The following is a 115343-nucleotide window of genomic DNA, read 5'->3' as shown; positions in this document are numbered from 1 at the left end:
GACGTATGTGATACTTTCTGGCGGAATTGATCTATCTGTTGGGTCAGTCATTGCTCTCACTAGTATGGTAACAGCAAGTTTACTTTTGTCTGGACTTTCTCCCTTCATTGTCATTCCATTAGCATTAATGGTAGGTCCTTTACTAGGGTTTCTTATGGGATGTTGTATTCACTTTTTTAATTTACAACCTTTTATAGTCACGCTAGCGGGAATGTTTCTGGCTCGTGGGTTAGCCTTTTTAATTAGTGTTGAAACTATCGCCATTAATAATGATTTTTTTCAATTTATGGCAAGTACAAGAATCCCTATTGGTGATTATTTTATTTCCATTAGTGTTGTCATTGCATTAATTGTCGTTTGTGTAGCAATATTTGTTGCTCACTATACAAAATTTGGCCGAAATGTTTATGCTATTGGGGGAAGTGAACAATCTGCGTTGTTAATGGGACTTCCTGTAGGAAGAACAAAAATTCTAGTTTACACAGTAAGTGGCTTTTGTGCTTCTCTAGCAGGATTAGTTTTTACTTTTTATATGTTATCTGGCTATGGATTACATGCAAATGGTTTAGAACTGAACGCGATTGCTGCAGTAGTTATCGGAGGCACATTGTTAACTGGTGGAGTTGGTTATATGGCTGGAAGCGTTGTTGGTGTTCTTATGTTAGGGACAATCCAGTCGCTTATTGCTTATGAAGGATCTTTAAGTGCATGGTGGACAAGAATTGCGATTGGACTATTATTATTGTTGTTTATTGTGCTCCATAGGCTGATTGTTTTAAGAGAGGAAAAAAAGAAGGATACTATAACTCTTAAAAATGAAGATAGTAATGATCGGGTATCATAAATGAACATTTCCTAATAATTAGATTTGTCCCCTCTAATTATTAGGAGAACCTTTAATAAACAAGCTTTTCTGGCTATTTTTATAAAATGCTGTTTATAGGGGGGCGCATCGCTGAAAGCAAAATGGCAATTTGATAAAAATACTGAGCCGTTGACTTGCAAAGATCTTTGCTGTTAATAAAACCATATTACGCCTTATTTATTCTGATTATTCAGTTAATTCAAGGAGGGATTTTCAAATCTAATGAAGCGATATTGAAGGGAGGGATCAAACATACTACATGAACTAAACTGAACATGAAGGAGGGGAAAGAATGAAACGTAAAAGTAGGACAAAGTATATGTCGATGTTTTTGACTATTTTGATGGTATTGTCCCTACTCCCAGTGCAAGCGATACAGGCAGTAGAATTTGAGGGAACAGAAGAGGGTTTGGTTGCTCACTATGACATGACAGCATCGGAAAGTAAATTAATCGATGTGACGAACAATGGATTTGATGCAGATTATGTAGGATTTGAAGAGGGGGATTTCGTAGAAGAAAATAGTGAAGCGATTCTAAACTTCACTGGAGATCCATCCAAATATGTGGAATTACCACAAGGACTTATCGAAGATGAAACCTTCACGATTGAGACAACATTTAGTACAAGCACAGAGGCGAATCATTGGCTATATAACCTAGGGACTCAAAGAGCTGATTGGCCGAATGTAACTAATTATGTTTTTTTTAATCCGAAACAGCAGGGGGGAAATGTTCGATTTGGATTAAAAGATGCGGAAAATGAGGTTCTTTTTCAAGAGGCGACCCTCGCTGATGGAGAATATCATACATTTACAGCGAGTTTTGCAGAAGGCATTGTCTCCTATTATATAAATGGAGAATTCACAGGCGAAACGACGCATACGTACTCAATTATAGACATACTTGATGAGGGCGTGGATGCAGATTCAGATTATATTGGATTTATTGGCAGATCGCTATATAATCCTGACCCAGCATTTACAGGAAATTTAGCTGATTTCAAGGTATATAACTACGCACTAACGGAAGAAGATATAAATGAAGTGAACGTAACGGGTGTTTCCCTTGATCAAGAAACAATTACATTGACAGAAGGAGAAACGGTACAACTAGGAGTAACAGTTACTCCAGAAGATGCAACGAATAAAGGTGTTGAATGGACAAGTAGTGATGAGAATATAGTAGCGGTAGACGACAGTGGAAATATCACTGCACAAAATACTGGTAGTGCACAAATCATTGTGACGACAATAGATGGTGGTTATAGCGCGACTAGTGTAGTAAGTGTCGAAAAACCGAGCCCACCGCTTTCAGCTGAAAATATTTTACATTATGATATGAAAACGACTGAAGAAAATAGTGGACAACCCATAATCAAAGACGTTTCTGGAAGTGAGGTTTCGTTTGACGGGGCGTTTAAAAATCCGGAAAATGGGCAACTCGTCCAAAATGATGATGTCGGTTACGTCGGTTTCGACGGTGGAAGTTCAAATTCCAATAGTGGATATATTGAAATTCCGAAGGGAACGGACGGTGAAGATCTGCTAAACGGCATAGAAGATGTGACAGTTTCTACCCTTGTAAACTGGGATAATGATGGTCAGAACCGTTGGATTTTTGGGTTAGGAAGGGTAGATAGCGATATCGAGTACGGCAATGGTTATTTTTTTGTTACGCCAAGACATGGTATTAGCAACAGTAACGTTGCTGCAACAGGTATATCAGATAGTGGTTGGAGAGGTGAAACTCTTATAAGAAGTACTGAAAGTTTACAAGAAAGAGATTGGGAAGTTGTTACTGTAGTCTTTTCAGGATCTTCAGATTCATTGACATTATATGTTAACGGCGAAGAAGTCGCTTCAGGTTCTGCTGGAGGACAAGCACTAGAAAATATCATAGATCTATCATCTGATTTTTCAGGTTTTATTGGAAAATCGATTTTTGGAAACGATCCTTATTTCAAAGGAATGATAGGAGATTTCCGTGTTTATGATGGAGCACTAACGGACGAAGAAGTTGAGTTTTTGTACGATGAAACGGCAGAAAAAGTTGACCTAATTGGTGAGTTAGTTATAAACGACGCCAAAGACTCTCTAAATATCTCAGACTATTTAGCAGCAGGAGATGAAAATATAGATGAAATTACGAGAAATTTGGCACTACCAACAATAGGAAAACATGGCGTAAAGATAGCATGGACCTCAAGCGATTCAGATGTAATTCAAGATGATGGAACAGTAATTCGACCAGGTGTTAATGATTCAGACGCAACAGTAGATCTTACTGCGACTCTTTCATATGCAGGATTTACTTCAGAAAAAATGTTTAGTGTTGTCGTATTAAAAGAGTTTGGGGATCAACAACGAGCAGATTTAGATGCAGCAAATATAGTTATTTACAACCAAGACCAGGTTAAAGGAAATCTGAGATTACCTATTACTGGAGAACATGGTTCGACAATTACGTGGGAATCATCAAATCCAGAAATTATTAAAGGTTCAGAAGAAGCAGGTGATGATGATCTGAAACTTGGTTGGGTAACACGTCCGGATGCGGATACTGCAGTTAAATTAACTGCAACGGTATCAAAAGGTGCTGAACAAACAGAAAAAATATTTGACGTTCAAGTTTTAGAAGCACCTGGCGAAATAGACTATGATGCTTACTTCTTTTCTTATTTTACTGGAGAGTATGAAGGTGGAGAAGAAATTTCATTTGCAACAGCCGAAGACCCTCTAAATTGGAGAGCACTGAATAATGGGCAATCAGTTATTCAATCAACGATGGGTGAAGAGGGATTGAGAGATCCATTTATTATGAGATCTCCTGAAGGTGATAAGTTTTATATGATTGCAACAGATTTAAAAATGGGTGAGAGTACGAATTTTGACCAAGCGCAAATTACAGGAAGTCATTCTCTTATGATTTGGGAATCAGATGATCTTGTGAATTGGAGCGACCAAAGAATGGTAGAAGTTGCTCCAGAAAATGGTGGTAATACGTGGGCACCTGAAGCTTGGTATCACGAACCAACGGGTGAATATGTAGTCTTTTGGGCTTCTTCGATGAAAAACGAAGATACTTACGGAGATTATCCAAACGGTAGACCATCAGGACAGTACAATGTTATGTATTATGCGACAACAAGAGATTTCCATACATTCTCTGAACCGAAAGTAATGATTGATGAAGGTTTTCCTACAATTGACGTATCGTTTATTGAAAATGAAGGAACACTTTATCGATTCACTAAATCGGAAGTAGGGTTCAAAGTTTATTACGAAAAAGCAGATGACTTTTATTACGATGCCGATGGTATTGTCGATAATGGATTTCAATTTGAACCTGTTCCAGGGACAAGAGATGGAAATCGCGGATTAATAGGTCATGGCGGTAATAATGAGGGTCAGACGATATTTAAAGACATTCATTCAGATGAAGACAAGTGGTATTTGTTCTTAGATTCATGGCCATACCATGTTCGTTGGACAGATGATTTAGAAGATGGGCAACAATTAGTTAATAATCTTATAGAAGATTCCGGGTATGCGCTTCCTCCAGGACCTCGTCATGGAACTGTCATGCCGATTACACGTGCTGAGTATGATGCGCTACAAGAAGAATATGCTTTACCAGCACCAGAAGCTTCCGGTGAGCCAGTTGTTCATTATTCATTTAACCCTGAAGATGTTGAGGGAACGACGGTAAAAGATATTTCCGGTAATGGATTTGATGCTCAATTAATTGGTGGAGCAGAAATTACAACTGAGGATACAGTAGGAGAGTCGGTTGGAGCGGTTGAACTTGACGGTGAAACAGGTTATGTGGAACTTCCAGAGAATCTAATAAGTGATTTAGATTTGGAAAGCATGACAATGTCTACATGGGTCAAAGTAAAAGGAAACCAAGCAAATCAACGTATTTTTGACTTTTCTTCAGAAACAGGTAGAAACGTAAATCGAAACACGATGTATTTAAGTACTCAAGGAGATTCCGGGAATTTGGAGTTTGCTATTGTTACTCCGTTTACTGAGAAATTTTCTAATCAAAATACGCTTTTGGGTAGTAACTACAAATATGCTTTAAGAGATTCAAGAATATCAACAAATCAATGGCAACATATAGCAATAACAATCGAAGGATTCGATGCCGTAATGTATCTTAATGGTGAAGAGGTATCGAGAAGCTCGACATACAATGTTGAACCTAGAATGTTATTGGAGACAACAATGAATTATTTAGGGAAATCTAGAAGAGACTCCCATAATTTATTTGATGGGATCTTCGATGAATTCCAAGTATATAATCGAGCACTTTCAAGTGGTGAAATCAAAACATTGGCTGATGAAGAATTTATAAATCCGATTGAAGAACCTGGCGATGGAGACAAAATTCTTCATTACGAGATGAACAATATCGATGGTACAACTGTGCCAGATACGACAGGTAATTATGATGCTGATTGGATCAATCCAGAAAATTCTGAGTGGATTAGAGGGGAAAATACCGGGGCGATTAGCTTTGATGGGGGCACCACTTCTTCTTACATTGAAATGCCAGAAGGTGTTCTTGATGGGCTTGAAAGTGTAACCGTTTCCTCGTTGGTAAACTGGAAAGGGAATAATCAAGCTGAGTGGATTTTCGCATTAGGTCAAGATAGTGATAAATATTTCTACGTGACACCTAGTCGGAATTCCGGTAACAATTCTGCGCGCCTTGGTTTAGGAATTACAAGCTGGCAAAATGAAGCAGCGGCTAATGGCACTACAGGTACATTAGATTCCGATAATTGGAAGGTTGTTACGGCTGTGATGGATGGTGAAGAGGAAACATTAACGCTTTATATTGACGGCGTGGAAGTTGGAACTGGTTCTACAAACGGTTACACGTTAGAAGAAATCAACAATGCCAATGGTAGAAGTGGATTTATTGGTAGATCGTTCTATGCAAGTGATCCATACTTTGGTGGGATGATTGCTGATTTCCAAGTGTATAACGATGCATTATCTGCATCCGAAGTAAGTGATTTACAAGAAGGTATGGATGAAAAGATTGCTGAGATGAATGGGTTCATCCTCGAGTATGTTGCAAATCAACTTGATTACGAGTTTTTTATGAATAATAATGAGAACAAAGATGAACTAACAAGTCATTTATTATTCCATACGTCGGGTGATTATGATACTTCGTTAACATGGGAATCAAGCAATCAAGATATCATTTCAAACGACGGCACCGTAACGAGACCTTCTTATGAGGAAGGTAGTCAGGAAGTTGTCATTACAGTGACAATATCTGACGGTACAAATTCGGTTGAGAAAGAATTTACAGTAACGGTGTTTAGATTACCAACAGATTCTGAGGCTATGATCAATGATGCAAAGGATTTGAAAGTTTATAACATTAATGATGTTCGTGGAAACTTGACCTTACCTACTACTGGAGAGAACGGTTCAACGATCACATGGGATACTGCTGATTCGTCTGTGATCACGACAACAGGAGAGGTTTATCGTCCAGCGTATGGTAGTGGGGATGTGACAGTTAGGTTAAACGCTACAATCACACTGAATGACGAATTGATTACAAAGTCATTTTTAGCAACCGTAAAAGAAATGCCAGAAAAAGTCGATTATGAAGGATACCTCTTTAGCTATATGAGAGGGGAAGGTCGTTCTGATGGCGAGCAAATTTTCTTCTCCTTAAGTGAAGGAAATGATCCGCTAAACTATCAAGCATTAAATAATAATAATCCAGCGATTATCTCAGAATTAGGGGAAGAAGGGTTGAGAGATCCATTTATCATTCGTTCACCAGAGGGTGATAAGTTCTATATGATCGCTACTGATTTAAGAATTTATGGAAATCATGACTGGCATAGAGCTCAGACTAGAGGAAGTAGGTCGATTATGGTTTGGGAATCTACCGATCTAATTAATTGGTCTGAACAACGAATGGCAGAAGTTGCACCATCAGAAGCTGGGAATACATGGGCACCGGAAATATATTACGACGATACAACGGGCGAATATATTGTCTTCTGGGCTTCTAAACTTTATGAAAATGAAGCTCAAAGAAACTCAGGTGCAACGTACAATCGAATGATGTATACAAAAACGAGGGATTTCCATACGTTTACCGAGCCTGAAATTTATATAGACTATGGGTACTCTGTTATTGATACGACGATGTTAGAACATGATGGCAAAATCTATCGATTCCATAAAGATGAAAGAAATAATTCCACTGAAGCACCAGATGGAAAATATATTTTCCAAGACGTAGGGGATTCGATTTTAGATGAGAATTTTGAACTCATCAAAAGAAGTGTTGGACGTGATTATGTTGGCCATACAGAAGGACCAATCATTTTCAAATCGAACACAGAAGAAAAATGGTACCTATTTGTGGATGAATTTGCACAAAGAGGCTATGTGCCGTTAGAATCCACGGACTTAGATTCTGGAGAGTGGACGGAGCCGAGTAGCTATAGCTTCCCATCAGGAATCCGACATGGATCTGTGTTACCAGTAACAAAAGCAGAACATGAGCGTTTAATGGAAAATGTGCCTAGTGTGGAGGAACCTAGTACAGAAATCACTGTTACAGGAGTCACGCTAAATGAAGAAACAGTTACGCTGTCAGCTGGAGAAGAAGTCGAATTGGTGGCGACAGTGACACCTGAAGATGCAGAGAATAAACATGTAACTTGGTCAAGCAGTGATGAAGACGTTGCTGTAGTAGATGAAAATGGAAAGGTAACAGCACTTCGAGAAGGATCAGTTTACATTACTGTTACGACAGTAAATGGTGGTTATATGGCAGTAAGCAGTGTCACAGTTGAAGGAGAAGTAATTCCAGAAGTAAACACGGAAGAACTTGAGAGCCTACTAGACACAGCAAAAGCTTACACAAATGAAGGAGAATATACAGAAGAATCGTTTGCTAGCTTACAGTCAGGAATTGCAGAGGCTGAAGAAACACTTGCAAATGAAGAAGTGACGCAAGAAGATATCGATGCAGCTGTAACAGCCTTGCAAGCAGCAATCGATCAGTTAGAAGCAGCAACAGACCCAGATCCAGTCTTGAAAGATGGATATACAGGTGAAGAAGTTGTGACTCTGAAACAAAACTTATCGCAATTAGGATTTGGGAATTTCCCAGCTTCTCCATCAGAGCGATTTGGTCCTGTGACAGAATCGGTTGTCCGTTCCTTCCAGCATTACTTTGGACTTGAAGCAACGGGTATGGCAGGAGAAGAAACATTATCGCTTATCGATGAGATTTTAAATTCGATTTATACCGATGGAAATACAGCACCTGAAATCAGAGACTTGAAGCTAGATTTGACGCTTCTTGGATTTGGAAATTTCCCGATGGATCCATCGGAAAACTATGGACCGGTAACGATGGGGGTTGTGAGTGACTTCCAAGCAGCTAATCAACTAGTTGTCAGCGGCATTGCCGATCCTGTGACGCTTGCGTTACTAGCGGAACAAGTGGATGCCTTGACGCTTGATGTTCCTTATAAAGACGGGGACACTGGCCAAGAGATCGTCACACTGAAAGAGAACTTAACACTATTAGGATTTGGCAATTTCCCAACATTACCATCGGAGCATTTTGGTCCTGTGACGGAGTCTGTGGTCGTTGCGTTCCAAAATTACTTTGGATTAGATGTATCAGGTGAAGCCGATCAAACGACACTCGACTTGATAGACGAGATTTTGAACGGCATCTATACAGATGGAAACTCAGCATCTGAAATCAGAGACTTAAAGCTAGATTTGACGCTTCTTGGATACGGTAATTTCCCGACGGATCCATCGGAAAACTATGGACCGGTAACGATGGGCGTTGTGAGAGCGTATCAAGAAGCGAATGATCTTGTCGTTAGCGGCATCGCAGATCCAGTGACCTTAGCGCTGCTCGCGGAACAAGTAGACGAAATCAAGCTTGACGTTCCATATAAAGACGGAGATGTCGGCTATGAGATTTTCCTTCTTAAATTAAACTTAACACAATTAGGATTTGGGAATTTCCCATCGTCTCCTTCTGACGTGTATGGTCCCGTGACAGAAGCGGTCGTCAGTTCGTTCCAAGTTTACTTCGATCTTGAAGTGACGAGAGAAGCGAATCAGGAAACACTAGATCTGATGGATGAGATCTTAAACTCCGTCTACACAGACGGAAAGTCTGCACCAGAAGTGAAAGACATGAAGCTAAAATTGACTTCCTTGGGCTATGGCAACTTCCCTTCGGATCCGTCTGAAAACTACGGACCGGTGACGATGGGCGTCGTCAGAGATTTCCAACAAGCAAATGACTTAATAGTGAGTGGGATTGCAGATTACGTGACCTTAGCGAAACTAGATTCATTGTCTGAATGAACGAGTAAGAAAAAGAAGACGAAATGGGCAACTAGCTTTCAAGTAACTTGAAAGCTAGTAAAACCAATAGTAACGATCCTTAGAGAAAACAAAATACGATATTCATATCAGGACACATGAATTAGCATCTACGAATTTATAAACAGTATAAAAGCGTAGGTGCTACTTTCGTTTATTAAGATTTATAGAAATAAGAGAGTCAGGAAAAAGTACAAAATATTTTAATGTGATAAATTAGGTTTCTTATAAAAAAAGCAAGTTCTAGTGTTTATTGTGATGGAACATAGCTATCTAGATTAATCAACGATACACATTTATTAATTTAAAGGAAGGAAGATCGAAAACAAAAATTAATAATTAAAATTAAATTCATGGAGGGGAAAGAATGAAACGTAAAAGTAGGACGAAGTATATGTCGATGTTTTTGACTATTTTGATGGTATTGTCCCTACTCCCAGTGCAAGCGATACAGGCAGTAGAATTTGAGGGAACAGAAGAGGGTTTGGTTGCTCACTATGACATGACAGCATCGGAAAGTAAATTAATCGATGTGACGAACAATGGATTCGATGCAGATTATGTAGGATTTGAAGAGGGGGATTTCGTAGAAGAAAATAGTGAAGCGATTCTAAACTTCACTGGAGATCCATCCAAATATGTGGAATTACCACAAGGACTTATCGAAGATGAAACCTTCACGATTGAGACAACATTTAGTACAAGCACAGAGGCGAATCATTGGCTATATAACCTAGGGACTCAAAGAGCTGATTGGCCGAATGTAACAAATTATGTTTTTTTTAATCCGAAACAGCAGGGGGGAAATGTTCGATTTGGATTAAAAGATGCGGAAAATGAGGTTCTTTTTCAAGAGGCGACTCTCGCTGATGGAGAATATCATACATTTACAGCGAGTTTTGCAGAAGGCATTGTCTCCTATTATATAAATGGAGAATTCACAGGCGAAACGACGCATACGTACTCAATTATAGACATACTTGATGAGGGCGTGGATGCAGATTCAGATTATATTGGATTTATTGGCAGATCGCTATATAATCCTGACCCAGCATTTACAGGAAATTTAGCTGACTTCAAGGTATATAACTACGCCCTAACGGAAGAAGATATAAATGAAGTGAACGTAACGGGTGTTTCCCTTGATCAAGAAACAATTACATTGACAGAAGGAGAAACGGTACAACTAGGAGTAACAGTTACTCCAGAAGATGCAACGAATAAAGGTGTTGAATGGACAAGTAGTGATGAGAATATAGTAGCGGTAGACGACAGTGGAAATATCACTGCACAAAACGCAGGTAGTGCAAAAATTACGGTAACCACAATAGATGGTGGTTTTACTGCTACTAGTGAAATAACTGTTGAGGAAGCTAGTCAACCGATTAATGAGGAAATAATTCTTCATTACGAGATGAACAATATTGATGGTACTACAGTATTAGATTCGACGGGTAACTTTGATGGGGATTGGATAAATCCAGAAAATGCTCAGTGGATTAATGGTGAGAATGTAGGCGCTATTAACTTCGAAGGGGGTAGCACTTCTTCTTACATTGAAATGCCAGAAGGTGTATTAGATGATTTAGAAAGTGTAAGTGTTTCATCAATAGTTAATTGGAAAGGAAATCAATCTGCAGAATGGTTATATGCATTAGGTCAAGATAGCGATAAATATACCTTTTTCACTCCGCGTAATGGAGCAGGATATGCACGTCTTGGGTTAGGGATTACAAGCTGGCAAAATGAAGCCAATGCAACGTCAGCTTCAGGTGCATTAACAGTAGGTGATTGGAAGCTTGTGACAACGGTTATGGACGGAGAAGACGAAACGTTAACACTCTATATAGACGGTGTGGAAATAGCAACGGGTTCTACAAATGGTTATACATTAGAGGAAATTAATAATGGTAATGGTGGAAGTGGATATATAGGCAGATCTTTTTATCAGGCAGATCCATACTTCGGAGGATTAGTTGCTGACTTCCAAGTATACAATGGTGCGTTATCTGCCACAGAAATAGCAGCCTTAAAAGAGGTGAGTGAGTCAAAAATAGCAAAATTAGATGGACTAACACTAAATTCTGTTGTAAGTAAATTAGATTATATCGATTTTATAAATCAAAATGAAAGCAAAGACGAAATTACAACCGATTTATCTTTACCGAGTACTGGTTCCTACAGTACAACGATTACTTGGGAATCACTAAATCAAGAAATTATTACAAATGAGGGGAAAGTACACAGACCTTCTTATGAAGTAGGAAGTCAACAAGTTGTTCTGATTGCAACCGTATCAGATGGAAATACATCAGTAACGAAAGAGTTCGTAGTTACTGTATTGAGAGAATTATCGGATTCAGAAGTTATTAACTATGATAAGGAAGAATTAATGGTTCAAAATATCGATAATGTTCTAGGTAATTTAACTTTACCAACAACAGGAAAGTATGGATCAACAATCTCATGGGAATCTGAGAATTCTTCTATTATTACATCGACGGGGGAAGTAATTCGACCTTCGTATGGTGATGGTAATACATCTGTAAAACTGACAGCAACGCTTAGCAAGAATGATGAAACTATAATAAAAGAATTCACGGCTGAAGTAAAAGAATTACCTTTAGAAGAAGATTTTGAAGGGTATTTGTTCACGTATATGCCAGGTGAAGGATTTCCGAACGGGGAGCAGATTTATTTTGGCTTAAGTGAAGGGAATAATCCTTTAAATTGGAATGCATTAAACAATGGGGAAGCAGTTATATCATCAGTATTAGGTGAAGAAGGTGTGAGGGATGCACATATTATTCGTTCCCCTGAAGGTGATAAATTTTATATGATCGCTACAGATTTACGTATTCGCAATAACACAAGTTGGGGTCAATCTGTACGTAATGGCAGCAGATCTATTATGGTTTGGGAATCTACTGACTTAATAGATTGGTCTGAACAAAGAATGGTCGAAGTAGCACCTCCTGAAGCTGGGAATACATGGGCTCCAGAAAGTTTTTATGATGAAACAACAGGCGAATATATTGTGTTTTGGGCTTCAAGTTTATATGAGAACGAAGAACAAAGAGCCAATGGAAATAGTTATCACAGAATGATGTATGCAAAAACAAGAGATTTCCATACATTTACAGATCCAGAAGTATATATGGACTTTGGTTATTCTATTATTGATACAACTATGATTGAACATGATGGACGTATCCACAGAATTACGAAAGGTGGTTATTCAACAGACACAAGACCTGTTAATGACTTTGTTTTCCAAGAGGTTGGTGATTCTGTTCTAGATCCTGATTTCGAATTCATTAAGGAAGGAATCGGAATAGGAGACATAGACCGCGGAGAAGGTCCAGCAATATTTAAATCGAATACAGAAGAGAAATGGTATTTATTAATTGATGAGTATGGTGGCAGAGGATATATTCTATTTGAAACTACAGACTTAATTTCTGGTAATTGGAAATTATCTGAAGATGTTCATTTACCAAATCGTGCTAGACATGGTACAGTTTTACCAATTACTCAAGAAGAGCACCAAAGGTTACAGAAGAATACTCCTGGAGTAAAAGAACCAACAGAACCAACAGATCCAGTAGAGCCAAGTGAAGAGCCAATTCTTAAATACAACTTTGAAGAATCAAGTACAGATGGTTCGATTCAAGATGGCTCAGGAAATAATTACACAGGTACATTACACGGTAATGCTACTTACGTGACAAATGAAGAAAAAGATTCACAAGTGTTATATTTAGATGGAACAAATAATACATTTGCAGCCTTTCCAACAGGTTTCTTTGATGGGAAAGATAATGTAACTATTTCCATGGATATTAAGGCAGAAACAGTATCAGGAAACTTCTTTACCTTTGCTGTAGGAAGCAATAATCAAAAGTACATGTTCTTAAGAACACGAGATACTGCAATTCGAAATGCCATTACGGTTAATGGATGGCAAAATGAAGAGGATGTTAGTGCTAATACTGTTTCTATTCAGAACGATTGGATAAATGTCAATCTTGTTATCACACCAACTAGTATGGCGATGTACAAGGACGGCTTACTTGTTGATGAAAATAACAATGTTACAACGTCTATATCTGACCTTGGTACAGATTTATTAGCGTACTTAGGACGATCTTTTTACACTGAAGACCCATTCTTTAGAGGTTCTTTCGATAACGTAGAAGTATTTAATCGTGCACTTTCGAAGGAAGAAATTCAAGAAAAGCAACTTTCATCAACTGGAATTGCTAATTTTGAAATTGCTGATCAAAGAGGTCAAACTGAAATAGACAGCAATGCAAGTACAATTAAGGTTGCTTTTAAAGGAAAAGATGTTGATGTTACAAATTTAAAACCATCAATCTCTGTTTTATCTAATTCAACAGTAACTCCAACTTCAGGAGAAGCTCAAGATTTCACCAATCCAGTTATCTATACGGTTACTGATGAGGATGGTAATACCCAGGAATGGACTGTAAGTGTAGAGGTCTATCCATCCGCTACATTACCAGGTCTCTATGCAGACCCACAGGTCCATATTTCTGGCGATACTTTTTATATGTATCCAACAACAGACGGTTTCGAAGGTTGGTCTGGAACACAATTCAAAGCATTTTCATCTAAGGATTTATTAAATTGGGAAGATCATGGTGTAATTATTGATCTTGCTACTGATGATGTAGAGTGGGCAACAGGTAACGCATGGGCTCCAGGATTTGCAGAACGTGATGGATTTTATTATCACTATTTCTCTGCAAACCAACAAATAGGAGTATCAAAATCTTCATCACCTACGGGTGGATTTGAAGATGCGCTGAACGAGCCTCTAATTCCAAGGGGAGAATATGCCGGACAGGCGATTGATCCTTATGTTTTTACTGATGAAGATGGGGAGTCATATTTTTACTGGGGAAATGGTGCTCTTTGGGGAGCTAAATTAAATGAAGATATGATTTCACTTGCGGAAGAACCTGTAAACATGACTCCGGCAAACTTCAGAGAAGGGGTTGTTGTTTTCAAGCGAGAAGGAACCTATTATCTCATGTGGTCAGAAAATGATACGAGAGATGAGGATTATCAAGTTGCATATGCAACTGGTCCATCTCCAATGGGACCATGGACGAAAAAAGAAGTAATTTTAAGTAAAGATACAGACAAGGGAATTTTGGGAACTGGGCATCATTCCATTTTACAGATGCCAAATTCAGACGATTTTTACATTGTTTATCACCGTTTTGCTATTCCAGACGGAAATGGAACTAACCGTGAAACAATGATTGATAAGATGGAATTTAATGAAGACGGAACAATTAAAACTGTAGTGCCAACTTTAGAGGGCATTACTGAACCGGTATATATAATTCCAGATGATTCTAGTGAAACCTCAACTGAAGAACTTGAGAGCTTACTAGACACAGCGAAAGCTTACACAAATGAAGGAGATTATACAGAAGAATCGTTTGCCACATTAGAGTCAGGAATTACAGCAGCAGAAGAAACACTTGCAAATGAAGAAGCAACGCAAGAGGACATTGATGCAGCTGTGACAGCCTTGCAAGCAGCGATCGATCAGTTAGAAGCAGCAACAGACCCAGATCCAATCTTGAAAGATGGATATTCAGGCGAAGAAGTTGTGACGTTGAAACAAAACTTATCGAAATTAGGATTTGGAAATTTCCCAACTTCTCCATCGGAGCGATTTGGTCCTGTGACAGCATCGGTAGTCCTTTCCTTCCAACATTATTTTGGGTTAGAAATGACCGGTATGGCTGGGGAAGAAACATTATCGCTTATCGATGAGATTTTAAATTCGATTTATACCGATGGAAATACAGCACCTGAAATCAGAGACTTGAAGCTAGATTTGACGCTTCTTGGATTTGGAAATTTCCCGATGGATCCATCGGAAAACTATGGACCGGTAACGATGGGGGTTGTGAGTGACTTCCAAGCAGCTAATCAACTAGTTGTCAGCGGCATTGCCGATCCTGTGACGCTTGCGTTACTAGCGGAACAAGTGGATGCCTTGACGCTTGATGTTCCATATAAAGACGGGGACACTGGCCAAGAGATCGTCACACTGAAAGAGAACTTAACACAATTAGGATTTGGGAATTTCCCTACGTCACCATCGGAACGATTTGGTCCTGTGACGGAATCTGTCGTCATAGCGTTCCAAAGTTATTTTGGATTAGATGCATCTGGTGAAGCCGATCAAACGACACTCGATTTGATAGACGAGATTTTGAACGGCATCTATACAGATGGCAAATCAGCAGCTGAAATCAGAGACTTGAAGCTAGATTTGACGCTTCTTGGATACGGTAATTTCCCGACGGATCCATCGGAAAACTATGGACCGGTAACGATGGGCGTTGTGAGAGCGTATCAAGAAGCGAATGATCTTGTCGTTAGCGGCATCGCAGATCCAGTGACCTTAGCGCTGCTCGCGGAACAAGTAGACGAAGTCAAGCTTGACGTTCCATATAAAGACGGAGATATCGGATATGAGATTTTCCTTCTTAAATTAAAATTAACAGAATTAGGATTTGGGAATTTCCCAGCATCCCCTTCTGACGTGTATGGTCCAGTGACAGAAGCGGTCGTCACTTCATTCCAAGTTTACTTCGACCTCCACGTGACGGGAGAAGCGAATCAGGAAACACTAGACCTGATGGATGAGATCTTAAACTCCGTCTACACAGACGGAAATTCTGCACCAGAAGTGAAAGATATGAAGCTAAAATTGACTTCTTTGGGCTATGGCAACTTCCCTACGAATCCGTCTGAAAACTATGGACCGGTGACGATGGGGGTCGTCAGAGATTTCCAACAAGCAAATGACTTAATGGTGAGTGGGATTGCAGATCCCGTGACATTAGAGAAACTTGATTCATTGTCTGAATGAATGAGTAAGAAAAGGTAGACGAAATGTGGACTAGCTTTCAAGCGTCTAAGCTTGAAAGCTAGTAAAACTAAAATGAATCTTATTTCTTAGGTAAGAATGAAGCATATGAATATTGTTTAATACCCCAAGTTTCGGTAGGTTCTGCATAGTGATCATTTCTTTTAGCTGTGCATAACATTTTATGAAGATGCCTGATCCCTTAAAGCACGGGACAGGCCTTTTTTTCGTTACAAGAAATTGATACAAAAATTATAGGTTAAATCTAAAGTATAATATGTAATTTTAGAGTTTGTTTTTAATTTTGTCTATTATTATAATCAATGAAATGGTTTGATTTATAATAGATATTAGAAAAAGTATTGGCTTCAATTAATTACTCTGTTAAATTATAATAAATACATTAGAAATAGTTTAAAGCTTTTAAAAAAAGTGTCAATGAAAATGAGATCGCTTACTTTTCGAGTTTAGATAGTCATTTAACAACGTTGTTACTATACTAGGGAGGATGTAAAATGAATAGAATCGCAGTTTGTGGAATAAGCAATCGAGGAATGGGTATGTTTGTCGAGCCCTGTGTAAAAAAATATAACCGTGAAAACAAGATTGTCGGACTATTAGATATTGACGATAAAAGAGTGGCTATATGCAAAGAAAGAATTCCTCAATTGGAAGATGTAGCTTCTTATACACCTGATCAATTTGACCAGATGATTGATGAAACGGAAGCGAATACGATTATTGTTACAGGACGTGATGATACGCATTTATTCTATATATTAAAAGGATTGAAGCGAAATTTAACGGTGATTACAGAAAAACCGATGGTAACGACTGCCGCGGATGCTGCTGAAGTAGTTGAAGCAGAAAAAAATAGTAAGGGCAAAGTAATTGTAGCATTTAATTATCGCTATAACGCAGTCCATCGTAAAATTAAAGAGATGATTTTAGAAGGCAAGATTGGTAGAGTAACGTCAGTAGATTTGAATTGGTACATTGATACATACCATGGTGCAAGTTATTTTAAAAGGTGGAATCGTTTGAGAGAGCTTTCAGGCGGACTTTCTATTCATAAATCAACGCACCACTTTGATTTAGTGAACTGGTGGATTAATCAAAACCCTGCGCAAGTTTTTGCGTTCGGTGATTTGAATTATTTTGGCCCCAATGGTGAACGCAATCCGAGTAAAAAAAATGGTAGACATTGTGTTACCTGTGACGAGCAGTTAGATTGTGACTATTATTCAAGATGGTTTAGTCGAACAAATGGGACGGCTGTTGCGAAAGATGATCATCTAAAAGGGAATAGTTTTGAAGGTGCATATGCGGACTATACTGATTATCGGCCAGATCAATGCATTTTTGACGAGGATATTACAATTGAAGATACGTACACAGTTACTGTGAAATATGATGAGGGGGCCTTATTGAGTTACTCAGTCAATTTCTCCTTGCCTTATGAAGGTTATCGGTTAGCGATTAATGGAACGAAGGGAAGAATTGAAACAACAGAATTTCATGAGCCTAGTAGAATCTCATTCCCTATACCTGAGCAAACTGTCGATTTCTTTCCAATATTCGGGGGCAAAGAATCTATTCATGTTGTCCAATCAGAAGGAACTCATGGGGGAGGCGATCCATTAATACAAGAAGATTTATTCCTTGGAGAAAATCCAAACAGAGGTTTTGACATCATGGCAGGTGCAGAAGCTGGTGCATGGTCGATTGCGATGGGAGAAGCGGTGTGGAGATCTGTGAAAGATAATAGACCATACACGATCAAAGAGCTCGTTCCACAAATGTATTAACAATAATATAGATTAGTTTTTCCTAAATGTGGACAAGACAAAATTCTGTTTGACGAAACTGAAATAACAAAATTGCTAGACTATAAGCAGAAAGCATCGTTGATGAAAATTTTCATTAAGTAAATATAATGAAGTTATAAGTATCCAAGTCACGTAAATTTGCAAAGGGTGATGCGATTGTCGGTCGAAGAATTAACCAATAATCAAATAAAAATATCAATAAAAATGTGGTTTTCAAAAAACAACATCATTATTTAACAGAAAATTTGTTGTTTTTTTATATATATTTAACTTTTATTATCTATAAATAAGAACAAATCCAAACTATAATAAGTATGTAAGCACTTACAAAAATCTGAAGGGGGAAATACTATTATGAAGATTACCAGTACAAAGAGTTTGTTTTTAATGTTTTTACTTATCGGAATGATTGTTGTCATGGCAGCTTGTGGCGGAAATGATGACACAAATGCTGAAGCGAATAACGATCCAGCAGACAACGAGAATGAGGAAGTAAATAATACCGACGATAACAACAACGAAGACGATGCAGAAAATAATGCTAATGCAGCAAGTGACGGAGAAGAAGTAGAGATTCGAGTTGCATGGTGGGGTGGTCAAGAACGTCACGACATGACAATTGAAGCGATTGAGTTATTTGAAGCTGAATATCCGCATATTTCCGTTGAACCTGAATATACGAGTTGGGACGGTTATTGGGAAAGATTAAGTACACAAGCAGCGGGTAATAACTTACCTGATGTCATCAACATGGATAACTCAAGATTAATGGAATATAGTAGTCGAGATCTCCTTGTAGATCTTCAGCCACTTATTGATAGTGGAGCTATTAACATGGACGATGTTGACGATGTTTATCAAGAATTAAATGTAGCCGATGACGGTTTTGTAAGAGCGATTTCTCTAGGTGCAAATGCCCTTGGAATAATTACAAATGATGATGTTTTAGCAGAACACGGCATTGATTTACAGCCTGGATATACGTATGAAGAAATGATTGATGCAATGCTAGAAATTCAAGATAATACGGATGAAGATTTCTTTGGTTTTGACTTTGCAAATGCTGAGTTTGAAATGTTCTTTGTTTATGCACGTCAGCACGGAGAAGCTGTGTTTAATGAAGCAGGTGACGGTTTAGGTTTTGAAGAAGGTACACTCGTAAGTTTCTTTGAAATGGTACAGTCAATGGTTAATGACAATGCGGCAGCAACGCATGATATTATGATGGATTATATTGATGGCGGTAATTCCATGATTGGTGAAGGAAGCGCAGCAATGGGAATGACTGCAAGTAACCAAATCATTGGAGCTCAACAATCTACGGATATGCAATTAGGATTAACTGTAATGCCAGCTCTTGAGGGTGGAATAGATGGAAATTGGATTCGTCCAAGTATGTCTTTCTCTATCTCGTCTCACTCAGAACAACAAGAAGCAGCAGCTACATTTATTGATTTCTTCACGAACAGTTTAGAAGCTAATGAAATTCTACAAGCTGATCGTGGTGTACCAGTTTCGTCGGAAGTCCGAAATCATTTATCAGGAATGGTTGATGGTGCTGTAGCTGAGACGTTTGATTACTTAGAGTTAGTATCAGACTACACAAGTCCAGCAGATCCGCTTTCACCTCCAGGCGAAGCAGAAGTACGTGGTTCATTCCAACGAATGATTGAAACATTGAAATATGACCAAGCAACACCAGAAGAAGCTACCCAGCAATTTATTCAAGAAGCTCAAGCTGTTTTAGAATAGATTGAAATGAATTAGCAGGTCATTGATGCAATGACCTGCTAATAAATAGGAGGAAGGTTAGTATGGCAAAAACAGAGGTTGAGGTGAACAATTCCGTACCTACACCAGAAGATTTGCAAAGACAAAAATCAAGAAGAAAAAAAGTACTTAAAGAAAGTTTGACAGGATATGCAATTATCTCACCATGGCTTGTAGGTTTTTTCTTTCTAGTGCTAGGACCAATTCTTGCTTCTTTATATTTTTCGTTTACAGATTATGATCTTCTTTCAAGCCCTAACTGGGTTGGTTTCGATAACTACGTTAATATTTTCACAAGTGATCCGAGATTCATTAAATCACTTACAGTAACTTTGATTTTTGTTTTTGTTTCAACACCTTTAAAATTAATATTCGCATTAGCGTTAGCTATGCTATTTAACACAGGTAGAAAAGGAACTGGTTTCTTCACGACAATATATTACATTCCTTCTATTATTGGTGGAAGTGTCGCGATAGCAGTTGTATGGAAACAATTATTTGGAAGAAATGGTGCAATAAATGATATTTTAGATTCAATCGGGCTTTCAGGATTAAACTGGATTGGAAATCCTGATACAGCAATTTGGGTACTCATTTTATTAATCATATGGCAATTCGGCTCTCCAATGATTATATTTCTTGCTGGACTTCGTCAAATTCCAAATGAATTGTATGAGGCAGCAAGTGTAGATGGAGCTAATGCTTTCCAAACGTTTAAAAGCATTACGATGCCAATGTTAACACCTGTTATATTTTTCAATTTGATTATGCAAACAATCGGGGGATTCATGGTCTTTACTCAGGCGTATTTGATTACGCAAGGTGGCCCTATGGATTCAACGTTATTCTATGCAGTATATTTATATGAAATGGCCTTTGAGTATTTACGAATGGGTTATGCGTCTGCAATGGCGTGGATTTTATTAATCATCATTGCTTTCATCACGCTAATCATATTTATGACTTCAAGTCGATGGGTCTTCTATGAATCAGAAGGGGGGCGTTAAAAATGAAAAAGAAGAATTCGACCCTCTCGAATATTATTTACTACTTTTTTGTTATAGCTTTTGGTGCCGTTATGGTTTATCCGATATTATGGATGGTTATGAGTTCATTAAAGCCCGAGACAGAGATTTTTAACAATGCAGCTTCACTAATCCCAGGTGAATGGTTGTGGTCAAACTATGCTAGAGGTTGGGAAGGTTTCGGTGGTACAGGATTTGATGTTTACTTCCGAAATTCAATGATTGTTACTAGTTTTGTAGTGATTGGAACAGTCTGCTCTGCGAGTATTGTGGCATATGGGTTTGCACGAATCAACTTTAAATTTAAAGGGATTCTATTTGCCTGCTTAATGGCTACGGTTATGCTTCCTGTTCAGATTACACTTATCCCACAATATATCTTGTTCCATAATATAGGATGGGTAAACACGTTTTTCCCACTAATTACACCGGCGTTTTTAGGAGGGCAACCATTTTTTATCTTCCTTCTTATCCAGTTCATTAGGGGAATACCAAGAGAATTAGACGAGGCAGCAACAATAGATGGTTGTAATAAATTTGGGATCTTTTTACGCATTATTTTGCCTTTATTGAAGCCAGCATTAGTTACAGTTATCATATTTGCGTTTATGTGGACGTGGGATGATTTCCTAGCTCCGTTGATCTATTTAAATAATGCAAGTTTGCACACTGTGACGATAGGGTTGCGTAATTTCATGGATGCAGATGGAGGAACAAACTGGGGTCCTTTGTTAGCAATGTCTTCACTTTCATTGTTTCCGCAATTTGTCCTGTTTGCATTCTTTCAAAAGTATCTAGTACAGGGGATTGCGACTACAGGTATTAAATAAGGTTTACTGAATAGCTTAATCTTTACTGGCAGACTTGCATACAAGTTTAAGTGGCTAGTAAGGTTGAAATTTGATATAGAATTTAAACACGTTTTAAACCTAAGGGAAACCTTAGGTTTTTTACTTTGCATAGAAGATGAAAGTTAAATTAAGATCTCTATTAAACGATAGTATAGATGTGAAAGAAGCCTGCGGGACTTTTTTGGGATAGAGGGCAGCCTCAGTATCTATTTTAAAAAATTAACAGATTATTCATATTTCAAGAATGGAATGATGGGAATCTTCTATAAAATATAGTTAGAGATAAGAAAGGAAGTGACCAATGTTACTTAAAAAGCGAACGGAATCGGATGAATTACTCATTATGCGTTATTTAAATAAGCGAATGCAGTTTAATGAAAAGGAAAAGTTCCACTATTTAAATAGTGAAAAAGGATATGAAGGTGATGTGAAATTTGATCAGTATACCGAAAATCTTAATGAAGAGAGATTTATTCTAAATGACTTACTACTGGAAGTAAACAATTCCTATTTTCAAATTGATACATTAATTATTTCACAGGGAATTATTCAACTTATTGATATAAAAAATTATGAAGGTGATTGTTACCTAGAATCAGACAAGCTTTATTCGGTAAAGACAGGCCGGGAATATAAGAATCCGATTAACCAGTTAAATAGAAGAGAAACTCTCCTCTCACAATTGCTCGAAAACCTCAAATATACTTATCTCGTTGAATCCTCTGTTGTTTATATAAATCCTGAATTCACCTTATATCAAGCTCCAATGGACCAGCCAATTATATTTCGATCCCAAGTAAATCGTTTTATAAATGAATTAAATAAATCACCTTCTCAACTAAACAGTAGGGACAAAGATGTTGCTAGAAAATTAATTTCATTACACCATCCTAAAAATCCTTTTCATGTGCATCCTAGCTATAATTATGAACAACTTCAAAAAGGAGTTTATTGTAACAATTGTAATTCTCATTTTATGTCAATAAAAAATCATGACTTTGTATGTGAGAGTTGTGGTGAACACGAAAAAATACAAATGTCAATTTTGCGTCATGTTAAGGAATTTCGGTTGCTATTTCCAGAACGAAAAATAACAACGAATGCCATTTATGAATGGTGCAATGCGAATCTAAATAAAAAGACAGTTTGCAAGGTTTTAAAGAAAAACTTTACTGCAGAAGGAAAGACAAAAGAAACTTATTATAAATAAATATTTCTTTATACATACAGATGATGTATGATCTTCTATGCATTCAGACCGTTTCCCTAAAGCCGCTCAGAATCGGAGCGTTTTGCCAAAGGCGAAGAGAGAACGTTCCGAATGCGGCTCAGATTTGGAGCGTTTTGCCAAAGCTGAAGAGAGAACGTTCCGAATACGGCTCAGATTCGGAGCGTTTTGCCAAAGCTTAAGAGAGAACGATCCGAATGCGGCTCAGAATCGGAGCGTTTTGCGAAAGGCGAAGAGAGAGCGTTCCGAATGAGGCTCAGAATCGGAGCGTTTTGTGAAAGGAGAAGAGAGAACGTTCTGAATGAGGCTCAGAATCGGAGTGTTTTGCGAAAGGCGAAGAGAGAACGATCCGAATGAGGCTCAGAATCGGAGCGTTTTGCCAAAGCCGAAGAGAGAACGATCCGAATGCGGCTCAGATTTGGAGCGTTTTGCCAAAGGAGAAGAGAGAACGATCCGAATACGGCTCAGATTCGGAGCGTTTTGCGAAAGGCGAAGAGAGAACGATCCGAATGCGGCTCAGAATCGGAGCGTTTTGCCAAAGGAGAAGAGAGAACGATCCGAATGAGGCTCAGATTCGGAGTGTTTTGCCAAAGCTGAAGAGAGAACGTTCCGAATGTCGCTCAGAATCGGAGCGTTTTGCCAAAGCCGAAGAAAGAACGATCCGAATGAGGCTGAGATTCGGAGCGTTTTGCCAAAGCTGAAGAGAGAACGATCCGAATGCGGCTCAGAATCGGAGCGTTTTGCCAAAGCTGAAGAGAGAACGATCCGAATCCGGCTGAGAATCGGAGCGTTTTGCCAAAGGAGAAGAGAGAACGATCCGAATGCGGCTGAGAATCGGAGCGTTTTGCCAAAGGCGAAGAAAGAACGATCCGAATCCGGCTGAGAATCGGAGCGTTTTGCCAAAGGAGAAGAGAGAACGTTCCGAATACCGCTCAGAATCGAAGCGTTTTGCCAAAGCCGAAGAAAGAACGATCCGAATGCGGCTCAGAATCGGAGCGTTTTGCCAAAGGAGAAGAGAGAACGTTCCGAACCCCACTCTGATTCGGAACGTTTTCCTAATTCCAATCAACTACCTATCAAAATCCCTAATCATTTTCGATAAAATATATGCTAAATAATGGAATTTAATTAAGACTCAAACAAAAAAATTGTTGTTTTTCAAAAGTCATTTAACATTTTCCACTAGAAGTGAGAGTGAAAATTAGTTAAAATAGAATGTAAGCACTTACAAAGTGTGTGAGAAAGGAGAACACTTAGATGCGTAAATTTTCAACCGGTTTTTATGAAGTGTTCGAGAGATTAATGAATCTAGCAATTTGGAATACGATTTGGGTTATTCATACGATCTTAGGTTTAGGTATATTAGGCTGGGCACCAGCTACCGTTGCTTTATTTACTGTTTTAAGAAAAGAAAAGCGTGAAGAAAGTGAGTTTCCGAAACTTAGAACATTCTTTCAAATATACAAATCAGAATTTATTAGATCAAATATCATAGGCTTCTTTTTAGTATTTGGTGGTATGTCTCTTCTATTTACTTTTAATACGTTATTAACGATGGATTTGTGGATTAGAGTTATATTTGGGACTTTATTATTTGTGGTATTGGTTCTTTACGTCATTGTAAGTTTATACATTTTTCCAGTTTATACGCATTATCAAACAACATTGAGACAACATGTTAAGTACTCATTAGTAATTGGCCTTGCTTATTTACCTTATTCATTATTATTAGCAATTGTGGTCGTTGGCATAAGTTATATTTATCAACTTTTTCCTGGGCTTATTTTATTCTATTTAATTAGTTTTCCAGCTACTATTATGTTGACAATTGCTTTAAAAGTTTTTGATAGTATTGAAGTGAATGACTATGGTGTGGTACAAGGTACTTTTAATGAATAAGAATAGGACTTTTAAAAATTTCTTATATATTGTACTCCTTTCTGATAAAATAATAAGTACAAATATTAAGTAGTTTCTGTTTTAATTATGTTTTAAAAGGATTGTCCGTGGAAATGAGGGTGAAATGAATATTTTCAAAAAATATCGAATCAATAGCATTTTTTTCGGTAGTTTTTTTATATTTACTATATTAATCTTAATCATCATTATTTTTGTTAGCTATCGTTTTTCAGCTAATCAAATTGTTGAGAAGACGACTGACCATCAAAAGGATAATCTCTATAGACTAAGTGAAGAGTTAGAGGATAATCTGCAAACCTTTCAAGATTATTCAGTAATACTGTCTCGTCAACAAATGTTTCGGCAGATCATTAGCGGGAGGCAATCACTGACTGGTCAACCAAGTGGTACTACGTCGTTAACAAATGATTTTTCAAATGTGATATATAGTGTTCCAGCGATCCACTCTGTAGAAATTTATATGAATTCTCCGCCAGTTGATAATATTCAATATCCGGTAAGATATTTTGATTTAGGAGAAGTTTATGATAGTGATTGGTATGATTATTTAGAAGATATCTCATATTCATGGTTGGGTAATAGAGAAGTGGAGACGATGGCTGATGACCAAGCGGTAATAAGTCTAGGTCGAAAAATTAATTCATCTCGAGGACAATTGCAGGCAATGATTATCATAAATTTAGATCCAATAACGGTAGAGAGTTGGCTGAGGAAATATCACGATGATTCTCATATTGTGTTACTAGATAATGACGGGGCTGTCGTCGCGTCTACTGGAAATAATGAAATTGGAGACGAACAATATCAAAACTTAATTGATCTATCCAATTCTGAAGAGACGGTTTTTGATGACCCTTCTCAAGATCAATTGCAAATGGAAAATGATCTGATTGTCACTACCACGATCCCATATGTGAATTGGACTGTTATGGAGGTTACTCCTTACAGTGAAATTATCGAAGGCAGTAAAGAAATGGCTAAAATATTAAGTGTGATTGCTGTTATTGCGACAATGATTGTATTAGTTGGAACATTCTTTTTGACGAAGAAATTCACAGATCCAATTATAGAGTTAACGAAAGTGATGAAGTCTTATCAATTAGATCAGTCTAGGGTGACGTTACCTAAAGGATATAAAAACGAGTTTGGACAATTATTCAATGGCTTTGAGGAATTGACAAATCGAGTGGAGGAGTTATATTCCTCTTTAAAAGAGCAACATCAACGGCAAAGAGAAGCAGAAATAAAAGCGCTACAAGCAAATATAAACCCTCATTTTCTTTATAATACGTTAGATCAATTAAATTGGATTGCAATAGAAAAAGGGAATATTGATATTAGCCGGATGATTGAATTACTAGGGAAAATGCTGCGAATTGGATTATCAAAAGGTGAAAGTATTATCACGGTAGATGATGAATTAAAGTATTTAGAGTATTACATGAGGCTTCAGAAGATACAGTTAGAGGATCGCTTTTCATATACGATCGATGCGCCAAAGGGATTACTTGATCATTACATTCCGAAGTTAACCTTTCAACCCTTTGTAGAAAATGCAATTATTCATGGCTTCAGAGATAGAAGAATAGGGATTGTGGAAATTACATTTACAGAACAGGATGATCTATTAAAAATAGAAATTAAAGACAACGGAATTGGTTTTCAAATTGATGATAAAATTAATGTGAACAACCATCTTGGTGGATATGGTATAAAAAATGTGACGGAACGTTTAAACATTTACTACGGTGAAAAATCAGAAGTGAATATTGACAGCAGTGAAAAAGGAACAGTGGTGACGATTTTAATACCAAAGATTAACGACAAAAAACATCTATCGGCTTAACATTTCACTTGTATAGGAGGTGGTCACGTGTGGAAAGTAATGATTATCGACGATGATGATAAAGTGTTACGTGGAATGAAAAAAATCATTCCTTGGAAAGATTTATCGTGTCAATGGGTCGGTGAAGCGAGAAATGGTCAAGAAGGATACGAGTTAATTAAACAAGAGAGACCAGACCTGATTATCACTGATATATATATGCCTGTTTTAAATGGATTAGAAATGATCGAAAAAGTTAGAAATGAAGGAATCAATTCTAGAGTGATCATATTAAGTGGATACAATGAGTTTGAATATGCTCGTCGGGCGATGCGACTAAATATTGATGATTATTTGTCCAAACCAGCCTCACCAGATACGATTAAAGAAGTATTAGAGAAGAGTGTTGAAAAGTTAGAGAAAGATAGTATTGAGGAAATTGAAATATATGATTTACGAGAAAAAGTAACCTTGTATGAACCGTTAGTAGAGAAAGAATGGATTAAATCGATTGTGACTGGGACAAATTCTAATTTAACTAATTTACCGTTAAATGTTGATAAAATTACTGATAAATGGTCTAAGCAAAAGCACGTGGTGATGACAATAACTTATGATCAAACACTTGAAAAATCTTCTTTTTATCGATCGGATTGGTATATGTTTCGATTCACAACAAAAAATGTCATTAAAGATTCAGTACAAGAACTATTTGATGATATTCATTATATTGAGCTTCATAGCCATCAAACAGCGATCTGTCTTCATCTCAATAATGAGGTGAAAGATGAGGTTGAAGATTTGCTTCATGAATTAAAAGAACGACTTGTGACGAAATTTAAGAAATACTTTCACATACAATTGTTAATTAGCACTGGAGGAGTCAAAGATAGTTGGTCAGAATTAGCTGATTCGATGAAAGAAGCTTTTGCGAAACTGTCTAACCAGAGTAATCAAGATTATCAACAGACTGCAATAATAGAACAAAATCCTGAATTCACCTTAATAAACAAAAACCAGAAGACATTATGGTCTGACTCAATGAAAGCCAATCAAGAAATGTCAGAGGCGATAAGGTATGCGGATGAAAAAGGTGCATCAGCAATTATTAACAAGATTTATGAACAGAATAAAGAATCCCCTTTCACGCAAAACGAGGGTGTTCGAATTGGAATTGAAATATGGACGATTATGACATATTCTCTTTATGATATTGGAATTAAGATTGATGAGATGTTTTCAGACGATTTTGATTTTCATAAGGAGTTGTCTGATAGTACAAGTTGGTTAGATTTTAAAGACTATATGTGTCGTATCGTAAACCACATTTGTGAGAATCAACAGTGGGACGAGAACTTGAAACATCGGCAGCTAGTAGAACAAATGTTGGATTATATTCAGAAGAATATTAGTGAAAATATTACGCTTCAAGATATCGCTGATGAGTTATTTATCTCACGGAATTATTTAGGACAAATATTTAAAAAAATTGTTGGGGAATCATTTAAAAATTATTTAACTAGAGTAAGAATGGAAAAAGCTAAAAAAATGATTCAAGAAGGTCATTATTTAATATATGAAATTTCAGAGAAAGTTGGATTTATTAACCCAGCTTATTTTACAACAACATTTAAAAAATATTGTGGGTACACTCCAACTGAGTTAATTAATCGTAAAATGGCTTCTAGCAACTTGTAATTAGTGTCTACTGAACTATTAATCGTATAGAACAGAAAATGCCACCAAATCTTCGAAAATTTGGTGGCATTTTCGTGTTCAAGAAAAAAGTGAAGCCGGAAGTGATCATTTTGTTAACGGTAAAAGGAGAAAGAGTGTAAAGTAGGACAAATAACTTCTAGTAACTGAATGAATGCAAAAAATGATGATTGTCGGAAAAATGATAACGCTTTATATTTAGGGAGCAAATATAAAGCAAGTAAAAGAACTAAAAATGGAGGTAAAACATTATGAGTAAAGAAAAACAGACGGCTCGTCAGATGGAGAACCTTGATCGTGGACTAATAGCGATGAAAGTAGAAGAAGGTGTTTATTTAAGTTGGCGGTTACTAGCAACTGACGATGATCAAATCGAATTTCAGCTTTACCGAAATGACGAAAAAATAACAACCGAATCTATTAAAACGAGTACAAATTTTTTAGACGAGCAGGGTACAACGGATTCAGTATATCAAGTAAAGTGTATTGTTCAAGGAGATGAAGTGTCCAAATCAAACAAAATAGAAGTGTGGGATACAAATTATTTACCGGTTCCTTTGAGAAAACCAGAGGGAGGCAAAACTCCGGATGGTATTGAATACACTTACAGTGCAAACGATGCAAGTATTGGTGATGTTGATGGTGATGGAGAATATGAAATTATTTTGAAATGGGACCCTTCTAACTCTCATGATAACGCTCATGAAGGTTATACAGGAAATGTCTATATTGATACATATAAACTTGATGGGACATTTTTATCAAGGATAGATCTTGGAAGAAATATTCGCGCTGGTGCTCACTATACACAATTCATCGTTTATGATTTAGATGGAGATGGAAAATCAGAAATCGCTTGTAAAACAGCTGATGGAACAATTGATGGTGTAGGAAAAGTGATCGGAGATAAAGAAGCAGATTATCGGAATGAGAAAGGCTTCATTCTTGAAGGACCAGAGTTCCTCACTATATTTGAAGGAGAAACAGGGGCTGAACTTGTCACGACTGATTATGACCCTCCGCGTGGAGATGGTGCTGACTGGGGAGATGAAGAGGGAAATAGAGTCGATCGCTTTCTAGCCGCAGTAGCCTACTTAGATGGACAACGGCCTAGTCTAGTTATGTGTCGAGGATACTATACTCGAGCAGTACTAGCAGCTTATAATTGGCGTGATGATGAATTAACTCACTTGTGGACATTTGACAGTAAAAATCCAGGGTATGAGGTCTATGAGGGGCAAGGAAACCACAGTTTGGCTGTCGCAGATGTTGATAGAGATGGAATGGATGAAATCGTCTATGGTTCATGTGTGATTGATCATGATGGTAAAGGACTATACTCGACAAAACTCGGTCATGGCGATGCTATGCATGTGGGCAATTTAAATCCTCAACGCGAAGGATTAGAAGTCTTTCAAGTACATGAAAACCCATCAGACAATGGAATAGAAGTACATGATGCAGAAACAGGAGAAATATTGTGGGGGATCCCATCAGAGAATGATATCGGCCGAGGCCTCGCAGCAAATATTGATCCGAGGTATAAAGGAGTAGAAGTTTGGGGGTCCGATCACTGGCGAGATGGGGGATTTGGCTTATATAACGTGAATGGGAAAAAGATTTCTGATATAACACCTCCTTCGTTTAATTTTGCTATTTGGTGGGATGGCGATTTATTGAGAGAATTATTGGATCATGATTTAGAAGTTGACAGCGGTGTAGGTGTTGGCAGAATAGATAAATGGGATTACAAAAATGAACGCCTAAACAATTTACTTATTGCCTCAGGAACAAGATCAAATAACTTTACAAAAGGTAATCCTTGCTTGCAAGCAGACATTTTTGGTGATTGGCGAGAAGAAGTAATATGGAGGTCAGATGATAGTACCGAGCTAAGGATATACTCGACGACAGACGTAACTGACCATAGGATATATACGCTTATGCACGATCCTATCTATCGATTAGCTGTTGCTTGGCAAAATGTCGCATACAATCAACCGCCGCATCCTGGATTTTATATTGGACCAGATATGGAAAAACCACCAACTCCAAAGATATACTTTCCGGAAAACGTCAAAGAATTGTAACAAATGAAAGAAAGATGCTTACATGAGTAAAAATCTCATTTCAATTTGGATAATTCTATGATATGATCGAACCATAATGAACCTTTTCGAACATAAAAGGAAAAGAGGAGTGGGATTGAATGGGAGAGCAATTTGAATTAGAAGGAAAAGTCGCTGTTGTTACTGGTGCGTTACAAGGTCTTGGTCAAGGAATGGCTTTAGGTTTGGCTGAAGCAGGAGCAGATATTATTGGCATTAGCCATATTGAACAATCTGAAACAAAACAGAAAGTTGAGTCACTAGGACGTAAATTTTTCGATATGCCTGTAGACCTTTCGAAGCAAGAAAATCTGAGTGCTGTCGTTGAAGAAGCGATTAGTAAAATGGGTAGAGTAGATATTCTTATTAATAATGCAGGAATGATTCGAAGAGAATTTGCAGAAAACTTCACCGATAAAGATTGGGATGATGTTGTAAATCTTAATTTAAATACTGTTTTCCGATTATCAAGAGATTTTGGTAAGCATATGATTGAGAATGGCTCTGGGAAAATTATTAATGTTGCTTCGATGTTATCGTTTCAAGGTGGAATAAAAGTACCGGCTTATGCTGCGACAAAACATGGTGTTGCTGGGTTAACAAAATCATTCGCAAATGAATGGGCAAGCAAAGGTGTGAATGTTAATGCGATTGCGCCAGGTTATATGGCAACAGAAAATACGGCTCCACTTCGAGCAGATAAAGAAAGAAGTGCAAACATCTTGTCAAGAATTCCAAAGGGAGAATGGGGAACACCTGAAGATTTAAAAGGACCTGCGGTTTTTCTAGCATCAGAAGCGTCTCGTTATGTAAATGGACATATTTTATGTGTTGACGGTGGATGGATGGGCTCTTAAGAAGAGGTTTATCTAGTAAATTGTAAGAATAAATAAAACGGTGAAAGACGCTGTCCAATGTGACAGCGTCTTTTGATATGTTAGAATCACTTCCCACTTAACGCTTAGTATAACAACCAAGGTCTGAAGTTGATTTAGAAATAGGAAATGAAGTTTGCGAGTTTGATAAAGTTGATAGTAAAATAAACTAATAGTAATTAATCCGAGGAGGGAATAATTTGAATGTAAAAAATATATATTGCGTCGGAAGGAACTATGCAAAACATGCAAAGGAACTAGGAAATGACTTACCATCGAAACCTATGATTTTCAGTAAACCAACGCACTCTCTCGTAACTACTAATGGACAAAGGGTTGAACTTCCAAAAAATAGAGGGAGCATTCATTATGAACTGGAGCTCGTTTTTCAATTAAACCGTTCATATGAAGTGGGGATGTCCCCGGAAGATTGTATATCAGAGATGGCGTTGGGAATTGATTTTACGTTAAGAGATGAACAAGAAGAGTTGAAAGAAAAAGGTCATCCTTGGTTTGTGGCGAAAGGTTTTCGAAATGCTGCACTAGTTACGCCATTTTTTCCTTTTGAAGGCATTGACAAATTAAACCAATCGACTTTTACGCTTGAAATTAATGGGCAGAAGGTTCAGGAAGGAGATCCGAACGAGATGATTTTTAATTTAGGTGCTATCCTTAACTACTGTTCGGAAACTGCTGGTCTCAGTGCAGGTGATCTATTGTTCACTGGGACTCCAGAAGGCGTAGGGGAGATTCAGACGGGTGATGAATTAAAAATGTATTTTAATCAAGAAAATAAAGGTGCCGTAAAAATTATTAAGTGAAATCAATTTCATAATTTAGAGCGCTTGTCTCATTTTCCTAAACGAAACAGTCAGTATATAAAAAGAAGGTGCCACCACAAAATCTTTGGTGACACCTTTCTTTTGAATTAGATGAACTGTGGAAGATGCTCTTTGTGAGCTTCCATCATTTCGTCTAAAATAATTTTTGCTAGTGTGTCAGATGGGACGAGCGGATTGATTGTCATTGCGAGTAAAGCTTTATCATAATCACCAGTTACAGCAGCTTCTGCAGCGACTCTCTCGAAAGATTTAATTTGTTGTACGAGTCCGCGTACAGATACGGGAAGATCTCCCACGGCAATTGGTTTTGGACCACTTTTTGTGATGATACAACTTACTTCCACTGCAGAATCATCAGCAATACTTGCGATTGCCCCTTTATTTAATGTGTTCACAGGTTGCACGTCTCCACGATCATTGTGAATAGAATCGATCAAATTGCAGGCAGCATCACTATAATATGCACCACCTCGTTTTTCAAGTTGCTCCGGTTTTTTGCGTAACTCCACATCTTTGTAAAGTTCAAATAACTCTGTTTCAAGCTTTTGAACAACTTCCGCTCTTGTTCCCTTTTCTTCAGCATTTTTTAATTCTTCTGCAAGCATTTCATCCGTTTTGTAATAATAACGGTGATAAGGGCAAGGGAGCATATTTAATGCTTTTAAAAATCCTGGTTCCCAGCCTAAATCGGAGATATTTTTCATTGTCATCGATGTGTCACCAGATGTCATTTTTTCAATGACCATCTTTGTAACATTTTCGCCATCCAAATAGATATTCAGTCCATACACCATATGATTTAAGCCAGCGAAATCGACTTCAACTCTGTCTGGTTTGACGTCTAATGCCTTTGCAACACCCATTCTCATCCCGACGGGCACGTTGCATAAACCGACAACTTTATTCCAATTTGAGTGACGGTAAATCGCCTCTGTAACCATTCCGGCTGGATTAGTAAAGTTGATTAACCATGCATCAGGACAATATGTTTCCATATCCTTTACGATATCTAAAATGACGGGAATTGTACGTAATCCTTTGAAAAGTCCTCCAGGTCCATTTGTTTCTTGACCAATCACACCGTGTTTTAGTGGTATTCGTTCATCTATTGCACGAGCTTTAAGTAATCCTACACGGAATTGTGTCGTAACAAAGTCAGCATCTTTCAAGGCTTCTTGCCTATTAAGCGTTAAATGAATCTTCATTGGAATGCCAGCTTCTTTTACCATTCTTTTAGCAAGGGAGCCTACGATATTTAACTTTTCCTCCCCTTCTGGAATATCTACAAGCCATAGTTCGTGGACGGGAAGAGTGTCATAACGTTTTATAAAACCTTCAATAAGTTCTGGGGTATAACTAGAACCTCCACCAATTGTAACTATTTTAATTCCTTTTTTTTCAGTCATATTTAAAATCCCCTTCTCTTTTAGTTGATTAATACCCTATACATAAGTACATGATCATTTGTATAATAGAATGTAGCCGTAAAGATAATCCGAATAAAGGACGTTGACTGATATGTTTACTACGAAACAACTTACGAGATTTTCAGAATTGGACTCACATTTGTATCAATATATTTTGGCCAATAGTGAGAAAGTCACATTTATGAGAATTCGTGAACTTGCTGAAGCCACCCATGTATCGCCGACGACAATTTTAAGGTTTTGTAGAAAACTCGATTGCGATGGGTTTTCTGAATTCAAAACGAAATTGAAGCTTTATTTAAAGAAGAATGATACAACGTTTATCCATGATTCGTACGAGACAATGAATGAATTTCTCGAGCGGACATTAAAGACGGATTACCAAAGTAAGATTCAGGATGTTGCAAGTCAAATTGCCCAATCTGAACACGTGATTTTTCTCGGAACAGGGAGTTCAGGTATTCTTGCAGAATATGGGGCACGATATTTTTCGAGCTTAGAGAAATTCTCACTGGCGATCAATGATCCATTCTTCCCTATGCATGGAAAGTATATGAAAAATAGTACGGCCGTCATTTTATCTGTCTCAGGTGAAACTGCTCATATCATCTCGCAGCTCCATCGGTTACGAGAAGAAGGAGCTGTGATTGTTAGTATAACGAATACAAAAACGTCCACTGTCGCACAATTGTCTGATTATTCGCTTGCATATTACATAAATACGGAATTTATTAAAAAAGCGAACATTACCACGCAACTACCTGTTCTGTATTTAATCGAAATGTTAGGTAAAGCAACATACGAATCTCTTCATAAGTTGTGACGGCTCATTCTCTTGAAGCTAACCTTAGTATTTATTATTTTCAGTCGATCGTAAAGGGATTTAGAAGTTTTAGAATAAAGAATGACAAAAAGAAACGTGTTCCTTTTTAGGAACACGTTGTTTTATTTCTGATTGGAAAGGTAGTTTATCGCTGATTGAGCTAATATTTTAGTCCCGATAGGTAACATCGTTTCATCAATATCAAATTTCGGGTGGTGATGGCCGTACGTGTTCCCTTTTTCACCGATCCCAATAAAAAAGTAACAGGCATTCGCCTTATTTGTATAGTGAGCAAAATCTTCTCCACCAAGACTTTGTTCAGCCTCGACAATTTGATTTTCAGGTAGAAACAAAGTTGCTTGTTTTTTAACGAAAGCTGTAAGATGTTGCTCGTTCAATAACGGAGGTTCGCCAACTTGGTAATTCCACTCATAAGATGCTTGAAAAGATTTGCAAACTCCATCTAAAATTGTTTTAATTGTTTCTTTGAAAAAATCTTGGATATCGGGGTCAAAATAACGAACTGTCCCGGTAAAAAAAGCCTTATCAGGGATGACATTGTAACTCGTACCCATCTTTAATTCACCAATACTTAGAACTGCAGGTTGATGGGGATTGATCTGTCTACTTACAATGCTATACAACTGCTGAATTGCATGTGTCGAGACAAGAACCGGATCAATTGTTAAATGAGGCATGGATCCATGACCGCCTTTCCCTTGAATGTTCACTTCGAAACGATCAGCCCCAGCCATAAGTGGTCCTTCACGAAAGCCAACCTTTCCTTTTTCGAGAGGTTCCCAAAGATGACAACCTAAAATGGCAGAAACATCATCAAGGCCTCCTGCTTCGACGATTTGTTCCGCCCCACCTGGAACGGTTTCTTCAGCGTGTTGGAAAATAAATCTTACTGTACCAAAGAGTTGTTCACGGTTCTCTGATAGCAGTTTGGCTACACCAAGTACAATGGCCATATGACCATCATGTCCACAAGCATGCATGAAACCTGGATGTTTTGATGAAAAAGGAAGGTTTGTATCTTCTGTTATTTCCAATGCATCCATATCTGCTCGAATAGCAAGGATTGGACCTTGATTAGTAGCTCCATGTAGTTCAGCGATAACATCCTTTCCTGTATAGGAAGTCGTTTCATAGTTCAAATCATTTAAACATTGCTTAATGTATTCTCTAGTTATTTTCTCTTGATGAGATAATTCAGGATATTGGTGAAGGTGACGTCGTTGTTCGATGATCCACTTTGTTAATGATTGACTAACTTGAAGTTGATTCCTCACATTAAACACCTTCTTTACAATCGATATATCCGTATCCTATCATATAAAAGTTTCCAGTGAACCTTTTACTTTATATTTTCTGCAGCAAATAATAGAAAGGCCCCGCATTTAGCGGGGCCAGTTAGTATAATTATATAACTCCAATGGCGCTTAAGAAAATTAGGAATATTGCTACTGGAGCGAAGAACCGGAGAATAAAGATCCATATGTTCCCAATAGGGGTGTTTCCAAAATCAGAAGCGTCCAATACCTCGGCTTTATTCCAGCCCCATCCAACGAATAAGGCAATTATCAAACCGCCGATTGGCAGGAAGACGTTTGAAGCAATGAAGTCCATCGTATCGAAAATATCTCTACCAAAGATGACAACATCTGAGAGGATACCCATTCCTAATGAAGATGGGATACCTAAAATGAAAATGATGAAACCGATAAAAATCGCGGCTTTTTGTCGTGACCACTGAAACTTGCGCATAAAATAAGCTACTGCGACTTCCAAAAGAGAAACTCCTGAAGACAACGCCGCTGCAGATAACAAGAAGAAAAACGCAAGTCCAAACAGTACGCCACCAGTCATATTATCGAAAATTTCTGGTAGTGTAACAAACACAAGGCCAGGACCGTCATCCGGCGCAATTCCGAATGCGAAAACTGCTGGGAAAATCATTAGTCCGGCAATTATTGCGAAAACAGTATCCAAGCTAGCTACACTGACTGCTGCGCCGGGAAGCTTGTGATCTTTCGATAAATAACTTCCATAAGTGATCAGTGCGCCCATTCCTAGACTTAAAGAAAAGAAGGCTTGTCCAAGCGCTGCCAAATACACTTCTGGGTCTCTTAGAGAACTCCAGTCAGGTGAAAACAAGAAATTAAGTGCTTCACGTGTGCCACCAAGAGTCATACTGTACCCAGCCAAAACAATCACTAAAACTGCTAATAAAGGCATTAAGATCTTGTTCGATTTTTCGATTCCTTTTTTTACTCCAACATAGACAATTCCTACAGTGAATGCCATAAAGATAAACTGCCAGATAAGTGGTTGAAGAGGGCTAGTAATGAATTCTCCAAAATAGCCTCCATAGCCACCTTCCGTTCCTAGAGAAGGTCCACCAGTAAAATACTGAACAAAATAATGGAGTGACCAACCTGCGACAACAGAATAGAATGATAATATAATGAATGCGGAAGCAACTCCTAATATCCCAGCTAATACCCAGGGTTTTCCTGGAGCGAGCGTTTCAAATGAACCAACGACGTCACTTTGTGCACGGCGCCCAATAGTAAATTCAGCCATTAAAATTGGAACTCCAATTGCTAGAATACATAATATATAAATTAATAAGAACGCAGCGCCACCACTTTCTCCTGTTACATAGGCGAAACGCCAAATATTACCAAGACCAACTGCGGATCCCATTGCGGCTAAAATAAAGCCTAGTCTAGATCCCCATTGCTCTCGTCCTACTTTTAAATCACTCATAAAACTTCCTCCTTTAAATCGATAACGTACAAAATAATGCAAGTAAAACTATATCATAATTACTTTTTATTATGTCCGTTTATTTTAATTTATTTATGTATATTTACTGCTATATGGTTAAAAAGGTGCTATTGTAACTTTCTGAAGTAATAAGTAATTGTCAAATCGTACGATTCATGAGAAAATCCACTTAACAGAATATTCAAAAATTGTATAGGGATTTTGTTATTGGTTAAATGATTCCCGACTGTAGAAGTGTATTATTACACCTGTTCTCGTGGTGGACCTTTCATTTTTTAACAATTTTGCGGGGACTTAAAAGTATATTAAAGTTGAAAGTGGGGGATCAATATGACTTTAACAGCAAATGATATTATCCAATTGCCTATTATGGAATCTGCAACTTTGAAATCCGGAACAGATTTTCTCGATCAAAGAAATATTGAATGGATTTCGGTCATCGAAATGCCTGTCGAAAATTTCGTCAGAGAAAATGAGTTTGTGTTAACAACAGGCATTGGTTGTCATGGAGACCCACAGTTGTTAGAACAGTTTGTGAAAGACGTGATTCAATCAGGTGCTTCGGCACTAGGATTTGCTACTGGGAGGTATGTATTTGATATTCCAGATCGGATTATTAAACTTGCGATAGATCATGATTTCGTTATTATTGACATTCCCTGGGATATTCGTTTCGGAGATATTATGCAAATGGTATTAGAAAAAATAAATCAGAGAAATAAATCAGAAAGGCAACAAACAGAGGAAATTAGACAAGAATTAATCAATGATGTTTTACAGAACAAAGGACTTCAAGAAATTGCAGGAGCTCTTCATAAACACATCGGACTGCCAATCGTTATTACAGACTATACAAGGCAGGTTAGAGCTTCTCAAAAAGTTAATAACAAGACCGTAAAACATTTTCAAAACAGAGAGATGAAGCCTGTTGAACAATCGAATGCGTCAAATATGTCCTTTATCGAGCACCCACTTTATCCACATATTGAAGAGTATATAGTAGATCAGCAAACTTGGTTTCAGATCTTGATTGCAACGAATCACCGTAAACAAGGGTTTTTATGGTTCCAACTTGATACAAACAAGCAATTTAGCTGGTTTATGATGAATATTCTAGAACACACGCTTACTGCTTGTGCTTTGTATTTTTTGAAAGAAAATGCGATTGAAATGACTGAAATTCGTTTGAAAGATAATTTTATTCTGCAACTCGCAAAGCAAAAAAATAACGAAAAAGATCATATGAATTCCAAGGCCGAATTGCTTGGGTATGATTTAAGCCTCACATATATATGTATTGTTGGTGATATCAGATTAAGGGAAGAAACAGCTTCTTTTCCGAAATTCAAAAAAGATAAACCAGTCACGTCTTCCTTGCAAAGCTTGAACTATTATATTCAAAAGGAAATTAATAATGCTGCGCTGTTGCTTGGTAGGAAAACAATGGCGACGTTTGATGAAGGAGAAGTCATTGTTTATTTAGAAACGGATCATCATTTGCATACAGAAACGGCAAATCAATTTTTAGATACGATTGAACGAAGGTTAAATGAATTACTTACGGAAGTAGAACTTTCGTGGGGGATTGCGGCACATAAAAATGAGACTGATGGGTTCCATGCGAGTTACTCAGAAGCAAAAACTGCGTTGGAAATTGGAAAACAAAACGTTGGACCAGGAGAACGAACGTTTTTTAAGGACACGAGAATTAATCGCCTTCTGATGACTATTTCAACGGATGAAAATATTAAAAAAATTGTTAAAGACACAATTCAACCGTTAATAGATTACGATGAAAAAAGGCAAACTGATCTAGTGCAGACGTTTATGGCTTATAATAAAAACAAGGCGAATGTAAGCCAGACTGCACGAGCGTTGAACTTGCATCGGCAGTCACTACTTTACCGATTACGTAATATTGAATCGCTCACGCAACTGTCATTAGTCAATGCTGATGATGTCTTTTTACTAGAATTAAGTATTCGACTTTGGATGTTGAGGAAAATTGAATAGCTTTGGTTCTGTTCCTATCGCTAAATTTTCATTCTCTAAAATAATGGTTAACTAATTGCACCGCATTTGCGGTGCTTTTTGTTTTATATTTTTATATACAAAAATTTTTTTATGGTGTCTTTTTTGCCGTTTAAGTAGATTTATTACTAAAGTTATTATAGAAATGTGTATCAATCATCTAAAATAATTTCATACACTTTGCACATTACAAATATTTGTTATATAACATATACTGAATGTAATAACTAAATATTCTGAATATAAGAGAGGTGGAAAAAGATGCTACCGTTTGATATTTTGGAATATCAAAAGAGGATTCATGAAACAAAGCGAAGGATGGAGAGGAAAGGCATAGAAGTATTGTTAATTACAGACCCAGCGAATATGAATTATTTAACAGGGTATGATGCATGGTCATTTTATGTTCATCAAATGGTGGCGATCGTCATTGATGAACCACAGCCGCTCTGGTTAGGAAGGCACCAAGATGCTAATGGTGCTAGAGCTAAAACGTGGATTTATGATGAAAATGTCATTGCATATCCTGACTATTATGTGCACTCGGGTATACACCATCCAATGGATTTCATTGGTGAAATTATCAATCAAATCGGTCATGGTAAACGAAAAATTGGCGTCGAAATGGATAACTATTATTTTTCTGCGAAGGCGTTTGACAGACTAAAGAGAGCTCTTCCAAATGCTACCTTTTTAGATGGCGATTTAATTGTAAATGATGTGAGATTAATTAAATCGGACCAGGAAATTGATTATATGAATATTGCTGCTCAAATAGCTGATCAGGCGATGTATCAAGGAGTCGAAAGTATCCGAGCAGGGGTTCGTGAGTGTGATGTTGCGGCAAACATTTACTATCATGTCGTATCAGGTACAAAAGAAAATGGTGGGGATTATCCATCGATTGTCCCACTGTTACCTTCAGGTAAAAATACAGGTATACCACATTTGACATGGACAGATCGCCATTTTAAAGAGGGAGATTCAGTCATTGTTGAACTTGCAGGTTGTTATAAACGCTACCACGTCCCGCTTGCCAGAACTGTTAGTATAGGAGGCCCATCGGCAAATCTTGAAAACTTAGCTCCTATTGTTGTAGAAGGGGTAAACGAAGTATTGCAAGCTGCAAAACCAGGGTTAACTTGCGGAGAACTTGAGGAAGTTTGGAGAAAGAGCATTGGTCGTTACGGTATTGAGAAGGAAGCTCGGTTGGGCTACTCAGTTGGACTAGGATATCCTCCAGACTGGGGAGAGCATACGGCGAGTATTCGAAAAGGCGATCCAACCGTCTTGCAGCCGAATATGACTTTTCACTTAATCCCGGGTTTATGGTTTGATAATTATGGAATTGAAATTAGTGAAACATTTAAAATTACGAAACAGGGTAGTGAAACATTTACGAAATATCCAAGAGAACTAGCGATTAAACATCCCTTTATCATCCACCAGCATGAAGGAGAAATCTCATAAAGTTAGTTGTGAAGGCTCTTAACTATAGCAAAATTTTTTCGAGAATAGTTAAATAAACAGTTACGAGGAGGCATCGACATGAGAGAACCAAGAATGTCTACAAAAGCCATTTGGGCAGGCGAAAAAGATTATTTAGCCTTTGGGGCAACACAAGTTCCGGTCGTTCACAGTGTATCGTATGGATATGAGGATATGGATGAGTGGTATGAAGTTGCGATAGGTAATAAAAAGGGGCACATTTATGGAAGAAATACAAACCCAACGGTGGAAGCTTTTGAAGACAAAATTCGAATTCTTGAGGGTGCAGAAGCGGCAACAAGTTTTTCGACTGGAATGGCAGCGATTAGCAATACATTAGGAACTTTTCTATTCCCAGGAGATCGGGTTGTATCGATTAAAGATACGTATGGAGGAACAAACAAGATATTTTCTGAGTTTTTACCTAAGCAAAACATCGATGTCTCCCTTTGTGAAACAGGAAATCATGAAGCGATTGAAGAAGAAATTGCTAAAGGGTGCCAAGTGCTCTATTTAGAAACTCCAACGAATCCAACGGTGAAGATTACTGACATTGAGAGAATGGTGAAAGCGGGAAAAGCAGTCGGTGCGATAGTGATTGTTGATAATACCTTTGCTACACCAGTAAATCAAAATCCATTAGATTTTGGGGTCGACTTGGTCATTCACAGCGCAACGAAATATTTAGGTGGGCATGCAGATGCTTTAGGAGGATCACTTTGTGGTTCGAAGGAACTTGTCGAGCAAGTGTATCATTATCGAGAAATTAATGGTGCCACATTGGATCCAATGGCAGCATATTTACTATTACGTGGGATGAAAACGTTGAAGCTGCGAGTTGATAAACAGAACCAAAATGCGATGATGGTTGCTGAGCACTTGAAAACAATTGATGGTGTTGAAGCGGTATTCTATCCAGGACTTCCAGAGCATCAAGGTCATGAGATTGCTAAAAAGCAAATGAGAGGTTTTGGAGGCATGCTAAGTTTTTCAGTAAAGGGTGGAGTAGATACGGTTCGCCATTTGTTACCAAAACTAAAGTTTGCTAACAGGGCTGCGAATTTAGGTGCAGTTGAAACGATCGTTGGTCCATCACGAACGACTAGCCATGTAGAATGTACGCCAGAAGAACGTGCAGCGATGGGAATTCCGGAAGGCCTCATCCGATATTCCGCGGGTATTGAGGATATAGAAGATTTACTTGCTGATTTAGATCAAGCGTTTCAAGCACTTCCTGAAAACCTTTTTGTAAGATAATGACGTAGAAGTATTCTGAAATTATTGCAATCAGCTTGAGATCTCGGAGGTGAAAGTGCATATGAAAATAGCTTTTATTGGGTTCGGTGGAGTTGGGCAGGCATTAGTTAAACTTATCCGTGATCGTCGTCAGCAGCTTTTGAAAGATTTTGGGATGGATTCAACGGTAGTCGCAGTTTCGGATGTGATGAAAGGGTCGGTTTATGACCCAAATGGATTAAATGAAGACCTACTTTTGGAAACTCTTGCGACTCACAACAATCTTGATTATTATCCTGATACCGCCACAACGGTGAAAGGCATGGATAGTATTCGAACGATTAAAGAGACGAATGCAGATATGATTGTGGAGGTAACATTTACGGATGTAAAAACAGGTCAACCGGCGATTGACCATTGTAAGGCGGCGTTTGAGAGTCATAAAAGTGTTGTTACGACAAATAAAGGTCCGGTAGCGATAGCATACCAAGAATTGGCGGGGTTAGCGAAGAAACAGGATGTATTTTGGGGTTTCGAAGGGACTGTGATGAGTGGGACACCAGCTTTACGGTTGCCTTTTACAACACTAGCAGGAAATGAAATTAGTGAAATTAGCGGGATCTTAAATGGAACAACGAACTTCATGCTTACAGAAATGGAAAAAGGCTTGAGCTATCAGGAAGCGTTAAGCTTAGCTCAAAGTAAAGGTTACGCAGAAGCGGATCCAACAAGTGACGTTGAAGGGTACGATGCAAGATATAAAGCAGTCATTCTAGCTAACGTCGTTTTGGGAACAGCACTACAAGCTGCTGATGTAACTTGCGAAGGAATCACGCAATTGACTGGGGAACACTTGCAAGAAGCGATAAGTAATGGGCAACGTTGGCGATTAGTGGCAAGGTTAACAAAAGAGGGCGATTCAGTGAAAGCTTCAGTTAAACCAGAATTGCTTGCTAAAGACGATCCTTTAGCTAATGTCAGTGGAGCACTAAATGCAATAATTTATACATGTGATTTAGCTGGGCCGATCATGTTGACTGGAGCGGGAGCCGGCTTAATGGAAACAGGATATTCGTTACTAATTGATCTGATTCACTACCAAAAACAAAAAGTACTAATCAAACGATAAGAAAGGTGGTGCATCAAGCATGAAAACGAAAATACGAGAAGAAAAAATGTTAATTGCAGGAGAGTGGATTTCAGGGGATAAAACTTTTCAAGTGGTTAATCCGCAAAATAACCAAGTGATTGCCAATGTTCCATCGGCTTCTCCTCAAGATATGATTAGGGCAATTGACGAGGCAGAAGAGGTGTTTCAACATCTTTCTTCATGGGCAACCCATGAACGAATCAATGTATTGAATCGGGCGGCGGATTATATTGAAGAACATCATGAAACCTTTTCTGAAACAATCGCTTTAGAAGGAAGTAAAACGATAACGGAAGCACGAGGAGAAGTGAAAAGAACCGCTCAAACTCTTCGAATAAGTGCAGAAGAAGCTAGGAGATTGAAAGGAGAAACGATCAACTTTGATCAAAAGGAAGGAAGTGAAAACCGGGCTGGATATCAGTATCGATTTCCGATCGGAATCATTGGAGCGATTACGCCTTTCAATGATCCATTGAATTTAGTCGCTCACAAGGTAGGTCCTGCACTTGCTGCTGGAAATCCAGTTATTGTAAAGCCTGCGTCGATGACACCATTGAGCGCGTTGCTTTTAGCAAAAGCATTTGCACATGCCGGGGTTCCAAAAGGGTTTTTGTCTGTTGTAACGGGTTCTGGACGCGAGATAGGCGAGCCGCTGGTGACGAGTCCTAAAGTTAAGATGATTTCTTTTACGGGTGGTTTAGTAGCCGGTGAAAAGATTGCTCATCAAGCAGGGTTGAAAAAGATTAGTATGGAGTTAGGTTCAAATTCACCTGTCATCGTATTAAATGATGCATGTTTGTCTGAAGCGGTCACGGCTTCGGTATCGGGCGCATTTTCAGCAGCAGGACAGAATTGCATTGGTGTTCAGAGAATCTTTGTTGAATCATCCGTGTATGATAAATTTCTTCAATCCTTTGTTGAACGGACGAAAGAATTACAAGTAGGAGATAAAATGAGTGAATGGACCGATATGGGGCCAATGATTGCGGAAAAAGAAGCGATGCGTGTAGAAGATTGGGTACAGGAAGCGGTATATGATGGGGCAGTCATCGAAGCAGGTGGAAGAAGAGATGGTGCTTTTTTCGAGCCGACGGTATTATCAAATGTATCCCACCATTCGATGGTCTATAAAGAAGAAGTATTCGGGCCTGTAGTAATTATTGAGCCAGTAAAAGGTTTGAAAGAAGCAGTGAAATATTCGAATGAAGTTGATTATGGCCTACAAGCTGGGATTTTCACGAAAAATTTGGATCATGCATTTTATGCCATTCAGCATCTTCATGTAGGTGGCGTAATGGTGAATGATAGCAGTGATTATCGGATAGATGAAATGCCGTTCGGAGGCGTGAAAGGATCTGGTTTAGGTCGAGAAGGAGTGCGACACGCAATGATGGAAATGTCTGATCCAAAAGTGGTTTGCTTCAAGTTGAGTCAACCATGGGGAGCATAAAAAAAGCTGACTGAACAGGAATGTTCAGTCAGCTTTAGTTGTATGTTGCCATGTTTCTAGATAGGGGGCAATAGAAGAAAGGAGCAACTTGAACACTTCGCATGAAGTATTGGAGAAGTTTGTGCCCAAGAGGAAGCAACTTGAGCAGTACCCGTGCGAGATCCCCAAAAAATAATGCACAAAAAAAGTGACCAGCCAGGAGGTTTAGTCAACAACCTGGCTGGTCACCTCTTTTGTGGTTTAAGATAGATCTATTCAAATAAGACGTTACTTATCATCATTGTACCAAATCATTGCAACTGTTCCTTCACCAGCATGGACACCAATGGAAGAACTAATTTCACCGATAAAAATATCTAGGTTAGGGAACTGTTCCTTCACTTTTGTTTTCAACTGATGTGCCTTATCGAGCACATTTCCATGCATAATTTGTACTTGGTCAATGCGAGATTTTTCATAAGCGTTGGCAAGAAGTTCTAGCATACGTTTAATCGCTTTCTTTTCAGAACGAACTTTTTGAAATAACTCAAATTCTCCTTGTGAAGTAATTCGAATGATCGGCTTGATTTGCAAAATGTTTCCAAGTAAATACGACGTACCGGACATTCGTCCACCTTTGTAAAACTGTTGAAGGCTTCCCAATAGTATATAATTTTCTGAACGCTTTGCTCCATCTTGTAATTGTTGTTGGATCTCTTTTGCCGATTTTCCTTGCTCAGCTAATACCATGCCCTTTTGAATAAGTGTAGTGATCGCATAAGACATCGAATAAGAATCAACAATTTCTACATCGAAACCGGCCATTTCTTTACCAGATGTGGAACTATCGATAGTGCCACTCAATTTGCTTGAGATATGAATTGCTACAGCTGAATCATAATCTTCTTTTAATTTTCTATATAGTTCTTCAAATTTACCAGAAGAAGGTTGTGATGTCTTGGGTACTTCTTTCTCTGAACGGATTCGTTTGTAAAGTTCTTCTGTTGTTAAGTCAATGCCATCATCAAAAGCTTGTCCGTCAAAAATAATGGCAAGAGGAAGAACGTAAACATCAGGATGTTCTAATAGTTCCTTCGTCATATATGCAGTGCTATCGGTTACCCAGGCAATTTTTTTCTTTGTCATGTGCTCAGCTCGCTTTCTGAAAATCACTATTATACTTGTATTATACAATCTTAATGAGTTAATACCAAGTGATAACTCCAGGTACTAACTATATTGATAAATAACTGATTTTTGTTTACTGTATCAATATTTGCGAATTGGGGATTAAAATCGATATAATCAAGAAGGAGATCAACTTTTAAGTGCAAACGAGTTGAATCAATTCCATTTTATTGTGAAAGAATTAGAAAAGAAGATCGGGGCCGATAACTATGTTTATACTGACTATTTTATATATCATGCTTCTTGCTGCATGGATATTGCCAATTACTTTGAAGGTGAAACAAAGCGTACATATGCTTCAGTTAAATTCTTTTCGTAATGAACATTATGATAGATGGATGAATACCAACAGAAATAAAGTGTTTCATATGGTGGAATTATCGTTTCTTCTTCCACTAATAGTGGTAGTTTTTACTTCTACACAAGCACTTATTTTTGTTGCGGCGATTATCGTATTTGTAGTAACATTTATTGTTTTTTGGAAAACTAAATCGACAGAGTATAAAAAGCTTGTCTATAGTCAAAGAGTCCAACGTCTTTTAGCTACAACGCATATTTTGTATGGAGTTATCGCCTGTGCAGCGATTGTCTTAATGATTTTTGTTCCATTTGTGATCGTTATCATTTTATTAATTAGCTCTGAAGTTCTAGCTTTTTATGTTGTAAGACTGGCGAACACTATTAACGAACCGATTGAAGCGCGGATTAACCAAGGAATTGTTAACGATGCAAAACGTTTAATGCAGGCTTCTCCTGATTTAAAAATAATCGGAATTACTGAAAGTTTTAGCAAAACAAGTGTGAAGCATGTTGTTCATGCAATTTTATCTGCTAACTATAATGTGCTGGTCACGCCTGAAAGTTATCATACAAAACTAGGTGTGGCGAGAATAATTAATGAGCAACTCAAAACAAATCACGATATTTTTATTGCTGAAATGGGAGCGGAACAAGAAGGTTATATTAAAGAAATTTGTGACCTTCTTCATCAACAAGTTGGGGTTATTACACCAATTGAGGAACAGCATTTAAAAACATTTACAACGGTAGAAGAGATTAAGAAAATAAAGCATGAAATTGTTGAAACATTATCAGAAAAAGAAGGAGTCGCGATATTAAATAAAGATGATGACAATATGATTTCTTATAAAGGAAACAATTCTTGCCGGAAGGTCTATTATGGCATCGATGCTGAGGACCTCGATCTTTGTGCATCAAATATTAAATATACAGCGAGTGAGATGTCATTTACTGTAACATTGGCATCTGGAGAAGTAGAGATATTCCGAACGAAATTATTAGGGGAACAAAATGTTTATAACACTCTTGCTGGAATAGCAGTTGGCTTGGAAATGGGGTTGTCGTTGAAACAAATGGTACCGTCTGTGAAAGAAATGAATCCATTGACTCATCGTCTTGAGTAGAAGCACTCAAGTGAATCCTAGAGATCAATAATAGGGAGACGAAGTGATATTAGATTAAAGGAAGAAATGATGAAAATGAAAACAGGTTATTTCTCCAGAACTGAAGAAATAACCTGTTTTTAAGATATTATCCATTCACGGGTGCTTTCGTACTTCCTTGGATTTGATAGTTCTGTTGCTCTCTTGTTCATTCTCGCGCAGTTCTGCTACTAGTACGTACCTTTCAGGAGCGGAACCAACAAAAGTAAATGGGTAACAAGTTGAAACAGTCAGTGTTGCTCGAGGGCGAGGGACAATGACGGTGCGATCATCTTCATCAACGATGCGGACTTTTTTCACTTTATACGTAAATTCACCAGCCGAAGTAGTAACGATTAATAAATCATTGATACCGACTTCACCTAGTCGTCTGAAAACAGTGTCACGGTGCCCTGCCAATACGGAATTGTCATTTTCACCAGGTAGGACACTCCCGGAAAAATGTCCTACTCCTTTATCTAACTCGTCTTCATCCGTGCCATGATATATAGGTAACGTTGCATCAAGTGTAGGTATGTATAATTCACCGATGAGGTCTCCTATTTCTGGGATTTCTGAGTATAGCTGCTCTTCGCTTCTCGTTGGCAAAACTCTCTGACTAGCGTCTTTTTTTTCAATTAAGGAAAAAGTTTTTTCCTCTTGTTCGTAATCTGATGCTTCATAAGTTTTATAAATAAGGTACCCTTTGAAAAAAGTATATGCATTTGTTGTGGAAAACCAAAGACCCCCGACGATCATGATCAAACTAAAAAATAGAAAAAACAACCGTTTTTTAGTAGCTATCTTTTCTTGCATATTAAACGCTTTTTAATCTGAATTTTCGGTAGAAGAAGAAACCGAATAGTGTTATAGAAAGTCCGAAAGCAATATCTGTCATATAATTAGAAGCCGTTTTAGGCAATTTAGCCCCGTGTTCTGTTTTTGTTATCGAACCAGAATCACTTTTCGAAGGGGGGACAACTTTTTCCACATCAGAAACCTTAGTTTCTTTTTGTTCAAGAATATCCTCTGTCTTCTTTAAGTCCATCCCTGTTTCAATAATTAATTCAGATCCTAGCATGTCAGCAGTAATTAAAATATCTGCAAGAAAATCACCTTGCTTATTATAAAGTTCAATCAGTAGGTCATAGCCTTCAGATGTTGTCATCTTAAAAAGTGCATCTAGTGAAATCGCTACTTGTTCTTCCCCTTTAACGAGATAAAACTTAGCATCCATTTCCAATAATGCCATTAACTCAGAAAAAATATCAAGCAGTTCGGCTACTTGCTTAGCAGTTAATTCTGATGCACCATTGAAATCCTCAAAAGCAATCATTCGATTAGCGAGTGCTTCTAACTTATCCATAAAAGCATCATCATAATCTAACATCATAAAATGCTCAAATAACCGTTCCAATTCATCTATAGTTAAACCAACTTGGTTAAAAATATCATCAAAATCTTCGTCACTAAATTCAAAATAATCCTCATCAGAGTAAAGATAAACCCAAATAGCAAAATCAAGGTCTTCAACGTACTCATAATTATCTAGTGAATCGTCGAACTCAGCTAATAGAGAAAGAAGTTCTTCGTAAGTGAGATTGTATTCTATTAACAACTTGTCTATACCATCTTGTGATAACGGAGTCGACGGATAATAATAATAATCATAAAGGTCCCAATCTAAATCATCTAAAAACTTATATTGATCAAAAATGGTTTCTCCAACTTCTATTAACCCATATTCGACGAGGAGATTCGTTGCTTCTTCTAATGTCAATTCATATTCTTCCAGTAGTTCATTTAAATTCTTTACCGTTAAGACAGGACCACAAAAATCACGTAACTCATCAATATCATTAAAATCTTTTACTTTCCATCCATAGAAATCTAAGTACTCAATTAAGTCATTCTTTTCCCAGTTGATTTCCTGTAAAAATGAATTAACTTCCTTTTCCTTTGGTGCAGCATTTCCTGCAGATGGAAAACTAACAAAAAATATACTAACTAATAAAGCTATGAATAATCCTTTCATAGCAACTCCTCCTCGTATTCAATTGTCATTTCTATCATATTATAAGTCGAAAAGAAAATAATAGATAGCATTATTTTTACAATATTGTAAAAACTTTCGGAGGTAGGGTTAGAAGAATTTGTGGATCTGTAAAAAAGGAAAATAACCGGATTAAACTAGCGTTAGGAAGAATAAAGTTTTTTGAGACGGGTATAGTGCGAATATGAGGAGGGGAAGTGCATGAGTAAACGATTGTTTTTACGAAGTATGATTATAATCGGAATCGCATTATTCTTAATGTCTTGTCAATCGAACGAAACAGATAACTTAAATAATGCCAGTTCAAATGACCAAATTGAAAATAACGAACCCGCGAATAATCAAACAGATAATACTCAAAGGAATAATAGCACGGATAAATTTAATGAACAGGACAACTCAACAGAAAAAACTCAGTTGAGCGAAATGTCAACCGATAATTGGGAAGTAGAAACGTTGGCTGAGAATCTTGAAATCCCTTGGTCGATAAATATTCATGATGGTACGGTGTACATGACAGATAGACATGGGCACATTTTAGAAATAGCGGATGGAGAAGTTGAAAGAAACGAGATAGACACATCTAATTCTATTGAACATACAGGTGAAGGCGGTCTTCTTGGCTTTATTCTTGCTGATGACTTCTCAGAGACAGGGCTGGGCTTTGCTTACTATACATTTCAATCGAATGATAACTCGTTATTGAATCGAGTGGTTCAGGTTGAAAAACAATCTGATGGAGACTGGACTGAGATCGACGTTCTTTTAGATGATATACCAGGTGCGGCAACCCATAACGGTGGTAGATTAGCGATTGGCCCCGATGAAATGCTATATGTAACAACTGGAGATGCAAATAGTCCAAACGATTCCCAAGAAGAATCTAATTTGTCAGGTAGTATTTTAAGAATGACACAAATGGGAGAAGTTCCTTCAGACAATCCAACTGAGGATTCATATGTCTATAGTTACGGACACCGTAATCCACAAGGATTGGCATGGAATGAAACTGGAGAATTATACAGTTCAGAGCATGGTCCGACTGCTCAAGATGAAATTAATCTTATCCAACCAGGTAATAATTATGGTTGGCCAGTGATTGAAGGCAATCAAACAAACGAAGGAATGGAAGAACCATTGATTCAATCAGGTGAAGATACATGGGCACCTTCAGGTATTGCATTTTGGGATAATCAATTATTAGTAACCGGTTTAAGAGGAGAAAGCCTCTATTACTTTAATGAAGATGAAATGGAAATGATCGAAGTTTTTCAAGGGGAAGGTAGACTTCGAGATGTGAAATATCAGGATGGCGCTATTTACCTTATAACGAATAATACAGACGGACGAGGAACACCGCAAGATAATGATGACCGTTTGCTTAAATTAACGATTACTGACTAATATTTTTGAAGAAGGTCTGGTCATAGGTATTGTTGGATTTACAAGTTACTATATAGTAATATGATAAGTGATTAGAAAAAGGAATCAACTTATTAAATTTTTGTGATATACATTTCATTTAAATGGTTTGTAATGAAAAGGTGGTGGATTTATGGATTATTCGTCTGATATGAAAAACCGTTTGAAGCGTGTTGAAGGACAAGTAAGAGGCGTCTTGCGAATGATGGATGAAGAAAAGGATTGCAAAGATATTATCACACAAATGTCTGCCATTCGTTCTGCATTGGACCGGGCAACTGCTTATGTCGTTGCTAGAAACCTTGAAACGTGCCTTAGAAATGAGGCAGAGTCCGAAGAGAAACGAGAAGAAGTAATTGAAGAAGCTATTAATATGCTAGTGAAAAGTAGATAGTAAGATAGTGTGAACGATTTGGTCATCTGGACCATTGTTTTCTTCATTAATTATAAAAAAGAAAGCCGAGGGACTAATCTGGCTTTCTTTTTTTATGACCTGGATTGACTGTTTTTGATTGATTTTGAATAAAATTAAATAAATCTGATTGATTTTTATTGATTTTGATTGATGTGTGAGATATAATGACAATAACAGCAGAAAAGGTGTGAATGTAAATGCTTACTTTTGAGCGTTACGATAAAATCCTAAGTTTACTTCAAGAACAGAAAGTAGCAAAGTTGCAAGAGCTAGTAGATGAAACTGGAGCTTCAGAGTCAACAATTCGAAGAGACTTAACGATCCTTGAAAACGAGCAAAAATTAAAGCGTATTCATGGTGGCGCTTCCATTGTAAAAAGTAAAGTAGACGAACCAACCATGATTGAAAAGAAACAACAATTCAATACTGAAAAGAGACAGATTGGGAAGAGAGCAGCCAGTTTTGTGAAAGATGGGGATTGTCTCTATATTGATGCAGGAACGACGACACAAGCGATGATCCCTTATATAGAAGCAAAGGATGTTGTGATTGTTTCGAATGGTCTAAATATTATCGAGCAATCCATGCTACATCATTTCCGAACCTATGTTGTAGGAGGATATGTAAAAACTGGAACTCATGCATTCGTCGGTAAGGGAGCCGTTGATGCGATTCAAGAATTTCGTTTCGATAAAGCTTTTATGGGTACGAATGGTATTGATCTCAATTTCGGTTTCTCTACTCCTGACCCTGAGGAAGCGCATATTAAAAAACTTGCTATTAAGCAATCATCGCAGGCTTATGTGTTAGCAGATCCATCAAAATTTGGCGATGCAACATTTGCAAAATTTGCAAATATTGAGGATGCAATACTTATTACGATCGACGGGAAAGATGATGATTATATTGAAAAATTATCAAATTTAACCAATTTAGAGGTGGTGAATAACGATGATATACACAATCACTCTTAATCCTTCTGTAGATTATTTATTGGAGGTAGAGCAATTCAGTCTAGGGAAGACAAACCGTGCTGAAGCTCAGAAGATGGTCCCGGGTGGAAAAGGGATTAATGTTTCAAGAGTACTAAAGAGGTTTGGTACCTATTCAGAAGTGTTAGGGTTTACGGCAGGTTTTACAGGATCATTTATTAAAGATGAATTGAACAAAGAGGGAATTATTCACAGGTTTATTGATACAGAAGGACAAACACGAATCAATGTGAAACTTCAAACTGACATGGAAACCGAAATCAATGGGAAAGCTCCAGAAATACTTGATTATCACGTTGATAAATTAATGAAACAATTAGATATGTTGGCAAGTGGAGATGTACTTGTATTATCAGGTAGCGTGCCATCGATACTATCCACTGAGATCTACAAAATCATCATAGATCAAGTGAAACAAAGAGGAGTCGTGACTTTCGTAGATACTAGCGGTCTTCCTCTTAAAGCGGCAATTGAGGCTAAACCATTTCTAATCAAACCGAATCAACACGAGCTAGAAGAACTATATGAAGAGTCAATTTCCGATCTTAAATCTGCTGTTAAATTAGCTAAAAAAACAGTAGATGCAGGAGAAGTTCAGAATGTACTGATTTCCATGGCTGGGGAAGGAGCTGCTTTAGTTACAAAGGAGAATTCATTTCTCGCAACCGTTCCACAAGGTATTGTGAAAAATTCAGTCGGAGCAGGAGATTCGATGGTAGCAGGTTTCTTGTTTGCCTACATGCAATCGACGGAAATCGAAGAGGCATTTCGATTTAGTGTTGCGGCTGGAAGTGCAACAGCTTTTTCAGAAGATTTTTGTTCGTTAAATCAAGTGCAATCATTAATTAAAGAAGTGTCAATTGAAACTAATTAAGAAGGGGTGATTATGTTGAAAATAACAGAATTGTTAACAAAAGAGACAATGATATTAGACCTTGTTTCTTCAACAAAAAAGGAAGTCATCGATGAATTGGCAACGAAACTAGACAAGGCTGGAAAATTGCAAAACAAGCAATCATTTATCGAGGAAATTCATAAACGAGAAGAACAAAGTTCAACAGGGATTGGCGAGGGCGTAGCGATTCCTCACGCGAAAAGTAAGTCTGTTAAAGAGCCAACAATTGTTTTTGGTCGATCGAAGACAGGCGTCGATTATGACGCGCTAGATGGGGAGAAAAGTCATTTGTTTTTCATGATAGCAGCAAGTGATGGGGCTAATGATCTTCATCTTCAAACATTATCAAGGTTATCAACGTTGCTAATGGATGAAGATTTCCGAAAAATATTAATGGAAGCTCGTTCAGAAGAAGAAATTTTAAAAGCTGTTGATCAAAAAGAAAAAGAAAAAATTGATGCAACTAAAGAAGAGCAGGCAACTGATTCAACAGAAGAGCGACCGTTTTTTGTTGCAGTTACAGGCTGTCCGACAGGGATTGCTCATACGTATATGGCAGCTGACGGATTAAAGGCCAAAGCAAAAGAATTAGGATATGATATTAAAGTTGAAACAAACGGCTCAGATGGGGTTCGAAATAGATTAACGAAGGCTGATATTCAAAGGGCTGATGCAGTTATTATTGCAGCTGACACAGATGTTGAAACAGCACGTTTTTCAGGCAAGAAACTAATAAATGCTCCTGTTGTAGCAGGTATACGAAAACCTGCGGAGTTGCTAGAAAAAGCTGCTAGTGGCAATGTATCGGTTTTTCAAAGTGGAGAAGCCTCTAGTGGATCGGATGAAGAAGAAGGAAAACGTCCAGGTTTTTATAAGCACTTAATGAATGGTGTTTCAAACATGTTACCATTCGTTGTCGGTGGAGGGATTTTAATTGCTCTCTCATTCTTCTTTGAAAATCCAGTTGATGGAGAACCTTCTGCTTTCGCTGATATTCTATCCGCAATTGGTGGAGCTAACGCATTCTTCTTAATGGTTCCTGTATTGGCAGGGTTTATAGCAATGAGTATTGCCGATAGACCAGGTTTTGCTGCAGGTATGGTCGGTGGATTAATGGCCGCAAATGGAGATGCAGGTTTCTTAGGTGGAATTATTGCCGGGTTCTTGGCAGGGTATCTTGTACTTGGATTAAGAAGAGTATTCTCATTTGTTCCACAATCTTTAGACGGAATTCGTACGATTCTTTTACTACCGGTATTTGGTATTTTCTTAACAGGTTTAGCAATGCACTTTCTTGTCACACCGCTTAGCGCAATTCAGGGAGGTCTTGTAGATTGGCTTTCTGGACTAGGAACAGGGAATATTGTTCTCTTAGGTATTTTATTAGGTGGAATGATGGCAGTTGATATGGGTGGACCGATTAACAAAGCGGCATTTACATTCGGTATTGCAATGATTGAAGCAGGAAATTTCGCACCACATGCGGCGATCATGGCAGGTGGAATGGTTCCGCCGTTAGGAATTGCTTTTGCAACGACTTTCTTCAAGAGTAAATTTACAAGACAAGAGCGTGACGCTGGGAAAACAAATTATGTACTAGGGGCATCCTTTATTACAGAAGGGGCGATTCCGTTTGCGGCATCTGACCCAGGAAGAGTAATCCCTTCAATTATTGCTGGTTCTGCCGTTGCTGGTGGATTGGCAATGGCATTTGGGAACGCAACAGAGGCTCCGCACGGAGGAATCTTTGTTCTACCATTTGTAGATAATTGGTTTATGTATGTTGTAGCTATTTTAGCTGGTGCAGCAGTGACTGCAATAATGCTCGGTTTTTGGAAAAAGAAAATTGTAGCATAAATGATTAAAAGGTATGTGAGCTTTAGTGCTCTCATACCTTTTTTTGTAAAAAATTAGGAATTATTTCAACAACTCCATTAACTCATCGAGATTTTTGATTTCATAATCTGGTGTTACGTCATTACGTTCTTTTTCAAACCGATTCAACCAGACAGATTTTATGCCTGTTCGATTGGCACCGAGAATATCTGTCATTAAATTGTCACCAACCATAAGAACTTCTTCTTTTTTCTTGTCGATTTTGTTTAAGGCATAATCAAAAATTGTTACATCCGGTTTTCCACGACCGTATGCTCCAGAGATAATAATCTCATCAAAGTAAGGCTCGAGTTCCGGAGTAATTGTCAATTTTACGTTTTGTAATTCAGGCGAACCATTCGTTAACATTAATAGAGAATAATCCTTGCTTAGCTTTTCTAAAATAGGAAGTGCATCGTCAAATAGGAACGGCACTTTTTTTCTTTCCGCTGGAAACCGTTCCGCAAGCACGGCGGCTAATTCAATGTCGTTAATCCCTAGAGCCTGAAGCCCTTTTGTCCAGGCATCTCGTCTATATTGTGGAACAATCTCTTTCATTTTCTGAAAGTCATCGCCAGCATCATTGAAATTTCCCCATAACCCTTCAAAAGGATTAATGCCAATCATTTTGGTGAACTCGTATGTGTCATAACTAGCATATAGTTCTCGAGCATGCATGCGCACAGCATGTTCTAAATCAGAGGGCTGAATTTCATGAAATGTTGCTGCATAGTTACATGTCGCTTCAAATGCTTTTTGGACACTCTTTTCGTCCCATAGTAACGTGTCATCTAAATCGAAAAAAATCGTGTTAATCATCGTATCCTCCTGTGAATAAATAGTATGCACGTATCAGTCATGCTTCATTGTTAATAATGTTTGCAAATCGCCTGAAAATCAAGAAGAAACTTTACTATGACTAGGTTACAAATAGCGTATATAAAAAAACTGATAATGTAAACCATCTTTTTAAGGGATAGTGAAGAAAATAACGAAAAAGGAGAACGATAAATGTTGATGTAAGGCGTAAAACGTTGACGTATCAATATAAAAGTGTTAATATTCAAATAATTATCAGCTTTGTACATATTTAGTTGTTGGTATCAGAAGTACATTCATACTAATGATATCTCATTGTTATCTAGAGTGGCAGAGGTTTTTTCACACTATTAAAGTGTATTCAACCCTTGTTAGGGATGGATTTCTTTATTAGCAAGATATTTTTCTAAAATAAGCTAGGAGGCCAAATCATGACAAAGAAAGCGAATCAGTTTGGAACGGCAACACAGTTATTGCATGCAGGACAAGTACCTGATCCAACGACAGGATCGAGGGCGGTACCAATCTATCAAACTACTTCCTACGTATTTGATGATGCAGAACATGCAGAAAGGCTTTTCTCTTTACAAGAACCAGGTAATATTTATAGTAGAATTATGAACCCAACCGTTGACGCATTTGAGAAACGAATGGCGATTCTAGAAGACGGAGTTGGAGCGTTGGCAACGTCATCTGGAATGGCTGCGATTACGATGACGATTATGAATATCGCTCATGCGGGAGATGAAATTGTTGCGGCATCGAACCTTTATGGTGGTACATACAATTTATTTGCCGTGACACTACCAAAGTATGGTATTAATGTCCATTTTGTTGATGTAACCAATCCAGAAGAAGTCAGAAAAGCGATTACACCGAAAACAAAAGCTGTCTTTGCAGAAACAATTGGAAACCCAAGTCTTCATGTATTAGATTTTGAAGCAATATCTGATGTTGCTCACGAGGCAAAGATTCCACTAATCATTGATAATACATTTGGTTCTCCAGCAAATTGTAAACCTTTGCAATTTGGGGCAGATATTGTTATTCATTCTGCTACAAAGTGGATTGGAGGGCATGGAACAACGATTGGCGGTGTCGTCATCGATGGGGGAAGATTTACTTGGAATGAAGAGAAATTCCCTGGGTTTCATGAGCCTGACAACAGTTACGGTGGCCTCGTTTATGCACGTGATTTAGGCGATCTTGCTTTCATTATGAAACTTCGGGTGCAATTGATGAGAGATTTGGGATCTTGCTTAAGTCCTTTTAATGCTTTTCAACTTCTTCAGGGACTAGAAACATTATCGCTTCGTATGGAAAAACACCAAGATAATGCCATGCAAATTGCCAAAAAACTAAAAGCACATCCTGCAGTGACATGGGTAAGTTATCCAGGATTAGAGGAGCATTCTTCTCATGAATTAGGAAAGAAGTATTTAAAGAATGGATTCGGAGCGATCGTCAATTTTGGAATTGAAGGCGGCATTGATGCGGGGCGTGATTTAATCCGTAACGTCAATTTGTGGTCTCATGTTGCTAATGTCGGAGATGCAAAGAGTTTAATCATTCATCCTGCTAGTACAACACATCTTCAGCTTTCGAAAGAAGAAATGATTTCAGCAGGGGTTACAGAAGATTTAGTTAGGTTGTCTGTTGGTCTTGAAGATCTTCAAGATATTTTTGAGGACTTAAATCAAGCTTTAGCAAAAGCGACAGGAAAATCAGCAGAAGAATCTATTAATGATAAACAGGCTATCATCAATGAGGCAAATGCTTCTGCGATTGAACATACAGACGATGGACCACGAAAAAAAGTGATATACGTTACAAATGCTTCCGATAGAAACAGCCAAAGTATTAAATATTGGAAACGATTAGGTTACCAAGTCGTTTCTGAACAGTCAGATGGCCAAGTAGTTGATTATCTATATGTATCGTCTGCAAAAGAGTCTGTTAAAATAAAAGAATTAGTAGCACAAATAAATCCGAAAGCAATATTTACGAATGAAGATAACGTAACAAAATCAATCGAAGAAAAAATTGACGGTGTAGAAGTTATTACCGTTTAATTTAAAATATCGTACTATTTTAACATCCCGTTTTCTCTTGTATAATGATTTCAAGAGGACGGGATGTCTATGTTGAAAAAAATGTTCATTAGTATGGTGTTCATGACGATGCTAGTTATTGGTGTATCACTATATCTATTTCAAGAAAAGGTGATCGGAACGTTTGATCAATCGAATTCTAGGTCGGGAGTATTGGAACAATCGTTTGAAAATGAAGATTACTTTTACTTCTTATCAGATAAGGAAATTAACCGAGCAATTGGAAAAGGGACGACGTCAATAATATTAATCGAAGACTATTTACTTGAGAGTCCGGAAGAAAGTCTAGGTACCGAATCTCATGTCGCCTTTGCTTATATTGAGACACCTTATTTAACAACGATAAATATAGCTAGGAATGTATTTGATCATTACGGTAGAATACCTTCTTCACAAGAAGTGAAACAGGAGTTATTCGACCAATACTTACCCATTCATATCCGTTTTAATGAAAATAAGGGGTACGTGTATGACCTGAAAATGATTCAAGATGAGAAGGAAATAGAACCATTTTCTACAGAAGTTCATGGATCTGGAGCAATGAAGACGATTTATTTGAATGTAGGCGATCTCGATTTTTCTATGCCAGCTACAGTTATCGTAGAAGATAGCGTAGATTCTTCTGTAAATCATCAATATGAAATAGACTTTGAAAACTATATACCTTAAAAAACTCGCCCTGCTGTAAATAGCGGGCGAGTTTTTCTAATGGTTATTTTATTCAGTGTCAAAAAAATTAGGATTCTCCTCAACAAGCTTAGTCATGATTTCTTGCTCTAATGAAGAATATAAAAGGCTTCTGCGATTTTCGTCGTTATCTGGTACTTCGTCAGAGAATTCAGCAGCGACTTGGTCTTCGACACTATTCCAAATATAAGGTTTGAGGTAATGAGTTTCTAATTGTCTTACGTATAGATCTTCATTTACTTTTTTCAACTCATCATATAAAACCAATGTTATCATATCTTCATCTTCAAGATAATTTTCTTCTTCAACGAAAGCAAGGAACTGATCTTTCGAATAGGTAAATTGATAATTCTCTGAAGCGTGATCATGCCATCCTTTCAATTCAATTGCTATCCACTCAGCATTACTTTCAATATCTTCCTCTCTAGTAACCTCATCCTCATCATTGAGCATAAAACGGAAATTCTGGTATAAAACCAAATGTTCATAAAGGGTGTCTTGCGTCAATTCGTTAACAGATTCATTCAAATTTTGATTTGAAATCGTTTCGATAGCCTTCTCACGAGCTTCGTGTTCATCTGTGTCGTTTATTTCTTCATTATTTCCATCAGTTAACTCATTTTCAGATTCAGCGTTTAGAAAGTTCCCGGAATTTTCTTGTGAATTTTCCTGCTGTTCCTCATCAAAACTGTCGTCACTTGAGGTCGTAATATTTGATTCCGTACTGTTGTTTGAATTTGGTTGCTCAGACTCTAACATCACCATGTAAATAACTAGGACAATTAGAATCGTCGAACCAATCAATAAAATAATTAATTTGTTCTTTTGCATAAAGTCACCTCTTGTAGAGATTTAAATTGGTGTTAACTAAATTGCCTTTCATTAAACAAGATTAGCTTTCTAATTTAAATGATTTGTCTTCATCTATAATCAATTGTAGAAGATCACTTTAATATTAGAAAATAATTTAATTCATTATAACACGAGATGTACAAATGGAGGTATATCCAAAAGTTTGAGCCTGATCCTGATCAAAGATCCAACACCTCTTAATTTATAGCACAGTTTTTTTTTATAGGCATATGATGGGAGTGGTCTTAACTAAACGAAGGAGGGGAACATATATGGATAATAATCAGTCAAGACAAAATCATGGAAATACGGTACAGTATATGACCTCATATGACCCATTTGTCGTGCAAACATTACAGTCAGTGCAAGGCTCAGAAGTTGTTGTGCAAACATGTCAGGGGAATGTGAGGGGGAAGGTGGCAGATGTAAAACCAGATCATGTCGCAATTCAAGTTAGTGATTCGACATTTTTCATTCGGATTCAGCAAATCATTTGGGTGATGCCAACTTGAAAAGTTGAATCAAAGAAGAGGGGAGGCTAAGTCTACCCTCTTTTTTAAAAAATATTATGCAGTAGTTAATTATTTATCAGCGTTCATGGTAAAATAAAACATATAATAGGAAGAAAAAATACATAAATGAAGGAGCGATGATGGATATGGAAGAAGAAAATTATAAACATGTTCTCGTAGCTTATGATGGGTCAAAAGATGCGGAGAAAGCCTTGTTTAAAGCTGTAAATCTTGCAAGAAGAAATGATGCTAAATTAACTGCGGCGTATGTTATTGATTCACGCGCCCCACATCTATTACCTGATAAACCTGGGAAATTTACAGAGCTAGCTGAAGAACATGCAATCGAGATGAGAAAAAAATTAAAGTCGGAAATAGAAAAATTACAGTTCAAAAATTATCAAATTAGAATAGAAAAAGGTAACCCGAAAACGGTGATAGCCTATGACCTTATTGATGAAGTAGGCGCCGATATGGTCGTTTGTGGCTCTAATGGAGTAGACTCGTATGACCATCTTGTTATGGGAAGCACTTCAGAAAATATCGTTCGGTATTCGACAGTAGATGTACTCGTTGTGAAATGATAATATTATTGAATTAGAAAGCAGTAATATTATTCTTTAAGAATGTGATCATCTAATTGAACAAAAGAATAGCCTTGCTTTTTAAGGATAGGAATGGCATTTATTACTCCCTCAGCAGTCCCGCTACTAGGTTGATTCATATGAAGCAGAGGGATTGATCCTGAACTAGACTCCAGCAAGGCTTTTTCGACTTGACTAGCTGAGTAGGTAGCTCCAGCATCGCCAAGAATATCATAATTTACAACGGTCAAACCGAGATCGCTAACTATTTCTACCGCCACATCATCGTAATAAGCTGTCCCAGATCGAAAAAATTGCGGACTTTCTCCGGTTAAATCCTCTATCATACGTTGATTTTCCATAACTTCTTCCATAACACCTTCTACTGTATCTGTCCCTTCGATTCCCCAAGCTGTATTTCCTGAAACGGATAATGGTAAATGATTTGTACCATGATTTTGCACAGAGAAAAGTGGGTTATCTGCTAGTTCTAAAAATATCTCCTCATTTTCGCGGATCCATCTAGCATTAAAAAATAACGTGGCAGGAATCTCATTTTTGTTTAAGAATGCAATGAGTTCTTCATCGTAGTCATTTCCGTATTCCCCACCGCATGCATCGAAAGTTAGCGCGATGACCTTCTCGTTCGTGTCGATCTTATTTTTCACTCCTGTAACATTTTCGCCCCATTCAGTGCTATGAATAGATTTATTTTGCCATTTTTTATTGACTTCACCAATGTTTATTTCTTCCGATGTGGTTTTATTAAAAACGAATGCCACATTAAAATCAGTTTTATTCTTAATTAAAATCGATTGGTTCAGAGGACGTTCATTTTCGCCAGTAAATGATTGAAGATAGACATAGCTCGTCGCTGTTGCTGTTAGCAATACAAATAAGATTATAACTCGAAATATTTTCATGATGGTCTCCTCTTCAATTAAATGAACCAATTTGGAAATACTCTTAAACACCTAATGAGATTAAGAGAGTGTTAGTCAATCTTTCGTAAAAAACGATAGTGACTGTATTGTATCAATTTTGATCTAATTTGCAATAATATTCAGAAAAGTGGTCGCTGTTTAATAGAATTGTCGAAAGAATTTATCGTCATCAGAATTGGAAAACAACATCGTTTGTGGACAGGTTTTCCTTTTGAACGATATAATGATGACAGAGGCGTTATCTATGGAGGGATGAATGATGAATCCGAACGTTGTTTCTGAAGACTACTTGAATTTACAAAAGTCGATCATTCGTAAACAAGATGAATTACGAGAACAATTTAGTGAAAAAATGGACTTCGATATAAAGAAAGAAGATTTAGATGTTGATTTTCCAGTATTACCTCAATTGACATTTTCACCTGTTTCGGGAGAGCTATATAGAGAATCAATTCACGGAATTGTAAGCGTAATTTCTGAATATCAGCCGGGATTAGAAGAGGAATTGTCAAAGCTAACTTCTATCTTAACGGATGAAGACATCGTGAAATGGATCAAGGAGTCTGTCACGTTTAATACGGTGTATTTCCAAACATTTTCAGAAAGAAATCGTATTTCTGATTGGTTGCCTCACTTCCTCGCAGAACAAGCGCTGAGGCCATTTATGCAATTACTAGCTTCTAAGTGTCGTTGGATGATCAATGACTTTGATGTAATGGGAACGTGTCCTTGTTGTGGAGAACCACATCGATTGGCGAAAACGGGAAATGACGAAAAAAAGGTATTATCATGTCCAAGGTGCGAAACGGAGTGGAAGCAAAAAAAGGTAGCCTGTGTTCACTGTGGTGACGATCGTGAAGGTCACTTGTTTTATATTAAAATTAAAGAAGATGAGGTTGCTAAAATTGAAGCATGTCAAACGTGTACAAATTATTTGAAAGTTATCGATACATCAAAAATGCTTGAGAGAAAAACCGCAGCATTGCTAGATTTGGAATCAATACATCTTGACTTTGTAGCTCAAGAAGAAGGCTACGGTGGAGAAGCGACATGATACGACTAACAGGAATTTTACTTGCTGGCGGTAAATCAAGTCGAATGGGAAGAAATAAAGCACTGCTATTAATTGATGGACAAAAAAATATCACGAGGCTTAAGGAGAAAGTTGGACGTGTTACCGAAGAGTTATACCTTGTCAGCAATGATCCGAAATCGTATGAATTTCTTCAATTGCCGATCGTCGAAGATAAACAGAAAAATCAAGGTCCACTAGCTGGAATAGAAGCGGGTTTAAAGAATGGCAACTCAGCTTGGAAACTGGTGGTCGCATGTGATCTCCCGTTTTTTAACGCCAAAGTCGTAGAGGTATTAGTGGAAAAGGCAAAATTGCACCCTAATGCTCAAGCGGTTGTTCCAATTATACATGGTCGACAGCATCCGTTGTTCGCTCTTTATCATCAAAGTGCCCTTGCCACGGTGAAAGAATGTTTAGATGAAGGTGAAAGAAAAATGACGGTAGTTCTATCAAATCTGAAAGTGGAAGCGGTTTCAGTTGAAGAATTTCTTCATGCAGGAATGACTATCGATGAAATCGAGTTGGCTTTTTTTAATATGAATCGGCCTGAGGATTACGAATGGGCTATTTCACAGATTCATAATCTGCAAGGGGATAAGGAGGAAAAATAATGGATTTTTTCCGAGTTCAATCGGTGGCAACGGTGATGAATTTGATTGAAAAGAATGTTCCACCTTTATCGAGAAGTGAAGAGATCTTATTAACGGAAGGTCTTGGGAGGGTGCTAGTAGAAGACATTGTGGCAAATGAAGATGTGCCTTCATTTGCACGCTCAACTGTTGATGGGTATGCCGTTATCTCGAAAGACACTTATGGTGCGAGTGAGACGATGCCCGGGTTTTTAGATGTTGTTGGTGAAGTTGAGATGGGGAAAGTAGCATCGGTTATTTTGCAATCAGGACAAGCCGTTTATGTTCCAACTGGAGGGATGATACCGACAGGCAGTGATGCAGTTGTCATGATTGAAGATTGCGAGCAAGTGCAAGATTTATTGAATGTAGCGAGATCAGTCGCGAAGAACGAAAATATCATTTCGCAAGGGGAAGATGCGAAAATCGGGGAAGTTTTACTAAAAAAAGGAAAAACGCTGCGTCCTCAAGAAATGGGGGCCTTGGCATCGTTGGGGATTGATCGAGTGAAGGTCGCCAAAAAAATAGTTATTGGGTATTTATCATCAGGAGATGAAATCGTTCCATACGATTCGAAGCATTTGTCTCCAGGGAAAATACGTGACGCCAATGGTGTGACAATTCCAGCATTAGCAAAACAGTGGGGGGTAGAAGTTAACGTTAGCGAAATAGCAAAAGACGAGTTTAATGATTTTCAGCAAAAGGCAGCTACGTTATTTGAAGAGTGTGACGCTTTATTTATTTCAGGAGGGAGTTCCGTAGGAGAAAAAGATTACACAACCGATGTTATTGAATCACTGGGAAATAGCGACCCAGGTGTGGTTGTTCATGGAGTATCTGTTAAACCAGGTAAACCTACGATAATGTCTGTCTCATCGGGAAAGCCGGTCATTGGTTTACCTGGTCACCCTGCATCAGCGATGATTATCTTTCAGCTTTTTGGCAAACGAATTGTGACTCGCTTACTTGGCAGTGAAGGGCTGAAGCAAATTACAACAAGGGCAGTTGTGTCACAGAATATTCCTTCCTCTCCTGGGCGGACAGATTATGTTCGTGTTACGCTAGAAGAAGCAGATCCCTTACCGAAAGCGACCCCTGTGTTTGGAAAATCTGGATTGATTCATACCTTGGTAAAAAGTGATGGCCTTTTAGAAATCGAAGAGAAAAAAGAAGGTGTCAAAAAAGGTGAGACCGTCACTGTCCATTATTTTTTATAAAACAATCGAATTGTGATTTTCCAATGAGGGAGGATATTTAATGAAATCAAAGCGTGAGCGAACAATATATCTTGAAGACACACCAAGACAAGATGCATTAGATCAATGTTTTCAGCTATTAGATTTTAAAGAAACTGTCGAAACAATTCCTACTCAAGAAGCAGTTGGTAGAATAACTGCTGAACCAATTTATGCAAACGCATCAAACCCTCATTTTCACGCGTCAGCGATGGATGGTATTGCTGTAAGAGCTCGTGATACGGTTGAAGCGCACGAAAGCAATCCGCTTCATTTATCGGAGAATAAAGACTTCGTATATGTGGATACTGGAAACTTTATTCCATATGCGTTTGATGCAGTGATTATGATTGAGGATGTCAATGAAGTGGAAACGGGAGTATTGGAAATTATCACCCCCGCTGTTCCTTGGCAACGAATTCGTCCGATTGGCGAAGATATTACTTATGGTGAAATGCTTCTAGCTCAAGCACAAAAAATTCGCCCGATAGATGCGGGGGCGCTTTTAGCAGCTAGAGTATTAGAAGTTAATGTTAAACGTAAACCAAAAGTGCAGATTTATCCATCTGGTAGTGAGTTAATTTCCTCGAATGATATTCCGCAGCCAGGAAAGTTAATTGAGTTTAATGGGACAATTTTCTCCGAGCTGGTGAAAGAATGGGGAGGACTTCCTGACCTACAACCGGTCGTGAAGGACGATTTGGAAAAAATTCGTGAGGCGTTACTTCAAGGAACATCTGAAGCAGATTTGGTAATTATTAATGCCGGTTCCTCAGCAGGATCAAAAGACTATACAGCACACATCATTCGAGAGCTTGGAGAGGTTATTACACACGGAATTGCTACACGTCCAGGTAAACCTGTGATTATTGGCAAGATTAATGGTACAATTGTCATTGGTGTACCAGGTTATCCGGTATCAGCTTATTTCGTAATGGAATGGTTTGTGAAACCAATCATTCATTACTTTTTAAATACGTTACCTCCTGAAAACAACACACTGACCGTTCATGCTGGTAGAAGAATGGTTTCTAGTATGGGATCAGAAGACTTTATTCGTGTTCATATTGGGTATGTGAATGGTAAGTACGTGGCTAACCCTTTAACACGTTCAGCGAGCGTGACGATGTCACTAGTTAAGGCAGATGGAGTGATTACAATTCCATCTGATCATTTAGGGGTTGAACAAGGCGAGCAAGTTGTGGCAGAATTGATGAGACCACAATCTGAAATTAAAGCTTCGATTTTGTTTTCAGGTAGTCATGATTTATCAATTGATATTCTTTCTTCAGAGATGAGAAGAAAAGATTTAAGGTCAAGAGTGACTGCAAGTCATACTGGTAGTATGGCAGGATTGATGGCGATTAAACGAGAAGAAGCTCATGTGGCAGGAGTTCACTTGTTTGATCCAGAAACAGGCACATACAATCTTCCATATATCGAAAGGTTTTTACCAGCGATGGAATTGGTTCTATTACCTTTTTTAAAAAGGCAGCAAGGGTTGATTGTCCCAGCAGGAAATCCATTAGCAATAACAAAAATAGAGGATATTATCGAAAAAAATGCGCAGTTTGTAAACAGGCAAAGAGGAGCTGGAACGCGAATTTTATTTGATCATCTCTTGAAAAGTAAACAGATCGATCCTAGTGATATTTCTGGATATGAACGAGAGATGTTTACTCATTTGAGTGTTGCAGCAGAAGTGAAAATGGACAAAAATGCAGTAGGTATGGGAATTTATTCTGCAGCGAAAGCGATGGCATTAGATTTTGTTCCGGTGGAAGAGGAATCTTATGATTTGCTAATGTCGAAATCATTCTTTCTTGGAGAGCAAGGACAAAGATTATTAGAAACATTAAGAAGCAAACAACTTAAAGCGTCTGTAGAAGAACTCGGTGGTTATCATATGGATGAAACCGTTGAACCTATTTACATTTAAACGAAAGGTGGAGTTGTCGATGTTATCCAATATTGGTATTCCAGGATTGGTATTAATTCTTGTATTAGCGTTAGTTATTTTTGGTCCGAAAAAGCTACCAGAAATTGGTCGAGCAGCAGGGGAAACATTACGAGAGTTTAGAAAATCTACGAAAGAATATACTGATGGAATAACGGAACCGATTGATGATGCAAAAAAAGAAGCAAAAAAATTCTCAGACGATGTAAAATAAATGAAAGAAAACCAACGTTGTATGATAGAAACGTTGGTTTTTTTATTTAAAATAGTAACCTACATGCCTTTGACATAATTATAAGAAATTAGACAAACGGTTTATCTTTTATTAAACTAACGTTAATGCAAGACATTCGATGACGATGTCCTTTCCGTTTGGAGGTAATATGGAAATGATAAACGAACATTCATTTCAGGACTACTATCATAATGAGGTAAGCTTCTCCATGGAAGATCATCCATATTCTAAAGAACCTAAACACGTGTGGATTGTTGCTTGGTATAAAGGAAGCTGGCTTTTAACGTTGCATCCTTCAAGGGGGATTGAGTTTCCCGGAGGAAAAGTAGAAGCGGGTGAGACTGCTGAAATTGCGGCGAAACGAGAGGTATTTGAGGAGACAGGTGGTATTGTCAAAAGTCTCTCGTATATCGGACAATATAAAGTTCTAGGAAAAAGTGAAACGGTTATAAAAAATGTTTACTTCGCAGTAATTGGAGAGTTAATTACAAAGAAAAATTATTTCGAAACGAAAGGTCCAAAACTGATGAAAAACCTTCCCGATGACATCAGGAGAAACCATCAATATAGTTTTATTATGAAAGATGATGTTCTTTTGTTAAGTATGGAAGAAATTTATCAGAAATATTTCTTTAATAATGAACCAATAGAAAGATAAACGAAAAGAACTCATTCCGTCATGTATGATGACGAATGAGTTTTTTTTCTAATAATTCAACGACATGATACATCACAGTTGCAAGGATCGCAATGACGACGAGAGCAAGCATTACGAGCGTAAAGTTGAATACTTGAAAACCATAAATAATCAGGTACCCCAAACCTTGCTTCGAAACGAGAAATTCTCCAACAATGACACCGACCCATGCAAGACCAACGTTTACTTTCAAGGTCGATATCAAAGTCGGGTACGAGGCGGGAAAAACGACTCTGAAAAATGTTTGTTTCTTTGACGCCCCGAAGCTTTCAATGACTTTTAAATAATTATTGTCTACCTCTTTAAACGCATGATACATGACCATCGTTGTAATCACGAGTGAAATCATCACTCCCATCGCAATAATCGAGGTGAAACCTGGTCCAAGTCCAACGATCAGGATAGGACCGAGAGCTACTTTTGGCATCGAGTTTAAGATAACTAAATAAGGGTCGAGTACTCTTGAAAGAAAAGGTGACCACCATAAAATTGCGGCGAGTAACGTTCCAAAAAAAGTACCTAATAAAAATCCTAGAATCGTTTCAAATAATGTGACGGATGTATGCATAACAAGGCTACCATCAAGAATTCGAACGACAAATAATTCCCAAATGCGAGAGGGGGAACTAAATAATAATGGATCAATCCAACGTGTCGCGGCAGCAAATTCCCACCCTGCAAAAAAAACAATAAGAATGCTGATTTGCGAGAATATCACGAATTGTGTTCGTTGTTGCGTTTGGCGTTTAAATTGTAGTTGCATCTCCTTGCGATCCATCTTCATGAGACTCCATCTCCTTCCATATCGTTTGGAACAATGGATTGAATTCATGATTGGCACGGACGTCAAAAGGTAACATTGTTTGCAGGTTAGCAGGAACGATAAATTGTTCTTTAATGCGCCCAGGACGTTCACTAAGAAGAATGATCCGGTCAGTCATCGCAATTGCTTCACCTATGTCGTGTGTGACAAGTATCGCTGTTTTGTTATGTTCCTTTATTGTTGAAAAAACGAGGTCTTCGAGTTTTAATTTTGTTTGATAATCTAGTGCAGAAAATGGTTCATCTAATAGTAGTAGTTTCGGATCTGTTGATAGCATTCTAACTAAAGCAACACGTTGCCTCATCCCACCAGATAATTGTGATGGGAAATGTTCCTCTTTATCAGACAATCCAAGCGTGTCAAGCAGCTGATAAGCAAGTTCCATGTCTTTATCCTCTGTCTTGCCCATTGTCGTTAATCCCAAAGTAATATTATCTTTGATAGAAAGCCAAGGAAATAAGTAGTCTTGTTGCAGCATATAGCCTGTTTCTGGTGTAGGATTTTTAATGCTGACGCCATCTAATAAAATCTCTCCTACTGAAGGGTGTAGAAGTCCGGAAATAAGAGAAAGGAGAGTGCTTTTACCACAACCACTCGGCCCAATAATCGAAACAAACTCCCCTTCTTCAATCGATAAATTAATCTCTTCTACTGCGGTCGTCCATGAATCATAACTAAAAAATGTTTTTTCTAATTGCTTTAGCTCAAGAAAGGCCATGTCACTCCCCCTTCCTTTCATACATTTGACTATCGTTCTATTACTCTTCTGTTATTTTGTCAGCCACCTCTCGATTGACTAATTCGTCATAATCGATATCCATCGGAAGTTCTCCCGATTCATCCATAATCTCTTGGAGAAGGTACCAACCATCTTCACTCAATAGAGGGGAGGTTGCATAGGAACCTTGATCTCTGTAACGAATAAAGACTTGTTCTATTACGTCTAGCGTTGTATCGTCGAAAAATGGCTCAATTGCTTCTGCCACGGTAGTTGCGTCTTCCTCTTCGATCCATTGCTGAGCTCGGTATATAGCACGAGTAAAGTTTTCGATTGTTTCAACGTCCTCATCAATGAAACTTTGCTTCGCCATATAAACAGTGTATGGAATTTCACCGGACTGGGTGCCAAAAGAATCAACAATGTGGCCAATTCCCTCTTCTTCAAATAACGTCGCCTGTGGTTCAAATAGTTGAACATAATCTCCAGTTCCCGATGCAAAAGCGGATGGAATATTTCCAAAGTCAATGTTTTGAATTAATTCACCTAAATCTTCATGTGGGTCAATTCCATTCAACCTCAAAACGTGTTCACCAACCATTTGCGGCATACCACCCTGGCGTTGCCCAAGAAAGCTTGTGCCTTTCAGATCTTCCCACTCAAAGTTTTCAACAGGCTCACGGGATACGAGGAAAGTTCCGTCTGTTTTTGTTAGTTGTGCAAAATTTATAGGTGGATCGTTTGCCTCTTGTGCATAGACATACATTGACGTCTCTGCTCCAACGAGAGCAATGTCAGCACCATCTGAAAGAAGAGCCGTCATTGTTGTGTCTCCACCCCATGTGGTCGTCAATTCAACATCTAATCCCTCATCTTCGAAAAAACCTTCGGACAGAGCAACATATTGTGGAGCATAAAAGATAGACCTCGTCACTTCTGCAAGTTCCACCTCTGTTAAGTCTTTCTCCTGATTACATGCCATCAACAAAATCGCTGGGAAACAAATCACTAGAAATAACTTTTTCCATCGACACATTATTGCTCCTCCTTCATTGAATAAGTATTTGCATAAATAAAATATGTAACTATGAAGAAAAGTGTGCAGGTGCCTTGGTGAAGAGCATGCGAAATAGGTTAGCAACACTAGTTAGCTTTTCTCTAAAATCAGATCCAATTATGATAAGCTATAAAGATAAATATTTTTCCGCATAGACTACTGTGTTCATTCAACCAGGAGGGAATGTCATGAAACATCTGATTTCGTCTGAACCTATCATTTCACCTTCGTCAAGGTTTTCTTTATACATAGTGACGTATTGGTCCGGCGAATTTAAAGTGAAAGGCTACTTAATAGAACCGAAACAAACAGGAAATTATGATGCGATCGTTTATTTAAGAGGTGGAATCAAAAGGGTTGGCATGGTTAGAATTGCAAGAATTATTCAATATGCCGCTGAAGGATTTGTTGTTTTCGCACCATTTTACAGAGGGAACGAAGGTGGCGAAGGAGTAGAGGATTTTGGTGGGGAAGATCGAGAAGATGCATTTACTGCTTTTGAACTAATCAGCTCACATCCAAGAGTCAACAAAGATCGCGTACATGTTGTTGGCTTTTCACGAGGTGGAATTATGGCCGGATTAGTCGCAGCTTCCTATAATCCCGCTTCAATGGTTTCATGGGGAGGAGTGTCGAATTGTCTATTAATGTACGAAGAGCGACCTGACCTCAGAAAAATGCTACGCCGCTGTTTTTCCGGGGATCCGAAACAAGCTGGCGAAACGTATAAAGCAAGGTCATCCATCACATTAGCTAACAAGATAACTTGCCCCGTATTAATTATTCATGGTGAAAAAGATGAGCATGTCAGTGTGGCTCACGCCCATCAACTGCACGACAATTTAAGAGAATACAATAATCATGCTGAACAATGGATTATTAAAAATAAAGGACACCTTTTGTCGGTGAGGGAGCAGCTATCTTACACGAAGAGTGCTTGCCAATGGATGCACCAACAGACTGAAACATAAATCCCCAGGCATTATTATGCCTGGGGATCGATTCTTTATATGATTGTACCACCTTTAGCAATATTTTGTGGTATTTTTCTAAAATTCTTAAAGTTATCTTTGAATTTATGAGCAAGCTCAATTGCCTTCCTGTCATAGTCTTCTTTATCAGCCCAAGTTTCTTTAGGTTGCAACACTTTATCAGGAACACCAGGACAATTAACTGGAATGTGTAGACCAAATATCGGATCTTGCGTCGTTTCCACTGTATCTAATTCACCTTCTAATGCTGCGTGGATCAATGCGCGAGTATATCGTAAACTCATACGTTCTCCAACACCATAAGGTCCTCCTGTCCACCCAGTATTAACGAGGTAAACATCGGTGTTATGTTCTATCATTTTGTCCCTCAGCATTTCAGCATACCTAGCACCAGGCAACGGAAGAAATGGTTCACCAAAACAGGATGAGAATGTAGCTTGTGGTGAAGTGACACCACGTTCTGTTCCAGCTAATTTACTCGTGTAACCGGAAAGGAAATGGTACATCGCTTGCTCCGGTGTTAGTTTACTGATGGGAGGTAAAACACCGAAAGCGTCTGCCGTCAAAAATATTACTGCGTTTGGGTGACCTGCAATACTTGGCTCTAGTGAAGATGGAATGGCACTGAGTGGATAAGCCACCCTCGTATTTTCCGTATAATCCGATGCATCGTAAATAGGTTCCCGTGTTAATTCATTGATGACGACATTTTCTAATACCGACCCGAATCGAATCGCTCTATAAATTTCAGGCTCGCTTTCTTCGGTTAGCTTAATACATTTTGCATAGCAACCACCTTCAATATTAAAGACACCATTTGAAGACCAAGCATGTTCATCATCTCCAAGTAGTGAACGGTTTGGATCTGCGGAAAGCGTTGTTTTTCCTGTTCCTGATAGTCCGAAGAAAAGTGCTACATCCCCTTTTTTACCAACATTTGAAGAACAATGCATCGTTAATATATCTTGTTCAGGGAGAAGGTAATTCATTATTGAAAAAATAGATTTTTTCATTTCACCTGCATATTCAGTTCCCCCAATTAGTACAATCCTTTTTTCCATTGAAACGATTACAAATGCTTCTGAATTTGTACCATCAATTGTTGAATCAGCTTTGAATCCTGGTGCCGATACAATTGTAAATTCAGGTAACAGGCTCTTTAATTCTTCTTCTTCAGGTCGAATGAAAAGTTGACGAACAAATAAATTATGCCAGGCAAACTCGTTAACAATACGGATAGGGAGTTGATATTTTTTGTCGGCACCAGCAAAGCCATGTCGAACAAACAATTCTTCCCTATTAGCTAAATAATGTAACACTTTCTCATACAAGTGTTCAAAAGCCTCGGCAGAGATGGGGATGTTTACTTTTCCCCAACAAATATTATCCTTTGTTGAGATCTCTTCCACAATAAATTTATCCTTTGGCGACCGACCTGTATACTTGCCAGTTGTTGCGCGAAAAGCACCAGTAGATGTTAATACACCTTCCCTACGCTCTAAGGCTTTTTCAATTAAATGTGGAACAGATAAATCTTTGTGGATGTTTTCGCCCTGCAATACACGACCCAACGCAGCTTCGAAATGAACCATACTCATGTTCTTCACCCTTTCTTTTTTTCATTCATTTATATTTCCTAAAGTGATGAATACACTCACCATACGGATAAACGACAGTTGAATGAACAAAACTACAAAGATGAACGATGATTTTAATAAAATGGATTCACCGAATTCTGGGCTACTAAATTAGTTATAATGGTGGTTTAATCTAAAGGAATAGCGTACTTAGCGAAAAGAAAGTAGTATTAACATTTCTGAAATTTTTGTGTAGTCTATGGTACCTGATTCGGTGACCGAGGTGTTATAACCAAATAATATAAGTGTATTGAAAGCGTTTTAATAATCTTGTGCAAGAAGAAATGTAGTGTAAAAATATCCGATATAATTCGTTAATAGGTGTTTTGTGGAATTTGTGGGATGACAGACTTGGAATGACGTATGGACGAGAGCAACTTCGCGATTAGATGTTCGCAGTTTAGTTGTACCATGTCAATTGGCTAGAGGATGACTGTGATGATGGAAGTGGAATCATTAAAGGTAGATGAATTACGTATAACTTTATTTTAATATATTTTATGAAACGAAGATATAGATTTTGAAAACCGTCAACAGATCGTCATATTTGTGAAAATGTGAGCAATGAAATATATTCAATATATCTCAAATAGATTTCTTGACATGAAGCGAAAAATCATGTATTCTTTTGGCGAACGGATACTCTTATCCCGAGTAGGCGGAGGGACAGGCCCGACGAAGCCCAGCAACCATCACCACTTCCAAAAAGGTGAACGGTGCTAACCTGCAAGACATATTTGTGTGTCTTGATCGATAAGAGGTGAAAGGCGAATGGATCGTAACCTTTTCCTCAACTGGGGAGAGGTTTTTTAGTTTATATGGAAAAATAAGAGTCTATTTAAATCTTGATCGGTTGTTGATTAAGACCATTCTGCTTGGATAACGAGTACCGTCGATTATGAAGCTCATCTTATATACACATTAAAGGGGTAAAATACCGGGGAGGTCGTAATTGTGGCAGGAAAAACGAGATTATTTACATCAGAATCAGTAACAGAGGGACACCCAGATAAGATTTGTGATCAAATTTCGGATGCAATTTTAGATGAAATAATGAAAAGCGATCCAAATGCTCGAGTGGCGTGCGAAACATCTGTAAACACAGGTTTGGTGCTAGTCGCTGGTGAAATATCAACTTCTACATATGTAGATATTCCAAAAATAGTACGAGAAACAATCAAAGGAATTGGTTACACGCGTGCAAAATACGGTTTTGATTATGAAACATGTGCCGTATTAACGTCGATTGACGAGCAATCTGCCGACATTGCACAAGGAGTAGATCAAGCGTTAGAAGCTAGAGAAGGCAACATGTCAGATGAAGAAATAGAAGCGATTGGAGCAGGGGACCAAGGTCTTATGTTCGGTTATGCTGATAATCAAACTCCCGAGCTTATGCCTTTGCCAATTTCATTATCACATAAACTCGCTCGGCGTTTAAGTGAAGTACGTAAAGATGAAACCATTTCTTACCTTCGTCCAGACGGTAAAGTTCAAGTCACAGTAGAATATGATGAAAACCAGAGGCCTCTTCGTGTAGACACGATTGTGATTTCGGCTCAACATCATGCTGAGATAGAACTTGATCAAATTCAAGAAGATTTAAAAGAGAAAGTTATTAAACCAGTTGTACCTAAGGAATTGTTGGACAATGAAACGAAATATTTTATTAATCCAACAGGTCGCTTTGTAATTGGCGGTCCTCAAGGTGACGCCGGGTTAACAGGAAGAAAGATCATCGTTGATACATATGGTGGGTACGCTCGTCATGGTGGAGGTGCTTTTTCTGGTAAAGATGCAACTAAAGTTGATCGTTCTGCCGCATATGCCGCTCGCTATGTTGCGAAAAATATTGTTGCAGCAGGTCTTGCAGACCGTTGTGAAGTTCAATTAGCGTATGCGATTGGTGTTGCTCAACCTGTCTCGATCGCGATTGATACATTTGAGACTGGGACAGTATCAGAAGACGTCTTAGTTCAAGTGGTTCGTAAACTATTTGACCTTCGTCCAGCAGGGATTATTAAAATGTTAGATCTTCGACGACCGATATTCAAGCAAACAGCTGCTTATGGTCACTTTGGTCGAACAGATATTGATCTTCCGTGGGAAGCGACAGACAAAGCGGAATTAATGAAGCAAGAAGCGCTTCATATTGACAAGGAATAAATCACAAAGAACGCGAGTGGAGAAATCCATTCGCGTTCTTTTGCTCTGATAATCTTTCCAGTTAGTAATGATCATTCGTCAACGAGTGATTTGTAGTACTTTCCTTTATCAACATAACTATCCCGAATTCTTTTCATATCAGCAAGGTCAGCATCAGATAAATCACGGACGACTTTGGCAGGGCGACCTAAAGCAAGTTTATTAGGTGGAATTGTTTTACCAGGTGGCACGAGACTACCTGCACCGATAAAGGCTCCTTCACCAATTTCAGCGCCATCCATTATCGTCGAGCCCATGCCTATCAAGGCATTTTTTTTAACAAGGCAGCTATGTAAAATACATTGATGTCCGACAGTTACTCCTTCTCTTAAAATCAATGGCAAATCCGGACTTTGATGTAATGTGCAATTGTCTTGCACGTTCACAGACTTTTCAATGATTGTTGGCGCTACATCCCCGCGAATGACAGTATTAAACCAAATGCTAGCATCTTCCTCGATTGTCACATCACCAGTTATCACGACGCCATCTGCGATAAATGCAAACGGATCAATGGAAGGGACATGGCCCTTATATGGATAAATTTTCAATGACACTCACTCTCCAATCATAATTTCTATAAGTTTAGTTTAACAAAGCCATTACAATAATAGAAAGGAATCCACTCCTTACACTTGACGAATTATGAGAAGAAAGCGAAGATGAAAGAAATATGAAAGTTTATCAAGTAATTCTAGCGTCAATAAATTTTTAAACAAAATCAGCAATTACGAGGGGGAAGAACAATGTGGAAATCAGAAGTTGAACAGCATGTAGCAAAAGGAGTATTTGTGATCGTTCACGGAGCTGGAGAATACCATGCGCGTTACAAGTGGATAATAGAGAAGTTAAATGATTTTAACTATCACGTGATTATTGGTGATCTCCCTGGTCAAGGAACGACGACAGGACCTAGAGGCCATGTTTCAACCTTTCATGAATACATAGATACAGTTAATGGCTGGTTAACTGAAGCTAGAACATATCACCTACCCGTTGTTCTTCTTGGACATAGTATGGGTGGATTAATCTCTACTAGAACGTTAATGGAAGCACATAATAGTGAGTTGCCAGATGTGGTGATTTTGTCTTCTCCTTGCTTTGGATTGTTTCGTAAAACACCACTAAATAAAAAAGCAGTTTCTTATATTCTCAATCGAGTGACACCGAGCCTCCGTTTTCCATCTGGTCTTGAACCTGGATCTGGAACACGAGATAGAGTGATGCGATTAAGAGATAAACAAGATTCTCTACTGATTAAAAATGTCAGTATTCGTTGGTACAGAGAATTAGAAAAATCGATGCGGTATGTTCATCAACAGGTTGATTCTTTTCCTGAAGTTCCACTTCTCGTCATGCAAGCAGGAGTGGATAGGATTGTAGATCGGAATAGCGTGCAAAAGTGGTTTGATAATGTAAAGTTACAGGATAAATATTACAAAGAATGGCAAGGGTTGTATCATGAAGTACTAAATGAACCAGAAAAGCATCATGTGTTGGCTCATATGCTTGGATTTGTCACGATGCATCTGAATGAATGATTATGAATTGATGGAGGACTATTTTCGTGAAAACACCGACAACATCATGGACATTAATGTATCAAGTTTATAAACGAATTTTACCTACGGTTCATGAATTTTTGGCAGAATGGCGAATGAAAGCGGAACTGATCCCGGACCCAGAGTTACGAAGACAAGCGCTTTTAAGTATTGATTCAAAAACGTTTCATTGTGAAGGGGGCGCGATTTACGCTATTTTAGCAGGTGATCGTTTTCGTGAAGTCGTTCGCTTTATCGTTGCATACCAAACGATCAGTGATTATTTAGATAACTTGTGTGATCGAAGCACGTCACAGGATCCTGATGATTTTCGAGCGATACATGAATCAATGCGAGATGCTTTGACTTTAGGGGCGCAGCTTAGAAATTATTATCGACATAGAAGCGAAAACGATGATGCAGGTTATTTAAATGCCTTAGTAGAGACGTGTCAGCGTTGTATTTCACAATTTCCTGGTTATTCTTCTGTGGAAACAGAAAATGTGTCATTGGCAAACTTGTATAGTGACTTGCAAGTTCACAAGCATGTAAAGAAAGAGGATCGAGTTCCGAGGCTTACTGAATGGTTTGACCAACATCGAGATAGTGTCGCGCCTATGTCTTGGTACGAATTTTCTGCTTGTACAGGCTCAACGCTTGGGATATTTTGTCTGACGTCCTATTCTGCAGCAAAGTCTGCCATGACGAAGGAAGAGGCAAATATAATAAAAGAGGGTTATTTTCCGTGGATTCAAGGGTTGCATATTCTGATGGACTACTTTATAGATCAAGAGGAAGATCGATCTGGTGGAGATTTGAACTTTTGTTTTTATTACGAAAATGAAGAAGAAATGTTATCGAGAATCGAATATTTCTTTGCCGAAGCGGATCGCTCGCTAAAAACATTGCCAGATTTCAAGTTTCATCAATTAATAAACAATGGATTAATTGCTATTTATCTCGCTGATGATAAAGTGCAAAAAGATCCAACTATAAAGAAAAAGGCAAAGAGGCTAATCCGAGGTGGTGGCACACCAACATTGTTTTTCTATTTAAATGGAGCGTTATATCGAAAAATTAGTGGTACGTAATTTTTACAATGAAGAAAAAGCAGAGGAGAAGCGCATATATTACGTGCTTCTCTTCTGCTTATTTTTTTTCAATTGCAATGATGAAAGGTGGGGTGTTTTTCTGGTTAATAAATCGATATTCTAACACATGAAAATCCGTTTGTGGTAGAGACTCTACGAATGGAAGCAGCATATCTTTTTCCACCTTTCCTTCTTCATGACCATGATATACAACAAGGACGATGATTCCTCCCTTTTTCAAGTGCTTAGAAAGTTGTTGAATTGCTTCAATGGTTGTTGAAGGTGTTGTTACAATTGACTTATCACTTCCAGGTAAGTAGCCGAGATTGAAAATCGCTCCATTGATGTTGTTATGATGAGTTGGAGAAAGGTAAGTTTCCAATTTTTCATGGCCATCTTGAATGAGGTGAACTTGCTTTTCAAGATTCGTAATTTCGAGACGATCTCTCGTAGCATTGATCGCTTGATCTTGAATATCAAAGCTATAAACAGTGCCGTTGTCTCCAACCAATTTTGCTAAAAACTCGGTGTCATGGCCGTTACCAGCGGTTGCATCGATTGCTATTCCGTTAGTGGTCACAGATTTTTGTAGAATGTCCCTTGCAAATGGAAGAATTCCAGCTAATTTCATCATCTCGTCGTCTCCTTAGTCGATAAAGTAGACTTCCTCTCGACATATTCTCCTTGCCAGCTGTTTCGACGCTTTAGTTTTGCCTCAGTCCAGTTTAAGACTTCCTCTTAGAGCATTGTTTAAGTTGTTCGATAACGATCTCGATATCCTCACTCGAAACGTCTAAATGAGTAGTAAATCGAAGTGCTTGTGGTTTGTATTGAATAATTGCAATTCCACGTTTCTCTAATGCTTTGACCCATTCAGGTGCTGATGATTGCGATTCGTGAGTGTCTGCGATAATGATATTTGTGTCTACATGATGTTTAACAGAAAGATCAGTATACGTATTGATTGCTTTTGCTAATTTTTTGGCATGGTCGTGATCGTCAGCAAGTCGCTGAATATTTGATTTGAGTGCAAGTAGTCCAGGTGCGGCAAGAATCCCTGCTTGACGTAAGCCTCCACCAAGCATTTTTCGTTTTTTTCTCGCCTTATCAATAAAAGTCTTGTTTCCAGCAAGGATAGATCCTACTGGAGCACCGAGTCCTTTCGATAAGCAAAATTGAATCGAATCGGTATATTGTGCAATCTCGCTTGCTTCAACGCGACTTGCAATAGCGGCATTGAAGAGGCGAGCCCCATCAATGTGGACAGGAGTATTGTGTTTGTTTGCGAGTTGATACACTTCTTTTAAATAACTTATTGGCAAAACAGAGCCACCACTTCGGTTGTGTGTGTTTTCTAACCATATCATGCCTGTTTCTGGGTAATGCACATCGTCCTCGCGGATGGCTTCTTCGATCGCTTCAAGAGGAATTTGACCCCGATGGTGGGCTAATGTTTTTGGTTGCACACCAGCAAAAGCAGAAATAGCTGCCCCCTCATATACAACCACATGAGCATCTTCATCGATAATTGCTTCTTGCCCTGAATGACAATGAGTCAAAATTGCAGCTTGATTTCCTTGTGTTCCGCTAGTAACAAAAAGCGCCGCTTCTTTTCCAACAAGCTTTGCGGCATAGTCTTCGAGTTCATTCACTGTTGGATCTTCTCCATATACATCATCACCAACGATTGCTTTTGCACTAACATCTCGCATGAGTTGGCTTGGTTTCGTTACTGTGTCACTTCGCAAATCTATCATTAATATTTCCACCTTTATGTTTGTTTTCTTTATCCTATCATAATATCTTAAACTGAAAAATGAGTTTTGTACCCTTTGCAATAGAGATTGACTTACTAAGGGGCACAAGACGCCATCGCTTGTGCCCTAAAGATTGGAGAATGGCTTGTTAAGGGGCACAAGACGGCATCACTTGTGCCCTAAAGATTGGAAATTAACTACCCAAGGAGTACAATAAGTCGATGATCATTGTGGGAGAAAGCATCCCTCTAAAAACTAGGCCGCAGTGGGAAATGAAGAAAGATATTTTCTTTGATTCGAGCTATACGATTAGTGAAAGGAACTGCGTAGGGAGTGAAATAGGCTAATTTTGCGCTGAAATTAGCCGGCAAGTAATGTCATAGGGAGAGAAACCTCTCAGTTTCAAGCCGAATCCCCACAAAAAAATCCCCCTTGGGCTCAAATCATGAATTTATACCAGAACTCCTATCTAGTGAAGTATAAAGCTACGCCTGATAGGTTATTCTGATAGTGGGCTTTCTTGACAGTTTTAGATTGCATGCTTACAATAGCTATGAGCGAAAAATATATTTTGCATGAAAAAAATGGAGATAAGGATTAGTAATGATTTGTCCATGCGCAGAGAGTTAACGGAAGGTGGAAGTTAACGATGGCTGATTATGAACTCACCTTGGAGTTGCAAAAGGGAATCGTATTGAGTACCTTTTGACGTTTAGCCTGCGTTATTGGCTTTGAGCGAGTGCATTCATTGCACTAAACGTGGGTGGTACCGCGGGAAGGATCATCAACCTCTCGTCCCTAGTGATAGCTAGAGGCGGGAGTTTTTTTGCTTTTTCACGTTAGTGTAATAAAATAAAGGTAACTGAATACATAAAAGGAGGTTGTTGCATTGTCTTTCAATCATCAACAAATCGAAAAAAAATGGCAAAACTATTGGGAAGAGAATAAAACGTTTAAAACAACAGAGGACCCCTCAAAAAAGAAATTTTATGCTCTAGATATGTTTCCTTATCCATCAGGGGCTGGGCTTCATGTAGGTCACCCTGAAGGTTACACAGCGACCGATATAGTTTCAAGGATGAAGAGAATGCAAGGATTCAATGTTCTACATCCAATGGGCTGGGATGCATTTGGCCTACCGGCAGAGCAATATGCTCTCGATACAGGTAAGCACCCTCGAGAATTTACTGAATTAAACATTAATACGTTTCGTAGACAAATAAAAGACCTAGGGTTCTCTTATGATTGGGACAGGGAAATTAACACGACAGACAAGTCTTATTATAAATGGACACAATGGATCTTCTTGCAACTCTATAAAAAAGGGCTAGCTTATGTTGATGAAGTTGCAGTTAATTGGTGCCCAGCACTTGGCACAGTGCTTGCTAATGAAGAAGTGATCGATGGAAAAAGCGAGCGAGGCAATCATCCAGTTGAACGTCGACCGATGAAGCAATGGATGTTAAAAATCACAGCTTATGCTGATCGTCTATTGGAAGACCTTGAAGAATTAGATTGGCCTGAAAGTATTAAAGACATGCAACGAAATTGGGTTGGACGCTCTGAAGGGGCCGATGTCCATTTCACTCTTGAAAAAACTGGTGAACAATTCACTGTGTTCACAACTCGGCCCGACACGCTGTTTGGTACGACGTACCTTGTTTTTGCTCCGGAGCACAATTGGGTTGCTGGCATTACTTCTGCTGAACAAAAGGAAGCAGTTGAAGCGTATCAAAAGAAAGTAGCAACGAAAAGTGATTTGGAACGAACAGAGTTAGCGAAGGAAAAATCAGGTGTCTTCACAGGCGGTTATGCGATTCATCCGATCACGGGTGAAAAACTACCAATTTGGATTGCTGATTATGTGCTTGTAAACTATGGTACAGGAGCAATTATGGCTGTTCCAGGTCATGATGAGCGAGATTACGAATTTGCACAAACATTTGATTTGCCGATCGTTGAAGTAGTTTCCGGTGGTGACTTGTCTAAAGAAGCCTATGCAGGTGATGGCCCTCATGTGAATTCAGACTTCGTAAATGACTTGGAAAATGAAGAAGCAATCGCGAAAATGTGTGACTGGCTTGTGGAAAATAAAAAAGGGGAAAGGCAAATCACGTATCGCCTTAGAGACTGGTTGTTTAGCCGCCAACGATACTGGGGAGAGCCGATTCCAATGATTCATTGGGAAGATGGAACGATGGAAGCAGTTCCAGAAGAAGAACTCCCACTTACTCTTCCTGACATGGATGAATTTAAGCCTTCAGGTACTGGTGAATCACCGTTAGCGAATAATGAAGATTGGTTATTTGTAACAGATCCTAAAACAGGGAAAAAAGGCCGACGAGAAACTAACACGATGCCTCAATGGGCAGGTAGTTGTTGGTATTACCTACGTTATATTGATCCCGATAATGATGAACAACTCGCTGATCCTAAAAAACTTGAACAGTGGCTGCCAGTGGATATATATATTGGTGGAGCGGAGCACGCGGTCTTGCATTTGCTTTACGCTCGATTCTGGCATAAAGTCCTTTACGATATTGGTGTTGTATCAACGAAGGAACCTTTCCAAAAGCTATACAATCAAGGCATGATTCTTGGTGAGAATCATGAAAAAATGAGTAAGTCTAAAGGCAATGTAGTGAATCCTGATGATATTGTGGTATCTCATGGCGCGGATACGTTACGACTCTATGAAATGTTTATGGGACCATTAGACGCATCGATTGCATGGAGTGAAAATGGCTTGGATGGGGCTCGTCGTTTCCTTGATAGAGTATGGCGTTTGATGATTGACAGTGAAGGGCACCTTAATGCAACGATTGTTGATGCACAAGGTACTGACGAAATGACGCGGGTTTACCACCAAACTGTCAAGAAAGTGACTGAGGACTTTGAATCACTTCGCTTCAACACTGGAATTTCACAAATGATGGTGTTTGTTAATGAAGGTTATAAGCAAGAGAAGTTATCGACAAGCCACCTTGAAGGATTCATTAAACTATTGGCTCCTGTTGCACCTCACTTATGTGAAGAATTGTGGAGTCGGCTTGGTCATGAAGGGTCACTGTCTTACAGTACATGGCCTGTCTACAATGAGGCGTTATTAGTGACAAATGAAGTGGAAATCGTCGTACAAGTCAATGGAAAAGTTCGCTCAAAGCTTGTCGTTGCAAAAGATGCTAGCAAAGATGATTTGGAAAAAGAAGCTTTAAATATTGATAAGGTTAAAGATGAAATTGAAGAGAAAACGGTGCGTAAGGTCATCGTCGTTCCAGGAAAGTTAGTTAATATTGTTGCAAAATAAATAAAAAAAGAGGGTGTCGAAAAGGTGGTTGACTAAGGTCATCTTGACGGAGCCCTCTTTCTTTTTATTATGTTCTATAATGTTGAATAAAGAGCCAAAAAGGACCTCTACTTTGTTGTAGTTAGGTCCTTTTCGTTATTTTAATTTTCTTTTTGAGAGTACCCCTTTCGCTCAGAATCCTCACTTAAACAAAATTAATGTTTGATATCACGTTTGTGTTCCCTTCGAGGAGAGACTCAGTCTGAACGTAACAGGAATCGCGTTTGCATTCCCTTCACGGGAAAATCTTCAATTGATAACAACTTTTAGATAAAGCTATCCTTTATCAAACTGAACTACTCATTCTGAGCTAGCGGGATAATCATTATTTTCTTTTATCAAATCATTGCCATTTTACAAGGTAAGGAGAAGTCGGAGGCGGTTGATTGGCTTCTTAACTTAAAGAGATCAAAAGCCCAATTGTTTTCATTTGAAACAACTGTGCCCAGATGTCACTTGTGCAGTTTTAATTCAACATCGAGTTTCAAACTGTCCAAGAGGACGTAGCTTGAGCAGTTACCATTTAACTTCGAGTTTTATACTGCAAAGAGGATGCCTCTAGTGCAGTATGAATTCAACCTCAGCTTATTTGATGTACAAGGAGCCATCTCTTTATCAGCTATCTTCCTCTAATGCGGCCGCTCTTCCTGCAGTATATCCGGTAGAGAAAGCGACGGTGATATTATAACCACCTGTATATCCATGAAGATCTAATACCTCTCCACAAAAGAACAGTCCTTTCATTAACTTTGACTCCATTCGTTTGGGGAGGATTTCCTTCACGCTAACACCTCCGCCGGTAACAAAGGCCTTTTCGATTGATAACGTACCATTTGCTTGGATAGGAAACGACTTCATATAACGAGTCAGTGTACGAATTTTATCTTGCGTGATTTCGCCGTATATATTTAAGAGATCAATATTTGATTTTTTTAATAAAACAGGGATGAGTCTTTCGGGTGCAAAACCAGAAAGAGCATTTTTGATTGCTTTTTTTGATTGCTCTTTAAGTGATAGCGTCAGTCGCTGAAACACTTCCTCTTCTTTCTCATTGGGAAAAAGGTCAATGGTCAACGGAATTTGTTTCACACTGTATTTTTTCATCGCTTTGACAACATACTGGCTGCAACGAAGCCCAATTGGTCCTGAGATACCAAAATGCGTAAAAATCATGTCCCCTTCATGACCTTTAATTAACTTGCCTTTTTTAGGATCGAAGACAGATAAACGTACGTCTCGTAATGACAGGCCTTGTAATTCTTTGTTCCGAATAAATGAATCGTTGGAAGTGATCGGAACTTCGGTTGGATAAAGTTCTGTAACAGTATGACCAGCAGCTTTCGCCCATGGGTACCCATCCCCCGTTGATCCAGTGTGTGGAACAGACATACCACCTACAGCAACGATGACTTTTTTTGCATGGACCACTTCACCACTAGCTAATTTAACCCCAGCGATTTCTTGCTTATTTTCGCTGAAGACGAGCCCTTTAACTTCTGTTTTTGTAAGGATATCGACGTTCAAGGATCGTATACGATTAAGCAATACTCTAACTACTTCAATCGCTTTATCATTAACTGGAAACATCCTTCCGCGGTCTTCTTCTTTTAATGGAATTCCTAAATCTTCAAAAAAGGTAATAATGTCTTCATTATTGAAAACAGCAAAAGGACTATACATAAATCGACCATTGCCAGGGATGTGCTTAATAAGTTCTTCTGCATCGGCCCTGTTAGTCACATTACATCTACCGCCGCCAGAAATCGCTAGTTTGCGTCCTAGCTTATTTCCTTTGTCGATAATTAACACCTTTGCACCATGCTCAGCAGCAGCTACAGAAGCCATTAGCCCTGAGGGACCACCGCCAATAATAATAACGTCTTTCATGTCATAACCTCTTTTCACAACAGTAAAATGTCACGTTCTAGTCATTTTGATTTTACTTGGTCTTGACACAGTTGTACAAGTTTTCATTCTTTTTGAAAATAGTAATCTGTTTGTAAATTATCTGAAAATATACGAAATAAGCTTATTTTCATCCATTTGGGTGTGTCAGAAGAGATGAGGAGTAATAAGGTGACAAATTGTTCATATTTTTTACTTAAACTCTATTTTATTTCTGAATTGAGTGTGGTACACTCCTTGTGAAGGAAAAATAATAATAATAAATCGTGAAAGGAGGAGATGCACATGTTTCAAAATTTGAAAAATAAATTTGAAGCAAAACGAGCTGTGTGGGCACTTGGAACACAGCAACGAATAACAGAGTATGCTGAATTCGAAAGAAAAATAGCAATGTTAGAAATGGAAAGAACTGAGAAGATGCAATCTTTATTAAATACGGAGGTTGAGAGCTACCTGAAAACGGTACATCCTACTTTTTTATTAAAACCTGAAGTATATCGTGCAATATTGAACATGTTGCATGCTCGCTCCGAAGGAACGGTAAGTATAAACATGAGTATGACAAAGGAAATGAGAGAGGCTTTTGCGTTTTTTCACAATGAGTTGAAAGTCTTCTTGAATTTACTTGAACGACGAGGTTTTCAAGTGGAAGGTAATGAGGAAACTTTCTTAACTACTTTCTTAACGAAGCTTCGCGAAAATAATTACCGACGTTGTCTAGACGTTTATGGTGATTTTGTTCCTGAAGGAGCTAGTTTAACTGAAGCATTTGATCTTTATTTTGAATTGGTCGAAGATGACGCTAAATACGATAGTGGAAATGTAGATTTCTTTGCTTCTTATTTAAACTTAAAAAACATTGTTGATTATTCATGGACTAAGGGACGTTTAAAGAGAAAACTTAAGCAATATGAAAAAGAGAATAAAAACGAGTTTAAACTTAAAAAGCTTGAAAAACGCTTAAAAAACATTAGTTAACTGATAGTACAAAAAAGGCATCATACAGTTTGATGCCCTTTTTTAGCTAAAAATAGCATTTTTATCGATATATTTAGTAAAAGCCTGTTAAAAACATATTTTTTAATTAATTAGATGCATAAGAAAAGCTGAGGCTTCCGACATTAATGTAATGGAGGAAGCCTCAGCTATGTATTAAGAAATTTAAGATATATTTTGAAATTAACGTCATTAAGGAAATAAAATTAAGGAGGAATATACATGTTTGAAACAATTACTTCTTGGATTAATATTGTTGTTAATTTCGGTAATGATCTTTTGTGGACTTACATATTGATTGGTTTATTGCTCGGTTTAGGTGTCTATTTCACGATTCGAACAAAGTTTGTTCAATTTCGCTTGTTTGGAGAGATGTTTCGCGTTATTTTTGAAAAGAAAGACAGTCCGGATGGTATATCTGCATTTCAAGCCTTTACCATCAGCACAGCATCACGAGTCGGAACCGGGAATTTAACCGGTGTTGCGATTGCAATCTCATTGGGCGGACCTGGTGCAGTATTTTGGATGTGGATGGTTGCGATCATCGGTATGGCTACTTCATTTATTGAAAGTACGCTCGCACAAGTATACAAAGTGAAAGATGGGGGACAGTTCCGTGGTGGACCTGCATATTACATGGAGAGAGCGTTAAATCAAAGAGGATTGGGGATTGCTTTTGCTGTCCTACTGACTCTGTGTTTTGGCTTTATATTTAATGCAGTCCAAGCAAATACGATTAGTCAATCATTTGATGATGCATTTAATATTAGTCCTTGGATTATTGGTTTAGCATTGATAATCCTTGCTGCGATGGTTATCTTTGGAGGAGTAAAAAGAATAGCTTATGTTACGCAAATTATTGTTCCGGTTATGGCTATCATTTATCTCATCATAGCCTTGTTTATTGTCATTACAAATGTATCGGAAATTCCAGCAGTTATTCAACTAATTATAACGAATGCATTTGGATTTCAAGAAGTATTAGGCGGAGGAATTGGAGCAGCTATTATGAATGGAGTGCGTCGTGGCTTGTTCTCTAACGAAGCTGGGATGGGGAGTGTTCCTAATGCGGCTGCAACGGCTAGTGTTAGTCATCCAGCTAAGCAAGGGTTTGTTCAAAGTCTTGGAGTATTTTTTGACACAATTATTATCTGTTCAGCAACAGCATTTGTGATTTTACTTACTGATGTGTACACGACAGGATCAAATGAAGGTATCGTATTAACTCAATCCGCTTTTGCAGTACACGTCGGCGATTGGGCTCCTTATTTTGTAGCGATTGCGATTCTTTTGTTCTCGTTTAGTTCGATTATCGGAAATTACTACTACGGGGAAACGAACATAGAATTTATTAGACAAAACTCAGTGTGGTTATATGTTTATCGTTTTGGGGTACTTGGTTTCGTAATGTTTGGTGCACTTGCGGAAGTAATGCTCGTTTGGAACATGGCTGATTTATTTATGGGAATGATGGCAGTAATAAACTTGTTAGTAATCTTTCTGATAGGTAAAGTAGCGCTGCAAGTTCTTGACGATTATACGACGCAAAAATCAGCAGGGAAAAATCCTGTATTTTATGCTGAAAATATTCCCGGATTAACAGGAACAGAGTGTTGGGAGAAAAAGAAATAATAGTAAGTCCGAATTATTCATAAAACACTAAGAAGTACGAAACATACGAGATGATAAAATCAATTTCTCACACAACTCTTACAGTGGACACTTTATCCACTATAGGTGAACCCTTTCTGTTCCCAATGCTCCAGTCTTCGGAAAACAGTCCGAATCAGTGAGGGATTCGGAACTTTTGAGGAATAGAGAATGAAAAACGATCCGAAACAGCGAGGAATTCGGAGCGTTCGAGTAATAAAGATGGGAAAACGCTCCAAATCAGTGAGGGATTCGGAGCGTTCGAGGAATGGAGAATGAAAAACGATCCGAAACAGCGAGGAATTCGGAGCGTTCGAGTAATAAAGATGGGAAAACGCTCCAAATCAGTGAGGGATTCGGAGCGTTCGAGGAATGGAGAATGAAAAACGATCCGAAACAGCGAGGAATTCGGAGCGTTCGAGGAATGAAAAATGAAAAACGATCCGAAACAGCGAGGAATTCGGAACGTTCGAGTAATAAAGATAGGAAAACGCTCCAAATCAGTGAGGAATTCGGAACGTTTGAGGAATGGAGAATGAAAAACGATCCGAAACAGCGAGGAATTCGGAGCGTTCGAGTAATAAAGATAGGAAAACGCTCCAAATCAGTGAGGAATTCGGAACGTTTGAGGAATGGAGAATGAAAAACGATCCGAATCAGCGAGGAATTCGGAGCGTTCGAGGAATGGAGAATGAAAAACGATCCGAAACAGCGAGGGATTCGGAGCGTTCGAGGAATAGAAATAAGAAAACGCTCCAAATCAGCGAGGAATTCGGATCGTTGGTAGAATCAAATTTGAGAAACAGTCCCCACTGCGAAAGTGGCTTTAATACTTTAATTGAATTTCAATTTTTTTGCTGCATTTTACATGATGATGGAGATATTTTTTCTATCATTTTTCACTTATAAGGTGAAAACGTTAAAAGTTAGTGCGGCCATATGACATAACAGACAGATCAATTTTTAACTGCTATATGGATAATCTAGAGTGAGTAATATTGAGAATAATATTGGGTGAAGTTTTGTCGTTTTGTCTTCAATCCTGATTCATGGTATGTTAATGACGTGATAAGGAGTTGACCAATATGACTAAAATGAACCTACTTTTAATTGGAGCAGGGAGAATGGCAGAGGCTATTCTCTCTGGTCTTGTTTCATCAAAAGATCGAGCTTTTCAAAACATTACGGTTACGAATCAAACAGATCGAGCAAAATTAGAACGTTTGAAAAAACAATATGGTGTGGAAATTGCAAAGGATTGGTCCTTAGAGGTAGCAAACCACGAAGTAATTTTGCTAGCTTCTCCACCGAATACGCAAGACCAATTACTTCGTCAATTATCTGAAAGAGTAACCAATCAGTTTATTATTACGGTTGCCGCAGGTATTGACCCTACATACATGGAGGAACGTCTTCCGGTAGGAATACCAGTTGCATGGATCATGCCGAACACGGGTGCTCAAGTTCGAGCATCGATGTCTACGTATGCTTGTGGAAAATATGTGGAACAACGGGATAGAGACGTTCTTTTACAAGTATTGTCTTCCATTGGTGAATCGGAAGAATTAACAGAAGAAAAAGTTCACGATTTAACGGCGATAACGGGAAGTGCACCAGCTTTTCTTTATGCATTTGCGCAAGCTTTAGAAGAAGCGGCACTGTCATATGATGTTCGTCCAGATCAAGCAAGAAAACTTGTGACGATCATGCTTAAAGGATCTGTAGGAATGCTAGAAGCAGGTGGTGATCCAGCCGATTTAATGGCACAAGTGGCTTCACCAGGCGGATCGACTGCAGAGGGACTTGCTTTGTTAAATGAAAGAGATTTTGCGTCGATTGTAAAAAGTGCAATTAAGGTAACAAATGACCATGCCCGTGGTGTAAATTAAGAAGAATGTGAATGTTTCAAGGAGGAGATATGATGTTAGAAAAGATAGCACTTTCAACTACGACGAGAGATGAAATGCAAGATATTTCAAGGGAAGTACAAAACGTTGTTAAAGATAGTGGCATACAAGAAGGTGTCGTTTATATTTATTGCGCACACACCACAGCAGGGATCACCATTAATGAAAATGCTGATCCGGATGTAAAAAAAGACATGATCATGCGTTGGGATGAGGTGTATCCTTGGCATCATGAGAAATACCGCCACGCTGAAGGAAATACAGCATCACATTTGAAGGCAAGTACGGTTGGTGCTTCACAAATGGTCATTATTAATAAAGGTAGACTAGTTTTGGGCACATGGCAGGGGATTTATTTCTGTGAGTTTGATGGACCTCGAAATCGTAATGTCTTTTTGAAAATAATAGAAGGTTAATTGGTGAAAGTACCTTGAACAGCATCAAAAGCAAAGCTAATAAAAGGTCTAATTGTCGAAAAAAGTGATTCAGTATAAAACTGAATTGCTTTTTTCTTAAAGAAATAGCATTCATGAAGTTAAAATATGATAAAATGCTACCTAGATTAAACTTTAGGAGAATAAAAATGAGTGAACAAAAATTAATTAGAGGAACGATGATTTTAACGGCAAGTATTTTTATTTCAAAAATGCTTGGGCTGATTTATATTTTTCCTTTTACAGCGATTGTAGGGCATGGCGGTATTGCGCTTTATTCTTACGGGTATACACCATATACGGTAATATTAAGTTTAGCTACATTAGGAGTTCCGTTAGCTGTGTCTAAATTTGTCTCAAAGTACAATGCACTCGGAGACTATCGAACAGGACAACGATTGCTTAAGTCTGGTCTAATTCTTATGACATTGACAGGTATCGTTGCTTTTATTATCTTATTCCTTCTGGCGGAACCAATCGCGCACAGAGTACTTAACCCAGAAGCTTTAGAAGGAAATTCCATTTCTGACGCTGTCTTTACAATTCGAATGGTCAGTGTTGCATTATTAATCGTACCGGTGATGGCGTTAATTCGTGGCTATTTTCAAGGACATCAATCGATGGGACCAACGGCAGTATCTCAAGTTGTCGAACAAATCTTTCGTATCGTTTTCATCCTTTCAATGACGTACATAATTATTAATGTCCTGGATGGGGAAGTAGGCTTAGCAGTTGGTTTTGCCACCTTCGGAGCATTCGTGGGTGCAATTGGGGGACTTGTCGTTCTATTGATTTATTGGAAGAAGCGATGGAGCGGATTACAACATCAGATCGAAGAAAGCACGATAGATCACAACATTTCGTTACCGAAGATCTATAAGGAATTATTTGCCTATGCCTTGCCTATTTCTTTTGTCGGGCTCTCCATTCCGCTTTATCAAATGATTGATTTAATGACGTTTAACGAAGCTTTGAGAAATACGGGATTAAGCTCAGATGTTGTAGAAATCTACTATGCAGCATTTACGCAAACTTCTCACAAATTGATTCTTATTCCGGTTGCAATAGCGACAGCAATGTCAATAACGATATTGCCAACTGTTATGAACGCATTTATTAATCAAGAAACAGAGCGGTTACAACGAACGATTACACAAACGTATCAGATCATTCTTTTCTTAACGATTCCAGCAGCAGTTGGTTTAATGGTATTAGCAGAACCTTCTTATGCTGCACTGTTTGGAATGGAAGAATATATTATCGGATCGGAAATCCTTAGATCGTATGCACCTGTAGCTGTTGCATTTTCTATTTTTGCAGTAACAGCATCCTTATTACAAGGAATAAATAAACAGAAGTACGCTGTCATTGCATTGACAGCTGGGGTGTTATTTAAAATCCTCTTTAATGGCGCGTTAATTTCATTGTTTGACGCCCAAGGGGCTGTTTTAGCGACTGGAGTTGGTTACGTCATTGCGATTTCAATTAATGTATGGGCAATTGGAAAATTTGCAGATTATGATTATAGTTATATTAGAAAACGAGCTTTACTGATCTGCTTGTTTTCAGCAGTCATGGCAGCTGTTGTTTCGTTCCTTAGTTATGGATTTCAACAATTGATTCCGTTGGAAAGCAGAGGAAATGCAATGATAGTCTTGAGCATTTCGATTTTATCTGGTGTGATTGTTTACTTGAACGTCACGGTTCGTTCAGGTTTAGCGGGAGAAATACTGGGAGATCGCTTTGGATTTTTAAAAAAATGATAAACGAAGGGTTACTCTCAATCGTTGTTTTCCATGCTTAGGGGCAATACAGTGAATTTGCACGTAGTAATATCGTAACTTAATATTTCAATAACAGAAAAAAAGCTACTAATTTTTCACCTTAGTAGCTTTTTTTTCTGTCATCCACTCTTCTGCCCATGCTTGTACTTGATCTAAAACGGGCTCAATAGCATATCCCTTTTCAGTAAGTTGATATTCAATTCGAACAGGGGTTTCAGGGAAAACGGTTCGCTTAACTAAACCAGCTTCTTCAAGTTCCTTTAGGCGATCTACAAGCATTTTGTCGCTCATATCAGGTATGTTTGCTGAAATGTCTCTGAACCTAACTGGGCCTTGAAGTAGGACACGAAGAATCAAACCGTTCCAACGTTTTCCTAGTAATTGAAAAGCAGTTTCAAATTTGGGGCATAAATTTACATTGACCATTTGTATCACTCCTTTAAAGTCAATTATCTTTATTCATTATACCACACCTTACTTGACTTTAGTAAGTATCTAAGATAATATACTAACTAAAGATAAGTAACGAACAAAAATATTGTATATATTAAAAAATAAAAGTTTAATTATTTTTGTTCCAAGGAAGAATACAAAATAGGTGAAATATTAGACCAATACTAAACAAAAATTTGAAGGAGTGTTTTATTCATGACAAATATTTTAGTTCCTTATTACAGTACTTACGGACATATTTACACAATGGCAAAAGCAGTAGCTAAAGGTGCTGCAGAGGTAGATGGTGCTGAGGTGAAAATGGTTCGCGTGGAAGAATTTGATGTAGTAAAGCAAGCAATGTCAGGACAAGATGCTTATGTTGAAGCTCAAAAGGCTCAAGAAGATGTTCCTGTGGCAACTCATGATGACTTAAGATGGGCAGACGGCGTAGTATGGGGAATTCCTACACGTTTTGGTTCTATGCCTGCTCAAATGAAGCAATACCTTGATTCAGCAGGTGGATTATGGATGAATGGTGAATTGGAAGGAAAAGCAACTGGAATATTTACAAGTACTGGGTCGATTCATGGAGGTCAAGAAACAACGGCAATTACTTCATTGATTCCACTACTTCATTTTGGATTTGTTTATGTAGGACTTCCGTATGGCGAAAATCCAGAGCAAATGACTACTGATGGAATTGGAGGTTCTCCTTATGGAGCTTCTACAGTTGCTGGACCGGATGGCAGTAAGCAACCGGACGAAAGAGACCTTGTTATGGCAGGAAGACTTGGTAAGAGAGTAGCAACTGTTGCAAAGGCATTGAGAGGATAATTTATGTTACATTTACGCTCGAACCCATTGATGGTTCGAGCGTTTTTTTTTATGAATGCTTAACCTAACAGAATGAGGAGATTAGAGATGTAATGAAAAGTGAGAAAGTAAGCAACAGCAGCAAGCGAACAGTAGAATTCGATTCGTCAGATGTAAGTGAAAATAAAAATTATCTACCTTAATATGGTTTATTTAACACTATTTATGGAATTTTTTAACGATCAAATATAGTATAATCATGTAAAAAGCAATCTCAGTTCTCAAGTCTCTTTTAGACCTAGTCGCCATCTGCTATAATGTAGGAATTAGTATGGGCGAAGCTCATCGTATCGGAGGTGGACGCCTTGGAAGAAGAGAAATCAAGAAAACTTTTTATAGATTGGTATTTAATCATTAGCATTTGCTTTTTAGCCCTTTTTGGACTTGTGATGATATACAGTGCAAGTTTTGTCCAGGGATATGAGCATTTTGAAAATATTACTCATTTTTTTGATAGACAACTTCAATGGCTTGTGGTTTCAGTATTTTTATTTATTATCTTTATGTTCTTTCCTTATCGTCATTATCGGAAATTAGCGCCTTGGATAGTAGGTGGATCGATTGTTTCACTTTTATTAATTTTAGTTCCTAGTATTGGTTACGAAGTCAATAACGCAACTCGTTGGATTAATATTGCGGGTTTTAGGATTCAACCTTCAGAGTTTGTAAAAATTGGATCGATTATTTATTTAGCCTATGTTTATTCTCGTAAGCAAGCCTACATCAATAAATTTTTTACCGGGGTTTTGCCTCCGCTTGTAGTTGTAATCATTTTTTTCTTACTAATTATGATGCAACCTGATTTAGGGACGGCTACATCAATTGTTCTTGTTGCAGGATTAATTGCGTTTTGTTCGGGAGCTAGAAAGCTACATCTTATTTCGTTAGGATCTTTAGCCGGATGGGCTTTGTATCACTATGCCACCTCAGCACCTTATAGACTTAACCGTTTGTTAGGACACCGAAACCCTTTTGAACTTGAACAAACAGAAGGGTTTCAACTTGTACAGTCATATATTGCTATTGCCCATGGTGGTATTTCAGGGGCTGGAATGGGACAGAGTGTTCAGAAACTATTTTACCTTCCTGAAGCACACACTGACTTTATATTAGCGATCATCAGTGAGGAGCTAGGATTGCTAGGAATTTTTGTTGTGTTTTTAGCAATGTTCTTTATTATTGGAAGAGGGGTATTGGTAGGAGCACGGTGTCGTGATACGTTTGGGAGTCTGCTTGCTTTTGGGATTGTATTTCAGTTATCAATACAAATGATTTTCAATGCAGGTGCAGTAAATGGTATTTTGCCAATTACAGGAATACCTTTTCCGTTTTTAAGTTATGGAGGTTCTTCGTTATTGATTACCTTTATTTCCATGGGAATTTTAGCAAATATTTCTCGTAAAACAGAACGCGAACGACATGAATCTAGAGAATCAAAAAAACATGTATCGATTAATAAAAATAATGAATTTGTCGGAAGAGAGACTTCCGCTACAAAATAAATTCTGAAAGTGTTGGTAGGTGGGAGCATGCAAGAACGTAAAAGTGCGTTTCAACAACTAGATTATTCATTGTTATTTTACTTGTTCGTACTTATGTGTATCAGTTTATTAGCAATATTTAGTGCGGCATCTGCCGATCAGTATAATGTCGGACCAGGTTTTTTTATACAACGTCAAATTGTTTGGTTTGCAATAGGGACAATAATAATGATGGGAGTTATGCTGGTAGACTATGAAATGTTTAAGAATTTTTCAATTCCGCTTTATATTTCAGGTTTGTTACTACTGTTAGGAGTTCATTTTTTTGGAATCTATAGAAACGGAGCTCAACGTTGGCTTGGAGTGGAGGATGTATTTCAATTTCAACCATCAGAGTTTGTGAAAATATTTCTAATAATTGCATTAGCACACTTAATATATACGATTACAAAAAAACCTAGGGAAAAATCGTTTAAAGAAGATTGTATTGTTGTTGGAAAAATTCTTGCAGTAGGAATACCGCCATTTGCACTTATTTTAGTTCAGCCAGACCTTGGAACTGCTCTTGTTATTGCTGCAATCATTTTTATTGCTATTTTAATGGCTGGAGTCACGTTTAGAATGATCAGTTTGATGGCGACAATTGGGGCTTTGTTTGTAGGGATTTTGGTTTGGCTACACAATAACTTTTTTGAGATATTTGAATATTTTATTGCTGGACACCAATTAAGCAGAATTTACGCTTGGTTAGATCCAGATGCCAATATTGGTGCGGAAGGTTATCAACTTTATCATGCTCTTCAGGGCATTGGTGCAGGTCAACTGTACGGCAGTGGATTGGGAGCAGGCGTGAAATCTCAAAGTGGAGCAATTCCTGAACTGCATACTGATTTTATTTTTACAGTGATTGGAGAAGAGTTTGGTTTTGTAGGGGCAACAGTGTTGATTGTCATTTACTTTTTACTACTTTATCGCATGGTAATTATTGCTTTTACGTGCAATAATTCATTCGGTACGTATTTAGTGGCTGGAGTTGTTGGTTTACTTGTTTTTCAAATATTTCAAAATATTGGTATGACAGTTGGTTTAGTGCCCATCACAGGTTTAGCATTGCCTTTTGTAAGTTACGGGGGGAGTGCTCTCGTAACGAATATGTTAGCGATAGGTATCGTATTGAATGTGAATATAAGAACGAGGCATTATATGTTTGGAGAAGAAGAATAGAAGAAATGAGGGAATGTGTTTGCGTGCAGATAAGCTGTTGTCCAATATGGGCTATGGATCGAGAAAAGATGTAAAGAAACTCTTGAAACAAGGTGGCTTTACTGCCAATGGTGAAACGATTAAAGATGGGAAAAAACATGTTGATCCAAACAAGGATACATTGGTAATTATGGGGGAACCTGTTGAGTACAGAGAGTTTATATACTTAATCATGAATAAGCCAAAAGGGTATGTTTCAGCTACTGAGGATAAGAATGAAGCGACTGTTATTGATATATTAGAGCCGGAAGATAGTATTTTTCAACCATTTCCAGTTGGTAGGTTAGATAAAGATACAACCGGTTTATTGCTATTAACAAACGATGGAAAGCTTGCCCATCAACTAACGTCGCCTAAAAAGAAAGTCGACAAGATGTACCTTGTTGATCTGGATCATTCTGTAAGTCAGGAAGATATCGTTGCATTAGAGAATGGAGTAATCCTTGACGATGGATATGAAACGAAACCGGCTAAAGTTGAACTTGTTGACGAATATAATTCTACAAGGGTGTATATTACGATTCAAGAGGGAAAGTATCATCAAGTAAAGCGAATGTTTCAAACTCGCGGTAATAAGGTGATCCGATTAGAGAGAATACGCATGGGTCCTCTTCACTTAGACCCTACACTTGAACTGGGCACTTATAGAGAGTTGACGGAAGATGAACTATCTATGCTAATGCAAAACGAGTAGGAAGAATTGTAGGTAAGTTATGTTTTAGATACAAGATCGGTTGAGAGAGGCAAACCCCCGGGTGAGTGTTTCGCTCCGTATCCATACCTAATGACAAATAGAAGCTAGCTTTGTCTAACAAAGCTAGCTTCTATTTTCTATGTTAATTAATAGTGGAGCTTACGTATGTGTGTTAAGATACTTTGATTTTTTTATTAGTTGTTGTCCAAATACCTCGTTCATGACTAATAACGAGATTGTTATATTCAAGTACGTTCAAGTCGCGTTGTATCGTGCGTTCGGTAATGCCGAACTCCTCAACCAATTCACTAGTTGAAACACTTCCTTTTTTTCTAATGTAGAGATAGATTGACTTAATCCGAGTTAACATCCGGTCAGTTGAAGGTTTCAAAAAACCACTCCTTATTAGCTCACCCTTTTGATGTCATATACAAACTAGGTTGAAACAGGGCAAAGTTTTGAAATCACAAATGATTAAAGTTTCAGATCAATGTTTTTTCCAGACGATGGATGTGGAGCGTGTTCAGAAGTTACTGATTTTTCTGCTCCGTCATTTAATTTTTCTAGCATGAGAATACTTTGCGCTGCCTGAGTGGATAACGCGCTTTTTATTAAACTAGAGTTAAAAGTATGGTGCATTTGCTGAGCTTGTGCACCCATCATCGAGCTTAAGTTCAATGCGTTTTCCCCCTTCCTTAAAGATAAAGAAAGTATAGAATTAAGTCATAGTTACATTTTACCGTAAAAATACAATCAGAGTAAAGCGTTGTAGTGTTAAGAGTATATAAAGAATATAATATTCCTATGATATTTAGTTCGTAACATTTCTTTTCACTGGTCATGGAAAGGCGTATACTAATACGAAGAAGTATACTGATTAAGGAGGGATGATTAAATGAACTGGACTAATCATGTCGATAAAAATAAAGAGATAATTATAAAAAATACGCAAGAATTTTTACAAATAGAGAGTGTATTAGATGAATACACGGCTTCGACTACTGCTCCATTCGGACAAGGGATTCGACAGGCGTATGACTGGTTACTGGATAAAGCTCAAGAAGATGGATTTACAGTAAAGGGTTTAGATGGATATGCCGGTCATATTGAATGGGGGAGTGGAGAAGAAATCGTTGGTATCTTGTGTCATATCGACGTTGTACCAGGCGGAGATGATTGGACGTCCCCAGCTTTTGCAGCTGAAATTCGTGATGATAAAATTTTTGCAAGGGGAGCTATTGATGATAAGGGGCCGACAATGGCTTGTTATCATGCGTTAAAAATATTGAAAGACAGTAATGTTACTTTAGGGAAAAGAATACGACTGATTATCGGAACAGACGAAGAAAGTCAATGGCGTGGTGTAGAACATTACTTTAAACATGAAGAAATGCCAACAGTAGGTTTTGCACCGGACGCTGATTTTCCAATTATTTATGCGGAAAAAGGAATTTGTGATGTAACATACAGGAAATCATTAGATGTGAAACAAGGATTGGTACAATCCTTTCAGTCTGGACATCGTCTGAACATGGTTCCTGAACGGGCTGTGACAATCCTAAATTCAAATATCAGTAAAACAATCAATGAATTCAATCTAAGAGAACAGTTGAATCACTTCACACAAAAATATCACTGCAAAGGTGAGCTAGAAATAGCTAATAAAACTTTCAAAGTAACCATTCACGGTATTTCTGCTCATGGAATGGAGCCTGACGATGGTGTAAATGCCGGGCTTCTGATGGCGAGGTTTTTATTGAACCTACCTTTATTGGATGTGGAAAAAAGTTATTTTCAGTTTTTGACTAATTATTTCTATAATGATTCGCGTGGAAAGAGCCTCGGGTTGGCATACAGAAATGAAGAATTAGGAGATTTAACGATAAATGTAGGTGAAATGACTTTTCAAGCTGGTTTAGAAGCTACAATAGGTCTGAATCTACGTTATCCTGAAGGAGCTTCATTTGAGAGTATCAGATCTAGTATAGATAATGAGCTGATGAAAATAGGCTTTAGTGGGAGCACCCTATCTCATGAGAGGCCTCATGCGATTGATAAAAACCATGAGTTGGTTAAAACGTTATCTAAAGTCTACGAAGATCATACAGGAGAAGAAGTGAAACTACTTGCAATAGGTGGTGGAACATACGCTAGGTCATTGAAAGCCGGAGTAGCCTTTGGTCCATTGTTTCCGGGACAAAAAGATGTGATCCATCAAGCTGATGAGTTTATCTCAATTGACCACTTATTAACGATCACATCTATTTATACATCCGCCATGTATGCATTAGCAATGAAATAATAGCTCGATTTGACTTTTTATGACCTATACGAAGATTAATTTAACTCAATCGATACTAAAGAAAGTCAGGGATGGCAATTATGGATGAACAAAAGCGAACTTTTTTTAATATGAAAGTATTTTATTTTTTAGCTTATTTTAGTATGGGTGGTTTATTTCCTTTATTAACAGTCTATTTTCAAAATGAAGTAGGCTTAACTGGCTCTCAAATTGGAGTGATTACGTCAATAGGACCAGTTGTAATGTTACTGACTCAGCCAGTTTGGGGAATTCTAAGTGACTATACAAAAAGACCAAGAATACTTCTTACTATCGCAGTTTTAGGGACAGGAAGTGTTGGTTTTACATATCTGTTTGCGGAAGACTACTTAATCTTAGTTGCGATTGCGGCGGGGTTAGCAGTATTTCAAAGTGCAATCATACCACTTTCTGACAGTATGGCAATGAATTATGTCTATAAAAATGGTGGCGATTACGGAAATATTCGAATGTGGGGAGCGGTAGGTTTTGCACTAGCTGTTTGGTTCATGGGAATGCTATCCGATTGGATTGGCCAATCTATTATATTTTATGGATTTGCTATTGTTTTATTTATCAGTGCGTTTTTCTCTATTGGAATGCCGAAAGAATCTGTATCAGCAAAAGTTGATATCCGTGGCGGAATGAAGCGTCTTGTGAAAGTACCTGGGTTTATGTTGTTCTTGCTTATAACTTTTTTAGTTTTTGGTCCGATCATGGCTAACAATTTTTATTTCGGATTATTAATTCAATTCAGTGGAGGATCATTGGCTGGTGTGGGGTTTGCCTTTTTATTAGCGGCAGGAAGTGAAGTACCTTTTATGAGGTGGGCAGGAGACTGGATTAGGAAGCGAGGGATTTTAGTTATTTTGTTCTTAGCTGCTTTCGCTTCAGGTTTGCGCTGGTTTTTTTATTTTTCGGGACCGACACATGAATTTATATATATAACGACAGTGGTACAAGGTTTCAGTATAGGACTATTCGTCCCTGCGGCATTACAGTACATCATAGATCTTGCTCCAAAAGATGTGAAAGCGACAGCGGTTGCGATATACTCAGCGGTTGGAAATGGTCTAGGGGCTTGGTTTTTTAGTATTAGTGCTGGCATGATCATGGAGTGGTATTCGATCTTGCACGTCTACTTGTTTTATGGTGTACTCACTTCAATAGGGGCGCTTCTTACTTTATGGATGATTACAAATTCAAAGAAAGCACCTACATTAACAACGTAGGTGCTAGCGCAAGCTCAGTTGCATTTATAACTGTTCAAATAAATCTGTTGAAAGGTATCGTTCGCCAGTATCGCATGCTATCGCTACAACAACATCGTCAGAATTTAATCGCTTTGCTACTTGCAATGCTGCATAACAAGCCGCGCCAGAAGATGGTCCGACTAAAATGCCTTCTTCTTTAGACAAACGATGAGTGATATCATAAGCGTCTTCATCTGATATTTGAAAAATATCATCGTAAACATCTTGATTTAAGATGGGCGGGATAAAACCAGGGCTCGTGCCAACTAGTTTGTGTGGACCAGGTTTACCTCCTGATAATACCGGAGAACCTTTAGGTTCAACAACATGAATGGATGCATCTGGATAATGTTTTTTTAGTTCTTCAGCTGTGCCGGTAATTGTCCCTCCAGTACCAGACGCAGCAACAAAAGCGGATAATTTATTGCCGATTTGGTTCATTGCGTCGACGATCTCAGTTGCCGTTGTAAATCGGTGGGCGTCAGGATTTGCTTCATTTTCAAATTGCATCGGCATATAGCTATTTGGAATTTCTTTTACTAGTTCGTGAGCACGTTCAATTGCACCAGGCATTTTTTTATCTCCAGGTGTTAACTCTACTTTTGCACCATAAGCTTTTAATAAGTTTATTCGTTCATTCGACATTGTATCTGGCATAACTAGAATTGACTTATAACCTTTGGCTGCAGCAGTCATCGCTAATCCAATTCCGGTGTTGCCAGAAGTAGGTTCGATAATGATTGATTTTTTATTAATCAAACCTTGTTTTTCGGCCTGTTCAATCATATTGAAAGCGGCTCGGTCTTTTACGCTTCCACTTGGGTTCATAAATTCTAACTTTAAATAAACTTGTGCGCCTTTTTCTTCAGGTAAACGTTGTAGTTTGACAAGAGGGGTGTCTCCAATTAGTTCAGCAATATTATTTACGATTTTCATGGGGTTTTCCAACCTTTCATATGTGAATAGTTTATACTTTAGATATCAATAGGATCTTTTAACAGCAACTTAATGAAAGATAATAATACTTCTCCTGTTAAGACAAACTAAATAGATCTGATTAATTTATATTGTATCATAGCTTATTGAGTAGGAAAAAGAGGAGAGTTTAGTTATGAAACAAATCCATACATTTATTGGAATTCCTATCGCTGAAACGATATCAACAGTTGGTGAGGAAATACAAAAATCTTATCAATTGCGTAAATATTATAAAAAAACGGTCAATAAAGAGGACTTTCATATAACGTTACTCTTTTTAGGTAGTTGGGAGATGGAAAAAAGGGTAAAGTTATGTAACAGACTTGAATTGAAACTAGGGATAATAAAAAATTTCCCGATTTCATTCACAAAAGTTGACTATTTTGGAAATGAAAATCATCCGCGAGTCTTTTATTTAGGTATTGAAGCAGAAATAAGACTTAATCAATTGCAGGCAATTGTTAAAAGTGAGGCTGAACAAATGGGGTTTCAAGAATTCCATCGGAAATATCACCCACATGTCACGCTTGCTAAGAAGTGGTATGATGAGTCTCAAAGCAAACCTGTTGATTGGGAACTTCCAGCAAAGATAACAAATAGACAACAAACTATTGATAAAATATGTTTATATCAGATACATCCATCACGTGAATCGATGTATGAAAGAGTGTCTTCAATTAGTTTGTTGATGGATGATTAATAATGAATGATGGAGAGGAATGAATTGCATGGCGCAACTCGTAAAGCTATCAGACTATGTGTCACGCTATGAAATCGATATTTATCGATATCCAAGTCGCTATGTGCGTTTGAAAAAAGAGCGGTGGCAAAAAATAAAACAGGATTGGGAAGTAAAAAAGAAAGGACATTCTCATCTTCCGCAATGGAATAGCTATGAGGAAGATGAGAAAGAAGGAACTATTTTACAACGTTCTTGGAATAAACTGCGGAGAAAAATAGATTCAAAGTCCGAGGATGAGATAAACCTTCCGTCAGAAAGGGACTTGGATGTCCATTCTATTGAACAATTAAAACAATCTTATCGACATGAATTATTCCAGTTTCAATTAAACTGGGCGAGTTCGACGGTTTCAGAAATCTCAGAAGTCAAACGAAGTTATTATTACGATTCTTTTCTACATTTTCTAGTGACGAATTTACCAGATACGTATTTTATTTTTTACGAGCCGATCCTAGTAATGAAAAAAGCTCCTGTTGAGTTAGATGTGATTATCTTAACGCCAACAGAAATTTGGATAATTAAACCGCTTTTGGGCGATGATCAAACAATTTTTAAGACAGAAACTGATCGATTTTGGATCCGTCAACTCCAAGAAAAACAAGAAAGATTTCTGCATCCATATTTATCATTAAATCGAATGCGGACGGTGCTAGAGTCAATCTTGCAGGAAAAAGGATTGCAAATTCCAATAAAACAAATAGTCCTAGCTAAAGATAGTTTTATTGATATTCCACCGAAGAGTACTAGAGTCGAGTTTGTTGATAAAAGAAACTTCTTGAAATTTCATGAATCCCTGCTTAAAAATCATTCACCTATAAAAAATGTTCAATTAAAAATAGCGGATATCTTGCTTGCTCATACGTTGACAACGTCAGAAAATCGAGAACTAGGAGAAAGTCCAACTCTAGAAGAGTAATATCTTCTATTGAAAATCCCTAAAGCTTTCGATAAGATAGTAAAAGTGTACAATATAATTAACAGTAAAATAAGGGGTCAATCTAATGAAACAACATGATAGAAGAGATTGTTTTTTGTCTTACAACAAGATCTATGTTCGTTCTTCGTATGATTGGAAAGGAAGCCAAGGGGTTGAACTCTCATTAAATGATTCCGGAATAATGATATTTGCGGATACGTACAAAAAAGCGATGAAAGACTTACGAATATGGATGTTGCGAGATTTGGATGATGAACGAATTCGCGATTTTCAAAGCGATGACTACCTAATAATGATTCAATCATCGATGAGTGCTTTCGAAAAAAAAGAATTAGATACTTCACTTCAAAAGTGGGCAGAAGACATTTCATAATGTAAAAAGCACTGAAAGACATTTCTCTCGTCTTTCAGTGCTTTTGTTCTTGTTAGCGGAGTTTCCAAATTTCTGATGCATACTCTTTAATCGTTCGGTCACTCGAGAATTTGCCGGAATAAGCAATGTTAGTAACACTCATTTTTTGCCATTCTCTTTTGTTACGATAAGCTCGTTCAACAAGTTCATGTGATTCAATATATGGATCGAAATCTTTTAACACAAAATAAGGATCATTGTGGTAAAGAATATTGTAAAAGATATCTTTGAACTCAATTTCTTGTGCACCAAATTCACCGTAGTGTAATTGGTCGAGAATTTTCCTAACCCGGTCATCAGTGTTGTAAATATCTTTTGCTATATAACCACCGTGTTGATAATAATTTAATACTTCTTGGGCTTTTAAACCAAAAATGAAAATATTCTCATCACCAACGAGATCTCTTATTTCAATATTAGCACCATCAAGAGTCCCGATAGTTAGGGCGCCATTCATCATCATTTTCATGTTTCCAGTTCCAGATGCTTCTTTACTTGCAGTCGAAATTTGTTCACTAATATCAGCAGCAGGGATGATTTTCTCAGCTAAGCTGACATTATAATTCTCAAGAAAGATTACCTTCAGTTTATCGTTAATACCTTTGTCAAAGTTAACAATAGATGCAACATGATGGATTAATTTTATGACTTCTTTAGCTAAATGGTAACTTGGCGCTGCTTTTGCGCCAAAAATAAATGTTCTAGGGGTAATATCCATTGATGGATTCTCTTTTAATTCGTTATAAAGATAAATTACATGAAATATATTAAGTAATTGGCGTTTATACTCATGGAGGCGTTTAATTTGAACGTCAAAAATAGATTCTTCATCTATTGCAACTCCGGTTTGTTTATGAATTAATTCAGCTAATGTTTGTTTATTTTTTCTTTTTACTTGATCAATTTTATCTAAAAATGGTGCATCGTTTGAATACCTTAATAAACTAATTAATTTATTAGGATGTTTGATCCATTGAGGACCGATCACATCCGTAATTGCTTCAGATAAACATGGATTTACTTGCAGTAGCCAGCGGCGATGGGTGATTCCGTTTGTCTTATTATTGAATCGCTTAGGAAACAGGTGATAGAAATTCTTCATTTCTTTCTTTTTTAATATTTCTGTATGAATTCTTGCAACCCCATTCACGCTAAAACTTCCTATAATTGCAAGGTGTGCCATATGAACTTGCTCATCAGAAATAATTGCCAGTTCAGGAATCTTGTCGCGCATCTCAGGATGATCAAACCAAAGTCCCTGACAAAATCTTTCGTTTATTTCATCGATAATCATGTAAACTCTTGGAAGAAGCTGCTTAACCAATGATGTCGACCATTTTTCCAGCGCTTCACTCAGAGTGGTGTGATTCGTATAAGCGATTGTATTCGTAGTGACTTTCCATGCCTCGTCCCAACTCAACCCTTCTTCATCCATTAATAGGCGCATAAGTTCTGGTACAGCTAAACTTGGATGAGTGTCGTTAATTTGAATCACAATTTTTTCATGCATCTTTGTTAGTGGAAGGTCAAAGTTTCGTTTGAATTTAATGATTATTCCTTGAATGGTGGCGGAAACTAGGAAAAATTGTTGCTTTAAACGCAATTCCTTACCTTCATAACTTGAATCATCGGGGTATAAAAATCCTGATATTTGTTCTACTGAATGAGTATGATCCAAATGATGATAATATTGGTTGCTAGGTTCAGATAATATATCTGATTCTTCTGGTGATAGTTCGGCACTCCAAAGTCTAAGTGTATTCACGACATTGTTTTGATAGCCTACGACGGGAACATCATAAGGGACTGCAGTTACTTTGTCTGTATCTTGATAAACAAATTCCAATGATCCATCACTTTTGGGGTGCATATGGACGGTTCCGCCAAAATGGACTTCAACAGATTCATCGGATTTCCTTGTCTCCCATGGGTATTCTTCTTTCAGCCAATAGTCAGGTAGTTCAATTTGATTCCCGTGAATAATTCTTTGTTCGAACAATCCATACCGATAACGAATCCCGGATCCGTGCCCTGCATAGTTTAATGAAGCGATAGAATCAAGAAAACAAGCTGCAAGTCTTCCTAAACCACCATTTCCTAAGCCAGCATCGTGCTCATGTTTAAAAATGTCTTCAGGATTACGTCCTAAATCTTTAAGTGCTGCGTTACATACATCTAACAATCCACAGTTAAGTAAGTTGCTCTCTAATAATCTTCCAATTAAAAACTCCATCGACAAGTAGTAAACTTGTCTTGTTTCATTTTTTTGGTAATTCTCTTTCGTCTTTAACCACTGAGGGGTTAATTCATCCTTTACAATCGATGAAATGACATAATATAAGTCTTTGTCTGATGCATCCTCGATATGTTTTCTTCTTTTTCTAGTCAATTTATCTTCCAGTAAGGTAACAAAAGCTTCTTTACTGTATGTTTTCATGACATTCACTCCTCATGTGTTACTGCATCATTAAATGATTCGTAGATGTCAGTGTATGCTTTTGCAGATTCTTTCCAGCCAAATTGACTTTTATTCACATTTTTTACGAGCCGTTTCCATGACTCACTATCATGATAAATTTCAAATGATAAGTTAAGTGTTGAAAGAAAATCATGAGCGTTATAATCGGTAAAACTAAATCCGTTCCCTTTGCCTGTGATGGCGTTGAATGGTTGGACTGTATCTTTCAGTCCACCTGTTTCACGTACAATAGGGACCGTTTTATATTGTAATGCTATTAGTTGTGATAACCCACAAGGTTCAAACATTGATGGCATTATAAAGAAGTCTGCTGCAGCATAAAGTTGCCTAGCCAAACCTTCATCAAATTTCAATAAAGTAACCATTTTATCACTATGACGGAGTGCGATATGCGAAAAGGAATGCTCAAATTCATGATCGCCAGTCCCTAAAATAATGAGTTGAACGTCGTGTTGCAAAAATTCATCCGCTATGTGTTCAAGCAAATGAAATCCTTTTTGTTCAACAAGCCTTGATATAACAACATACAAAGGGACGTCTCGGTTTATCGAGAGGTTGAACTCCTTTTGAATAACTTCCTTGTTGTCCTTCTTTTTAACCCTTGAGTGACTATAATTTACAGCGATATGTGGATCTATCGACGGATTATAATCATTGGTGTTCACGCCGTTAATGACACCCGATAAATCTTGTTCACGATTATAGAGAACAGAGTGAAGTCCTTCGCTGAAATAAGGATTTTTAATTTCTTCAGCATAGCTTGGACTGACAGTTGTGATTTTATCCGCATGGAACAGGCCACTTTTCATGCAGTTAATCATTCCATCCCATTCAAAGCCACTAAAATGTTCAAGAGGTAAATTAAATAAATCATCAAACGCTTGGTGAGGCATCTTTCCTTGGTATTTAATGTTGTGTATTGTAAAGACAGTTTTTAGATTAGCAATCGGTGGTGATACTTTTGCAAATGCCACAGCTAACCCCGTTTGCCAATCATGACCATGTAAAACATCAGGTATGAAATCAAAATGGTTGAAAGCCTTCATAACTGCTTGGCTAAAAAAAACAAATCGTTCGCCGTCATCATAGTAACCATAAGTCCCCTGTCTTGTGAAATAATAGTCATTAGCGATGAAATAATAGACAATCTCTTGATCTTTCAGAGTGAACAGAGTCGCCTGTTGGTCTCGCCAACCTATTTTCACATTATAAGAAGCTATTCTCTCCATTTTCTCTTTCCATTCAGAAGGGATTTCATTATAAAATGGCAAAATAACTCTAACCTCAGCTAATTTTTCTTCCATGAGTGCTTGGGGAAGAGATCCAACAACATCGGCAAGTCCTCCAGTCTTTACAAAAGGGGTACATTCTGAAGCAGCAAATAATATTTTTTTCATAATGAATCTCCTCTCTTTTGTATTAAATAATATTAGGCTGTTTTCTAAAAAGGGGCTGTATGATACGATCCCCTGACTTTCCGTAGGTGGAGCTTCAATCACTTAGGGAAACTTACTGTCATAGATTTGCGGCTGCTTCTACAATTACGTTTCTTAGGAAGGAATCCCATTTTTTAAAGTGACCGTCTTTGGCATCATAAAACACACAGTTTATCAAACAGCCTAAGTTTGCTACATCATATCGTTTTTCGCTTTGCAACAACAAATGGCTTTTCTATTGAACCAATTAGTGTTTGTCCAGCTGTAACGTGAACATCTTTATCGAGGATGACGTTTTCCAAGTAAACATCTTCTTCAATCGTACAACGTTGCATAATGATTGAATTTTTTATTTTTGCTCTCTGACTGACCTTTACACCGCGAAAGATAACACTGCCTGACACTTCTCCATCGATGACGGCACCATTTGCTAGCATAGAACCTGTTACATTTGCTCCATTCCGATGTTTGGCAGGAGGTTCATTACTGATTTTAGTTTGTACGAATTCATTCTTGAAAAAAAGCGATTTATAATTATCCGGATTTAATAAATTCATGTTATGTCTGAAAAAACTTTCAACTGAATTAATGAAAGCCGAGTAACCTTCATACTGGCAATACTGCACATTTAATTTACTTAAATTAGCCTTAATCCCGTCAAAGAAAAAGTGGTCCTTATGATAGGCGATGCATTCATCGACGAGGGATAACAATACATCTTTTTTGATGATATAAATTCCAGTAAATATGTTAGGATTCTGTTGATCATTAGTAAAATTATTGATCCAACCATCTTCATCGTGTTCAATACGAAGTTGGGATGTATGTTCAGGATTAAATTCACTAACATGCGTTGAAACACATGTGACATCTGCATCACGATTTATATGGTGTTCGAAGGATTTTTTATAAGTGTTATTAGATATAAATTGACTTCCACTGATAATGACATGATTTGCTTTTGAACGGTTAAAGTAGTCACGATTATTGTGGAAATGTCGCAGATCTCCGCGAGAAATATCCGTCGGATCATTCCAATCAGGAGGTAGGATGAACAGCCCGCCATGCCTTCTGGCTAATTCCCAATCGGCTCCTGTACCAATATGGTCCATTAATGAACGATATTTATGGTTTGTAAATATAGCGACCTCCTCAACGCCAGAATTAACCATGTTTGATAGAGTAAAATCAATGAGACGATATCTTCCGGCGAAAGGAGCAGCAGCACCACAACGGAAGTAAGTTAATTCTTCTAAAAAATCATATTCGTGTTCTAAATTGATTAACCCCATTAATGAATTCATCATCTATCACCCTCTATTTTTGATTTTGACTTTGTTTTTAATTTATGAAATCATAGATATTTTCGTGGTTTATGACTATGGGTTCATCAAATTCTGAACCATCGATGGATGCGCCATTAGGAATGGATACACCTTCCATAATAATAGCTCGATTGATGATACAATTTTCGCCCACCCTAACCATAGGGTGAAGTATTGATTCGTTGATTGATGACTTTTCACCGACATCAACTCGTTCAAAAAGTATCGAATTCGTCACTTTTCCACTAATCCAACTGCCTGAATTGATCAATGAATTATCAACGCATGCATGTTTATCAACAAAGTGAGGAGGATAGTTTGTATCATGAGAATATGTTCGCCATTCTTTATTATTAAGAGATAATGATAAATCCTCTTCCAGTAAATCCATATTTGCTTCCCAATAACTTTGAATCGTCCCCACATCTTTCCAATATCCTTCAAAACGGTAAGCGTATAATCCTAATTTGTCATTTAACATAGCAGGAATGATATCTTTTCCAAAGTCGTGTGAAGATTTCTTTTGTTTAGAGTCTTTGATGAGGTACTTTCGCAATGTCTTCCAATTGAAAACATAAATTCCCATCGAAGCTAAATTACTTTTAGGCTTCTCTGGTTTTTCGTCAAATTCATAAATTTCGAGGTTTTCTTTTGTATTTAAAATCCCAAATCGAGATGCCTCTTTCCAAGGAACTTCAATAACGGAAATAGTTGCTTCTGACTGTTTTTCTTTATGGTGTTCTATGAGTTTGTCGTAATTCATTTGATAGATATGGTCTCCAGAGATAACCAATACAAATTCAGGATCGTACTGATCGATGTAATGAATATTTTGTGAAATAGCATCCGCGGTACCTGAATACCAGCTTCCGCCTTCTTTAGCGGTATATGGAGAAAGAATGGAAACACCATCTTCTTGACGATCTAAATCCCAAGGTTTTCCAATCCCTATATGTTTGTTTAAAAGCATTGGGGAGTACTGTGTTAATACACCAACTGTGTGGATTCGAGAGTTGGAGCAATTACTTAATGTAAAATCAATAATGCGGTATTTTCCACCGAAATGAACAGCTGGTTTAGCGAGAGTTTTGGTTAATAATCCTAATCGTTTTCCTTCACCACCGGCTAGAAGCATTCCAACACATTCTTTTTTCATTTAGGAGCCCTCCTCTGTTGTGTCTGTATCTATTTTTTTAAAAATAGTAATCGCTAAAGGTGGAACCATGATTTTGATATGTTGCTCAGAATTATGCCATTTCTCTGGAAAACTAAAGTGATTTTCATTGTTGAGCTGGCCAGACCCTCCAAATTCTTCTGAATCAGAATTAAATATTTCAATATACTTCCCTGGGGAAGGGACACCGACTTTATAGTCGAAAAGAACACTAGGTGTAAAATTACAAACGATGATTCTTTCATCAAATTTGTCTTTCCCTCTACGAATGAAAGCGACAATACTTTGATCTATATTTTGTGCATCTATCCATTCAAATCCACTAGGGTCGTGATCAAGTTCATATAGGGATCGTTCAGATTGGTAGTAATGGTTTAATGTTTTCACGTAATGAGAGAGACTTTTGTGTAATGGATATTCTAATAGATGCCAGTCTAATTGTTCTTTATCTTTCCATTCAGCGTATTGACCGAGTTCACCACCCATGAATAAAAGTTTCTTACCAGGGTGAGCGACCATATATCCGTATAGTAAACGTAAATTTGCAAATTGCTGCCACTGATCTCCGGGCATTTTGTTTAATAGAGATAGTTTTCCATGGACGACTTCGTCATGAGAAAGCGGTAGAACAAAATTCTCAGAATGAGTATACATAAAAGAAAAAGTAAGTAAATTGTGGTTCCATTTTCGGTAAAGTGGATCGTGTTCCATATATTCAAGCATGTCATTCATCCAGCCCATGTTCCACTTGTAATTAAAACCTAAACCGCCATCATGAATAGGAGAGGTTACTAGTGGCACATCTGAACTATCTTCTGCCATCATCAATGTTGTGGGAAAATACTCAAATACAACTTGGTTGAGTTTTTTCAGGAAAGCAATAGCCTCGAGGTGGTCATCACCACCGTATGAGTTATAAACTTTTTCCTCTCCATCGTTTTTGTCAAAGTTCAAATAAATCATGCTCGCAACAGCGTCTGCTCTAATGCCATCAATATGATATTCTTTTAACCAATAGAGAGCATTAGATAATAGAAAACTTTGCACTTCGGGGCGACCAAAGTCAAAAGTTAATGTTCCCCAAGAAGTCTTTTCTGCTTTTCGTGGATCTAAATACTCATATAAAGGTTCCCCATCAAATTGTCTGAGACCGTGCTCATCTTTGCAAAAGTGGCCAGGAACCCAATCCATTATTACACCGATCCCATGCTGATGACATTGGTCAACAAAATATTTGAAATCATCTGGAGAACCATACCGACTTGTTACAGAAAAATATCCGGTGATTTGATATCCCCATGACAAGTCGAATGGGTGTTCAGCAAGAGGCATTATTTCTAGATGCGTATAGCCCATATCTTTAACATATGGAATTAACTCTTCTGCCAATTCTCGATAGGTATATAGAATATCATTTTGGTGTTTCTTCCAAGTTCCTAAATGAACTTCATAAATATTAATAGGAGATTCATATGGATTGTAGTCTTTTTTCATTTCTTGCCATTCGTTGTCTGCCCAATCATATTCAGTCGAAGAAGTAGTAACTGAAGCCGTCGCCGGGCGAACTTCTGATTGTCTTGCATAAGGATCGGCCTTTAACATTTGAAGGCCATTTGGGTGTATAATAGAATACTTATAAGTAGCGCCTAAAGGTATATCTGTGAAAAAACCGACCCATAAACCTTCTACATTGACGCGCTGTAAGGGGTATTTTTCCCCGGACCATTGGTTGAAATCACCAACGAGAAAAACAGATTGAGCATGAGGTGCCCAGACGACAAATCTTAGCCCAGATTGTTGTTTCCACTTCAGTTGATGGCACCCTAATAGTTCATAGCTATGATAATGTGTACCTTGGTGAAATAAATAAATATCGTGATTTGAGAGGGGATAGTTCATAAGCATGTTCCTTTCTCTACTTGTGAATGAGTCAGTCTTGGGTGATAACATCGTTAAATAGGGCGAGCATTAATAAATAGATATGTGAAAATACTTGATGTATGAAAATCAACTCGATTAAATATTTTGGGGAAGTGAGTCACCTATAGTTAGACTTCGTAAAAATTCTTTGTTAACGATAGTTAATGGGTGTAGTTAAAATATAGCTTATTCTCGTTTAGGCGACCTCTTTTCTCATAATTGTGTATACTTATAGTAGTTCGGTATCGGACTTGAAAATCCTTTATTTAATTATGGGAAATTCGGAAAATTATACGGAAGATTTTCTAACGAGATGCGTGTGGCCTTTACTTTAAAATAAAGAGAAGAACTTTAAAAATGATATGGAAGTAAAGGTTAATGACTATAAAGGCTGCTAATACTATGGTTATTATGAATTTGGAACGGTAGAAAAGAGGGTTTATTATGGAAAGGTATTTAGCTTGGATGGACGACATTCATTATGTTGAACTACAAGGAGAACAAATAAATGACATGAACGATAGGCAAGAAGGAGCTAGAATAGTTGCCAAGGATAATCCTAGTAATCATTGGAGTTTAACTATTAAACAAGTAAACAGTCCTGAAAGAATTCTGTTTTATTCTATAGACCCCTTACCAATTGGATTAGAACTAACATTAAAGTATCGTGACATAGAGGCGCCAGTTTATTCTAGAAAGGTTGTTCGTACGTCGTGGTTTGAATCGGAGTTTAACGCTACAGATATAGAGTTTGGTGCACTTTATCAAAGAAGTGCAACTATTTTTAGAACATGGACTCCTGTGGCAACATCTATGAATGTGAAATTAGACAGCGAAACGATACCAATGACAAGAAAAGAAAAAGGTATATGGGAATGTGAGGTTAAAAAAGATTGTCACAAATTACCTTACGTTTACGAAGGAATGATCAATGGCGAAGTGGTAGAAGTAGTTGATCCCTATGCAAAAGCTTTAACTGTGAACAGTAAAGCGGCTGTTGTGATTGATTTAGCACAAACTGACCCGGATAATTTTAGAAATACACCAATACCGTCTATTAATCACTTGCAGGATAGTTCTATTTATGAACTTCATGTACGAGATGCGACGATTCACTCTGACAGCGGGGTGGATATTAAGGGGAAGTATCTCGGTTTAGCAGAAAAAGGTTCAGAAACGAATCGAAGCTATTCTACCGCCTTGAATTATATAAAAGATTTAGGCGTGACACACGTGCAACTTTTACCTGTAAATGATTTTGCAAGAATTGATGATTTGCGACCTAATGATCAATATAACTGGGGATACGATCCATTGTTTTTTCAGGTTCCAGAAGGAAGTTATTCTGTTGATCCAACTGATTCAAGTTCTCGAATTAATGAGCTAAAAACACTGGTTCAGGCGTTCCATGAAGAACAATTATCAATCATTTTAGATGTTGTTTATAATCATGTTTTTATCATGGAAGAGTCTTCTTTTGAAAAGCTAGTTCCGGGGTATTACTTTAGGTATCATCCGGATGACACCGTTAGCAATGGTACAGGAGTTGGGAATGATTTTGCTTCAGAACGAGTGATGGCAAGAAAGTTCATTTTAGACTCCATTGATTTCTGGTTAAATGAATACCTTGTAGATGGTTTTAGATTTGATTTAATGGGAGAACTGGATATTCAAACGATGAAAGAAATACAGATAAGATGTGATTCTGCCAACCGTCAGATCATGTTATTAGGTGAAGGATGGGATCTGCCAACAGCTCTCCATTCAGAGCAACGAGCAACAAGCCATCAATCACATCAAATTCCTGGGATTCGATTTTTTAATGATTTTTTTCGAGATACGGTTAAGGGAAATCTGTTTGACAGCTTTGATTATGGTTATATTAATGGAAAAGGGAAAAATATCGAAAGACTTCCCCAACTTATCAAAGGTTCAAGTAGTGAAAAGGAACAAATTGCTCCGTTTGTTTCAAATGTTACGCAAACGGTAAATTATGTAGAATGTCATGATAATCATACACTTTGGGATCGGTTACTAGTCTCGAATGGAGAAGAGAGTAATAATGACCTTAAAGAAATGCATAAACTAGCTACAGGTTTAACTCTTGTGAGCCAAGGGATTCCTTTTTTACATGCTGGGCAGGAATGGTTTCGTTCAAAAAATGGAGAAGGAAATAGTTATATCTCAAGTGATGAAGTGAATCAGTTGGACTGGATGGAGCGGGAAAAACAAGAGGAACATATTGAATTTGTTCGAAAGTTATTAAAAATCCGAAATGAAAATCCGGTTTTTCGGCTGCAGTCAAAAAACGAAATTGATAGACGGGTACATGTATTAGAGACACCTGCTCCAATATTTGGATTTACTTTGCTCGGTATTGAAAAAGATTTTTGTATATATGTCAATCCTACAAAAAAGCGATACCAAATAATTTTGCCATCTACAGGAAATTGGGAAGTTCTTGTATCAAATTTAGTGAAAATGGCACATATTAATTCTCTGATCAAGGGGCAATACACGGAATTAGAACCATACGAATTTCTAGTAATAAAAAAATCACGACTTTAAGTTGAAGAAATGCACAAATTTATTTACAATGGTAAAAGACTTTTAAACTTACACGACTAGTCTCTCATAGGAGATTCAATAAAGTGAAAAGTGAAGAATGAAAAATGAGGGTGAAACGATTGGAACATTTCATGGGTGAAGGATGGCAGCTACGCCCTGCTGGTGGAGCTACCGGGGAGGCATATGTTGCTGAACAAGGAAATCAAAAAATCTTTATAAAAAGAAATTCTTCACCGTTTTTAGCCGTTCTTTCTGCGGAAGGTATCGTTCCGAAATTATTATGGACGAAACGTCTTGAAAACGGAGATGTTATCACAGCTCAACGTTGGGTAGAGGGGCGTGAACTGAAATCATATGAAATGAATGATGATCGAGTAGCCGCTTTATTATCGAAAATTCATCAATCGAAGGACTTGTTAGATATGTTTAAGAGAATGGGAAACCTTCCGTTAACTCCTGAACAGATTCTATTAAAGGTTAAACAGAAAACAGGTCAATTTTATATTCAGGATCCATATATAGTTGATGCTATGAAGTGGTTATCAAAAAATATACCAGCATATAATGATGAAAATCTTGTTGTATGTCACGCAGATGTAAATCATAACAATTGGATTCATAATGGGAATGATAATTTATTTTTAATCGATTGGGATGGTGCACAAGTAGCTGACCCAGTTCTGGACATTGCTCCGTTACTTTACCTATACATTCCTCGTGAAGACTGGCCATTGTGGCTAGAGATATATGGGGTAGACATGGACGACGGCATGCTCAGTAGGATGCAATGGTATATGGTCGCTCAATGTGTTGAAAATATCATCTGGTATTGGCAACGCAATGAATTCGATGAAATTACAAAATGGTCTGATCTTTTAAATCAAATTATTCAAGAAGCAGAAAAAAATAAATAATCATAACAAGAAATGCTGATGGTATTCTAGTTGCTATCAGAGGAAACCTTAAAAATCTATTTTAAAATGCCTAACAAATTATTTTAATTTGTTAGGCATTTTAAATTTCTGATTTACTTGACACTCATCGAGTAATTTGGACTTATTTACTCAAGCTGTTGATTAGTTGCTTGGTCAATTTGTTGAATCCATTGCGTTAGTTCTGATGATGATTGTGTTGAATGGTTGCCTTCTTGGTCATGTTGAGATGCATATTGTTCAATAGCAGCCAACGTTTGTTTGAAGTCTTCTGGGACATCAGGGTTTTGACCAAGCGACTGAACTAAGCTTTGTAACTGATGATATTCGTCATGACTCCCATAATGTTCTGTTAATTGATTTTCTAAAATATCATTTAATACTTCTAATTGGTGATGGTAGTTAATCGACAATTTTAATCATCCTTTCCTTTGAGGTTTTTTATACCCCTTTGAAACAGGATGTGGAAAAAATCCAGTTTTATACTTCCTTTTAATAAAATTTGTCAGTCAAAAAAAATTAAACTTCTCTACCTTTTCGTTGCTCGTAATCAATCGTTACTTTACCGCCACCGTCAATCAATAATGAAATTTCCTCAATCCAACGCGACAAATTTAGTCCGTGATGCTGAACCAATTCATTTAAGTTGTTTGTTTCTTCTGATTTATCTGCAAACGCATGAATTTCTTGAATTGTACCGTGGAAATTCTCATTAAATTTATCTGTGCGTAATTCTTGAGCGACTTCTTTTAATTGATTGAAGTCATCCTTTGTGGCTTCGTTCTTTTGTTGTAATTGCTCTAATATTGTTTGAAGTTGTCCTAATAGGTTATCTGTACTCATTTATTATCTCCTCCAGAATTATAATTGTTACATATCTCTCTTTTCCCTACATTTAAAATAATACACCTCCTTCTGTTTATTATAGGTAAAATTTATTGAGAAGAAGGGTCTAACGAGAAAGGTGATTTTGTGATATTCTTATTTATGAGAAAAGTAATTTCACCTTGAAAAGGGATTTTATACTGGACTAGCGTGATAAAATATAATACTTTTTTATACTTTAAGAATGTTTAATTTAGCTAAAGGATAAAAG

The 115343-nt window shown here is 37.8% G+C and carries 89 protein-coding genes, 1 riboswitch and 1 other annotated feature (1 of these 91 running past the window's edge); of the genes, 61 read left to right on the top strand and 28 right to left on the bottom strand.

Annotated elements, in window-relative coordinates:
* The 16 genes from yjfF to ACM26V_RS11775 all read left to right on the top strand — a co-directional run.
* Positions 1 to 844 carry the 3' portion of a galactofuranose ABC transporter, permease protein YjfF gene (yjfF, locus tag ACM26V_RS11850; protein ID WP_416151616.1) on the top strand. 170 nt of this gene lie to the left of the window's left edge, so the window shows 844 of its 1014 coding nt (coding positions 171-1014); its start codon lies beyond the left edge, outside the window; it ends in the stop codon at positions 842 to 844.
* Between the two features lie 313 nt (positions 845 to 1157).
* A complete protein-coding gene (locus ACM26V_RS11845; protein ID WP_416151615.1) occupies positions 1158 to 9257 on the top strand; it encodes an immunoglobulin-like domain-containing protein in 8100 nt (2699 codons plus the stop codon).
* Between the two features lie 385 nt (positions 9258 to 9642).
* Positions 9643 to 16197, top strand: coding sequence for a peptidoglycan-binding protein (locus ACM26V_RS11840; protein ID WP_416151614.1), 6555 nt, complete (start codon positions 9643 to 9645; stop codon positions 16195 to 16197).
* Between the two features lie 512 nt (positions 16198 to 16709).
* The gene (locus ACM26V_RS11835) at positions 16710 to 18002 is read left to right on the top strand and encodes a Gfo/Idh/MocA family protein (RefSeq protein ID WP_416151613.1); all 1293 of its coding nucleotides are present in this window, start codon (positions 16710 to 16712) and stop codon (positions 18000 to 18002) included.
* 375 nt (positions 18003 to 18377) lie between these two features.
* Positions 18378 to 19775: an ABC transporter substrate-binding protein gene (locus ACM26V_RS11830; protein ID WP_416151612.1), complete on the top strand. Its 1398-nt coding sequence runs from the start codon at positions 18378 to 18380 to the stop codon at positions 19773 to 19775.
* A gap of 62 nt (positions 19776 to 19837) precedes the next feature.
* Positions 19838 to 20800, top strand: coding sequence for a carbohydrate ABC transporter permease (locus ACM26V_RS11825; RefSeq protein WP_416151611.1), 963 nt, complete (start codon positions 19838 to 19840; stop codon positions 20798 to 20800).
* Positions 20801 to 20802: 2 nt separating this feature from the next.
* Positions 20803 to 21648, top strand: coding sequence for a carbohydrate ABC transporter permease (locus tag ACM26V_RS11820; RefSeq protein ID WP_416151610.1), 846 nt, complete (start codon positions 20803 to 20805; stop codon positions 21646 to 21648).
* 322 nt (positions 21649 to 21970) lie between these two features.
* Complete coding sequence (locus tag ACM26V_RS11815) at positions 21971 to 22879, top strand: nuclease-related domain-containing protein (RefSeq protein ID WP_416151609.1); 909 nt, start codon at positions 21971 to 21973, stop codon at positions 22877 to 22879.
* Positions 22880 to 23250: 371 nt separating this feature from the next.
* Positions 23251 to 23598: a hypothetical protein gene (locus tag ACM26V_RS11810; RefSeq protein ID WP_416151608.1), complete on the top strand. Its 348-nt coding sequence runs from the start codon at positions 23251 to 23253 to the stop codon at positions 23596 to 23598.
* The gene (locus ACM26V_RS11805) at positions 23586 to 23780 is read left to right on the top strand and encodes a hypothetical protein (RefSeq protein WP_416151607.1); all 195 of its coding nucleotides are present in this window, start codon (positions 23586 to 23588) and stop codon (positions 23778 to 23780) included. Before ACM26V_RS11810 ends, ACM26V_RS11805 begins: the two co-directional genes overlap by 13 nt.
* A gap of 374 nt (positions 23781 to 24154) precedes the next feature.
* Positions 24155 to 24796 carry a YesL family protein gene (locus ACM26V_RS11800; RefSeq protein WP_416151606.1) on the top strand — a complete coding sequence of 214 codons (642 nt, stop codon included), beginning with the start codon at positions 24155 to 24157 and terminating at the stop codon, positions 24794 to 24796.
* Positions 24797 to 24920: 124 nt separating this feature from the next.
* Positions 24921 to 26663, top strand: a complete 1743-nt coding sequence (locus ACM26V_RS11795) for a sensor histidine kinase (protein WP_416151605.1) — start codon at positions 24921 to 24923, stop codon at positions 26661 to 26663.
* 27 nt (positions 26664 to 26690) lie between these two features.
* Positions 26691 to 28340 carry a response regulator transcription factor gene (locus ACM26V_RS11790; RefSeq protein ID WP_416151604.1) on the top strand — a complete coding sequence of 550 codons (1650 nt, stop codon included), beginning with the start codon at positions 26691 to 26693 and terminating at the stop codon, positions 28338 to 28340.
* A 299-nt stretch (positions 28341 to 28639) separates the two neighbouring features.
* A complete protein-coding gene (locus ACM26V_RS11785) occupies positions 28640 to 30448 on the top strand; it encodes a rhamnogalacturonan lyase (RefSeq protein ID WP_416151866.1) in 1809 nt (602 codons plus the stop codon).
* 119 nt (positions 30449 to 30567) lie between these two features.
* Positions 30568 to 31323 (top strand): 2-dehydro-3-deoxy-D-gluconate 5-dehydrogenase KduD, encoded by a 756-nt coding sequence (gene kduD, locus ACM26V_RS11780; RefSeq protein WP_416151603.1) that lies wholly within the window; start codon positions 30568 to 30570, stop codon positions 31321 to 31323.
* A gap of 218 nt (positions 31324 to 31541) precedes the next feature.
* Complete coding sequence (locus tag ACM26V_RS11775; protein ID WP_416151602.1) at positions 31542 to 32162, top strand: fumarylacetoacetate hydrolase family protein; 621 nt, start codon at positions 31542 to 31544, stop codon at positions 32160 to 32162.
* Positions 32163 to 32269: 107 nt separating this feature from the next.
* Here ACM26V_RS11775 and ACM26V_RS11770 read toward each other — a convergent pair whose 3' ends face one another.
* Positions 32270 to 33589 (bottom strand): 6-phospho-beta-glucosidase, encoded by a 1320-nt coding sequence (locus tag ACM26V_RS11770; protein ID WP_416151601.1) that lies wholly within the window; start codon positions 33587 to 33589, stop codon positions 32270 to 32272.
* 112 nt (positions 33590 to 33701) lie between these two features.
* Between ACM26V_RS11770 and ACM26V_RS11765 the strand changes: the two genes are divergently transcribed.
* Positions 33702 to 34433, top strand: a complete 732-nt coding sequence (locus tag ACM26V_RS11765) for a MurR/RpiR family transcriptional regulator (protein WP_416151600.1) — start codon at positions 33702 to 33704, stop codon at positions 34431 to 34433.
* Between the two features lie 122 nt (positions 34434 to 34555).
* On the opposite strand, the gene ACM26V_RS11760 is transcribed toward ACM26V_RS11765, so the two are convergent.
* A complete protein-coding gene (locus tag ACM26V_RS11760) occupies positions 34556 to 35728 on the bottom strand; it encodes a M20 metallopeptidase family protein (protein ID WP_416151599.1) in 1173 nt (390 codons plus the stop codon).
* A gap of 130 nt (positions 35729 to 35858) precedes the next feature.
* Entirely contained in the window at positions 35859 to 37208 is a 1350-nt protein-coding gene (locus tag ACM26V_RS11755) for a sodium-dependent transporter (RefSeq protein WP_416151598.1), read from the bottom strand.
* A gap of 351 nt (positions 37209 to 37559) precedes the next feature.
* Here ACM26V_RS11755 and ACM26V_RS11750 point away from each other — a divergent pair, with 351 nt between their 5' ends.
* The 5 genes from ACM26V_RS11750 to ACM26V_RS11730 all read left to right on the top strand — a co-directional run bounded on the left by ACM26V_RS11750 (position 37560) and on the right by ACM26V_RS11730 (position 44584).
* Positions 37560 to 39242, top strand: coding sequence for a PucR family transcriptional regulator (locus ACM26V_RS11750; protein ID WP_416151597.1), 1683 nt, complete (start codon positions 37560 to 37562; stop codon positions 39240 to 39242).
* Positions 39243 to 39521: 279 nt separating this feature from the next.
* Positions 39522 to 40730: a M24 family metallopeptidase gene (locus ACM26V_RS11745; RefSeq protein WP_416151596.1), complete on the top strand. Its 1209-nt coding sequence runs from the start codon at positions 39522 to 39524 to the stop codon at positions 40728 to 40730.
* Between the two features lie 78 nt (positions 40731 to 40808).
* Positions 40809 to 42005, top strand: a complete 1197-nt coding sequence (locus ACM26V_RS11740; RefSeq protein ID WP_416151595.1) for a cystathionine gamma-synthase family protein — start codon at positions 40809 to 40811, stop codon at positions 42003 to 42005.
* 61 nt (positions 42006 to 42066) lie between these two features.
* Positions 42067 to 43113: a homoserine dehydrogenase gene (locus tag ACM26V_RS11735; RefSeq protein ID WP_416151594.1), complete on the top strand. Its 1047-nt coding sequence runs from the start codon at positions 42067 to 42069 to the stop codon at positions 43111 to 43113.
* A gap of 19 nt (positions 43114 to 43132) precedes the next feature.
* Entirely contained in the window at positions 43133 to 44584 is a 1452-nt protein-coding gene (locus ACM26V_RS11730; RefSeq protein ID WP_416151593.1) for an aldehyde dehydrogenase family protein, read from the top strand.
* A 267-nt stretch (positions 44585 to 44851) separates the two neighbouring features.
* Here the strand turns inward: ACM26V_RS11730 and ACM26V_RS11725 are convergent, their stop codons facing one another.
* The gene (locus ACM26V_RS11725; RefSeq protein ID WP_416151592.1) at positions 44852 to 45709 is read right to left on the bottom strand and encodes a DegV family protein; all 858 of its coding nucleotides are present in this window, start codon (positions 45707 to 45709) and stop codon (positions 44852 to 44854) included.
* Between the two features lie 251 nt (positions 45710 to 45960).
* On the opposite strand from ACM26V_RS11725, the gene ACM26V_RS11720 reads away from it, so the two are divergent.
* The gene (locus ACM26V_RS11720) at positions 45961 to 47175 is read left to right on the top strand and encodes a Mur ligase family protein (protein WP_416151591.1); all 1215 of its coding nucleotides are present in this window, start codon (positions 45961 to 45963) and stop codon (positions 47173 to 47175) included.
* A 135-nt stretch (positions 47176 to 47310) separates the two neighbouring features.
* On the opposite strand, the gene ACM26V_RS11715 is transcribed toward ACM26V_RS11720, so the two are convergent.
* Positions 47311 to 48009 (bottom strand): class D sortase, encoded by a 699-nt coding sequence (locus tag ACM26V_RS11715; protein ID WP_416151590.1) that lies wholly within the window; start codon positions 48007 to 48009, stop codon positions 47311 to 47313.
* Position 48010: 1 nt separating this feature from the next.
* Positions 48011 to 49228, bottom strand: coding sequence for a processed acidic surface protein (locus ACM26V_RS11710; protein ID WP_416151589.1), 1218 nt, complete (start codon positions 49226 to 49228; stop codon positions 48011 to 48013).
* Between the two features lie 219 nt (positions 49229 to 49447).
* On the opposite strand from ACM26V_RS11710, the gene ACM26V_RS11705 reads away from it, so the two are divergent.
* The 5 genes from ACM26V_RS11705 (at position 49448) to ACM26V_RS11685 (ending at position 54827) form a co-directional block, all read left to right on the top strand.
* Positions 49448 to 50650, top strand: coding sequence for a PQQ-dependent sugar dehydrogenase (locus ACM26V_RS11705; protein WP_416151588.1), 1203 nt, complete (start codon positions 49448 to 49450; stop codon positions 50648 to 50650).
* A gap of 151 nt (positions 50651 to 50801) precedes the next feature.
* Positions 50802 to 51062 (top strand): metal-sensitive transcriptional regulator, encoded by a 261-nt coding sequence (locus tag ACM26V_RS11700; RefSeq protein ID WP_416151587.1) that lies wholly within the window; start codon positions 50802 to 50804, stop codon positions 51060 to 51062.
* A gap of 218 nt (positions 51063 to 51280) precedes the next feature.
* On the top strand, positions 51281 to 52057 hold the full coding sequence (locus tag ACM26V_RS11695) for a DeoR/GlpR family DNA-binding transcription regulator (protein WP_416151586.1): 777 nt from the start codon (positions 51281 to 51283) through the stop codon (positions 52055 to 52057).
* Positions 52035 to 52949 (top strand): 1-phosphofructokinase, encoded by a 915-nt coding sequence (pfkB, locus tag ACM26V_RS11690; RefSeq protein ID WP_416151585.1) that lies wholly within the window; start codon positions 52035 to 52037, stop codon positions 52947 to 52949. Before ACM26V_RS11695 ends, pfkB begins: the two co-directional genes overlap by 23 nt.
* A 15-nt stretch (positions 52950 to 52964) precedes the next feature.
* On the top strand, positions 52965 to 54827 hold the full coding sequence (locus ACM26V_RS11685; RefSeq protein ID WP_416151865.1) for a fructose-specific PTS transporter subunit EIIC: 1863 nt from the start codon (positions 52965 to 52967) through the stop codon (positions 54825 to 54827).
* 60 nt (positions 54828 to 54887) lie between these two features.
* Here ACM26V_RS11685 and ACM26V_RS11680 read toward each other — a convergent pair whose 3' ends face one another.
* Positions 54888 to 55664, bottom strand: coding sequence for an HAD family hydrolase (locus ACM26V_RS11680; RefSeq protein ID WP_416151584.1), 777 nt, complete (start codon positions 55662 to 55664; stop codon positions 54888 to 54890).
* A 431-nt stretch (positions 55665 to 56095) separates the two neighbouring features.
* Between ACM26V_RS11680 and ACM26V_RS11675 the strand changes: the two genes are divergently transcribed.
* Positions 56096 to 57736, top strand: a complete 1641-nt coding sequence (locus ACM26V_RS11675; protein WP_416151583.1) for an O-acetylhomoserine aminocarboxypropyltransferase/cysteine synthase family protein — start codon at positions 56096 to 56098, stop codon at positions 57734 to 57736.
* 69 nt (positions 57737 to 57805) lie between these two features.
* Positions 57806 to 58444, top strand: a complete 639-nt coding sequence (locus ACM26V_RS11670) for a hypothetical protein (protein ID WP_416151582.1) — start codon at positions 57806 to 57808, stop codon at positions 58442 to 58444.
* Positions 58445 to 58492: 48 nt separating this feature from the next.
* Here the strand turns inward: ACM26V_RS11670 and ACM26V_RS11665 are convergent, their stop codons facing one another.
* Positions 58493 to 59293: a hypothetical protein gene (locus ACM26V_RS11665; RefSeq protein WP_416151581.1), complete on the bottom strand. Its 801-nt coding sequence runs from the start codon at positions 59291 to 59293 to the stop codon at positions 58493 to 58495.
* A 293-nt stretch (positions 59294 to 59586) separates the two neighbouring features.
* On the opposite strand from ACM26V_RS11665, the gene ACM26V_RS11660 reads away from it, so the two are divergent.
* Both ACM26V_RS11660 and ACM26V_RS11655 read left to right on the top strand, forming a co-directional pair.
* Entirely contained in the window at positions 59587 to 59826 is a 240-nt protein-coding gene (locus tag ACM26V_RS11660) for a YuzF family protein (protein WP_416151580.1), read from the top strand.
* Positions 59827 to 59972: 146 nt separating this feature from the next.
* On the top strand, positions 59973 to 60410 hold the full coding sequence (locus ACM26V_RS11655) for a universal stress protein (protein WP_416151579.1): 438 nt from the start codon (positions 59973 to 59975) through the stop codon (positions 60408 to 60410).
* A 29-nt stretch (positions 60411 to 60439) separates the two neighbouring features.
* On the opposite strand, the gene ACM26V_RS11650 is transcribed toward ACM26V_RS11655, so the two are convergent.
* Positions 60440 to 61333, bottom strand: coding sequence for a polysaccharide deacetylase family protein (locus ACM26V_RS11650; RefSeq protein ID WP_416151578.1), 894 nt, complete (start codon positions 61331 to 61333; stop codon positions 60440 to 60442).
* Between the two features lie 277 nt (positions 61334 to 61610).
* Between ACM26V_RS11650 and ACM26V_RS11645 the strand changes: the two genes are divergently transcribed.
* The 6 genes from ACM26V_RS11645 (at position 61611) to ytkD (ending at position 67143) form a co-directional block, all read left to right on the top strand.
* Entirely contained in the window at positions 61611 to 62408 is a 798-nt protein-coding gene (locus tag ACM26V_RS11645) for a formate dehydrogenase accessory protein FdhE (protein WP_416151577.1), read from the top strand.
* A complete protein-coding gene (gene mobA, locus ACM26V_RS11640) occupies positions 62405 to 63040 on the top strand; it encodes a molybdenum cofactor guanylyltransferase (RefSeq protein WP_416151576.1) in 636 nt (211 codons plus the stop codon). Before ACM26V_RS11645 ends, mobA begins: the two co-directional genes overlap by 4 nt.
* Positions 63040 to 64275, top strand: a complete 1236-nt coding sequence (gene glp, locus ACM26V_RS11635) for a gephyrin-like molybdotransferase Glp (protein WP_416151575.1) — start codon at positions 63040 to 63042, stop codon at positions 64273 to 64275. The genes mobA and glp overlap by 1 nt, the downstream gene beginning before the upstream one ends.
* A 40-nt stretch (positions 64276 to 64315) precedes the next feature.
* Positions 64316 to 66232, top strand: a complete 1917-nt coding sequence (locus ACM26V_RS11630) for a molybdopterin biosynthesis protein (RefSeq protein WP_416151574.1) — start codon at positions 64316 to 64318, stop codon at positions 66230 to 66232.
* A gap of 19 nt (positions 66233 to 66251) precedes the next feature.
* Positions 66252 to 66464, top strand: coding sequence for a twin-arginine translocase TatA/TatE family subunit (gene tatA / locus ACM26V_RS11625; RefSeq protein WP_416151573.1), 213 nt, complete (start codon positions 66252 to 66254; stop codon positions 66462 to 66464).
* 175 nt (positions 66465 to 66639) lie between these two features.
* Entirely contained in the window at positions 66640 to 67143 is a 504-nt protein-coding gene (gene ytkD / locus ACM26V_RS11620) for an RNA deprotection pyrophosphohydrolase (RefSeq protein WP_416151572.1), read from the top strand.
* 19 nt (positions 67144 to 67162) lie between these two features.
* Here the strand turns inward: ytkD and ACM26V_RS11615 are convergent, their stop codons facing one another.
* Genes ACM26V_RS11615 through ACM26V_RS11605 form a run of 3 tightly spaced genes read right to left on the bottom strand, consistent with a single transcriptional unit; the run spans position 67163 to position 69759 of the window.
* Positions 67163 to 67945, bottom strand: coding sequence for an ABC transporter permease (locus tag ACM26V_RS11615; RefSeq protein ID WP_416151864.1), 783 nt, complete (start codon positions 67943 to 67945; stop codon positions 67163 to 67165).
* On the bottom strand, positions 67929 to 68723 hold the full coding sequence (locus ACM26V_RS11610; protein WP_416151571.1) for an ABC transporter ATP-binding protein: 795 nt from the start codon (positions 68721 to 68723) through the stop codon (positions 67929 to 67931). The genes ACM26V_RS11615 and ACM26V_RS11610 overlap by 17 nt, the downstream gene beginning before the upstream one ends.
* Positions 68724 to 68763: 40 nt before the next feature.
* Positions 68764 to 69759 carry an ABC transporter substrate-binding protein gene (locus ACM26V_RS11605; RefSeq protein WP_416151570.1) on the bottom strand — a complete coding sequence of 332 codons (996 nt, stop codon included), beginning with the start codon at positions 69757 to 69759 and terminating at the stop codon, positions 68764 to 68766.
* Positions 69760 to 69968: 209 nt separating this feature from the next.
* On the opposite strand from ACM26V_RS11605, the gene ACM26V_RS11600 reads away from it, so the two are divergent.
* A complete protein-coding gene (locus tag ACM26V_RS11600) occupies positions 69969 to 70751 on the top strand; it encodes an alpha/beta hydrolase family protein (protein WP_416151569.1) in 783 nt (260 codons plus the stop codon).
* 35 nt (positions 70752 to 70786) lie between these two features.
* Here the strand turns inward: ACM26V_RS11600 and pckA are convergent, their stop codons facing one another.
* Positions 70787 to 72364 carry a phosphoenolpyruvate carboxykinase (ATP) gene (pckA, locus tag ACM26V_RS11595; RefSeq protein ID WP_416151863.1) on the bottom strand — a complete coding sequence of 526 codons (1578 nt, stop codon included), beginning with the start codon at positions 72362 to 72364 and terminating at the stop codon, positions 70787 to 70789.
* 687 nt (positions 72365 to 73051) lie between these two features.
* A riboswitch (SAM riboswitch) is annotated at positions 73052 to 73169 on the top strand.
* Between the two features lie 194 nt (positions 73170 to 73363).
* Here pckA and metK point away from each other — a divergent pair.
* Positions 73364 to 74575, top strand: a complete 1212-nt coding sequence (metK, locus tag ACM26V_RS11590; protein WP_416151568.1) for a methionine adenosyltransferase — start codon at positions 73364 to 73366, stop codon at positions 74573 to 74575.
* Between the two features lie 71 nt (positions 74576 to 74646).
* On the opposite strand, the gene ACM26V_RS11585 is transcribed toward metK, so the two are convergent.
* Positions 74647 to 75165, bottom strand: a complete 519-nt coding sequence (locus tag ACM26V_RS11585) for a gamma carbonic anhydrase family protein (protein WP_416151862.1) — start codon at positions 75163 to 75165, stop codon at positions 74647 to 74649.
* Positions 75166 to 75360: 195 nt separating this feature from the next.
* On the opposite strand from ACM26V_RS11585, the gene ACM26V_RS11580 reads away from it, so the two are divergent.
* Positions 75361 to 76155, top strand: a complete 795-nt coding sequence (locus tag ACM26V_RS11580; protein ID WP_416151567.1) for an alpha/beta fold hydrolase — start codon at positions 75361 to 75363, stop codon at positions 76153 to 76155.
* Positions 76156 to 76181: 26 nt separating this feature from the next.
* Complete coding sequence (locus ACM26V_RS11575; protein ID WP_416151566.1) at positions 76182 to 77246, top strand: tetraprenyl-beta-curcumene synthase family protein; 1065 nt, start codon at positions 76182 to 76184, stop codon at positions 77244 to 77246.
* A gap of 58 nt (positions 77247 to 77304) precedes the next feature.
* Here ACM26V_RS11575 and ACM26V_RS11570 read toward each other — a convergent pair whose 3' ends face one another.
* Positions 77305 to 77877 (bottom strand): tRNA (mnm(5)s(2)U34)-methyltransferase, encoded by a 573-nt coding sequence (locus tag ACM26V_RS11570; protein WP_416151861.1) that lies wholly within the window; start codon positions 77875 to 77877, stop codon positions 77305 to 77307.
* Positions 77878 to 77971: 94 nt separating this feature from the next.
* Positions 77972 to 79003: a low-specificity L-threonine aldolase gene (ltaE, locus tag ACM26V_RS11565; protein ID WP_416151565.1), complete on the bottom strand. Its 1032-nt coding sequence runs from the start codon at positions 79001 to 79003 to the stop codon at positions 77972 to 77974.
* 578 nt (positions 79004 to 79581) lie between these two features.
* Positions 79582 to 79806 (top strand) — a binding site (T-box leader).
* 86 nt (positions 79807 to 79892) lie between these two features.
* Between ltaE and leuS the strand changes: the two genes are divergently transcribed.
* On the top strand, positions 79893 to 82310 hold the full coding sequence (gene leuS / locus ACM26V_RS11560; RefSeq protein WP_416151564.1) for a leucine--tRNA ligase: 2418 nt from the start codon (positions 79893 to 79895) through the stop codon (positions 82308 to 82310).
* Positions 82311 to 82964: 654 nt separating this feature from the next.
* Here the strand turns inward: leuS and ACM26V_RS11555 are convergent.
* A complete protein-coding gene (locus tag ACM26V_RS11555; protein ID WP_416151563.1) occupies positions 82965 to 84236 on the bottom strand; it encodes an NAD(P)/FAD-dependent oxidoreductase in 1272 nt (423 codons plus the stop codon).
* A 303-nt stretch (positions 84237 to 84539) separates the two neighbouring features.
* Here ACM26V_RS11555 and ACM26V_RS11550 point away from each other — a divergent pair, with 303 nt between their 5' ends.
* From ACM26V_RS11550 to ACM26V_RS11520, 7 genes are all read left to right on the top strand, one after another.
* The gene (locus ACM26V_RS11550) at positions 84540 to 85232 is read left to right on the top strand and encodes a hypothetical protein (RefSeq protein WP_416151562.1); all 693 of its coding nucleotides are present in this window, start codon (positions 84540 to 84542) and stop codon (positions 85230 to 85232) included.
* Between the two features lie 240 nt (positions 85233 to 85472).
* On the top strand, positions 85473 to 86882 hold the full coding sequence (locus ACM26V_RS11545) for an alanine/glycine:cation symporter family protein (RefSeq protein ID WP_416151561.1): 1410 nt from the start codon (positions 85473 to 85475) through the stop codon (positions 86880 to 86882).
* 286 nt (positions 86883 to 87168) lie between these two features.
* Entirely contained in the window at positions 87169 to 87543 is a 375-nt protein-coding gene (locus ACM26V_RS11540) for a hypothetical protein (protein ID WP_416151560.1), read from the top strand.
* A complete protein-coding gene (locus tag ACM26V_RS11535) occupies positions 87540 to 87809 on the top strand; it encodes a hypothetical protein (protein ID WP_416151559.1) in 270 nt (89 codons plus the stop codon). Before ACM26V_RS11540 ends, ACM26V_RS11535 begins: the two co-directional genes overlap by 4 nt.
* 176 nt (positions 87810 to 87985) lie before the next feature.
* On the top strand, positions 87986 to 88789 hold the full coding sequence (gene proC, locus ACM26V_RS11530; RefSeq protein ID WP_416151558.1) for a pyrroline-5-carboxylate reductase: 804 nt from the start codon (positions 87986 to 87988) through the stop codon (positions 88787 to 88789).
* Positions 88790 to 88821: 32 nt separating this feature from the next.
* Positions 88822 to 89223: a secondary thiamine-phosphate synthase enzyme YjbQ gene (locus ACM26V_RS11525; protein ID WP_416151860.1), complete on the top strand. Its 402-nt coding sequence runs from the start codon at positions 88822 to 88824 to the stop codon at positions 89221 to 89223.
* A 167-nt stretch (positions 89224 to 89390) separates the two neighbouring features.
* Entirely contained in the window at positions 89391 to 91004 is a 1614-nt protein-coding gene (locus ACM26V_RS11520; RefSeq protein ID WP_416151557.1) for a putative polysaccharide biosynthesis protein, read from the top strand.
* Positions 91005 to 91112: 108 nt separating this feature from the next.
* On the opposite strand, the gene ACM26V_RS11515 is transcribed toward ACM26V_RS11520, so the two are convergent.
* Positions 91113 to 91451, bottom strand: coding sequence for a winged helix-turn-helix transcriptional regulator (locus ACM26V_RS11515; protein ID WP_416151556.1), 339 nt, complete (start codon positions 91449 to 91451; stop codon positions 91113 to 91115).
* A gap of 222 nt (positions 91452 to 91673) precedes the next feature.
* Here ACM26V_RS11515 and wrbA point away from each other — a divergent pair, with 222 nt between their 5' ends.
* From wrbA to ACM26V_RS11495, 4 genes are all read left to right on the top strand, one after another.
* Positions 91674 to 92294: an NAD(P)H:quinone oxidoreductase gene (wrbA, locus tag ACM26V_RS11510; protein WP_416151555.1), complete on the top strand. Its 621-nt coding sequence runs from the start codon at positions 91674 to 91676 to the stop codon at positions 92292 to 92294.
* Between the two features lie 344 nt (positions 92295 to 92638).
* The gene (gene ftsW / locus ACM26V_RS11505) at positions 92639 to 93835 is read left to right on the top strand and encodes a putative lipid II flippase FtsW (RefSeq protein WP_416151554.1); all 1197 of its coding nucleotides are present in this window, start codon (positions 92639 to 92641) and stop codon (positions 93833 to 93835) included.
* A 27-nt stretch (positions 93836 to 93862) separates the two neighbouring features.
* Positions 93863 to 95038, top strand: a complete 1176-nt coding sequence (locus tag ACM26V_RS11500; RefSeq protein WP_416151553.1) for an FtsW/RodA/SpoVE family cell cycle protein — start codon at positions 93863 to 93865, stop codon at positions 95036 to 95038.
* Between the two features lie 13 nt (positions 95039 to 95051).
* On the top strand, positions 95052 to 95771 hold the full coding sequence (locus ACM26V_RS11495; RefSeq protein WP_416151859.1) for a pseudouridine synthase: 720 nt from the start codon (positions 95052 to 95054) through the stop codon (positions 95769 to 95771).
* Between the two features lie 172 nt (positions 95772 to 95943).
* Here the strand turns inward: ACM26V_RS11495 and ACM26V_RS11490 are convergent, their stop codons facing one another.
* Positions 95944 to 96162, bottom strand: coding sequence for a DeoR family transcriptional regulator (locus ACM26V_RS11490; RefSeq protein ID WP_416151552.1), 219 nt, complete (start codon positions 96160 to 96162; stop codon positions 95944 to 95946).
* An 83-nt stretch (positions 96163 to 96245) separates the two neighbouring features.
* On the bottom strand, positions 96246 to 96449 hold the full coding sequence (locus ACM26V_RS11485) for a polyribonucleotide nucleotidyltransferase (protein WP_416151551.1): 204 nt from the start codon (positions 96447 to 96449) through the stop codon (positions 96246 to 96248).
* 217 nt (positions 96450 to 96666) lie between these two features.
* Here ACM26V_RS11485 and pepV point away from each other — a divergent pair, with 217 nt between their 5' ends.
* Both pepV and ACM26V_RS11475 read left to right on the top strand, forming a co-directional pair.
* Positions 96667 to 98073 carry a dipeptidase PepV gene (gene pepV / locus ACM26V_RS11480; RefSeq protein WP_416151550.1) on the top strand — a complete coding sequence of 469 codons (1407 nt, stop codon included), beginning with the start codon at positions 96667 to 96669 and terminating at the stop codon, positions 98071 to 98073.
* Positions 98074 to 98153: 80 nt separating this feature from the next.
* Positions 98154 to 99323 (top strand): MFS transporter, encoded by a 1170-nt coding sequence (locus ACM26V_RS11475; protein WP_416151549.1) that lies wholly within the window; start codon positions 98154 to 98156, stop codon positions 99321 to 99323.
* 24 nt (positions 99324 to 99347) lie between these two features.
* Here ACM26V_RS11475 and cysK read toward each other — a convergent pair whose 3' ends face one another.
* Positions 99348 to 100280: a cysteine synthase A gene (cysK, locus tag ACM26V_RS11470; protein ID WP_416151548.1), complete on the bottom strand. Its 933-nt coding sequence runs from the start codon at positions 100278 to 100280 to the stop codon at positions 99348 to 99350.
* Between the two features lie 175 nt (positions 100281 to 100455).
* Here cysK and thpR point away from each other — a divergent pair, with 175 nt between their 5' ends.
* The 3 genes from thpR (at position 100456) to ACM26V_RS11455 (ending at position 102374) form a co-directional block, all read left to right on the top strand.
* The gene (gene thpR / locus ACM26V_RS11465) at positions 100456 to 101022 is read left to right on the top strand and encodes an RNA 2',3'-cyclic phosphodiesterase (RefSeq protein WP_416151547.1); all 567 of its coding nucleotides are present in this window, start codon (positions 100456 to 100458) and stop codon (positions 101020 to 101022) included.
* Between the two features lie 28 nt (positions 101023 to 101050).
* Positions 101051 to 101980 carry a nuclease-related domain-containing protein gene (locus tag ACM26V_RS11460; RefSeq protein ID WP_416151546.1) on the top strand — a complete coding sequence of 310 codons (930 nt, stop codon included), beginning with the start codon at positions 101051 to 101053 and terminating at the stop codon, positions 101978 to 101980.
* Positions 101981 to 102065: 85 nt separating this feature from the next.
* Positions 102066 to 102374, top strand: coding sequence for a hypothetical protein (locus tag ACM26V_RS11455; RefSeq protein ID WP_416151545.1), 309 nt, complete (start codon positions 102066 to 102068; stop codon positions 102372 to 102374).
* A gap of 52 nt (positions 102375 to 102426) precedes the next feature.
* Here ACM26V_RS11455 and ACM26V_RS11450 read toward each other — a convergent pair whose 3' ends face one another.
* From ACM26V_RS11450 to glgB, 5 genes are all read right to left on the bottom strand, one after another.
* Entirely contained in the window at positions 102427 to 104850 is a 2424-nt protein-coding gene (locus tag ACM26V_RS11450) for a glycogen/starch/alpha-glucan phosphorylase (RefSeq protein ID WP_416151544.1), read from the bottom strand.
* 5 nt (positions 104851 to 104855) lie between these two features.
* On the bottom strand, positions 104856 to 106289 hold the full coding sequence (locus ACM26V_RS11445; protein WP_416151543.1) for a glycogen synthase: 1434 nt from the start codon (positions 106287 to 106289) through the stop codon (positions 104856 to 104858).
* Between the two features lie 236 nt (positions 106290 to 106525).
* Positions 106526 to 107635 carry a glucose-1-phosphate adenylyltransferase subunit GlgD gene (gene glgD, locus ACM26V_RS11440; protein ID WP_416151542.1) on the bottom strand — a complete coding sequence of 370 codons (1110 nt, stop codon included), beginning with the start codon at positions 107633 to 107635 and terminating at the stop codon, positions 106526 to 106528.
* A gap of 34 nt (positions 107636 to 107669) precedes the next feature.
* Entirely contained in the window at positions 107670 to 108809 is a 1140-nt protein-coding gene (locus ACM26V_RS11435) for a glucose-1-phosphate adenylyltransferase (protein WP_416151541.1), read from the bottom strand.
* A complete protein-coding gene (glgB, locus tag ACM26V_RS11430; RefSeq protein ID WP_416151858.1) occupies positions 108810 to 110726 on the bottom strand; it encodes a 1,4-alpha-glucan branching protein GlgB in 1917 nt (638 codons plus the stop codon).
* A gap of 465 nt (positions 110727 to 111191) precedes the next feature.
* On the opposite strand from glgB, the gene pulA reads away from it, so the two are divergent.
* Both pulA and ACM26V_RS11420 read left to right on the top strand, forming a co-directional pair.
* Positions 111192 to 113315: a type I pullulanase gene (gene pulA / locus ACM26V_RS11425; protein WP_416151540.1), complete on the top strand. Its 2124-nt coding sequence runs from the start codon at positions 111192 to 111194 to the stop codon at positions 113313 to 113315.
* A gap of 110 nt (positions 113316 to 113425) precedes the next feature.
* Complete coding sequence (locus ACM26V_RS11420) at positions 113426 to 114229, top strand: phosphotransferase (protein WP_416151857.1); 804 nt, start codon at positions 113426 to 113428, stop codon at positions 114227 to 114229.
* A gap of 146 nt (positions 114230 to 114375) precedes the next feature.
* Here the strand turns inward: ACM26V_RS11420 and ACM26V_RS11415 are convergent, their stop codons facing one another.
* Entirely contained in the window at positions 114376 to 114660 is a 285-nt protein-coding gene (locus tag ACM26V_RS11415) for a YtzH-like family protein (protein ID WP_416151539.1), read from the bottom strand.
* Between the two features lie 106 nt (positions 114661 to 114766).
* On the bottom strand, positions 114767 to 115090 hold the full coding sequence (locus ACM26V_RS11410) for a YtzH-like family protein (RefSeq protein ID WP_416151538.1): 324 nt from the start codon (positions 115088 to 115090) through the stop codon (positions 114767 to 114769).
* Positions 115091 to 115343: the final 253 nt, after the last annotated feature.

It is taken from the genome of Salipaludibacillus sp. HK11, from assembly GCF_047795645.1.
Lineage (GTDB): Bacteria > Bacillota > Bacilli > Bacillales > Salisediminibacteriaceae > Salipaludibacillus.
The sequence above is the reverse complement of the archived record's forward strand: the minus strand, read 5'-3'. Positions and strand labels throughout refer to the sequence as shown.

Bases quoted from the DNA above. Each gene is read 5' to 3' on its own strand.
- ACM26V_RS11540 (WP_416151560.1), top strand. From the start codon at position 87,169: ATGGAGAATGAAAAACGATCCGAAACAGCGAGGAATTCGGAGCGTTCG.
- ACM26V_RS11720 (WP_416151591.1), top strand. From the start codon at position 45,961: ATGTTTATACTGACTATTTTATATATCATGCTTCTTGCTGCATGGATA.
- ACM26V_RS11700 (WP_416151587.1), top strand. From the start codon at position 50,802: ATGGATTATTCGTCTGATATGAAAAACCGTTTGAAGCGTGTTGAAGGA.
- ACM26V_RS11605 (WP_416151570.1), bottom strand. From the start codon at position 69,759: ATGTGTCGATGGAAAAAGTTATTTCTAGTGATTTGTTTCCCAGCGATT.
- ACM26V_RS11730 (WP_416151593.1), top strand. From the start codon at position 43,133: ATGAAAACGAAAATACGAGAAGAAAAAATGTTAATTGCAGGAGAGTGG.
- ACM26V_RS11845 (WP_416151615.1), top strand. From the start codon at position 1,158: ATGAAACGTAAAAGTAGGACAAAGTATATGTCGATGTTTTTGACTATT.
- ACM26V_RS11550 (WP_416151562.1), top strand. From the start codon at position 84,540: ATGTTTCAAAATTTGAAAAATAAATTTGAAGCAAAACGAGCTGTGTGG.
- ACM26V_RS11755 (WP_416151598.1), bottom strand. From the start codon at position 37,208: ATGAGTGATTTAAAAGTAGGACGAGAGCAATGGGGATCTAGACTAGGC.
- ACM26V_RS11815 (WP_416151609.1), top strand. From the start codon at position 21,971: ATGTTACTTAAAAAGCGAACGGAATCGGATGAATTACTCATTATGCGT.
- ACM26V_RS11555 (WP_416151563.1), bottom strand. From the start codon at position 84,236: ATGAAAGACGTTATTATTATTGGCGGTGGTCCCTCAGGGCTAATGGCT.
- ACM26V_RS11515 (WP_416151556.1), bottom strand. From the start codon at position 91,451: ATGGTCAATGTAAATTTATGCCCCAAATTTGAAACTGCTTTTCAATTA.
- glgB (WP_416151858.1), bottom strand. From the start codon at position 110,726: ATGAACTATCCCCTCTCAAATCACGATATTTATTTATTTCACCAAGGT.
- ACM26V_RS11840 (WP_416151614.1), top strand. From the start codon at position 9,643: ATGAAACGTAAAAGTAGGACGAAGTATATGTCGATGTTTTTGACTATT.
- ytkD (WP_416151572.1), top strand. From the start codon at position 66,640: ATGATAAACGAACATTCATTTCAGGACTACTATCATAATGAGGTAAGC.
- ACM26V_RS11600 (WP_416151569.1), top strand. From the start codon at position 69,969: ATGAAACATCTGATTTCGTCTGAACCTATCATTTCACCTTCGTCAAGG.
- ACM26V_RS11820 (WP_416151610.1), top strand. From the start codon at position 20,803: ATGAAAAAGAAGAATTCGACCCTCTCGAATATTATTTACTACTTTTTT.
- ACM26V_RS11580 (WP_416151567.1), top strand. From the start codon at position 75,361: ATGTGGAAATCAGAAGTTGAACAGCATGTAGCAAAAGGAGTATTTGTG.
- ACM26V_RS11570 (WP_416151861.1), bottom strand. From the start codon at position 77,877: ATGAAATTAGCTGGAATTCTTCCATTTGCAAGGGACATTCTACAAAAA.
- pfkB (WP_416151585.1), top strand. From the start codon at position 52,035: ATGATATACACAATCACTCTTAATCCTTCTGTAGATTATTTATTGGAG.
- ACM26V_RS11715 (WP_416151590.1), bottom strand. From the start codon at position 48,009: ATGCAAGAAAAGATAGCTACTAAAAAACGGTTGTTTTTTCTATTTTTT.
- ACM26V_RS11785 (WP_416151866.1), top strand. From the start codon at position 28,640: ATGGAGAACCTTGATCGTGGACTAATAGCGATGAAAGTAGAAGAAGGT.
- ACM26V_RS11460 (WP_416151546.1), top strand. From the start codon at position 101,051: ATGGCGCAACTCGTAAAGCTATCAGACTATGTGTCACGCTATGAAATC.
- ACM26V_RS11675 (WP_416151583.1), top strand. From the start codon at position 56,096: ATGACAAAGAAAGCGAATCAGTTTGGAACGGCAACACAGTTATTGCAT.
- ACM26V_RS11525 (WP_416151860.1), top strand. From the start codon at position 88,822: ATGTTAGAAAAGATAGCACTTTCAACTACGACGAGAGATGAAATGCAA.
- ACM26V_RS11660 (WP_416151580.1), top strand. From the start codon at position 59,587: ATGGATAATAATCAGTCAAGACAAAATCATGGAAATACGGTACAGTAT.
- pckA (WP_416151863.1), bottom strand. From the start codon at position 72,364: ATGGTTCATTTCGAAGCTGCGTTGGGTCGTGTATTGCAGGGCGAAAAC.
- ACM26V_RS11705 (WP_416151588.1), top strand. From the start codon at position 49,448: ATGAGTAAACGATTGTTTTTACGAAGTATGATTATAATCGGAATCGCA.
- tatA (WP_416151573.1), top strand. From the start codon at position 66,252: ATGTTATCCAATATTGGTATTCCAGGATTGGTATTAATTCTTGTATTA.
- ACM26V_RS11475 (WP_416151549.1), top strand. From the start codon at position 98,154: ATGGATGAACAAAAGCGAACTTTTTTTAATATGAAAGTATTTTATTTT.
- kduD (WP_416151603.1), top strand. From the start codon at position 30,568: ATGGGAGAGCAATTTGAATTAGAAGGAAAAGTCGCTGTTGTTACTGGT.
- ACM26V_RS11710 (WP_416151589.1), bottom strand. From the start codon at position 49,228: ATGAAAGGATTATTCATAGCTTTATTAGTTAGTATATTTTTTGTTAGT.
- ACM26V_RS11410 (WP_416151538.1), bottom strand. From the start codon at position 115,090: ATGAGTACAGATAACCTATTAGGACAACTTCAAACAATATTAGAGCAA.
- ACM26V_RS11725 (WP_416151592.1), bottom strand. From the start codon at position 45,709: ATGACAAAGAAAAAAATTGCCTGGGTAACCGATAGCACTGCATATATG.
- ACM26V_RS11630 (WP_416151574.1), top strand. From the start codon at position 64,316: ATGAAATCAAAGCGTGAGCGAACAATATATCTTGAAGACACACCAAGA.
- ACM26V_RS11435 (WP_416151541.1), bottom strand. From the start codon at position 108,809: ATGAAAAAAGAATGTGTTGGAATGCTTCTAGCCGGTGGTGAAGGAAAA.
- mobA (WP_416151576.1), top strand. From the start codon at position 62,405: ATGATACGACTAACAGGAATTTTACTTGCTGGCGGTAAATCAAGTCGA.
- glgD (WP_416151542.1), bottom strand. From the start codon at position 107,635: ATGATGAATTCATTAATGGGGTTAATCAATTTAGAACACGAATATGAT.
- ACM26V_RS11545 (WP_416151561.1), top strand. From the start codon at position 85,473: ATGTTTGAAACAATTACTTCTTGGATTAATATTGTTGTTAATTTCGGT.
- ACM26V_RS11665 (WP_416151581.1), bottom strand. From the start codon at position 59,293: ATGCAAAAGAACAAATTAATTATTTTATTGATTGGTTCGACGATTCTA.
- ACM26V_RS11695 (WP_416151586.1), top strand. From the start codon at position 51,281: ATGCTTACTTTTGAGCGTTACGATAAAATCCTAAGTTTACTTCAAGAA.
- ACM26V_RS11610 (WP_416151571.1), bottom strand. From the start codon at position 68,723: ATGGCCTTTCTTGAGCTAAAGCAATTAGAAAAAACATTTTTTAGTTAT.
- ACM26V_RS11735 (WP_416151594.1), top strand. From the start codon at position 42,067: ATGAAAATAGCTTTTATTGGGTTCGGTGGAGTTGGGCAGGCATTAGTT.
- ACM26V_RS11655 (WP_416151579.1), top strand. From the start codon at position 59,973: ATGGAAGAAGAAAATTATAAACATGTTCTCGTAGCTTATGATGGGTCA.
- ACM26V_RS11765 (WP_416151600.1), top strand. From the start codon at position 33,702: ATGTTTACTACGAAACAACTTACGAGATTTTCAGAATTGGACTCACAT.
- ACM26V_RS11450 (WP_416151544.1), bottom strand. From the start codon at position 104,850: ATGAAAACATACAGTAAAGAAGCTTTTGTTACCTTACTGGAAGATAAA.
- ACM26V_RS11770 (WP_416151601.1), bottom strand. From the start codon at position 33,589: ATGACTGAAAAAAAAGGAATTAAAATAGTTACAATTGGTGGAGGTTCT.
- ACM26V_RS11650 (WP_416151578.1), bottom strand. From the start codon at position 61,333: ATGAAAATATTTCGAGTTATAATCTTATTTGTATTGCTAACAGCAACA.
- ACM26V_RS11810 (WP_416151608.1), top strand. From the start codon at position 23,251: ATGAGGCTCAGAATCGGAGCGTTTTGCCAAAGCCGAAGAGAGAACGAT.
- pulA (WP_416151540.1), top strand. From the start codon at position 111,192: ATGGAAAGGTATTTAGCTTGGATGGACGACATTCATTATGTTGAACTA.
- ACM26V_RS11830 (WP_416151612.1), top strand. From the start codon at position 18,378: ATGAAGATTACCAGTACAAAGAGTTTGTTTTTAATGTTTTTACTTATC.
- ltaE (WP_416151565.1), bottom strand. From the start codon at position 79,003: ATGATAGATTTGCGAAGTGACACAGTAACGAAACCAAGCCAACTCATG.
- ACM26V_RS11740 (WP_416151595.1), top strand. From the start codon at position 40,809: ATGAGAGAACCAAGAATGTCTACAAAAGCCATTTGGGCAGGCGAAAAA.
- wrbA (WP_416151555.1), top strand. From the start codon at position 91,674: ATGACAAATATTTTAGTTCCTTATTACAGTACTTACGGACATATTTAC.
- pepV (WP_416151550.1), top strand. From the start codon at position 96,667: ATGAACTGGACTAATCATGTCGATAAAAATAAAGAGATAATTATAAAA.
- ACM26V_RS11645 (WP_416151577.1), top strand. From the start codon at position 61,611: ATGATGAATCCGAACGTTGTTTCTGAAGACTACTTGAATTTACAAAAG.
- thpR (WP_416151547.1), top strand. From the start codon at position 100,456: ATGAAACAAATCCATACATTTATTGGAATTCCTATCGCTGAAACGATA.
- ACM26V_RS11800 (WP_416151606.1), top strand. From the start codon at position 24,155: ATGCGTAAATTTTCAACCGGTTTTTATGAAGTGTTCGAGAGATTAATG.
- cysK (WP_416151548.1), bottom strand. From the start codon at position 100,280: ATGAAAATCGTAAATAATATTGCTGAACTAATTGGAGACACCCCTCTT.
- ACM26V_RS11670 (WP_416151582.1), top strand. From the start codon at position 57,806: ATGTTGAAAAAAATGTTCATTAGTATGGTGTTCATGACGATGCTAGTT.
- ACM26V_RS11825 (WP_416151611.1), top strand. From the start codon at position 19,838: ATGGCAAAAACAGAGGTTGAGGTGAACAATTCCGTACCTACACCAGAA.
- ACM26V_RS11495 (WP_416151859.1), top strand. From the start codon at position 95,052: ATGTGTTTGCGTGCAGATAAGCTGTTGTCCAATATGGGCTATGGATCG.
- glp (WP_416151575.1), top strand. From the start codon at position 63,040: ATGGATTTTTTCCGAGTTCAATCGGTGGCAACGGTGATGAATTTGATT.
- ACM26V_RS11615 (WP_416151864.1), bottom strand. From the start codon at position 67,945: ATGCAACTACAATTTAAACGCCAAACGCAACAACGAACACAATTCGTG.
- ACM26V_RS11455 (WP_416151545.1), top strand. From the start codon at position 102,066: ATGAAACAACATGATAGAAGAGATTGTTTTTTGTCTTACAACAAGATC.
- ACM26V_RS11520 (WP_416151557.1), top strand. From the start codon at position 89,391: ATGAGTGAACAAAAATTAATTAGAGGAACGATGATTTTAACGGCAAGT.
- ACM26V_RS11500 (WP_416151553.1), top strand. From the start codon at position 93,863: ATGCAAGAACGTAAAAGTGCGTTTCAACAACTAGATTATTCATTGTTA.
- proC (WP_416151558.1), top strand. From the start codon at position 87,986: ATGACTAAAATGAACCTACTTTTAATTGGAGCAGGGAGAATGGCAGAG.
- ACM26V_RS11445 (WP_416151543.1), bottom strand. From the start codon at position 106,289: ATGAAAAAAATATTATTTGCTGCTTCAGAATGTACCCCTTTTGTAAAG.
- ACM26V_RS11680 (WP_416151584.1), bottom strand. From the start codon at position 55,664: ATGATTAACACGATTTTTTTCGATTTAGATGACACGTTACTATGGGAC.
- ACM26V_RS11835 (WP_416151613.1), top strand. From the start codon at position 16,710: ATGAATAGAATCGCAGTTTGTGGAATAAGCAATCGAGGAATGGGTATG.
- ACM26V_RS11750 (WP_416151597.1), top strand. From the start codon at position 37,560: ATGACTTTAACAGCAAATGATATTATCCAATTGCCTATTATGGAATCT.
- ACM26V_RS11745 (WP_416151596.1), top strand. From the start codon at position 39,522: ATGCTACCGTTTGATATTTTGGAATATCAAAAGAGGATTCATGAAACA.
- ACM26V_RS11795 (WP_416151605.1), top strand. From the start codon at position 24,921: ATGAATATTTTCAAAAAATATCGAATCAATAGCATTTTTTTCGGTAGT.
- ACM26V_RS11535 (WP_416151559.1), top strand. From the start codon at position 87,540: ATGAAAAACGATCCGAATCAGCGAGGAATTCGGAGCGTTCGAGGAATG.